Consider the following 115343-nt stretch of genomic DNA (forward strand, 5'->3'; position numbering starts at 1 on the left):
GTTGAAATTTCAATTTCCGTACTTCTACGCATCAAAAACATTTCCATAATGCGCTTGGAAGCCCCCATCATATTGACAGGGTTTGCTGCCTTGTCTGTAGAAACGCAAAAGTATTTTTTTACTCCTTTTTTGATAGACTGCTGAATGGTTTTATCGGTATTAAACACATTCACTTGAATCATGCGCATCAAAGTAAAAGGATCTTTTTCAGAGCGCACATGTTTCAAGGCAGAAAGATTCAAAACATAATCATAGGCACCATCAGCTTCGATAAATGCATCATACTCCAACGACCCTATGTCGAGGGCAAAGGTCTGAAAATCGCCTGCTATATATCCAAAAGAACTTCTGATATCTCTCACCAGCTCAACCATGTTGTTTTCACTGATATCTACCACATGAAGTTTCAACGGATTCCTCTTAAATATCTCTTTAGTGACAGCTTGACCTATTGATCCAGCTCCTCCAATAACCAAAAAACGCGATGAAGAAACCTTTTCACTAAGTATCTCCTCATGATTACTGATATCCTGATTGAATAAAAGTTGGTTTCTACCGATTAGATTAAGGATGTTCATGATCTTAAATTATGAAAAAAATAGATGAGTATTTACTGTTTTTTGACCGAAGATGTTATCTGTCACTTTAAAACGTATTAGTCTAACTTTGTTTTGCTTCGGCCTGAAATTCTTTTTCAAGAATAATCGCCTTATCTAAACGCACCTTTTATTTCACCGATCCTGTCTACCAAAGGTAGGAGACATATTTCTACATCTATCGCGCAGCATATTTCTCTCTATACCCCCAACTTCTCTCTATCAATTCCCTTCCACGCTACCACCTACCAAACTTACATCTCTGCCTACAGCTTCGCCCTCTCAGTCCCATCGTAGGGAAGGACCTAGCGGTAAAAAGTAATTAATCGCATACCTGGGAGCATCTACAGGAGATGGCTGCAAGCAAGAGTATGCAATAGGTGTACATCTAAAGTTAACAGGTATCTTGGTAAAGATCCTTGTTAGCTTACAATCTCTTGGTTTTTTTTGGGTCTAAAATGTGTTGACAAGCACACATGCCTTCTACGCTGTGCATTTTTAAGAAAAAATAATTTCTTGAAAAATGCCTACTCCACTCCGCATGCTTGAAAAGTAAATGGGTTGATTCCATAGATTTTTTAAAACAGTTCAAAAATAGGTAAAAACAAATTCCCAATGTTCTAAATTGAGTAAGTGTTTAAAATTAGGCAAAAAGTGTCGGTTTTTGTAAATAAGCGTTGAAGATATTTTAAATTAAAAGTGTCGTTTTTAGAAAAAAAGGGAAAAGGGGGTTGGCAGTGAACAGTGAACAGTTAGCAGTGGGCAGTGAATAGTGAGCAGTGAACAGTGAACAGTGAACAGTTTGGAATGTGGAATGAGGAATTAGGAATTAGGAATGAACGAGGGTTATATAAAAAAAGAGGGTAGTGAATAGTGAGCAGTGAACAGTGAGTAGTGAACAGTGAGTAGTGAGCAGTGAACAGTGAATAGTGAATAGTGAACAGTTTGGAATGTGGAATGTGGAATGAGGAATTTAGAATGAGGAATGAGGAATTTAGAATTAGGAATGAGGGATGAAGGATGAGGGATGAAGGATGAGGGTTGGATTATTCTTGAATTAAGACGGTTATGTCCTTGAATTTAATTTTTAACCACGAATGGAGCGAATTACACTAATTTCGAATAAATGGTAAGGAGCTTTGTGTAATGTCTCTTGTCTTAAAAATTCACCTCGCATGGCTCGCAATTGCACGAAGTCCTCCAAAAAACATTCATCTGCGGATTTTTCTGCGCTTTCTGTGTTTTCTGTGAGAGGCTTTCAGCAGATATAATAAGGATTTGTAATCCTCTAGGTAAATTGTTTTTTTGGTAAGGATTTTTTGTTTTTTGGGTATCTATAAGCTGCATAATGAACTTAAACCATTGATGCTCTTCACCTTCATTGTCGTTACTTTTTGCCCACCACGAATGGAGCGAATTACACTAATTTCGAATAAATGGTAAGGAGCTTTGTGTAATGTCTCATGCCTTAAAATTTCACCTCGCATGGCTCGCAATTGCACGAAGTCCTCCGAAAAACATTTCTCTGCGGATTTTTCTGCGCTTTCTGCGCTTTCCGCGAGAAGCTTTCGGTTTTTCTGACCTCCCCCCCGCCAGTACTGCCAACGGTTGGTGGTTAAAAATCTATTTCAAAAATCCCTGATAAGCCTGAAGGGCTTAAATCTTGAGTAGCCCCGGGTAAGGTGTTGCAGTAATTGTTTTATTCACTGACATCTCCTCATACCGCAACCCGGGGACAGGGATCGCCTCCAGGAACCAGAGGCTCGCACGATGATTGCCTTCGAGCTAAAGATCGGTTTTCGAGCCGATACGGCGGTAATTGTCTTTAGATCACTATTTTCGAGATTCCCAATCCTCTAGGTGAATTGGTTTTTTTGGGGATTTATTAGCTCAATTTGAACCAAAATGATTAATGCAATTTGCTCTCATTGTCGTTACTTTTGTCATTGCCACAAAAGCAACCAAAAAGGCTAGTCAGAAAAATCCTTCCACGCTCTAGGCCACCGCTGGCCTGTCTGCCGTGAATACCTAGAGTATAATTATATCATCGACAGGCAGGCCTGTCTGCCGTGAATACCTAGAGTATAATTATATCATCGACAGGCAGGCCTGTCTGCCTATAAATTAACACTTTTCGATCTGCATCGACAGGCAGGCCCGGTTTTCTGACGTCCCGCCCGCATCAGTACTACTATCAGATAATCTTAAAATAAACATTCAGGATGGAGTTTGACCCCCTTGGGGTCTTAAGCAAGGAAAAATCAACCCATTATCAACCACGGGTTAAAAACCCGTGGCTATTGAGAAGTTTGACTCTTTCAGAGTCTTTCAAATACCCTTCAAAATCTTTTTTTCGCGGATTCTGCGCTTTCTGCGAGAGACTTGTTAAAAACCCGTGGCTATTGAGAAGTTTGAGTCTTTCATATACCCTTCAAAATCTTTTTTCCGCGATTTCTGCGCTTTCTGCGAGAGACTTTCGGTTTTTCTGACCTCCTCCCCGCACGTACTACCTGCGGTAAGTGAATAGTGAGCAGTGAACAGTGAACAGTGTAGTAACAAAAATCGATTAACTTAAGGAAAATCAAGTCTTGTTTCTTGTCTCTTGTTTCTTTTTTCTTAAATCTCGCCTTCTACCTTAAGGTAGGCAAGCTCGTTTCTCGCTTCTCGCTTCTTATGTCTTGTCTCTTGATTCTTGGTTCTTGGTTCTTGGTTCTAAATCTAAAATCTAAAATTATAAATCTGCGCCAAATCTGTTCAATCTCCTAGATCTGTGAGAGGCTATTTCCGTCAGGAAAAATCTATGGGAATTGGGGTATAAAAAAGAAATGTTTTGTGTACTCTCCATTGCTCATTCTTAATTCCAAACTATTCACTTTCAACTGCCAACTGCTCACTTTTCACTGTTCCCTACAATCTAACCTTTTAACAGCCACAACCACAGGGGCATGATGGTGATTGTTTTATCATCTATCGTCAGGCTATCGCTTTCGTCCTCTGTTAAGATGAGTCCTTCCTTGAGTTCATAGGCTGCCATGGCATCAAGCAAGCCATGGAGTTCACGTTGTCTTGTTTTGTCATCGTAGAGCGACCAGCAAACTTGTATGGCTTGAGTGATCCTGTTTTTTTCTTTGATCACAAAGTCACATTCAAACTTGTTATGATGGTAAAAAACTGTTTTTGCTTGTCTTTTCAACTCCAAAAAAACTAAGTTTTCGAGCATTCTTCCTTGATTTTCGCTGTGTTGAAAACTAAGTTGACGCATCAACCCCAGGTCTATTCCGTACACTTTTTTGGGATTATGAAGCTGCTTTTTTACCGATGTATCATATTTCGAAACCAAACTCAACATATAGGCATCTTGCAGAAATCCCAAGTATTGCTTGACGGTGGTGGCATTTTTCACCCCGATTACTTTTGCCAGGCTATTATACGAAATTAATTTGCTCGTATTGCTCGTGACGAAAAACATCAACTCCAAGAGTTCTTGCTCGTTGGTTATGCCATTTCTCACCATTACATCACGATATAACACACTTTCGTAGAGGGACTTTAAGTATTCCGGATGCTTTGTTTTTAAAAAAGCAGGAAAGCCACCGAGTGTAAAATAGTCATTAAATGATGCTTTCAGCAGCGATTTATGGTCTGTATTGAAAGGATCGAGTGAATTGAGATCCATTTGATTCAGTTTCAGGTATTCTCGAAAGGAAAATGGATAGAGTTCCACCTGTTGATAGCGTCCTGTCAAATGGGTGCCCAACTCTTTGCTCAACATCGATGCATTGGAACCAGTGATATACACTTTATTTCCGTAGTCATGCAGCCGCCTCACAAAGCGCTCCCAACCGCTGATATTTTGTATTTCATCAAAATAAAACGTGGTTTGCTTGCCATACCGTTCTCCAAAAAGTTCTACAAGCTGTTGGAAATCATCTACTTTAAAGTGAATTAACCGTTCATCATCAAAATTCAGGTAATAGTCTTGTTCATTGTTTTTTGCCCGTATCGCTTGCAACAAGGTAGATTTACCGCAACGCCTAATCCCAGAAATCACCACTACACTATCATCTGCTGCAATCGAGATATGCTGTCGTTCAATAGCTGATGGCTGCCATTTGAGCGCTTGTTGATCACTGATGACGGTTTGCAGCAATAATTTTTGCATGGGTTGTTTTTCTAACAAATTTAAAAGATTTCTATTTATAAAGGAAACTTTTGATAGTTAATCGCTATTTCAAATAGCAATTGTTGGTTTTGTTGGATTGTTTATTGCTTGGAACCACGAATTGCGCAAATTTCCCGCTGTCCGAGATTTGCAATCCTCTAGGTGATTAGATTTTTTTGGGGATTTACTAACTCAATTTGAACCAAAATGATTAATGCAATTTGCTTTCATTGTCGTTACTTTTTGCATCGCCCAAAAAGTAACCAAAAAGGCTAGTCAGAAAAATCCTTCTCCCCGCAGGGCCCACGCCGGCGCGGTTTTCTGACCTCCTCCCCGCATCAGTACTACTATCAGATAATCTTAAAATAAACATTAAGGACTTTTTTATCTGTCCAAATATAAAACCACCTATCTGCGCCAAATCTGTTCAATCTCCTAGATCTGTGAGAGAATTCGGTTTTTCTGACCTCACGCCCCCCCGCTAGTCCTACCAGCGGAATTTAGAATGAAGAATGGGGAATGAACGAGGGTTATATAAAAAGAGAGGGTAGTTTTTATTTCGTTCACTGTTTAATGTGTTGAATTACAAGACGGATTTTAAGAGTGAATGGCATAGCCATGATTGACATATTAGCCTCGGGTTTCAACCCGAGGAAGGAGGTTACACCCCTGATCCAGAGGCTCGCACGATGATTGCCTTCGAGCTAAAGATCGGTTTTCGAGCCGATATGGACGTGAATGTCTTTAGATCACTATTTTCGAGATTTCCAATCCTCTAGGTGAATTGGTTTTTTTGGAGATTTATTAGCTTAATTTGAACCAAAATGATTAATGCAATTTGCTTTCATTGTCGTTACTTTTGTCATTGCCACAAAAGTAACCAAAAAGGCTAGTCAGAAAAATCCTTCCGCCCGCAGGGCCAGCGCCGGCCCGGTTTTCTGACCTCCTCCCCGCATCAGTACTACTATCGGATAATCTTTGAATAAACATTCAGGATTTTTTTTCTGAATTAATCTAAAATTATAAATCTGCGCCAAATCTTTTCAATCTCCTGGATCTGTGAGAGAATTCGGTTTTTCTGACCTCACGCCCCCCCGCTAGTGCTACCAGCGGAATTTAGAATGAAGAATGAGGAATGAACGAGGGTTATATAAATAGAGAGGGTCGTTTTTAAATCGTTTACTGTTAAATGTATTGAATTTTAAGGGTGAATGGCATAGCCATGGTTGACATATTAGCCTCGGGTTTCAACCCGAGGAAGGAGGTTACACCCCTGATCCAGAGGCTCGCACGATGATTGCCTTCGAGCTAAAGGTCGGTTTTCGAGCCGATACAAACGTGATTGTCTTTTAAATTGAATTACTGAAATAAGATCTTTTTGGTATGTTTATAATTTTTGGATGGAGGTAAGAGATTGTACGATTTTTACTTACATGTTCGTTACTTTTTGCATTGCCCAAAAAGTAACCAAAAAGGCTAGTCAGAAAAATCCTTCTCCCCGCAGGGCCCACGCCGGCGCGGTTTTCTGACCTCCTCCCCGCAAGTGACACCAACGGCTTACCGTATAAAATGTGAAAAGGACTTTTAGAAGAAAATTAGAGACAAAAACAAAATCAAGGTGATGTTTGACCCCCTTGGGGTTTTAAGAAACCCTTTATCAAGCACGGATTAAAAACCCGTGGCTATTGAGAAGTTTGAGTCTTTCATATACCCTTCAAAATATTTTTTCCACGATTTCTGCGCTTTCCGCGAGAAGCTTTCGGTTTTTCTGACGTCCCGCCCGCATCAGTACTACTATCGGATAATCTTTAAATAAACATTCAGGGTATAGTTTGACCCCCTTGGGGTCTTAAGCAAGGAAAAAACAACCCATTATCAAGCACGGGTTAAAAACCCGTGGCTATTGAGAAGTTTGAGTCTTTCATATACTCTTCAAAATCTTTTTTCCGCGGATTCTGCGCTTTCCGCGAGAAGCTTTCGGTTTTTCTGACGTCCTGAATGTACCAGTGCTACCGGAGATAAGTGAGCAGTGTAACAAAAATCAGTTAATTAAAGGAAAATTAAGTTTTATCATCTTCTAAAAGCTTGTTTAGCTCATTCTCAAGTTGTTCTTTATCAGGTAAATAAAGTTGATATTTACTCACAAAAAGTTGATTACTTATGCTCTCTGTTGCATACTCCACTAAAACGTGGTCTTTAGCTGCTCCTAAAACTATTCCAATGGGTTCGTTGTCTCCCTCGGTGCTTACTTCTTTCTTAAAATAGTTCAGATACAAGTTCATTTGTCCAACGTCTTGATGCGTTACTTCTCCACGCTTCAAGTCAATGAGAACAAAACACTTTAAGATACGGTGATAAAAAACGAGGTCAACAAAAAAATGTTTGCCACTGATTGATATTCGATATTGCCGTTTCTCAAACGTAAAGCCTTTACCAAGCTCCAATAAAAAATGTTGAAGATTGGTAATCAGTTTTTCTTCCAGCTCACTTTCTAAAAAATGATGGCTTTCTGGAATATTCAAAAACTCCAAAACATAAGGGTCTTTGAAAATATCGTCTGCCTTTTGAATTTCTTGTCCTTGCTCAGAAAGTTCCAGAACACTTTTCTTGTCTTTACTTAATGCCAAACGATGAAACAGCATACTTTTCATTTGGCGTTTGAGTTCTCTAACGCTCCAGTTTTCTTTTTCTGTTTGTTTAGCGTAAAAGCTGATTTCAAGTTCATTGTCAGAACGTAAAATCTCAAAATAATGGCTCCAACTCAATACGTTAGACAGTGTCTCACTTTTTGGGAAATATAGATACAATTTCCTCATATACAATAGGTTAGACCTACTAAATCCCTTTCCATAACGTCGTGTTAAGTCTTTGGAAAGCTGCTCAAAAAGAAAAGTTCCATACGCTGCTTTTTCTTTACCACCTTGCTCAAATTCAACGATATGTCTCCCGATTAACCAATATGTCTGAACTAAAATACTGTTTACCGACTTAGCAACTTGCTCTCTTCCTTTTTGGAGAAGTCCTCCAATTTGGTTTATTAAGTCTGTATATTTTGATTGATCAATATTCATTTCTTCAAAGGTAAAAAATTGATTTTGAAAACGGTCTTGTCACATACAGAATTCTCCTTTTTGAAGAGTTACTCATGTCTTACCGCTAATATCAGCTTCCTTCCTTTCGAGATAAAGTGCGAAGAATACCTTCCATTTTTTTTAGTTCAACGGTCTTTGGGGCTGTCCGAGATTTGTAATCTCAGTCAGGAGATAATGAGGAGTGAACAGTTGGGAATGAGGAATTTGGAATGAAGAATGAGGAATGAACGAGGGGTATATAAAAAGTGAACAGTGAGCAGTGAACAGTTGGGAATGTGGAATGTGGAATTTAGGATGAGGAATGAACGAGGGGTATATAAAGAGTGAACAGTGAGCAGTGAACTGTGGGCTGTGGACAGTTAAGAGTGAACAATTAGGAATTAGGAATGAAAAATTTGGGATGAATGGTGTTAAATGTCATTTGGGGGTAGATTTTAATCTATGAATTGCCATGTAAGTTAGCATTAAGTGGCTTAGCCACGACCGACATTCTTGCCATGGGTTTTAACCCATGGATGGGAATCTTGTCCTAGAACCAGAGGCTCGCACGATGATTGCCTTCGAGCAAAAAAGCGCTTTCCGAGCCGATAGGGACGTGATTGTCTTTTAATGTAATTACTGTAATTTGATTTTTTTATGTTTATAATTTTTAGATGGAGGTAATAGCTTTTGGGATTTTTACCTACATGTTCGTTACTTTTTGCATCGCCCAAAAAGTAACCAAAAACGCTAGTCAGAAAAATCCTTCTCCCCGCAGGGCCCACCCCGGCGCGGTTTTCTGACGTCCCGCCCGCCAGTACTGCCAACGGTTGGCGGTTAAAAATCTATCTCAAAAATCCCTGATAAGCCTGAAGGGCTTAAATCTTGAGTAGCCCCGGGTAAGGTGTTACAGTAATAATTTTATACACTGACATCTCCTCACACCGCAACCCGGGGACAGGGATCGTCTCCAGGATCCAGAGGCTCGCACTTGGATTATCTTCAAGCAAATAATCGCTTTCCGAGCCGATACGGCGGTAATTGTTTTTAAATCTGACCAAAAACCTAGACTTCTCTTTTGTAAGATTTTTGTTATTTATAAGCACTAATTGTTAACTAGGATATTGCTACTATTTACTCTTATTGTCGTTACTTTTTGCATCGCCCAAAAAGTAACCAAAAAGGCTAGTCAGAAAAATCCTTCTCCCCGCAGGGCCCACGCCGGCGCGGTTTTCTGACCTCCTCCCCGCATCAGTACTACTATCGGATAATCTTTGAATAAACATTCAGGATTTTTTTTATCTCCAAATATAAAACCATCAATCCGTGTCAAATCTGTTCAATCTCCTGGATCTGTGAGAGAATTTCGGTTTTCTGACCTCTTCCCCGCAAGTGCTACCAACGGCTTCATATACCCTTCAAAATATTTTTTCCGCGATTTCTGCGATTTCTGCGAGAGGCTTTCGGTTTTTCTGACCTCCTCCCCGCCAGTACTGCCAGCGGATAATCTCTAAATAAACAATCAAGGTGATGTTTGACCCCCTTGGGGTCTTAAGCAAGGAATAAACAACCCATTATCAACCACGGGTTAAAAACCCGTGGCTATTGAGAGGTTTGACTCTTTCAGAGTCTTTCTAATACCCTTCAAAATCTTTTTTCCGCGATTTCTGTGTCTTCTGCGAGATGTCCTTTCTTCTAAACACCCAAAGAAGCTAATGAAATGACATTTATTCCATCTGGGCGACAGTAACTCATACCTGTCCCTGTTATAATGTTCAGTGACTTTGGTTTTTCCATTTTGTCTGTGTCTATGGCAGTAGCAAATTTTTTTAGATTATCTGCGGCCTCTTCAATAAAACCTACACCCAACTTAATTTCAAAAGCTGCATAATCACCATTGCGTTTCTGCACAATAGCATCCACCTCATTTCCATATGAATCGTTGTAATGAAACACAGTAGCATCATTTGCTTTGGCATAGACATTCAATTCATGAATGGCCAATGATTCAAAAAGAAAACCTGTATATTTCAAATCTTTAATTAAAGCCTCTTTATCCAAACCCAACACTGCCACGGCTAATGAAGGATCACATAAGTGTCTTTTGGGAGACTTGCGTAAGGACGCCGCCGATCGAATATGAGGATTAAACGCCGGTTGCTCGTACAAAATCATTAATTTGGATAAAGCGTCTAAGTAATCGGAAAGCGTATTTCTTGAAAGCTCGTTACTTTCATTCATTTTTACATCTTTCTCTAAAGTGGAGTTATCAACTATTGTTGCACTATTTCTAGCTAAAGAGCGTAGTAAACTTCGCACTTTAAAAGGATTCCTCTTGACTCCAGATACTTGGCTCATATCTACTTCGCATAGCAAATCCACATAGCCTCGATTCAAATTCAATGCATTTTTGTAGTTCTCATGAATCAAGGCTGGCCAACCACCAATACATATTCTTTCAATGATAAATTCCAGCGAAATAGCAGGTTCGTAGTATTCTCTCCTATTACCCTGAAGCAAATCAGATAGTTTTACCATTCCACTGGAGTAGTCTAATTCTTGCCAGGTCATGGTTTCCATTTGTAAGACTGTAAATCGTCCGGCACCACTATGAAGCTTAACTTTTTCGGGTGGGTTAGCAGAACCGGTAAGTATGTATAAACCTTTGGACTTCAGTTCATCCACTTCGTGCCTCACGTAATTCCATATCTCAGGTTGCTCTTGCCACTCATCGATCAACCTTGGGGTCTCTCCTTCTAATAATAACCGTGGATTAGTTTTCATGATTGTGGAAACCTGTGGATCTCTATCCATTCTCAGGATGCTCTTTGCATATTGTAAAGCTGTTTCTGTCTTCCCGCAGGATTTTGGACCTTTAATCAGTATGGCACCCGAAGCAGTCATTTTTTCTTTTAAATCATCTTCAATTAATCGTTTGATGTACCCCATAGAAGTTAATTTGATGATATACGAAGGTACAGGTAAAAATTAATTGTGCAAATTTAAGACTTATTTTTGTGCAAATTTAAGGTTTATTTTTGTGCAAAAATTAGGAGTAAGCAATGGACAGTTGGGAATGAGGAATTTGGAATGAAGAATGAGGAATGAACGAGGGGTATATAAAAAGTGAACAGTGAGCAGTGAACAGTTGGGAATGTGGAATGTGGAATTTAGGATGAGGAATGAACGAGGGGTATATAAAGAGTGAACAGTGAGCAGTGAACTGTGGGCTGTGGACAGTTAAGAGTGAACAATTAGGAATTAGGAATGAAAAATTTGGGATGAATGGTGTTAAATGTCATTTGGGGGTAGATTTTAATCTATGAATTGCTATGTAAGTTAGCATTAAGTGGCTTAGCCACGACCGACATTCTTGCCATGGGTTTTAACCCATGGATGGGAATCTTGTCCTAGAACCAGAGGCTCGCACGATGATTGCCTTCGAGCAAAAAGGCGGTTTTCGAGCCGATAGGGACGTGATTGTCTTTAGATCACTATTTTCGAGATTTCCAGTCCTCTAGGTGAATTGGTTTTTTTGGAGATTTATTAGCTCAATTTGAACCAAAATGATTAATGCAATTTGCTTTCATTGTCGTTACTTTTTGCATCGCCCAAAAAGTAACCAAAAACGCTAGTCAGAAAAATCCTTCTCCCCGCAGGGCCCACGCTGGCCCGGTTTTCTGACCTCCTCCCCGCAAGTGACACCAACGGCTTACCGTATAAAATGTGAAAAGGACTTTTAGAAGAAAATTAGAGACAAAAACAAAATCAAGGTGATGTTTGACCCCCTTGGGGTTTTAAGAAACCCTTTATCAAGCACGGATTAAAAACCCGTGTCTATTGAAAAGTTTGAGTCTTTCATATACCCTTCAAAATATTTTTTCCGCGATTTCTGCGCTTTCCGCGAGAAGCTTTCGGTTTTTCTGACCTTCCCCCCGCCAGTACTGCCAGCGGTAAGTGAACAGTGAGCAGTGTACAGTTGGGAATGAGGAATTAGGAATTAGGAATGAACGAGGGTTATATAAAGAGTGAACAGTGAGCAGTGAACAGTGTAGTAACAAAAATCGATTAACTTAAGGAAAATTAAGTCTTGCCTCTTGATTCTTGGTTCTTGATTCTTGTTTCTTGTTTCTTGATTCTTGTTTCTTGTTTCTTGTTTCTTGTTTCTTAAATCTCGCCTCACAATAGTCAAGCTCCCTTGTCCCTCATCAAAGTATCCTGCAAAAACCTAGCGTGCTCTTTTGAACAGTCGCTTCCACCAGGCTACCTTTTCCTCTTCATGGTACCCGTAGGAATTATAGCCATACCCGTAGCCGTACCCATAGCCATAGCCATTATCTACATGGATATCGTTGAGGATGCCGTAGAGCTTTTGTACATTGCCTTTTTCTACGAGGTTATTGACGATCTGAATGTTGCCTTTCGGAGAATAATTCTGTCGGAAAACAAAGAAATTGACATCAGAAAAAGAGAACAGCTGCTTGGTTTCGGAGACTAAACCCACCGGCGGACAATCCAAGACCACCACGTCGTAAGCTTCTTTGATTTCTTCGATCATCTCCCGAAACTTGTCTTTTAGTAACAACTCTGCTGGGTTGGGCGGTACAGGACCAGAAAGTAAGACATCCAAATGTTCAAATTCAGACTTTTTCACCACCGACTGCCAAGGGGTAGCTGAACTCAAACATGTACTTACTCCCTTGTCGTTAGCCATTCCGAAGAGTTCGGCAATTTTTGGCTTGCGCAAATCCAACCCTACAAGGATGGTCTTTTTCCCCATCAGGGAGTAGGCCGCCGCCATATTGACCGAAATAAAGGTTTTGCCCTCTCCCGAAATTCCGGAAGTAAAGAGTATGGTCAATTTTTCCGTATTGGAAGCTAGGTAAGCGATGTCTGCCCGTATGTTTCTGAAAGACTCTGTTACCGAGGAACGTGGATTTTGAAAAACTGGGATTTTCTCCGCTTCCACAGACCTGCCCACCGCCCCGATAAGCGGAACTTTGATGGCCTTTTCCAATTCTTTGGGATCCTCTACTTTATCATTCAGATAAAAGGCTAAGGTGATAAAAGCAATAGGTATCATCATCCCCAAGGCAAGCCCCAAGGCCAAATTACGGGTAGTTTTAGGGGCAATCGGCCCTCCTACACCACGAGCTGTATCTAGGATAGAGTTCTTTGGAATGTTGGAAGCTTTGGTAATCTGCGCCTCTGCACGCTTTTGCAAGAGGTAGATGTATATGTTCTCGTTGATACTAAACTGTCGTTGGATACCCAAGAGTTTGCGCTCCGTCTCAGGCAACAAGTTGATCTCTCGCTCCAACAATCGGATACGGCTATTGATATCTGCCAACAAGGTTTGCGTGCTGTTCACAGCAGAGTTGATATTTTCCCTGAGGGTTTGTTTGGTGTTTTCTATTTGGCCACGCACCTCCCGCACGAAGGGGGACTGTTCGGTGTAGTTGGCCCCTAAGCGAACCCGTTCAGCTTGCAGTTCGGACAAGGTACTCACCAAGGCATTGAGGAGAGGATCCGAAAGCCCGATCAAGGAAGGTGCCACCAATTCTCCCAACTGATCATTGGACAGGTAACTTTGTAGGGTACGGTAGTATTTGATATTGATTTCAGCTTCCGAACGTTGTTTTTCAAATTCCTGTAAACGCTGAAAGATCTGCGTGCCTTCTTCCGATAGGTTGAAAATGCGGTTTTCAGTCCGGTAATTCTCTAAGCGTGTTTCCACAAAGTTCAGGGAATCCGTAATTCCTGACAACTGTTCTTCTATAAAGCGAATGGTATTTTCGGAGGCTTTATTTTTCTCCTTCAATTCACGCTCCAAATAGGTTTGCATCAGTTTGTTTACGTAATCTTCTCCCAATCGTCGGTTGGGTGTTTGCACACCTATGTTGAGAATGGTGGAAGACTTATCCGTGGTTGCTACTTCTAAGGCGTTTCGGTACCGCAAGGAAAGGGTCAAATTGTCTTCTACAGTAAAGTAAATGACATCTCCTGTAGCAGCCGTAATATTGGTGATGTTCAATTCAAAGTTATCCCCTTTGGCCAAGGTGCCGAAGCGATAGTTAATGGAGAAGGAAGGAGGATTTTCCAACTGGATTTTTTGAAAAGGCGTTTGGGGGTTGTAGACCGCAAAACCTTCACCTTCCACGCTTAAGTTGTAGGTTTGTTGATCCAGAACTTCCAATCGAAACATCCCCCCTACCAGTTGTGGGCTTTTGAAATCCACCTGCACGACAATCGGCACATTGCCGTAGAGCTGTGTTTTGCGTAGAAATTCATCCCGGAAGTAGGAAACGTTTAAGTTGAGTTGAGAAACCGTCTCTTCTGCCAAGGAAAGGGATCGTAAAATTCCGATTTCATTAGACAAGTTGGATTTATTCTGAATCAGTCCTGCTGCATCGAAGAGATCATCTCCCAAGATATTTCGTGCTTCATTGACTAATACCGTACCCTCCACTTTGTAGATGGGGGTAGACCATTTGTTGAAAAAATAGGCGGACACCACCCCTAACAGCACACAGATTGCAATGATCAGCCAATGTTTGAGGTAGCGGTAGAGCAAAGCTCTGATTTCATTGTCCTCTGAAGGAGCAGGTTGGAAAGGTTGAATGGGGTTTGGATACGAGGGTTGCTGAGCCATAATTACTTAACGAAGAACCAAATTGAGGACAAGTGCCACCAATGAAAGGGAGCTGATGATCAGGGAAATGGATTGGGCGGCATTTTCGCCTGCACCGATTTCACGGACTTTCATGGGTTCAGCATACAGCTGATCGTTGGGTTGAATAAAATAAAAAGGGGAAGAAATCAACTGACGGTCTTGTAAGTTGACCCGATGCAACTTGGTTCCGTCCGGATACTGTCGAATGAGCAAGAGTTCGTCCCGCTTGGCTGCGATGGTCATATCCCCTGCATGAGCAATGGCTTCAAAGATAGTCATTCGGTCTTGGAGAATGGTATATTTTCCCGGTCTCCTGAATTCACCGATCGTTGAAAAACGGATACCTCCAAGTTTGACTCGTACAAATAGCTCGGTAGTCACGAATTCCTTTAATTCCTTTTCTAGAGCTGCACGAGTTTCGTCCAAGGTCATTTCCAGGACATTGACATCTCCGATGATGGGAAGGCGGATATTTCCATGTTTATCCACGGTATAGCCAGTCATGTAATACACATCTCCCCCCCCTTGAGCACCCTGCATCATGTTCATATTCATGTTATTTTGCGGGGGGCCAAAACCGCTTTGGAGGAAATCATCCACCGTTTTGATTTGGATTTCGACGATGTCGTTGTACTGCAAACGGTATTCCGGCATTTCGTAAGTAATCAACTGATCCTCAGGGATAGGCGTATTACCTTCCAGGTTTTGGAGGTAGATAATGCGCTTATTTGATACACAGGAAGCTGCAAAAAGCATTAGGCCTAGGCACAAAGCCAATAATCGGAGACGATTCATAAATATAAAAGTAATCAATATTAAATCAGCTGCAATATTAGTAAGAAATGTTTAATGAACAAAAAGGAAGGGAGGGGTGGGAATGTGGAATGTGGAATTTAGAATGAGGAATGTGGAATTTAGAATGAGGAATGAACGAGGGTTATATAAAAAGAGAGGGTCGTTTTTAAATCGTTTACTTTTAAATGTATTGAATTTTAAGAGCGAATGGCATAGCCATGATTGACATATTAGCCTCGGGTTTCAACCCGAGGAAAAGGAGGTTGCACCCCTAATCCAGAGGCTCGCACGATGATTGCCTTCGAGCTAAAAAGCGCTTTCCGAGCCGATAGGGACGTAATTGTCTTTTAATTGCAATTACTGTAATATGATTTTTTTATGTTTATAATTTTTGAATGGAGGTAAAAGCTTTTGAGATTTTTACATACATGTTCGTTACTTTTTGCATCGCCCAAAAAGTAACCAAAAAGGCTAGTCAGAAAAATCCTTCTCCCCGCAGGGCCCACGCTGGCCCGGTTTTCTGACGTCCCGCCCGCCAGTAGTGCCAGCGGCTAATAGTAACAAAGTATAAATAGGACTTTTTTATCTATCCAAATATAAAACCATCAATCCGTGTCAAATCTGTTCAATCTCCTAGATCTGTGAGAGAATTCGGTTTTTCTGACATCCTCCCCGCACGTACTACCAGCGGTAGCGGTAAGTGAACAGTGAGCAGTGAACAGTGTAGTAACAAAAATCGATTAACTTAAGGAAAACTAAGTCTTGTCTCTTGATTCTTGGTTCTTGGTTCTAAATCTAAAATCTAAAATTATAAATCTGCGCCAAATCTGTTCAATCTCTTGGATCTGTGAGAGAATTCGGTTTTTCTGACCTCCTCCCCGCAAGTGCTACCAACGGCTTCATATACCCTTCAAAATCTTTTTTCCGCGATTTCTGCGCTTTCTGCGAGAGGCTTTCGGTTTTTCTGACCTCCTCCCCGCACGTACTGCCTGCGGTAAGTGAATAGTGAGCAGTGAACAGTTAACAGTGTAGTAACAAAAATCGATTAACTTAAGGAAAATTAAATCTTGTTTCTTGTCTCTTGATTCTTGTTTCTAAATCTAAAATCTAAAATTATAAATCTGCGCCAAATCTGTTCAATCTCTTGGATCTGTGAGAGAATTCGGTTTTTCTGACCTCCTCCCCGCAAGTGCTACCAACGGCTTCATATACCCTTCAAAATCTTTTTTCCGCGATTTCTGCGCTTTCTGCGAGAGGCTTTCGGTTTTTCTGACCTCCTCCCCGCATCAGTACTACTAGCGGATAATCTTTAAATAAATATTCAGGATTTTTTTATCTGTCCAAATATAAAACCATCAATCCGTGTCAAATCTGTTCAATCTCCTCGATCTGTGAGAGGCATGCGAGAGAATTTCGGTTTTTTTGACCTCCCGCTCGCTAGTGCTACCAACGGTTAGTGGCAAATATATAAAGGTTTTGGACAGTAAATAGCTAGAAATTAGTCTCAATTCTCAATTCTCGCTTCTCGTTTCTCGCTTCTCGTTTCTTATCTCTTGATTCTTGATTCTTGATTCTTGGTTCTTGATTCTTGATTCTTGGTTCTAAATCTAAAATTATAAATCTGCGCCAAATCTGTTCAATCTCCTGGATCTGTGAGAGGCATTTGAGAAGTACTGAAGAAGATAGATAAGAGGGGAAGGAAATGAGTTACAATTTTAGTAAGGCCATTGCTACTCCGAAGTAAACGGCTAAGCCTAACAAATCATTGGCGGTGGTGATGAAGGGTCCGGAGGCGATTGCGGGGTTGATGCCGAATTTATCGAGCACCAACGGTGTAACAGTACCCATAAAGGATGCTAGTAATACTACGCAAAACATGGCTAAACCAATGGTGACTCCGAAAATGCTTTCGAATCCATAAATGAAATGGACGACGAGAAATACGAATATCCCCAACACTACTCCGTTGACCAAAGCGATGGAAAGCCCTTTGACAAATCGTTGCCAAGGAGTATCGTCAAATACGGATTTAGATGCCAATGTTTGTACCACTAAGGAGGAGGATTGTATACCTACATTTCCGCCCGTAGCCGCTACCAATGGAATAAAAGAAGCCAAGGCAATGTATTTGTTCAGCCCATCCTCAAAGAAGCCGATGATCTTTGCTCCCATCAAACCGCCTATGACGCCGATCAGCAGCCAAGGAAGCCGTGCTTTGGAAATCCTGAAAATAGAATCTGACTCCTCCACATCTGCGGAGATACCTGTCATGGCTTGCATATCTTCTTCCGATTGCTCGCGTATCAAATCCAAGACATCATCCACGGTAATTCTTCCCACCAACCGGTTCTTGGCATTGACCACAGGAATGGATTCCAAATCGTACTTTCGCATGATTTCGGCTACTTCCTCTCCTTCCAAATGGGTTTCTACCGAGACAATATCCGGCTCGTAAATATCCATGATTTTGGTATCGGAGGCGGCAAGGATAATTTTCTTCAGGGAAACCCGTCCCAACAAATGCTGTTTGTTGTCTACCACGTAAATGGAATAGATTTTCTCTACTCGCTCCGCCTGTCTACGGATTTCCTCGATGGTCTGTACCACATTCCAATTTTGGTTGGCTTTGATAAATTCCTTCGCCATCAAACCACCCGCTGAATCTTCGTCGTAGCGTAAGAGGTCGAGGATGTTGGCAGATTTCTCCTTTTCAGTCAAATGGGAAATCACATCCTCCCGCTCCTTGAACGGCATAAGGATCAGAATATCCACCGCATCATCGGACTCCATGTGTTCGATAAAGGAGGCGAGTTCGGATGGTTCCATCTCGCGAATGACCTTCTGCAAAGAGTCCTCGTCCAATTCAATCAGGATGTCAGCAGCGATGGTAGACTCGAGCAAACGCAGCACATAGAGTGCCTCCTCCATATTCAATTCATCCAAGATAGCAGCAATATCCGCAACATTGCCTCCATCCAAGGATTCCTTGATAAAGTCTATATCCTGTACTTCAATGCCTTCCCGTAGACTCTCCAGGTATTCTTTGGATAATGAAAATGATTTTATTGGTTCCAAGACTCCTCTATTTTTTGGGTTAAACGAACAAATTCATGCACATCTAGCTGTTCCGCCCGCTTGTCCATTACAGGATCAGCATTTAATTCGGCAGAAACATTGAATGGCTTCATGCAATTTCTTAGGGTTTTTCTACGTGTAGCAAACCCTTGTTTCACTACTTTGAAAAACAGCTTTTCATCACAGTCCAAGGACGCAACCTCATTTCTTTTGAGGCGGATGACCCCTGAGTTCACTTTTGGCGGGGGATTAAATACACCCGGAGGAACAGAGAACAGGTACTCAATATCGTAAAAGGCCTGTAACAGGACTGAGAGAATACCATAATCTTTATTGCCTTTTGGCGAAGCGATGCGCGCTGCTACTTCCTTCTGCAACATGCATACCACTTCTGTCACATGTTTGCGTTCTTCCAATATTTTAAAAAAAATCTGGGAAGAAATATTGTAAGGGAAGTTGCCTACGACAGCGTAGTCCCCTTGCATCAAGGGTGCAAAATCCTTTTTCAAGTAGTCCGCTTCGATGATCTTCTCGCCTAAGTCTGGGTACTTTTGATGCAAGTACGCAATGGACTCTGTATCAATATCCACGAGGTACAAGTTCCAATCCTTTTCTCGCAAGAAATCCGTCAACACCCCCATTCCCGGTCCTATTTCCAATACTTTTTTTACCCCTTGATGGCCTGTGAGGGCTTCTGCAATTCGCTGAGCGATACTTAAATCTGTCAGAAAATGCTGCCCTAGGTGTTTTTTGGGTTTGACCTTGTCCATGCGCCTAAATTGATATTTTTATATAAATTGCAATTCAAAAATAAGACAATTATCACAAAGGCCTACTATGTTGTGTTAAGTCCTTGTGAAGGTTTGGCACGCTAATCCTATATTCATGTATACTAGAAAACAGAAACCCATCATTGGTATCAGCATTGGAGACATCAATGGCATCAGTGCAGAAGTGACCATGAAAGCCCTCTTAGACAATCGTATCATGCGTTTGGTGACGCCTGTCATCTACGGGCATGGCAAGGCGATGGCTTTCTACCGCAAGCAGTTAGAACTTGAGGATTTTAATTTCATGCAGATCCGCTCTATAGATGAGGTGCATCATAAAAAAATCAATTTGATCAACGTATTGGAGGAAAGTCCGGAAGTCCTTCCAGGGGTGGAAACGCAGGAATCTGGCAAGATGGCACTGGCGGCCTTGAATCAGGCGATTGAGGATTTGAAAACAGAAAAAATCGATGGATTGGTGACCGCACCACTCAATAAAAACAATATCAATTCCCCGGAAAGACCCTTTGTCGGACACACCGAATACCTGACCGAAGCTTTTGGAATAGAGGAAAGTTTGATGTTTTTGGTCTCTCCCGATATCCGCGTTGGCTTGGTGACGGGACATATTCCAATTAGTCAAGTAGCCAGCAAACTGACCGCAGCGAACATTCGAAAAAAGTTGGGCTTGATGCTTAGCTCCTTAGAAAATGACTTTGGCATCAACAAACCAAGGGTAGCAGTCCTAGGCTTGAATCCTCATGCAGGAGAAGATGGACTACTTGGCACGGAAGAAACTGAAATCATCGCCCCCGTAATCCGTGAATTCAAAGACAAGGGCAAATTGGTATTTGGTCCCTATCCTGCGGATGGTTTCTTTGGCATGATGCATCAGAAAAAATTCGATGGAGTTTTGGCTATGTACCACGATCAGGGATTGATTCCATTCAAGTCCATGGCTTTTGATAGCGGAGTGAATTTTACCGCAGGTCTACCCATCATCCGCACCTCCCCTGACCATGGCACTGCCTACAATATTGCCGGCAAAAATGTAGCAGATGAAGGCTCCATGCGCGCAGCTATTCTACAAGCTTACGACATCATCAAAAACCGCAGCAATTGGGAAAGCGAAGATGAAGAGTAATTCATCGACCCAACAACCCAAAAAATCAAAGCCTCCATTCTCTTGGGGGCTTTTTTTTACATCAATACCTTATGCGATGTTGGCAGCTGTTGGCTTTGATGAACTCAATCAGACACGTAGACCCCACTTGCAAAAGATTGGATTTGAAGCTTAGCTACTCCACCACCCAATAGAACAAGCGATGAACTTTCCCCTCGGGAGACTGCACCCTTATGGTTTTCATGGGCTCCCAGTCACCGATAGGATATTGATGGGAAATAATACGAGAGCCTTTGGGCATGGCCTGAATTTTGGGAAGCAGTTTTTCGTTGATATCGGGGAAAAGGTAAAGGATCAGCACAGTGGCCTGATTGAAATCAAATGCAAATAAATCTCCCTGAACAAATCGAACCTGCTCCGAAACTCCAGCCTCCAAAGCCAATGAATCTGCCAAAGTCACCAAATCTGGGTCAATTTCTACTCCCAAGGCCTGAATACCAAATTGCTTGGCCGCCCCAATTGGAATTCTTCCATCACCTGAACCCAAATCCAATAAAACATCATCAGCTTGGAACTCTGCCAAGTCAAACATCGCCTGCATCACCGCTTCTGACGTTGTCACATAGGGCACTATATCTCCCACACTCGCCTGTGCAAATGCAGTCCCCCACCCCAGCATCCAACCAAAAAGTATCATACACATAGTCTTCATCATAAAGTAAAAATACAGAAAAATTAGAAGGAATAGGGAATGGGATTCCTGTCAATGGTTGAGCGCTGCAAAAAAATGATAGCAGCTAGCTTTCCCTAAAGATGGCAACAGGTGTCTTACCTCTTGTGTCTAAAATCTCTCCTGTCCATTCTCTATTCCGTACTTTCTCTGAGACCCTTAGGTTTTTGGCACTTGGAAATAAACGGTACACCCCTCTCCTTCCTGCGACTCGACCCAACAGCTACCACCTTGGTTTTCGAGAATTTTTTTAACAATTGCTAGCCCCATGCCACTCCCTTGAAATTTTTGGTTAGTGCTCAAACGACGAAACACATAAAAAATCTCCTCATGAAATTCCTCAGAAACACCCATGCCATTATCCTTGACAAAAAACTGAAAAAATTGCCCCTCTACCTTGTATCCCACATGAATTTTAGGTTTGATCCCATTTTTGGAAAATTTCAGTGCATTGTCGAGCAAATTCAAAAATATCCGAACGTAATCCTCCCGATGCCCAACCACTACCGGTAAATCATCTACACGTAAAATCGCCTGCTTTTCCTCCACTTTTCGGGCTAGTTTCTCTTGAATGACCTTCAGTATCTCATTCAAATCCAGTTCAGTCAACTCTGAAATGTTTTCCCGAGCTGTTGAATATTCCAAAAAATCAAAAAGAGTAGTTCTCATATTAAGCGCTCCTTCATGAGCAAAGCCAATATAACTCTTAGCCTTATCATCCAAGCCCACAAAATATTTGCTTTTAAACAGGTCTAAAAAGTTGGTCACCATCCGTAAGGGTTCTAATAAATCTTTAGATGCCGAGAAAACAAAGCTTTCCAAATCCTTATTGTTTTTTTCAAACTCCCGACTTTTGAGGAGCAAGAGCTTGTTGAGGCGTTTCTGCTCTTCTAATTTGTCATCCAACTGCCCGTAAAACCAATTGACCAAAACGTACAACAAAACACCTGTAAGAAACACATACACAAATCCTTTCAGGGTTTGAAAATACGTGATATTCTGAATATCAGAGGGTTCTAAAAAAAGTAAAACCAACCTATCGGAAAAGAAAATCCACAAGGCTCCAAAGGCACAATAGAGAATAGTGATTTTTAGTGCTGCATTCATTGATGAAGAGAAACAATCCTTTGAAATATAGCTAAAAAACCTAGATTCTTAAAAAACTTTATGTAATTATCCGCTTCCACTCGAGTCGCTAAGCAAATGAATAAATTGAGTGTATTTTCAGGCATCTATTGACTCTGATCGATTAACTGGAATGTATTTGGGTTATTTTAATTCTAGCGTAATTACGGATCATCAGATAACTTCACTCTGTTTCTTTAAGACAAAAAAATATTGTTTATCTTTCTACCTGATAGCGCTATTCTCTATGAACCATCTTACCATGCGATTATGGGTACTATTCTTGCTGCAATTCATTGCTAGTGTAACTTTTGGAGGTCAAGACAGTACCCAAGTCACCAAAAAAGAAAAGTCTATATCCATCGTTCCGCTGCCTGCTATTTCAGCCAACCCGACAGCTGGATTGATTCTTGGCATGGCTCCTTCCTTCAATTGGGTGATGGGCAACCCTGAAAGCACATCCATGTCCACCGCTATTGGGATGGCTTTGGTAACCACCAAGCGGCAGCTCTTTACTTCCTTGCGCTCCAATGTATTTCTTCGGGATGATTCATGGACATTGCTTACCGATTTCCGCTTCAATATCAATAATCAACCTTCCTTTGGACTAGGCAGTACACTCAATTTTGTTAGAGATTTATCCCCTCCAGACCTCTCCACTACAGATATTTTAGGAAAAGAAATGTTGTTTTTCAATCATTTCAGGGCATATGGCACAGCCAAAAAACGACTGGGGAACAGTAGATTTTTTTATGGCTTGGGCTTTCATTACGATGCTATGAGCAAAATTGATGTTCGAGAACAAAACTTTGAAGAACTGCCCGGTTTTTTTCAAGCCTATAACGAAGGCTTGGACATACCAACAGATGCTTTTCGACAGACAGGTTTCTCTTTGAATGCGGTCTACGATACCCGGGACAATGTGGCCAATACGTACAAAGGTAAATACTTGTTTGCTTCTTGGAGAGGCTTTTCTGAAGCCCTAGGAAGCACTTCTAATTCTGGACAGTTATGGGTCGAATACCGCGACTATTTAACACTAAACAAGGAAAGACCCCGGAATATACTAGCCTTATGGTCTTATGTTTGGACAGTTACTGGAGGAGATGTTCCTTATTTGTTTCTCCCAGCGGTAGGTTGGGATATGTTTTCCCGCTCAGGAAGAGGCTATACGCAGGGGCGTTTTAGAGGAGAAGATTTATTTTATACTGAGCTAGAGTGGCGATTTCCCTTACAACGGAAAAAAGACCGTTGGGGTGGAACCCTATTTGCTAACACCACAAGTGCGAGTTCGCGCACCCAAGACCTTGGAATCTTAGAAACCTTTCAACTGGGATATGGACTGGGCCTGCGCTACATGGTTCTTCCAAAAAAACGAATCAACATTGCCTTGGATTATGGTTGGGGAGCCGGCGGCGCTTCCGGAATTTTCCTGAATGTTAACGAGATGTTTTGATCAAAAATAATGTCTTTTCAATGAATTAATTGAACTTTTTTGATTCTATCTCGTATATTCAACAGAGTCCAACGCAGGGAGATTGGATATTAGATTTTGTTCCCGATCACTTAAAGGATGAAGGCAGAAGGATGAATTGGGTTTTAAACTACCAATCACCAATCAACTAATCACCAATCACTTAAAAGATGAAGGATGAAGGCAGAAGGATGAATTGGGTTTTAAACTACCAATCACCAATCCACTAATCACCATTCACTTAAAGGATGAAGGATAAACTGAGTTTTGAACTACCAATCACCAATCAACTAATCACCAATCACTTAAAGGACGAAATATGAACTAGATTTTAGACTACCAATCACTCTTCACTGTTCACTATTCACTAATCACTGTTCACTACTCACTGTTCACTAATCACTATTCACTAATCACTATTCACTGTTCACTAATCACTGTTCACTAATCACTATTCACTGTTCACTAACCACTATTCACTAACCACTACCCCCCATGAAAGCATCAGACTTATTTGTAAAATCTCTTGAAAATGAAGGCGTGGAATACATTTTTGCTGTGCCAGGAGAAGAGAATCTGGATTTACTTCAGTCCATAAAAAACTCCTCCATCCGTTTGATTCTGACACGGCATGAGCAAGGAGCAGGATTTATGGCAGCTACCTATGGACGGCTTACGGGCAAGCCTGGGGTTTGTATGGCAACATTAGGTCCTGGCGCAACCAATTTGGTGACTCCGGCAGCCTTTGCCCAATTGGGAGGTATGCCTCTTTTACTAATTACCGGGCAAAAGCCAATCAAAAAAAGCAAACAAGCCCGTTTCCAAATCATCGATGTGGTGGACATGATGCGCCCCATTACTAAATTTACCAAATCCATCACACATGCACACAACATACCCTCCTTAGTACGGGAGTCTTTTAGAATCGCAGTTACCGAAAAACCAGGGGCCGTTCATCTAGAGTTACCAGAAGATGTGGCTAGAGAAACTTCCGATGAAGCCTTGTTTACCCCCGAGCGCATTGCATCCGCAGTTGCGTCCAAGAGTGCTTTGCAAAAGGCTGTTGAAATGATAGAGGCTGCTAAAGCTCCCTTGGTATTAATTGGTGCAGGAGCCAACCGGAAGCAAAATTGTGAGGCCCTGGCCAACTTTATCGACCATACAGGCTTTTACTTTTTTACGACACAGATGGGGAAAGGAGTCATTGATGAGCGTCATCCTCACTACTTAGGTACGGCGGCCCTTTCGAGTGATGACTTTCTCCATCAAGGCATAGAACAAGCCGACTTGATCATCAACATCGGTCATGACATCATCGAAAAACCACCGTTTTTTATGAAGGTTGGCGGTAAAAAAGTCATTCATATCAACTACCATCCTTCCGAGATTGACGCAGTTTATTTTCCTCAATTGAATGTGGTAGGAGATATTTTCGAGTCAGTTTCCATGCTATCGGAGCTTCTCCAGCCAAAGGAACGTTCGAGTAGCACCCATTTTAAAGAAGTCAAAGAAAACGTATCCAAACACCTGAGCAAATATTTAGCAGATACGCGCTTTCCTATGCTTCCTCAGCGATTGGTACATTTGCTCCGTCAAAACTTGAACGAGCAGGATGTAGTCTCCTTGGATAATGGGATCTACAAATTGTGGTTTGCCCGAAACTATCCAGCTTACCAGCATAACACCCTACTTTTAGACAATGCCTTAGCCACCATGGGGGCAGGACTTCCCTCTGCCATGGCCGTCAATCTTCTCTACCCAGAGCGAACATCCGTTGCGGTCGTCGGTGATGGTGGCTTTATGATGAACAGTCAAGAATTGGAAACTGCCGTTCGATTATCGCTCAATCTTATCGTTATCATTTTGAACGATGAGGCTTATGGCATGATCAAGTGGAAACAAGAAGATTTAGGCTTGGATGATTTTGGTTTGGATTACAAAAATCCCGATTTTGTGAAATATGCAGAAAGCTATGGAGCCAAAGGATACCGGGCCACGAGTGACAATCACTTTCAGGAAATTCTAAATTCTTGTCTACAAAGCAAAGGAGTTCAGGTCATTGACCTACCGGTGGATTATTCTTTGAATCATGAAATTTTAAATGTGTTAATCAAACAAAAGCAATCCTAATTTATGAGCCAACTATTGAATGTATATGCTCCTTTTTCCAATGAATTATTGAAGGCTATTCCTTTCCATACGGAGGCGGATGTAGAGCGGGCATTGGAAAAGGCCTATGATCTTTTTCAGAACAGAAGCAACTGGATTCCAGCGCATCAACGCATAGCATTGCTAGAAAAGGTACAAGAACGCATGCTCGACTCTGTGGAGGAGCTGACCAAGCTGGCTGCATCAGAAGGGGGCAAACCCTATCAGGACTCCAAAGTAGAAGTACTAAGAGCCATCAATGGGGTGAAAATTGCGTCTCAGGAAATCGGTCGATTGACAGGAACTCAAATCCCTATGGGTTTGACCCCATCTTCAACCAATCGATTGGCTTGGACGATGCGTGAACCTATCGGCGTGGTAGCCTCCATTTCTGCTTTCAATCATCCGCTCAACCTGATTGTGCATCAAACGATTACAGCCTTTGCCGCAGGCTGTCCGGTAATTGTCAAACCCGCAAGTACTACTCCCCTCTCCTGTTTGCGATTGTTGGAAATCCTGCAAGAGGCAGGGATTCCTGGGGGTTGGATTCAGGGATTGATATTGGAAAATGACTTATCTGAGAAACTAGTAACCGATCCTCGGGTAAACTATCTATCCTTCATTGGTTCTGCCAAAGTAGGCTGGTATTTGAAATCCAAAATCGCTCCCGGTACACGCATTGCCCTGGAACATGGTGGTACAGCTCCTGTGATTGTGGCAGAGGATGCCAACATTTCTGAGTTGATCGCTCCATTATCCAAGGGAGGTTTTTATCATGCCGGACAGGTTTGTGTCTCGGTACAAAAAATATTTGCACACGAAGGCATAGCTCGGGCGCTGGCAGAAGCCCTAGCTAAAGAAGCTGCTACACTTCAAGTAGGTGATCCTTTGGATGAAAAAACAGCCGTAGGTCCCTTGATTGAGCCCAAAGAAGTCACGCGTGTTGACGCTTGGGTTCAGGAGGCTATTGCAGAAGGAGCTGAATTATTGGTTGGAGGGAAACAATTACCTCATAACTGTTATGCTCCTACGGTACTCTGGAACCCTTCTGTGGACTCTAAAGTGACTAAAGAGGAAATATTTGGCCCAGTGATTTGCATTTATCCTTACAAGGATCGCGAGCAAGCCATTCAACAGGCCAATGCTGTTCCTTATCACTTTCAGGCCGCTGTTTTTACCAAAAATCTGGATATTGCTTTTGATACGGTACAAAAACTCAATGCAAATGCAGTGATGGTCAATGATCACACCGCTTTCCGAGTGGATTGGATGCCTTTTGGTGGCAGAGATCAATCAGGAGAAGGTATGGGAGGAATCCCCTACAGCATGCATGAGATGACCCGAACCAAACTGTTGGTATTTAAAAGCGACTTTATATCCTGATGCATGAATAGAATCCTGACCTTAATTGTGGTGGCCCAATTCTTGGCCACCTCGTTATGGTTTGCCGGCAATGCGGTCATTGTTGAACTGAGTGCAGCTCGCTCCTTTCCAGCAGATTTTATTGGACATTTGACATCTTCTGTACAGCTGGGATTCATCTGCGGTACTTTGGCCTTTGCCATCTTCATGATCTCTGATAGGTTTTCTCCATCCAAAGTTTTTTTGTTTTCCGCCCTTTTTGCCGCCCTATTGAACGCCTGTGTGGCTTTTTTTGAAATTGGTTTATGGGCAGTATTGAGCTTGCGCTTTTCTACCGGTTTTTTTTTGGCAGGTATCTATCCTGTGGGGATGAAAATTGCCTCTGACTATTTTGATAAAGGATTGGGAAAATCGTTGGGCTTATTAGTCGGAGCCTTGGTTTTGGGTACGGCCTTTCCTCATTTACTCCGCAGTTTATTGCAAGAATTTCCTTGGCAATGGGTGCTGTATACTTCTTCTGCCTTTGCTGTTTTGGGAGGGTTGTTGATTGGCTTGAGAGTTCCAGATGGCCCCTATCGCAAAGCCTCCTCGGCAATTGATTTTAAGATACTATTTAAACTATTCCAAGTACCAAATTTCCGAGCTGCAGCTATGGGTTATTTTGGTCACATGTGGGAATTATATACCTTTTGGGCATTCATTCCTATGATGCTTACAGCTTATATCGTCAAGCATCAGACGACAGCAGACATTTCTTTTATAAGTTTTGCGGTTATCGGTATTGGCGGGCTATCCTGCGCCGCTGCTGGTTTATTTTCCAACGTTATCCATCCCAAAAAAATCGCCCAACTAGCACTCGCCTGTTCAGGAATCTGTTGCTTGCTGTCTCCCTTTTTCTTCTTTCAAAGTTCCTTACCAATCTTGATTGTATTTTTACTGATCTGGGGAATAGCTGTCACAGCAGACTCTCCTATGTTTTCTACCTTGGTAGCACAATCAGCTCCTGCTGCGTCCAAGGGCACTGCTCTAACCATTGTCAACAGTCTAGGTTTTGGTATAACGGTCATCAGTTTACAACTCACACAGCTTTTAGCCTTGCATATCACAGGAATTTACTGGCTGCTTTTATTGGGCTTAGGCCCTGTAATTGGACTTATGACCTTTTCATCATTTAGGAAATAAGGCAATCAACATTTTGAATAATGATTCAAACCCACCCTTCATCCAAGCCTTATTTGTGGAAGGTAACCCGATGGTGATATAAATCATTTTTTTATTTTCAAGATTGGTGTAAATTGAAATTCTATCACCAATGAAGCGGACAATAACTAGTTTTCGCCAATAGTATCATGAGCAATCCAGCATCTTACACCACCCAAGAATCGTTAACAATCATTGCCATAGGAGCATCCGCAGGTGGGCTTGAGGCTTTGCAGGATTTTTTATCTAACCTCCCTATTTTAGAGAAAAGCGCCATCATTGTCGCACAGCACCTCAGCCCCACACATAAAAGTATGCTTGTGCATTTACTGAGCAAGGAAACATTGCTGACCGTAGAAGAGGCAAAATCCGGCTTAAAATTAGTACCAAACAAGGTGTACATCACTCCTCCCGACAAAGAGATCACGATCTCTAGAGAGTTAAAGATCATATTACAAAAACCAAGTTTCCCAATTGGTCCAAAACCATCTGTGGATGTACTTTTTGATTCTTTGAAAAATATCCCCTTAGAAAACCCTGTGGTAGGGATTATCTTATCTGGAACTGGTTCAGATGGTGCCAAAGGCATCCAAGCCCTCAAAAGCAGGCATAGCTTTGTCATGGCACAAAACCCAGAAACAGCCAAATATGATGGAATGCCTAGTTCTGCCATCAACACAGAATTGGTAGATGCAGTGGTTGAAACAGCTGAAATGGGTCCATTGATCAGGCAATTTGTGCAACAACCCAACGATATTCCCAAAAAGGTAGAAATAGAAGAGATCAAGGCGGACCAAAACTCCATTTCAAAAATATTGAAATTACTCGGAAAACGGACCGGAACAGATTTTTCCAACTACAAATCAGCGACCATTTCAAGAAGATTGGAAAAGCGCATGAGTATTCTCAAGATACATGAGATGGATGATTACTTAGCACTTGTGGAGAAGCAACCCCATGAACTCGATGAAATGTTTAACATGATTTTAATCGGTGTTACCACATTTTTCAGAGATACTGATGCCTTTGAAGCACTCGAGATGCAGTTACGGGAAAAACTAGCATCAAAAAAACCCAAAGACTTTATCAGAATCTGGGTACCGGGTTGCTCTACCGGGGAAGAGGCCTATTCCTTGGCTATTATTCTTGCCAAGATTCTTCAGAATAAAATGCATTTATACAATATTCAGATATTTGCAACAGACATAGATGATCGGGCCATAACCATTGCCCGTAGAGGTATTTATTCGGAAGAATCTATCAAGCCCATCCCCCAAGAATTACAGGAACGCTATTTTGTAAGAAAGGGCAAAGAATTTGAGCTAGTAAAAGCCATCCGGGCCATGGTCTTGTTTTCCAAGCACGATGTAATCAATAATCCTCCTTTTCTCAAATTAGATCTTATTTCCTGCAGAAATTTATTGATTTATTTCAACAACGTACTGCAGCAACAGGTCATGCCGATTTTTCACTATTCCTTAAACCCCGAGGGAGTGCTATTTTTAGGTAAATCAGAAACTATAGGGCAGTTTACGGATCTTTTTGGAACCATCGATGCTAAAAATAAGATTTTCAAGCGCAAACGGGGGGGAAACATTCGCCAGGTGAAATTTGCTACTTTCAAAGCTAACTTGCAAGAGCGCCCCAGAGAAACAACCATCATTGGAAAAAAACCCGTTTCCATTGCTGAAGCTATTCGAGAAACCATATTTAAGACTTTTGAATACCCCTATGTAGTCATTAATGAGTCCTACGATATCCAAGAAGTCAATGGTGATGTACGGCTTTTTATGTCCCTAACCTCTGGTAGCATTCAGGTGAATCTTTTAAAAATGGTGAATCCAGAGCTCCAAATTGAATTAAGGGCTGTGCTAGCCAAAGCATTTAAAGAAAAAAGTTCCTTCAGTAGCAAAATCAAAAAATTCAACCTATTCGGAAAAGATCATTTTGTGCGCTTGCTGGTACAGCCACTGATCAATGCGGAAATTTACGAAGACCTTTACCTTATTATTTTTCAAAAGCTCGAAATTGAGGAGTTTATTCAGAATACATCTCTTTCTGATGAGCAATCGCTGATCAGTGCACGGATCATTGAATTAGAACACGAGCTTACCGCTACCAAAGAGCATTTGCAAACATACATTGAGGAAATAGAAACAGCCAATGAGGAACTGCAATCGCTCAATGAAGAAATGCAAAGCACCAATGAGGAATTGCAATCCAGTAATGAAGAACTTGAAACAAGTAACGAAGAGTTGCAAAGTACAAACGAAGAAGTACACATCGCTTATGGAGAGTTAAAAGTTGCCCATGAAGAACTAGAGACGAAGGAACTTTTGTTGATGGAATCCCAAGCTAACGCCCGTGCACTCCTAAGCAATAATCAGCAAGGATTGGTTTTATTGGATCCTTCCTATCGGGTGCTCAAATTCAATAAAAAAGCGGTCGAATTAGTAAACTTATTTAAAAAGAAAAAAATCAATGTATCCGATAGTTTTTTTGATTTTTTACCTACCGGGCAGGTGGAATCCTTTTTGGAATCTTTCAATGCATGCCTTCAAGGTAAAATCATTCAAAAAGAAAAATCAATTAAAGATGTCAATGGAATAGTTCGGAGCTTCTCTTTCAATATGACTCCGGTTTTTTTAAATGAAAACGAGGTTAAAGGTATTTCCATAGGTATCCTCGAAACTACGGAACTTTTACAAGCACTTTCAGAGCTCAGCGCTTCCGAAAAACTCATCAATGCGGTCTTTAACGCATCGACAACTGGAATCTGCATTACAGATGCTAAGGGTCGATTTGTGGATATCAACAATGCCTATTGTGAAATTTATGGATATAGCCGTGAGGAGCTAATTGGCCAAAATTTCACCATGGTAGTTCCTCCACGCTTGAGATCTTTCATGGAAAAGATGCATGATGACTTCATAGAAAATGGAAAAGAGATACCTGGAGAATTTGAGGTGATCAACAAAAAAGGGCAACTGATTAAAGTGGCAACTTCGGCTGACTTACTTGTGCAACCCAATGGCGAGCGTTTCAAAGTAACCTCGGTAAGAGATGTCACCCAAGAAAAAAACCTCCACCTGTTAGTGGATGACGCTTTACAAATGTCACAACTTGGAGCTTGGGAAGCGCATGTGGAAACTGGGCAGCTGCAGGTCACCCGCTTATTCCATGAAATCCTCGCATTCCCCAAAAACAAGGAATTAAACTTCATGGATTTCATTCAATTTTTTAAATCTTATCATGAGCAAAATAAACTCGTAGCCATGTACGAGCAATGCGTCAAAAAGGGCGACCCTTTTGATTTTGATGGTCAAATCAGCAGTGCTGACCATGAAGATAAATGGATTCGAATCATTGGCAGGGCTGAGCGATCGGATGAGAGGACGATTCGTGTCTATGGCTCTATTCAGGACATTACCACATCTAAATTATTGGAGCTTCAAGTAACAAGCATCAATAAAAATATGCCAGGTGCACTGATACGTTACAGTATGCTTCCTTCAGGGGAAAGAAAAATTCTCTATTTATCTGAAGGAGCTTCTAAATTATGGGAAATCCATGCAGAGGAAATCTTACAAAATAACGATTTATTATGGCATCAACTGGACCCGACTGAAGCACAAAAAATAGAAGACAGTTTCGTACAGTCTGCTAAAGATATGAGCAAATGGTCGGAAACATGGACGTTTGTCCGTAGAAGTGGTGAGGTAACATGGCAAAAAGGAACCGGTTATCCTTTTCAAGATGAGAATGGGAATGTTATATGGGACATTGTAATCCTAGATGTCACAGAGGAAGTAATTGCTAAACGAGCACTGGAAGAAACAGAAAAAAGATTTGAATTTTTATTTGACCAAGTAGAAAGTTTATCTGTTCAAGGATATGACACAGACGGTAAGGTTCGGTTTTGGAACAAGGCATCGGAAAAAATCTACGGATATACCAAGGAAGAAGCCTTGGGCAAATACTTATGGGACTTGATAATTCCAGAGGAAGCAATCCCACAAGTCAAAAATGACGTTTATCAGATGATAAAATCAGGAACCCCGACAGCTGCCGAAGAATTAATCCTGCAAACAAAAACAGGCAAGCTCATCAATGTATACTCTAACCATACGATCATTCAAATACCTGGAAAAGAGCCAGAACTATTTTGCATTGATATTAACTTGACGGAGCAGAAAATTGCTGAGCAAAAGCTCAAAGAAAGTGAAAAGCTTTTGAATGAAGCCCAAAAAATAGCAAAAATCGGTAATTGGAACTTTGATTTTATGGATGATACCCTGACTTGGTCAGATGCTTTGTACGAGGTGTTTGATGTGGATAAAAGCACATTTTTAGAAACGCATGGTTCATTCTTAAGTTTGATTGATGAGGAGTATAAAGCTGTTGTTGCTGAAACCAGTAAGCGAACCCAAGAAACGGGAGAGCCATTTAATATTCAATACGCAATCACTACTCCTAAAGGAGAAAAAAGAATTATTGAAGAATTCGGGTATTCAGAAAAAAATGAAAAGGGTGAAATCATCAGGCTTTTCGGAACAGCCCAAGATATTACCGAAAAATCAATCTATGAAAACACCTTACGATTGGCCAACCAACGATACGAATACGTCACGAAGGCTACCACGGATATCATATTTGATTTTGAAATATCTAGTAATAAGGTAAGCTTTGGTACAAATGTTGAAAAAATTATAGGCCCAATAAGTAAAGAACAAGCCATATCTTGTGATGCTCGAGAATTCTCGCAACGGTTCAAAGATGCAGATCATATGATCAGTCAAATCCAGACAACCCTGAATGACCCTTCTATTATTACTTGGTCCACTGAACAAATGATTCAAACGTATGAGGGCACCTATCTCACCTTCCTCAACAAGTCGTTTATTCTCCGCGATTCCCAAGGAAAAGCCTATCGGGTAATTGGTGCTTTGCAGGATATTAGTCAACAGAAAGATGCTGAAAATAAAAAAATAATCATTTCAGAAATCAGGGATATTTTTAATTCTAAGGTTCAGATCCATGAAAGCCTTGAAAAAGTATTAGAACTAATTTGTAGCCAAATCGACCTTGATCTAGGAGAATTGTGGACTACTAATATCGATGGGAGTTTGATGAATATCATCGCAAGATATGCTAGTACGGATGAGATCAATGAATTCCATGAGGCTTCTAAATCCTATACCTCTTTTAAAAAAGGAGAAGGGTTTGCGGGCAATGTTTGGAAAGATAACAAAATTCAAATATGGACCAATATTCAAGACAACAAGCTTTTTAAGCGGAGGGAATTTGCAAAAAAAGCAGGATTGAATACCGTATTAGGTATTCCGCTGACGATTAACCAAGAGGTTATTGGAGTTTTGATATTTGGTAGCTCTCAACAAAGTGAAACCAACCTCAACTATCTAAGACTGCTTCTCCAAGACTTAGAATCTTCCCTCAGCTCTGAATTGTTACGTAAAAAAATCGAACTAGAACTGAAGGAGATTTTTGAAGCAAGTCCTGATATCCTATGTATAACTGGTTATGATGGATACTTTAAGAAAATAAATCCCTCGGCTACAAGATTGTTAGGCTACACAGAACAAGAATTGCTTTCACGACCATTTATAGAGTTTACGCATCCTGAAGACCAAAACAAAACATCGACTGAACTCAGCACGATCGTTGATGGCAAAGAAACCATGTATTTTGAGAACAGGTACATTACCAAGAGCGGTCAGATAATCTGGCTTTCTTGGACTTCGAGAGCCAATCCAATAGAACAAACAATTTATGCGGTAGCTAAAAATATAACCAAACAAAAAAAATTACAACAAACACTTGATTCTGCATCAGAACTCGCAAAAATAGGTGGTTGGGAAATGGATGTGCAAACAAGTGAAATTCAGTGGACAAGTACTGCAAAAATGATCTTCGAATATCCTGAAGACATTGTACTCGAACCTGAAATGATTATAGCAAGATTTCCTGAACCCTATCAATCCGAGATTAGAGTTTTATTGGACCAATGCCTCACCAAAGGAATCCCCTATGAAGTTGAGTCAAAAATAATTACCGATTCAGGGAAAGAAAAATGGATTCGTACGATTGCAAAGATGGAATATGAATTTGAAAAACCATCAAAGGTTGTTGGGAGTGTGCAAGACGTCACTACCATCAAAAATTTTGAAGAATCTTTGAAGCTTTTGAATAAGGATCTTCAAATACAATCCAAAAAACTTGCTATTTCTAATGCTGATTTGGAACAGTTTGCCTACATAGCGTCCCATGATTTGCAGGAACCGTTACGAATGGTTTCCAACTTTATGTCCTTATTGGAAAGAAAATATGGAGGGCAATTGGATGATAAAGCCAAGGAGTATATTGACTATGCGGTTAATGGGGCCAAAAAGATGCGCACTATTATCACAGACTTATTGGAGTTTTCTAGGGCAGGACACTATCCGGAAGAATTGGAACAAGTGGACATAAACAAAGTTGTTGCAGACGTTTTGGAAATGCAAAATAAGCTTATCGAAGAAACAGAGCCTACAATTGAAATTCAACAGCTGCCGACCGTGTCAACTCTCCGGTTGCCAATGATTCAGGTCTTTCAAAACTTAATCAATAACAGCTTGAAATATGCACATGCAGAGCGTCATTTGAAAATACGCATTGCTGCGGAAGAGAAACCAAAAGAGTGGGTTTTTAGCGTACAAGATAATGGTCAAGGAATCCCTTTGGAGTATTTAGATAAAATCTTTATCATCTTCCAACGTGCCAATCAAACCAATGGGAAATCTGGCAGTGGCTTAGGTTTAGCTATTGTAAAAAAAATACTCGAAAAATTTGATGGTCGCATATGGGTAGAGTCTACAATGAATGAGGGAAGTACCTTCTTCTTTACGATACCGAAGTGAGGATAAATTTGGAATAGGGAAAGTGTCTAGTATTGAAATTACTGGACACTTTTTTTATGATCTTGCGTTCAGCCTCCTGTACATCCATCTAGGATATTCTACCAGTCTATAGGCGGAAGCCCTTTGGTTTGTAGGTAGGCATTGGCTTGGGAGAAGTGACTGCATCCAAGGAAACCTCTATGTGCCGAAAGCGGACTAGGATGAGGAGCCTTCAGGATACAATGTTTATCCGAAGGAATAAAAGCTCCTTTTTTTTGAGCATAGGCACCCCAAAGCATGAAAACCAAGTTTTCTTTTTGGTGGGCTAAGTGCTGAATTACTGCATCGGTAAACAGTTCCCAGCCCTTGCCCTGATGGGAGCCCGCTTGATGGGCGCGAACCGTCAAGGTAGCATTGAGCAATAAGACCCCTTGCTTAGCCCAACGAGTCAATTCTCCATGAGATGGGATCGATTTGCCTACATCTGCATTGATCTCTTTAAAAATATTTAACAAGCTCGGGGGAAAAGGAACTCCTTCCCGTACAGAAAACGATAACCCGTGTGCCTGCCCTGGTCCATGATAAGGATCCTGCCCTAAGATCACTACCTTCACCTGATCCCAAGGACACGATTCAAAGGATTTGAAGATTTCCTTCCCTTTAGGGTAGATAGTCTCTTGCTGATACTCTTGCTTGATAAAGGCCGTAAGGGCCTTGAAGTAATCTTTCTGGAATTCATCTGCAAGTATACTCTTCCAGCTTTCTTCAATTTTTACATCCATTTTTTCAACAATCCGTATAAATTACAAATATTATTTATATTTTCGTCATTAGTATATTTTAAGCTAATTAAACTATGGTATCTGCTACAACCGAAGGGGTCCAAGTTACTGTGGAGACGACATACCAAGCCGACTTTTCTAATCCTCAGCAACATCATTTTGTTTTCACCTACAAGGTAACTATTGAAAATAAAAGCGATTCAACAGTGAAGTTACTCAAAAGACATTGGGAAATACATGATGCTGGAGATCAACTCAAAATTGTTCAAGGGGATGGAGTTGTCGGTAGAAAACCAACCCTCGAACCCGGACAGCTACATGAGTATGTTTCTGGCTGCAACCTAAAATCAGGTTTGGGTAAAATGAGTGGTACATACCTGATGGAAGTGATTAAAACAGGAAAACTAATCGAAGTAGAGATACCGGAATTCCAATTAATCGCAACTGTTTTTAATAATTAATTCCTTTTGTTAATCCCGTATCTCCGTCATTGGTTTTTAAAAGAAGACCGGTACTCGCTTCAATCCCCTCGCGTGTACAAACTATATGAAGGGCTTTTACAAGCAAGAGAGGAAAATCAGGAAGAAGACTTTTTGTTAGAAAGTATTCGTGAGCAACTGCTGACTGATGCTGAATTGTTAGAAATCGAAGACTTTGGAGCGGGTTCTAGAAAATTGAAACGAAAGTTCCGAACCGCTGCTGAAGTTACTAAATACAGCAGTTCCAGTCGTAAATTCAACAAACTTTACCGGTTCTTTTGTCAAATGACTCCTGCAAGACATGTCTTGGAATTGGGAACTTGTACAGGTGTCAACGCCCACTATCTTTCTACCATAGGCAGCGCTCAAGTCTATACACTCGAGGGCAGTGAGGCTTTATGGGAAAAAGCACAAGCCTACCATCAGCGTTCTAACATTCACTTCCTTTTGGGTGATATCAGGAAAACCTTGCCTCTTCTCCTAAAGGAACTAGCATCGATTGATTTTGCACTGATGGATGCCACCCATACCAAAACTGCGAGCCTGCAGTATTTTGAGCTTCTACTCCCTTACTTGCATGAGCAAAGTATCCTTGCTATCGGAGATATTCATTGGTCGAGAGAAATGGAGGAAGCATGGGATGCCATTAAAAGCCATCCACGAGTACATTTGTCTTTTGATTTCTTTGAATGCGGTATTGTTTTCTTTGATCCTTCCTTTACCAGAGAAGCCTATATCTTGGATTATTGATGCTGTTTAGGCAAGGCTATTTGTATAAATACCTCGGACCCGGTTCTTGGAGGAATGGAATTGTAACAAGGTTCTATGGACACCGCGTCAAAATACTGCTCAAAGATGGATTGATAAGAAGCCGCTGATCCACCAAAGGGAGGTCCTGCTTTTTCAAATTCCCTATTAAATAGTACCCCAACCAACTTTCCACTTGGTTTTAGAAGAGAATGCATTTTTTGCACATACTCCATTCTTTGCTCCGGATGCAAGGCACAGAAAAATGTTTGTTCCAAAATCAAATCGTAGTTTCCCTGATGGTGGAAAAAATCTTGATGAAAAACTTGGGCAGTCGGGAATTTTGGGCAATTTTGTTTGAAGTGTTCCAAAGGAACGGCAGAAAAGTCCAAAATATGAACCTGAGAGAATCCCGATTCGTAAGCATATTGGGCTTCATGAGCATTTCCCGCTCCGGGTATAAGGATCTGTAAAGACTTGTCTTGAATTTGGTCCAAATATTGCTTAAGTGGGTAAGAAGGACTACCTATATCCCAGCCGGTTTGTTGTTGTTGATAGCGGTCTGTCCAATATTGAGAAGAAAGAAATGTTGTCATATTTATTAATCAATTATTAAGCTACCTCTTATGGATCCGAATTTTCAACAAGAAAAGACTAAAAAAAACGACACTGGCAAGAATATTTTAATCATTGTGTTGGTCATTTTAGTGATTTTGAGCGGAATCAAATTGTACTCCGACAGCATAGATAAGACACGTAAATCTGAGGAAATCATTTTACTATCGGGAGAAAACAATGACCTCAATAAGCGATTAGATTCCATGACTTATCAGCTAGATTTACGGATTCAAGAAATAGAACGACTGGGCGGTGAGGTAAGTTCCTTGCAAGAAATACGTGAACAATTGGTCAAAGAAAGATCGAGTGATAGAAAGCGAACTGCTGATGAAATTGCAGCATTGAACAGACAAATCAGCTCCTACAATAAAACGCTGGCTGAAAAAGACCAAGAAATCGTACGTCTGCGTGAAATCAATCAGCAACTTTATTCAGAAAATGAAGGCCTAAAAACCACCCAAGCTCAGATACAGGAAGAGGTATCCCAGCTCAATATCCGTCAGCAGGAATTACAGGAAAAAGTAGATATTGCAGCCCAATTAAAGGCTGAAAATATTATTGTAGCAGCTGTAAACTCCCGTGGCAAAGAGCGGGAAGATGGTTTTAGAAACAGGCAGATTGAAAAATTGAAAGTGACGTTCAACTTTGCGGACAATAAAGTGGCCGAAGCAGGTCCGAGAGATGTATTTGTTCAGGTAATAGCACCAAACAATCAACCCATTTTTGATATTGCAAAGGGTTCTGGCACCTTCAATCTGAATGGTAAAGAAGAGTTCTTTACGACTCACCGCGACATAAACTTCACCAACAATCAACAGACTTTAAGTTTCTTTTATGAAAAAGGAAGCAATTATGCGTCTGGAACACACGAAGTTCGCATTTTTGTAGACAATTATTTGATCGGAACTAAAACATTCGAGGTTAAATAAGCAGAATGGCAGAATTAGATGAGATTTATTGGTTTCTTCTATTGGAAAAAACCAAATAAAATTCTACTTTTGCGTCCTGTTTATTTTAAACACTAAAAAGTTTTATACATGTTCCAGAAAAATTATGAAACGGTATTCATCCTTACTCCCGTTTTGTCTGATGTTCAGATGAAGGATACCGTAGACAAGTTCGTTAACTTGTTGAAAACTGAGGGGGCAGACGTGATCAATGTTGAAAATTGGGGTCTTAAGAAGATGGCTTACCCAATTGAGAAAAAAAGCACCGGCTTCTACGTATTGGTAGAGTTCAAGGCATTGCCTACGCTTATCAAGAAATTGGAGGTAGAATACAGAAGAGATGAGAAAGTTATGCGTTTCTTGACTACTGTATTGGATAAGCACGCAGTGGCTTATGCTGAAAAGAGAAGAAAAGGTGAATTTAATAAAAAAGCAGAAGCTAAGGAGGAGCAAGCCTAATGACACTTAAGAACGAACCTATCAACAGAGTTGAGAATAGAAAAAAATATTGCAGATTCAAGAAGAACGGCATCAAGTACATCGATTACAAGGATCCAAACTTCTTATTGAAATTTGTAAATGAGCAAGGTAAAATCCTTCCTAGAAGATTGACTGGTAACTCTGCGAAATTCCAGAGAAAAGTATCCAATGCAATCAAGAAGGCTAGACATTTGGCTTTATTGCCTTTTGTAACTGACGGTTTGAAATAATCCGTTATTGTTCAGTTCTATCACCAATAATATTGCACGACAATGGAAATTATTCTAAAAACAGATATAAAAGGACTAGGTTATAAAAATGACCTAGTTGAAGTAAAGCCAGGTTATGGTAGAAACTACCTGATTCCTCAAGGCTATGCAGTACTTGCAACCACATCTAACAAGAAAATCTTGGCAGAAAACATCAAGCAAGCTGCTCACAAAGCGGACAAGGTGAAGAAGGATGCGGAAGAAATTGCTGCACAACTTGAAAACCTTACCTTAGAAATCAAAGCAAAAGTTGGTGATTCCGGAAAGATTTTCGGTAAAGTAACCACTATTCAGATCTCTGATGCTTTGGCAGAAAAAGGAATCATCCTTGACAGAAAAAAGATCTCTATCAATATGGAAGTTGGAACAGCTGGAGAATTTGAAGCTGAAGCTGATCTTCACAGAGAGGTTAAAACTGCTATCAAATTTGTGGTTGTGGGTGAGTAATTCACGCCTATATCATACATCAAAAAAAACCGTCAAGCAATTGACGGTTTTTTTATGCATAAAAAAACTGACTCTTTAGAACAGCAGCATAAAAACTATAGGCTTGCTGACCAAAGAGTCAGTGAAAGTAGGTAACAGGATTACAACGCAGCGATCTTCTCTAAATCATCGATTAACTTTTTTGCAACTGCTTTTGCATTTTGCTCTCTTTTAGCTTTGAAAAGCTCAAGGGCCTCTTTGCTTTTAGCAATCACTCCTACTGGATTTTGATCCGCTTGAAAGCTATTCCAGCACCAAGACAGTTCTGCATGAAGCTTTTCGTCTAACTTTAATTTCTCGAGTTTTTCGAGCGTCGAAACAATGGTTTTTTCTGAAATTTTGACTGACATAATTTTGTATGTTTGGTTTGTATTTTCTTAAAAGATTAGCAATTATTCAACAAAACAAAATATTTAATTTCATAAATGCAAAAATGTCAGCGAATTAGATAACTAATTCTTAAACTCAATCGATTTCGATCAACAAAAAAGACAAAAAAATTCTGCTCGGTACCCGGGTTTTATTCCCAAAATCAAGTAATTCACACTATGGTAACACGAAAACAAAGCATTGAAGAGGAATTTGCGAATAGCATTACCCATGGTTTGGGTGTATTATTCAGTATTGTGGCTATATCACTACTCGTCACCTTCTCGATTTTGAAGGATTCTACGATTCATGTGGTAAGCTGCAGCATTTTTGGGGCTTCCATATTGCTGTTATATACCTTCTCCACCCTGTATCATGCCTTTCAAGCAGAGCGTATCAAAGCTTGGCTGAGAACTTTTGATCACATTGGAATTTACTTTCTGATAGCAGGCACCTACACTCCTTTTCTTTTGCTTGCTGTAGGCGGCACACTGGGGTGGATTTATTTTGGCATTATTTGGGGACTGGCTGTCGTAGGGACAGTTTATAAGATCTTTTTCACCCACCGATTCAAGCGGCTTTCCTTATTTCTGTACTTGGGAATGGGTTGGATGGCTATTTTCCTCATCAAACCTTTGATGGAGAGTTTAGATAGTTCTGTTTTGATTATGATTGCAGTAGGAGGAATTGCCTACACACTTGGCACTATTTTTTATACTCGACCCCAGATGCGCTTTGCTCATACGATCTGGCATCTGTTTGTTTTGGCAGGCACAATCAGCCATTTCATAGCTATTTTGCGAATGCTAACACTGTAGTCAATAATTTTTCCTCTTGAAAGTAAGTGAATTATATTATTTGATGAAAAAACTTTTGGTTAGGATTTGCATAAAAAATCTAGACCCCCTACATTTGTGACACCTTTCGAAAGAGGGAGTTTAAAATTGACCGATGGTGTAACTGGCAACACGTCTGATTTTGGTTCAGAAGAGTCTAGGTTCGAGCCCTAGTCGGTCAACTAAGCAGCTTAACGGCTGCTTTTTTTATTTACTTAGTTTCAGATTTTTATTTTACAAAAAACACCCATTCAACACGAAAATTCCTTATTTCATTTCTCTTAACAATCATTTAACAATAATATTTGGTTTAAGCCCCGTGAATGATTTACATTTACTTGCATTTCATAGTAATAAAAATGCACGTAATCAAAACCTAAATCAATCATTCATGAAACACGTTTTACAACGAACACTCATGTTGGTCCTATTGATCTTTGGCAGTATGATATCAATTCATGCCCAAACCGAAGTCATTGCAGGATGGACATTTGAAGCTACGGAAACAGCAGATCGCATTTTTGCTGATCTCGGAAACGCCAACAACACTGGAGAAAATGCGCAGACCATTACTCCGGTAAACATCAACTTTACTTCATATGTACAAGGCAGTGGAGGATCAGGTACCTTTTCCAAAAACTCAAATGGATGGCCTGCTGCGGAAGGCGTCGAGAAATACTGGCAAGTACGCATCAATACGCTTGGATACGACAACCTAACAGTATCCAGCAGACAACAGAGTTCAGGAACTGGTCCTCGGGATTTTCAAGTAGAATTCAGTTTAGACGGAGTAGTATGGACCGCCATCCCAAACAGTTCCATCACGACTGCCAACAACTTTACTTCAGGAGTACTTTCCCCTACCCCAGTTCCTACAGAAGCAAATAATCAAGGAACTGTTTTTTTGAGATGGATCTCCACATCCAACACAAGTGTAGGAGGCAACCTCATCGCAGCAACAGGAACTAGCAGAATAGATGATATCATCATTGAAGGTACGATCCTCACAGGAGCGCCAACCGATCCTGAGCCTGAAGCTCCCCTATTGAGCACACTGGCATCTTGGGATTTTGCTGGACAACCTGGTAATCAAGCTTCCACCACAGGTGTGGGATCTGAGAGTATCTCCGCAATAGATTTTACTCGCGGTACAGGTGTAACACCTACTGCAGCAGCTAATTCAATCAGCGGTTCTGCTTGGTCTGTAAGTGATGTAAATGATTACTTTGCTTTTGGAATAACGATAGAAGATGGATTTGAAGCCAAACTTTCACAACTCATTTTAGCCACTAGATCATCTGGTACTGGTCCAGGTAGATTGGCCTTGCGTTACAGCGTCGACAATTTTACTAGTAATTTGGCCACTTGGTCCAATTCAGGAACTGCCTTTTCTAATGAAACTCTTGATTTAAGTGCACTGGAAACGCTTACAGGGTCTGTAGAGTTTAGAATTTATCCAAACGAGGACATCAATGCCAACGGCGCTACAGGAATTGCGAATGCCGGAACTTTAAGGGTAGCTAACTTTGCTGAAGGTGGGGGTGTATTTTCTCCCGTACGGTTTTTAGGGATAGTCACCGAAGAAGAACAACCTGAACCTATCACCTTGATTGAATATAGATTTACAGGGGAACCAGGTAATCAAGTGTCAACTCCGGGTGTATCACTCGACCCAGGAGTCGAAGGAATAGCTATTAGTAGAGGTGCCGGATTGGGACTAACGGCGGCTGCAAATTCCATAAATTCCAATGGCTGGAATGCTGGTGATGATCGTTTCTTCACATTTGGCATAACCGTTTCTCCTGGACAATTGGTAGATCTTACTGAACTACAGATTGGAACTTCTTCCTCCAACACAGGACCAAGAGACATGGCTTTGGTGTATAGTGGAGATGGATTTACATCGAGACTTGCTGAATGGCAGCATACTGGCACATTTGTCAACCAAATCATTGACCTCTCTAGTTTACAAAATCTATCCGGCGAGGTAGAATTCAGAATCATTTCGACAAGCAATACATCTGCTAATGGTAATACAGTTGCATCCACTGGAACTTCCCGTGTAACCAATTACTTCGAAGGAGGCAATACCGGGGCAACTCGATTTATTGGTATTGTGAAAAATGCGCAAGGAGTAGTCATTCCTACGATTGAACTGACGGTAGATGCATTAGATTTTGGAATAGTATCCTTAAACTCTACGCCTGTTTCGTTGAGTTACCAAATCAGCGGTACTAACTTAACAGATGCCGTGAGCGTAGTAGCTCCTGCTGGAATAACCATTTCAACGGACGGCAATACCTTCTCCAACGAACTGCTGATTCCAGCGGCTGAAGTCATGGCTACAAGTACTATTTTTGTACAGGTTGAAACTTCCCAAGCAGGAAGTATCAATGCTCAAATTGCTCATAGTACAGAGGGCACATTACCAGTTTCCTTGACTGTAACAGCGAGTATTCTTGATCCTTTCAATATTGTGGAAGATTTCAATACCATTTGTGTAGCGAATTTCAGTCCAATAAGCGGAGGATGGAGTCAAGTAAGTGTAGCAGGCGACCAAACTTGGTCTTGTAGCAACTTTGGAAGAGCTGGAACCACCCCTACGGCTAATGCACCATTTGGTGTTCAGATGAATGGATTTGCTGCTGGCACAGCGGTATTAAACGAAGATTGGTTAATCTCTCCTGCCTATGACTTGACAGCATTTGATTTCCCTCTCTTAGAATTCTGGAGTAGGGTAGCTTTTGGTGGCCCTCGTCTAAAACTAAAAGTATCTACGGACTATGTAGATGGGGATCCAAACTTGGCTACTTGGACAGAATTGGCAGATAGATTTGCCCAGGGAGATACTTGGACAAGCTCAGGTGAAGTAAATCTTTCTGCATTCAAAGCAGCTAATGTACGGATTGCATTTGTCTACACTTCTGGTCCTGAAGTAGGAGCAGCCCGTTGGACAATTGATGATTTCTCTTTGAGAAACTCCGAAACGGCTCCTGCCCCATTCTTGACAAACAGCATTGGAAATGTAGATTACTGGCATTTTGGTATTGTACCAGTAGGTAGTATCGCTCCTCAGACCCGTTCATTTGAATTCTCTTTGAGTGATGCCATCGCCGATTTGACTATTTCCGCGGGAGATGGGTTTGAATTCTCCAAAGATGGAGTTAATTTCTCTTCAGCGATCACCTTCTCTCCTGAGGAAAGCGGTGCTACACAAACTGTAAGCATCCGGTTTAATCCATCAAGTGCTGGTGCATTCAGCAGTCCAATCTTCTTTAATTCTGGAGATATCCAAGTAAGAAGAGGTTTCTTAACCGGAGCTACCGTTGAAAAATCCAAAACTCTTGATGTGGTCACTTGGAATATCGAGTGGTTTGGCTCAGCAAGCAATGGCCCAACGAATGTTAACTTGCAGCTAGAAAATGTAAAAAAGGTGATTGAAGATTTGGATGCAGATATTTATGCTTTCCAAGAGATCGCTTCTTTAAGCAGATTCAATCAGCTTGTAGAGGCATTACCTGGGTATGGAGGAGTGGTTTCTCCTGCTACTTCTGCGGGAGGTGATTTTGCGGAAGAAGCTCAAAAACTAACTTACTTATTCAAACTCGAAACAATAGATACACTTCAGACAAAGGTATTATTAACGGGTGTAACTCCTGATTTATTGGTAGATTATCCATCCGGAAGAGATCGATTCTGGGCTTCTGGCAGACTTCCATTCTTAATGGAAATCCAAACCAAGAAAAATGGGGTAAGCAAAACTATCAACATGATCAACGTGCACACACGTTCCAACGGTGGTGGAGAATCTGCTGCGAATCCTCGCTATGCCATGCGTCGATATGATGTAAATGTGTTGAAAGACACCTTAGATGCTCATTATGCAGATGTACCGTTGATCATCCTAGGTGACTTCAATGATGATTTGGATGAGACGGTAGCAAATCAGGATGCTCCTACTGTAGGAACGTCTGAAACATCTTTCATCAATTATATCAACGATCCTGAAAACTATAATCCTATCACAATCTCCTTGAGCAATGCTGGATTGAGAACCTTCCCGACGTTTGAAAATGTGATCGATCATATAATCATTAGCAATGAGATGAACGAAAGCTGGTTGGTCAACTCTGAGCGAATTTATTTCCCGTATGACTTGATTCCAGCCTATGATCGTACGACTTCTGATCACTTACCTGTCAAGGCCCGCTTTGAGTTGATCTGTGACTTGGAAGTTCCTCAGATTCTAGGTCCTGATCAGCTTTGTAGCGCGGAAGAAAGTTCCCTATTCCTTATTGGAGGTAATTTTCAATCCATTGTGACTTGGGAGCGTTCTGTGGACGGTATTAGCTGGGAATCGATTGAAGGCAGCCAAGGTGTAGACATACTTCCTTTGCAAGGCATTTCTGAAGCCACGTTTTTCAGAGTGATTGTAGGTTCTGATAGCTGTTTCCCTCAAGTCAGTGATGCATTTGAGGTCACGGTTAAAACATTGCCTACACCTGTAATTTACTTTGAAAGAGGTTTGTTAACGACAATTGAAGGCCCTTATACCTTTACTTGGTTCAAAAATGGTCAGCTAATTGCAAGCGGCAGTTCCAATACTACTCGTATCAACGGAGCCGGATTGTATGAAGTGGAGATTCAGGATGCAGATGGATGTGTCTCTAGGTCTTCTACCTATCGCTTCCCTCAGCAGTTGACAGGTAATCAGGTCCGTGTATTCCCTAATCCGGCTACACAGCAGGTGACCATAACCCTAAGAAACACCGAAGGAATGGTAAACATCCAATTAAAAACAATTTTTGGCTCTGTTGTCAATCAGATTGTAACAAGCGAAGGTTTTGCACAATTTGATGTTACAGGTTTAGCCAAGGGTGTATATTTGATTGTAGTTACTAATCAGCAGGGTAGCACGACAGTACAGCGTTTGACTGTGCGATAAGCTAATCTTTCCATGTAATTTGAAGCCGTGCTCAAGAGAGCACGGCTTCTTTTTTACCTATTTTTGGACTTTTTTTACTTTCTTTGCATGCACCTATGCCAAGCACCATGCCACAATTTGAGGAAATCAGGCCTTATTACGATACAGAAGTAAACCAAGCAATCCGTGAAATCATCGATCACCCCATGTTGAAAGCGATGATGAATTTCACCTTCCCGGACATGAACGATGAGCAATGGAAAAACTTGATGCTTCGCTGTCATTCGATCCGTGATTTTCAAATAAATTTTATCTATCCTGGAGTACAGAAGGTATTGGAAAAAAGTTCGGAAGGGCTTACTACCTCTGGATTTGAAAAACTGGAACCCAATACTTCTTATTTATTTATTTCCAATCATCGGGATATTATTTTGGATACTTCCCTCTTGAATGCTTGTTTGTATGAACAAGGATATTTCATGACTACTTCAGCAATTGGGGATAATTTGGTAAAAAAACCTTTTTTAAAGCACCTTTCGAAGTTGACTAGGAATTTCACTGTAAAAAGAGGATTGCCTGCACGTGAGCTTTTGGAAAGTTCCAAGCTTATCTCCTCTTTTATTCGTCAGTCACTTTTGCGCGAAAACCGCTCGGTATGGATCGCCCAACGAGAAGGTCGAACCAAGGACGGCAATGATCAGACACACAAGGGAGTGCTTAAGATGATTTCAATGGCTTCCGATGAAGGCGAGCACTTCCTAGATTATTTCAAGCGTCTCCATGTAGTACCCGTCAGTATTTCGTACGAATATGATCCTACAGATATCCTCAAAATGCCTGAGCTCTTGGCAAAGGCTAAGCAAGAGCCATATATTAAAGGTGAACACGAAGACTTCAATACCCTGTTGAATGGAATCATCGGAGCCAAAAAACGAATACATATTCATATCGGGGATGTCTTGACTCAAGGCATTGAAAAAATTTCCCAAGAGGTCAGTGGAAATGTGAAGCAATTACAAGCCTTGGCTGACTTGGTAGATGAGCAGATCATCATAGGATACAAACTGTGGCCGAGCAATTATATCGCCCATGATTTGTTGACAGGTTCTGATCAATACAAGGGACAATACAGCGATAAAGAAAAGGCTTTGTTTGAGGCAAGGTTCCGAAAAGGAGTGGATACCAGTAACCCCATGGCAGTGGAGAATTTTCTTTGCATGTATGCAAACCCGGTAACCAATCAACAACGATTGCTAGATGATTAACCCAGGTAGGATACCCTACCTGAGTGCAAGCCGGATCAACATCACACAACTGGTATTTTGACAGTGAATCTGGTAAACTCTCCTACCTTGGATTCGATTTGCAAAGATCCTTTCAAACCATCTATTAAATATTTCACCAAGTTTAGTCCAAAACCAAATCCTGACTCCCCTTGGGTACCTTCGGAAGAACTTGCTTCTCCTGATATAATTTCCTTGATTTTTTCTGAACTTATCCCTACTCCATTGTCCTCAACTTCAATAATTAAATTGAAGTTATTAGCTATTTGCTCCAGTTGTAAGTTAACCTTAACAATGCCATTTTCTTGAGTAAACTTCAATGCGTTAGAAATAATATTTCCAATAATTTGAAGCAATTTTGTTTTAGGAAATTTAATTTCTGAATAATCGTTTGTTGCAACTACCCTGAGTTGGATATTTTTTTGCCTTGCCTGTGCCCCATAAAGATCCTGTAATTTTTCTTTCAAGGATTGAAGGTTAAATAAATTGGAATGCAATCCCTTTAAATACTGATCTTCGTCTTTCATAATCTGATCCGCTAATTCGAGCAAAGATTTTCCACTTTTTTGGATCAACAGAATAAATTCTAAAACGTCCTCTAAATTACCTTGGTTTCCTTGATGTTGAATGATTTCAGCTAAGCCTACTATTCCTGCTAATGGTCCTCTGATATCGTGGGCTACTTTTTTCTTATCATTTTTAAGTCCCTTGATATCTTCCTGCATCTGCTTCATCGATTTCAAAATCTCTAAGCGATTGACAATTTCTTTTCCTATCAATTGAATCAATTCTATTTTTTCAGGACTGAGTTCCTTTTGATCAGTATCCATGATACACAAAGCACCTAAATTATATCCATCAGGATTCGTTAAAGGAGTCCCCCAATAATAGCGTAAATTAGGATCGCCTTTAACATAAAACTTATCCTGAAAGCGCTCATCTTGAGACAAGTCTTTGACCTCCAAAGCCTCAACACCCATGATCGTGTAGTTGCAAACTGCATCTTGTCTATCCATTTGTAAGGTAGATAGACCTGCAGCAGCCACAGACCATTGAGTGTAATTATCAATCAAGTTGACCAAGGATACCTGACTTCCAGCAACTTTAGCTGCCAAATTTGCCAAATCGGCAAATTGTGTTTCTAGACTGGCATAATCTAAGTCATAATCACTTAACGCCAAAAGGCGCTGAAATTCGTTGGTAGATGACATAACAAAGCATTTGAAGGGTTATGGGGGATAAATTAACTAAAATTACAAAAAATATCTCATATCCTGCTTCTTTAGAAGGTGAATCAATGTGTTAACATTCAAAATCGCACTTTAGGTAGCCCGGCAATTAGGTTAACTGAATTAGCTATAACTATTGCATTTGCCGATAATACTGCTTGGTAATACACTCATTTTTTGTAAATTGTTACAATCGTTTTCTGGCATTAATATATATGAGACCATTCGTACTAGTGATCTTTCTCTTAATTCATCAACAGGTTCAAGGACAAAAACTAACACCTGTTGCTTCCATCAAAACTCCTTTGGGAACTATCTATGTTGAGTTTCATCCAGAAACCACCCAACACCAAGCTTCCTTTATTCAATTAGCAGAAGCTGGTTATTGGGATTCGTTGACATTTAATCGGGTCATTCCCGAATTTGTCGCTCAAGGTGGATGTCCAGATACTGAGGAGGGATTTACTGATCCGGAGTACTTACTTGAACCAGAAATTTTCCCTCATTTACAACATATTTATGGAGCAGTTGGTGCAGGAAGAGATGATAATCCCGAAAAACTATCCGCAAGGTGCCAATTTTACATCGTTCACCGAAAAGAGGGAGTGCATAGGTTAGACGGTGATTATACTGTATTCGGTCAGGTGATCCAAGGGATGGATGTGGTGGATGCACTTGTACATACACCCCGAAATGCACAAAATCAACCACTGGAAGATATGTACTTAGAAATCTCTATTTTACGTTTAAGCGGTGACCAATTAAGTGATTTAAAAAATCGACTTTAGTAAACAAAAGTGTATATTTAGCAAGTAGAAAAACTTGATCAGCTCTATCTCGGATGAAAAAACCCAACAAACCAAGTTCCGAAAAACTCCGCTTACAAACCCTGTATCAATACAATATTCTTGATTCTTCAGAAGAAGAGGATTTTGATTTTTTGACAAAAATCACCGCAGAGATTTGCAATATGCCTATTGCTTTTATCAGTTTAGTGGATGATGAAAGACAATGGCTCAAGTCAAAAATAGGCATAGATTTAACAGAAACTTCAAGAGATACCTCGATATGTGGGCATACTATCTTGGAAAGTGGAGAAATTCATGAAATAGAAAACATTCAAGCAGACGAACGTTTTAAAGATAATCCATTATTAAATGATCCATCGGCTACTTTATCCTATTATGCTGGTGTTCCACTAAGAGCTCCAAATGGAGAAGCCATAGGTACTTTATGTGTGATGGATAAGGTTTCAAGAAAAATTACGGAAAATCAAAAAACAGCTCTCTTGGGATTAGCCAAACAGGTGATGAACTTGATTGAAATCAGAAAAAATAACCTGAAGCTAAAGGACTACAAAGCACGTACGGAAGCATGGAATGCGAATACAGGGATCATATCCTACTCTTGTTTTTACGACACGGTATTAAATTGTATTTATGTTTCAGAATTTATTGGTGAATTAACTGGAATATCAGCGGCTGAAATGATTGAAAACCCCCATATTGGTTTGCTATCCGTTGTTTTAGAAGAAGACCAAGCATTTTTTACCAAAGAACTGGAATCACAATTAAAACATGGGGATCATTGGGAAATTACCTATCGCCTGAAGTCAAAAGAAGGGAATATTAAATGGATTTTGAATAAAGGTAAACTGAGGAGAGAGTCAGACAAGGAAATCTTGGACGGAATCATGATGGATGTTACTGAAAAAATCCAGACTGAACAATTATACAAGACTATATATGAAAGTTCTCATAGCATTGTCTGTATTCACGATAAACAAGGGAATTTAATCCACTTTAATCCGGCTGCTGCAGCATCACTTCATTTTACAGACACCGATCATATTCCAGATACTATTCAACATTTCATTTTTGAAGAGGACCTTCCATATTTAGGTATTTACTTTGATGGACTGCAAGAACATGGAACAATCGACTTAAACCTACGACTAAAATCAAACCTAGGCGAGTCTGTATATTGGTCTTGCCAATCCTCATCCTTATTTATAGAAAATGGAGAACAGTTGTTCATGATCAATGCATGGGACATTACGGAACAGTTGAAGACGGAGAAAAAATTAAAAGAATCAGAAAACCTATTTAAAATCATATCTGAAAATATTTCAGATATATTGTATCTCTATGATGCTAAAAATAATGAATATAAATTCATCAGCCCCAATACCGAGCGTATAATTGGTGTAAATGCAGACTATTTTTATAATTCGAATGATTTTATCAATGACTATGTCCAGCAAGCTGATAAAAAAACTTGTTACGAGTTCAAAAACAAACTTAAGGCAGGTCAGGGTTATGATTTCGAATACGCAATTGAAGTCAATGGAAACATCAGATGGTTAAGAGAATCAGTTCACCAAGTTCACGGCGCATATTCCCAATCACTCATCTTTGCAGGCAGAGTCACCGATATTACCAGTAGAAAATCTGAGTTTTTGGAATTAGAGCGCACCAAAGGTTTGTTAGAGGATACGGGACGCTTAGCCAAGGTGGGAGGTTGGTCTTATGACCTTGCCAGCGACAAACTCCAATGGACCCGTATAACTCATGAAATCCATGATTGTGATTACAGTTATGAACCCAGTGTACATGATGGAATTGCCTTCTACAAAGAAGGAAAAAGTAGAACCTTAATCAGCCAAGCCTTTGAGACCCTTCTTGAACAGGGTACGCCCTATGATTTAATGTTGGAAATTGTTTCTGCAAAAGGTGTTGAAAAATGGGTCCGAGCTATAGGAAAGCCAATTTTCCATCTGAGCAAAATCATAGGTGTAAAAGGTACATTTCAAGATATTACAGCCCCAAAAAAGAAAGAAACTGAGCTTCGGCAAACCAAAGACCAACTCGAAAGTATTTTATCTGAAATCAATGATGTAATTTGGTCTGTAAGTTATCCAGCCTATCAACTTCTTTTTATCACGCCATCTGTTGAAAAATTAACAGGCTATTCTTTCCATGAGTACTTATCCAAACCTGAACTATGGAATGATACAATTTACCCACGAGAACCCCAAGTTATCTACGAAATCAAACAATCAATCGAAAATAAAGGAGCGTATTCGAAGGTTTATCATATCACAACCAGCGAAGGTGACACCAAGTGGGTGAAAAACACGGGTCACTTGGTCTATGACAGTGTCGGTAATCCCATACGCATAGATGGTAAAATAGCTGATGTTTCTGCAGATATACGTATACATGAGACCATGAGTAGTCAATTGGAGTTGCAAGGACTTCTGATGAAAATAGCTACTGAATACATCAACTTAGACGTCAGAGACAGTCAGGAACAAATCAATACATCTTTAGAGCTGATCGGAAAATATGCTGAAGCTGATCGGGCCTATATTTTTGATTATGACTGGGAAAAGGACACTTGCACCAATACTTTTGAATGGTGTGCAGCAGATATCACTGCAGAAATTGAGAATTTGCAGGAAGTCCCCTTAGAAATGATACCTTTTTGGGTTGAAACCCACCAAAAGAAAGAATTTATGTATGTGGAAGATGTGCGGAAACTTTCAGATGAAGATGGATTGAAACAAATCCTTGCTCCTCAAGGGATTCTGACATTGATTGCTTTACCTATTTTTTTTGAAGAGAACATTTATGGTTTTGTAGGGTTCGATTATGTTAGAGAATTGAGGGATCTTTCTGGTAGTGAGATTTCATTGTTGTTACTTTTTGCTCAAATTTTGGCTAACCTCAAAAACAGAACGATTCTTGAAGAGAACTTAATTTCAGCCAAAGAGCGTGCAGAACAAACAAGTCAATATAAATCTCAATTTTTGGCGAATATGAGTCATGAAATCCGTACACCACTCAATGGAGTGATAGGATTTACAGACCTTCTGCTCAAAACTCCTTTAAGTCATGTTCAGAAGCAATATGCAGAGAATGCCAATATATCAGGTAAATCTTTATTGGGCATTATCAATGACATCTTAGACTTTTCAAAAATTGAAGCGGGTAAGTTAGATCTTGAATTTATTGAACACAACATCTACGAAATAGCAGGATCCTCGATTGATATCATTAAATTCCAAGCTAGTCAAAAACTATTGGAATTACTGCTCAACATGCCTCCTGATTTGCCGAGAATCATGGTATTGGACCCAATCCGTTTGAAGCAAGTAATTATTAACCTTTTGAGCAATGCCGTTAAATTTACAGAGGAAGGTGAAGTTGAATTAAAAATACAATTTGATAAAAAGACGGATACTACAGGCTTACTAGGTATAGCTATCAGGGATACCGGAATAGGGATTACAAAAGAGCAACAAAAAAAGCTATTCCAAGCATTTTCTCAGGCAGATAGCTCTACAACTAGAAAATATGGCGGTTCGGGTCTAGGATTGACTATTTCAAACCTGCTCGTTGAGAAAATGGGGGGATCGATTGAATTGGAGAGCAATCCAGGTCATGGATCTACTTTCAAGTTCTCCTTTGAAGTGGGATATAAAGAACTAAAAGACAATGAGCGTGTCGCAATTGATATCAAAAAGGTGTTGATTTTAGACGATAATGCTAATAATATCACGGTTTTAGAGGAAAATCTCAAATATTGGGGAGTTCCCTATGTTAGCACCCAAAGTCCCTTGGAAGCTTTATCTATTTTACTGGAGGATCCAAGTATAGAGCTTGGCATTATCGATTACCACATGCCCGAGATGGATGGGATTGAATTTATCATGAATGCCCGGCAAGAACTTGGCATTGATAAAGATCGACTAAAATTGATCTTACTTCATTCATCTACGGATACCGAACTACTTAGGAAGTTTTACAAGAAATTTGATATATCGTTTGGGCTGTTAAAACCTGTAAAATCAGATGAGTTATTCAGTTTCTTAATAAATATTAAAAACAAAGTTGTAGTTGAGGAATTTCAGACAAAACAAAGCGCTGAACCCCAAGTGGAACAATCAGATACCTCATTCAATATTTTGATTGCGGAAGATATAGATATGAATATGTTGCTAATCAAAACACTGATTTTACAACAACTTCCGAAGGCTCGGATTTTTGAGTGTAAAAATGGGGAAATTGCCTTTAAAACCTACAAAACCCAATCCATTGATTTAATTTTCATGGATGTACAAATGCCTAAAATGGATGGTATCGCAGCAACCAAAGAAATTCGGAAATATGAAAAGCTGAGAGATGAGAAAACACCTATTATTGCACTGACGGCTGGAGCCTTGCAAGAAGAACGAAATAACTGTTTACAGGCTGGAATGGATGAATTCTTAACCAAGCCAGTACAATCAGAAGTTTTGATAAAGGTTATTGAGAAATACCTTCTTAAAGTGGATAAAATCCAAGAAGATGACCCCACCATCCAAACTAAGGTAAAAGAAATGCCTGAAAGCAATAGCCCACTATTTGAAAAAGAAGAATTCATGGCCTTGGTTGGTCATGATATGACACTTTACAAAACATTGCTAGAGGCATCCCTTGATTTTGATAGGCAAGTAGGAATGTTGGTAGATGCCTTTGACAAAGGTGATCGAAAGGAGATAAAATCAATAGCCCACGGTATCAAAGGCAGTGCTCAATCCATGTTCTTCACACGCTTGCATCAACTGGTAAGGAAAATAGAGACTCAAATAGAAACGCTGAATGAAGCTGAATTATCTGATTTTATTCTAAATGTTGTAGAAACTTGGAATGCTCTAAAACCTACGATCCAAGAAGAAATCAATGATCATTAAGAAATAAAACATAGTTCCAAAACCTTAAATTTATCATCGAAGAAATTATAGATTTGACTGTTTATTTACGATATTTAACTAATATTGATAAAATTTTACTGATTATTTATATTCACCCACAAAATACAAAATATTATGTCCAAAAAACATGTCCTACTTATTGATGATCAGCCAGTCATGGGCATTTTATTAAAGAGTAAACTCGAGGGTGACTTTACAGTTGATATTAAGCACAACGGAAAAGAAGCGCTCGCCTGGATCATGGAAGGAAATGTTCCTGATGCTGTGGTTTTGGATTTAAACATGCCTGAAATGAATGGAATTGAATTTATTAAAGAGGTGAGAAAATTCAATTATTTTGATAAAGTTCCTTTAGTAGTTCTTTCGGGTGAAGAAGGTGTTAACTCTCGAATTGAGGCCTTTCAGGTAGGTGCAGATGATTTCTTAATTAAACCCTTTAATCCTGCAGAATTGACTATTCGTGTTAATCGGTTTTTTGATCGATACAATTTTGATAAGCAATGAAAAAGAAACTTGTCTTTATTAAGCCGGGATATTCCTTAACAAAACATGCTAAAGCCAACTTGGAAGAAAGTTTCGAGCTTGAAATTGTGGAGGATATCTTTGCATTTGTTGCGCGTGCAAAACAAAAGGCCGAACAAGATGCTGTACTTTTCTTTGGCAACTTGAAAGACGTTTCGTTTTTGGAATACATTCGAAAAGTCAAGCCATATTCGTACAGAGATGGATATATCTTACTAGCCATCTCCGATACGATCGATGCGTCGGATCGAAAAACAGCTATGAAAGAAGGGATCAGTGGACTATTCCTGACCAAAGAATTGAGTAGTAGTGCTATTATCGAACAATTACAGAAAGTATTGGATAATCCGCCGTTGAGAGGTTTTATAGATCAAGAAAGCGAGCAAAAGCAAGTTTTCACCAAATATAAGACACCACTTTGGAAAAGAGCGTTTGATGTATTGGTTTCTGGAACGATTATATTGTTGATCTCCCCTATTCTTTTGTTGGTAGCCTTAGCCATTCGACTTGAGTCCAAGGGGCCCATCTTTTACAAATCCAAACGTGTAGGAACAGGTTGGGATATTATCGAATTCTACAAATTCAGGTCTATGGTACCGGATGCGGACAAAAAGCTAAAAGATCTTAGCCACCTCAATCAGTATGCTACTAAAGGAACTGAAGAACCGAAAGTAGAGTCCGCAGTATTCGTACGATGCGATACCTGTGAAAAATATGATCAACCTTGTGAAAGTTTACTTTACAATGAACTTGGAGAGCAAGTATGTGAGTTAACCTTTAAGCTGATGAAAAAAGACGGGGATGCTGCCTTCTTCAAGCTGACGGATGATCCTCGTATCACCAAACTAGGTAAGTTTCTTCGCAACTCAAGCATTGATGAATTACCACAGCTTTTCAATGTTTTGAAGGGAGACATGTCGATTGTAGGTAACAGACCGCTACCGATTTATGAAGCGGAGAAGTTGACTACCGATCAATTTTCCAAACGGTTTCTAGCCCCTGCAGGCATAACCGGTCTTTGGCAGGTGACCAAGCGAGGCAAGGGTGGGCCCATGTCTGAGGATGAGCGCATTGGATTAGATAACGAATATGCAGATAAATTTAGCCTTGGTATGGACATCAAGATTTTATTGATGACAGTACCGGCCTTATTTCAGAAGGAGAATGTGTGATGATACTATTACAAAAATCATTAACTAAAACTATTCAGATTATTTATTTAGGGCTAGCATTCTTTATATTGTTTAGCAATGAAGTAAATGGACAAAGACTGGAATTAGAAACAGATGATTTGACAATAGGTAGCTTTGATCTGATGGAAGACCTTATGACGCAACTTATTTCTTTGGATGACATCATAGAAATTGGACTTCAATTCAGCCCTAATATAAAAAGAAATGCCGCACTAACAGACTCAGAGAAAGAGCGGTTAATTATTCAAAAAAAGCTCTGGAGCACCCATATCCAAACCTTTGCTAATTATTCATTTGGAAATCAAGGAATTCTAATTGCCGGATCAACGGAGTCCAATATAAACACTATTGCGAATGGCTATCGATTTGGGCTCAATGTGAGTATCCCTTTTTATGAGTTCTACACAAGAGGTAATCGTGTCAAACTGGCAAAAGCGGAGTTAGCTGCGGCGGAAAATATGAAGAATGCTATTGAGCTAGAAGTAAAACAAGAGATAATTAGCGCTTACTTTAGAGTAATTTCAACTCAAAAGTCTATGGTTAACAATCACGAATTTTTAAATAAAGCGTTGATCAGTGAACGAATTGGTGAATTAAAATTCAAAGAAAATCAAATATCAATCACAGATTACACCAGATTGTCTGAAATTAGCTCCCTTGCTAGGGAACGATACAATAATGCATACGCAGATTTTTTATCGGCATACAAAAATTTAGAGGCTCTATTGGGAATCGAATTATATTTTCTCAAAAGATAATTTGATATGCTAAAAATAAAGGAGCTTATATGGGCAATTAAACGATTTTGGTATCTATTTATTATTTTACCAAGTGCCTTAGCTGCTGCTGTTATTTTTTTAACAAGAAACACTGAAAAGATTTTTGATTCAAATACAATCATTTATACCGGTATCTCAACAAGAAAGAGTGCCGACCTTACTGAATCTTTGAAGATTGACTACTTTACTTCCAACAATTTAATGGATAATATTGTAGCTTTAATCAATAGCAGGAAAACTGCTGAATTTGTCAGCTTAAAGCTGTTATCTCAACATCTCGCACTCAAGCCTGGAAACCCTAAATATTTTTCGACAGAAACCTATGAGGAGTTAAAAAACCACATTCCTGAATCCTTATGGAAAAACCTTGCTGTAAGTGAAAATCCTAATGCTACCTTCAAAAATTTAATTAAAGCCTTCGAAAATGAAGATGATGAATTTGCACCTTTACGATATGTTTTAGATAAACATAAATACTACGGGGTTACTAATATATCTAGTAGAACCAGGGTTATTCGGCAAAAAAGTAGCGATATGGTTGAAATCAGCTACTATACAGATGACCCAGGAATTGTTTTTCAAACATTAAAATTGATTGCAGAAGTATATTTGCAGCGTTATTCGGATTTAAGGACAATTGAAAACAGTGGTAGCATAGACTTTTATATTTCCGAAAAAGACCGAGTTTTTCAAAGTTTGCAAGAAGCTGAGGAGCGTCTGAAAATTTTTGTAAGTGAAAACAGAATCATGAATTTTTACGAACAAGGTAAAAACTTGGATAACTATCTAAATGACCTAGAAAAAGATTTAACAAGATCGAATCAAATTTCCAAAGGTGCTGATGCAAGTCTTAAGATTTTAGAGGAAAAAATGATTAAAAACCAAGTCCGATCTACTTTAATCGACAGCTTAGAAACATATAGAAAACAAGTATCCACAAAACGATTAACTCTCAATAGTCTCTTACTTGAAAGCTCTCTCGAGAGTCAAGTTGTTCTAAATTTGAAAAAAGAAATACGAGATATTAACGATGCTCTTTCTAGTAAAATCAATGACTTATACCTACAAGATTTTAGCATTGACGGCATTCCAGTTACGCTCATTTTAGGCGAATGGTTAGACACTTATCTTGAAAAAGAAAAAGAATTAAGTAGCCTGGAAGTTTCATTAGCTTCATTTCAATTAGTTTCAGACAGGATAGATAATTTTGCTCCTTTGGGTGCCGAACTTAAGAGATTAGAAAGAGAAGTTGGCATTTATGAAAATGAATATCTTTATATCTTGTCAGGGCTTAATCAAGCTCGACTTCAAACACAAAACCTAAAAATCTCACAAACACAAGAGATTATTGATCCGCCTTTTTTTCCTACTGCGCCAAGAGGCTCCAAACGTAAAATTCTAGTCTTAGCGTCTTTCATGTTTGGACATATCATTTTAATAGGCTTCTTTGCTGGGAAATTGTTACTCAATAATTCACTTCAAGAACATTACAACGCAGAAAAAACAACTGGTTTAAATGTTATGGCTTCCTTCCCTAAGATACAAGCGCATGAAAAATCAATTTATTTCCAAACATCTGCCGTACTTCTTTCTAATCAACTTGCAGCTCTTGCCCATCGATTTGGAGAAAAGCCTTCCATAACGATAGCAATTCACCCAGTTAGCGAAGATGAGGACTTTCCAATAATTTTAAAGAAATCAATAGAATTACTGCCTACCTACCTTCATCCGGTTAAGCTTTTTTCCACAAACGTAATGGAAGGCTTTGTACCGTACGATGTAACAGACTATTTAAATACTCCAAATTTATCAACTTTCTTAAAAAATCATCGAGGGGAAGAAGACCTTCCAATTATCAATTTTATCTTATTACCTCCCTATCGAAAACTTAACTATAATTTAGAGTTGCTAAAGGACATTGATTGGAATATTTTTTATGCTCAATCAAATTATGTTTGGAAAAGTTCTGATGGGATTGTGGTAGACTGGCTTAAAGATTGGTCAAATAACAAAGCAAGTCTTACGCTAACAAAGGTAGATATCAACTTTATCAAGGACATGAATAAAGAGGGTTGATATGGAAGTTAGCCAAAAAAAGTATCACTATTTATTTGCAATTGTTGCATTACTATTGGCTTTCCCTTTTGCTTGGATGATAGCAAAACTACAATTAGTTTTCATTATCCTTTGCGTTGCTCTGATGGTAGGCTTTTTCTTATTAGTGTACTTATTAAATGATCCTTTTCAAGGGTTTTATCTAGCCTTGATTTTTGCTTTTTTTGTTAACGGACTTACTAGGTATATCACAACGATACCTCTCGGTTTGGGAGTAGATTTTTTATTGGTTTTATCCCTTTTACTCGCATTTCTGTCAAAAAAGAAACCACATTTTGATTTGTTAAACAATGGAGCTATTTGGCTGAGTATTATTTGGCTGGGGTTTACCTTCCTAGAGTTATTCAACCCAGAAGCACCCAGCAAAGAAGCCTGGTTTTATGCAGTAAGAGCTGTATCACTCTATCAGATTTTTACTGTTTTGTTAGTCTTAATGTATTTAAGAACAAAGGATGAAATTTTACAGATTACGCATGTGATTTTATTTTTAAGTGTACTAGCTGCTTTCTGGGGGTTTAAGCAAATCTATATAGGGCTGGACAACTATGAGTGGCAATGGTTGCTTGAAGGAGCTATAAAAACACATGTGTTGAGAGGCGTCTTAAGAGCTTTCTCCTTTTTATCAGACTCAGGACAATTTGGCGCCACAATGGGTTATGCTGGTATCATGTCAATTATTCTAGCGCTAGGCCCTTTCAGCTTAAAGAAAAAGGTTTTTTTTACTGCCAGTTTTTTAATTTGTATTTACGCTATGGCCATTAGTGGTACAAGAGGGGCGCTTTTCGTACCTGCTAGTGCCGCGATGGCATATCTTGTGGCTACCAAAAACTTTAAAAGCATCATAGCTGGTGTAATCGTGTTAGGTAGTGTTTTCTTTTTTCTAAAATATACTTCGATTGGAAATGATAACCAAACCCTAAGAAGAATGCGTTCCGCTTTGAATCCAGAAGACCCTTCTTTAAAAGTTCGCCTTGAAAACCAACAAAAGTTCAAAGCATACTTAAAAACACGCCCATTTGGTGGAGGAATAGGGACTTCAGGTACATGGGGTTTACGTTTTTCTCCCAATTCATTTCTCGCCCAAACACCGAATGATAGTTGGTATGTCAAAATATGGGCTGAAACTGGTGTCGTTGGCCTATATACTCATATTCTGATCATTCTTTTCTTTGTCTACAAAGGTTACGCAGTGATCTTTTCCCTCCACGACCCAGAGCTTAAGCAATATATCATGGCTTTGCATTCTGGCTTTATAGGAATTGCATTTGCAGCTTATGGCAATCCTATTCTAGGTCAATTTCCTTTGAATCTCATGCTGTATTTCACGTGGGGAGCAATATATGTAGCAGAGTACCTGAACAAACAAGACTATGCAAAACTCAAAAAATGATCAGTTTCCATTAATTTCACTAGTTACAGTGAATTTTAATACCACTGCTGTCACAAGAGAGCTTTTACTTTCCCTTAGAAAACAAAACTACCCTAACCTTGAAATCATTGTAGTTGACAATGGCTCCCAAAAACCCTGTGCAGAATTAGCTACCGAATTTCCCGAAATTATTTACGTAGATACACAAAAGAATTTAGGCTTTGCTGGTGGGAATAATGCTGGAATGGAAAGAGCCAAGGGAGCGTATTTTTTATGGTTAAATAACGATACAGAAGTAGAACCTGACTTTTTATTTCCGCTAATCAAACTATTCGAAACTAATCCAAACATTGGAATGATTTCACCAAAAATCCTATTTTTTGATCAGCCTGACACCTTACAATTTGCTGGGTTTGGACCCATAAGTAAAATAACAGGAAGAGGATTTTCCATTGGTCTGGAAGAAATAGATAAAGGGCAACATGACATGGCCATACCTATCAGCAGAGTTCATGGGGCAGCAATGATGTTTTCGAGAAAATTATGGGATACAATAGGCCCAATGGCAGAAGTGTTCTTTTTATATTACGAAGAAATGGACTATTCTGCGCTGGCTAAGGAAGCAGGCTTTGAAATTTGGTATGAACCAAAAGCTAAGGTATGGCATAAAGAGTCTATGTCAACGGGAAAGCAATCCCCTTTAAAAGCCTATTATTATGGCAGAAATCGCTTACTGTATCTTAGACGCCATACTAAAGGCATTGCTAAGCTTTTAATGTATATTTATTATATGTTCATTGCAGTCCCAAAAAACACAGTATCCATGATTAAGTCTAAGGAGTATCCACAACTGAAAGCATATCTTAAAGGGTTTTGGTGGAATTTTACTCATGCAAAAAATTGAATTCAATATGAATGTAGGTATAGAAGCTCAGCGAATATTTAGAGGTAAAAGGCATGGGATGGATATCGTAATTCTTGAAGCATTGCGAGCAATGCAAGAATTAGACCATCAGGAAAATATTAACGTGTTCGTACAACCTGATGAAGATGTTTCTTTAAAATCCTCCAAGAACTTATCGATACATGAAATAGGCCCCGCTAACTACGCTTACTGGGAGCAGTTTCTTCTCCCGAAAGCCATTCGAGAGTCGGGAGTTGATCTTTTACACACAACGAGTAATACCGCTCCAGTGAAGCTTAAAATCCCATTAGTAGTGACCATTCATGATGTTATCTATTTAGAAAACCTCATGTTGGATAAAGGCACTTGGTATCAGCGCTTAGGCAATCTCTATCGGAGATGGAATGTCCCAGCTATTGCTAAAAAAGCACAAAAAATAATTACTGTCAGTGATTATGAAAATGAGCGAATTCAGCACTACCTAAAAATTCCCGCACAAAGTATTGTTACTATATACAATGCATGTAGCCAACACTTTTTCACCAACTATTCTTCCAGTGAAATAACGGATTTTTTACAAAATCAAGGACTCCCTGAAAGATTTGTGCTCTATCTTGGGAATACTGATCCAAAAAAAAATCTAGGGAACGTATTGAAAGCACTCAAATTAATCAAAGACTGGGGAAAATTGGATTTTAAATTAGTAATGCCTGACTTGGGAGAAACCTATCTTCAATCAGAACTTAAAAAACAATCCTCTTCTGATATCAGACCTTTTATTCATCTTACAGGCTATATTCCAAATCAAAAACTCCCCTTCTTATACCAAGGTGCATTATGCTTTTTATATCCATCACTGAGAGAAAGTTTTGGAATTCCTATGCTTGAAGCAATGGCGTCCTCATGCCCCTTGATTTGTAGCAATACTTCTGCAATGCCCGAAATAGCTCAAAATGCTGCTTATTATGTCGATCCTCTAAATGCAAAAGAAATTGCACACGGTATATTAAACATGATATCAAACAGTTCTGAGAGAGAAACCTTGATTGCTAACGGTATCAAAAGAGTCTCAGAATTTTCTTGGCAAAAAACGGCTGAGAAAATGCTGAAAGTATATAAAAATGAAGTAATTTAGAACTAACCAAAGTACTGCGAAGAACCATGACGCTTTATGATATCAAGATTAAGGTGCAAAATAATATTTTGCTACCTATCGTAAGAAAACACAAAAAATTAGCTGATCTCTATTTTTTTTTATTTTCAAGCGAGTTCTCAAGGGAACATCAAAAAGTATTACAAGGAAAATATAAAATTGTAACCGCACTCAAACAGCAGAAAGCTCATGCCTTTCATTTGAGAAGGCAAGTTCACAGAATAGAAAAGGGTCTAATTATGAAAAATAGAAGGCCTTCTTTTGCTCGTGATTATATCACAGACACCGTAAATTATTATGAGCTTCTCGCCAAGGATATTCATTCAAATCCTGAGGCTGATAAAGACTTCTTATTATGGGCATATAGTGTTTTAAAGGCTTATTTTGATGCAGTAACCCATGATGATTTTATTCAACCTCTTTGTGATAGGTTTGAAAAATTTCCACATCCTTATCAGTTGGAAATAGAAGCTCCAACTTCTGCACCCTATAAACACAAAGACATAGTCAACAGTGGTATTACCTATGATGCTTTCCTGAATTTAGCAAAACAACGCAGATCTGTAAGGTATTATTTAGATAAAGAGGTTCCATTTGAGCTCATACAAAAAGCTATGGTAGCTGGTGCGTACGCGCCTTCGGCTTGCAATCGACAACCATTCTATTATCATGTTTTTACCGAGCAGGAAAAAAAAGATAAGGTAGGTGAATTACCGCCCGGGATTCGACCATTCTTCAAAAACATTCCAGTGATTATGGTCTTAGTCGGCAGACTCAGTGCTTACATTAGTGAACGGGACAGACACACCATCTATCTAGATGGAGGGTTAGCTTCCATGGGTTTTATTTTAGCTTTAGAAACACTCGGACTAAGTTCTCTAACGATTAATTGGCCTGATATTGAATTTTATGAAAACAAAATGGATGCGCTTATCCCTTTAGCTGATGATGAAAGACCATTGATGCTTATTGGTGTAGGCTATGCCGACCCTGAGGGTGGTATTCCTTATTCTCAGAAAAAGAGTCCAGACCTACTCATAAAACTCAATGAAACTAAACTATAATCAATTTAGCTCTGAGAATGAAAAATGGTTTGAAAGAGGATATTTGGCTGACCAAATCAAAGATAAATCTGTAAAAGGAGGACTTAGAACAATTTTTGCCCAGCTATTTTCATTCACTGTAAACATTGTTACTACAGTTTTTTTAGCAAGATTGCTCTTGCCAGAAGATTACGGGCTAGTAGCTATGGTTACTGCTTTTACAGGATTTATATTGATTTTCAAAGACCTCGGTATATCACAAGCAGTAATAACCAAAGATGATGTTAATCAAAATATAGCTAGTCAACTATTTTGGTTAAATTTTTTTATATGCATAGGACTAGCTTTGGTTATCTTGGGATTATCTCCTTTACTAGTATGGTTTTATGAGGAGCCTAAATTAGGCAATATCACCACAGCTTACGCACTAGTTGCTTTATTTGCCGGACTTTCGGTACAGCATCAAGCACTTTTAAGCCGGCAAATGCTGTTTAAGCAAATTTCTCAAATCACCATGTTAGCCGCTTTTTTCAGCTTAGTTCCTAGCTTGATTTTGGCTTATATGGGGGCAGGCTATTGGGCCCTAGTTACAATTAATCTCTTGAACAGCTTTATCACTTTTGTACTGTTGTGGTTTAAATGTAATTGGAGGCCTAGCTTTAAAATGCCAAATAAAGACATCAAAGAATTTCTAATGTTTGGTGCAGGTATCTCTGGATTTAATTTAATCAATTACTTTTCCAGAAACTTAGATAATATTATCATAGGGAAATATTTAGGTTCAACTCCACTGGGTTTGTACTCCAAAGCTTATCAATTACTGATGTTGCCTATTACTCAGTTAAGAGACCCATTAAACTCCGTGGGTATACCGGCTATGAGTTCATTAAAAAATCAGCCTGAAAGGTATGAACAATATTATGGTAAATTTCTGTTTATCATGTCATTCTTTTCCATGCCCATCACGCTTTTTTTGACAGTAAATGCTTCTGACTTGATTACTATAACACTAGGTGAGCAGTGGATTGAAGCAGTGGTAATCTTTCAACTCTTATCTATTACAGCATTTATCCAACCAATCGCCTCTACTCGGGGAATGGTAATGATTTCTAGTGGTCTGAGTACCCGATATTTTTATTGGGGATTAATCAATGCAATTGCTGTAACTGTCGCTTTCTTTGTCGGGATACAATTTGGACTCAATGGATTAGCCATTGCCTATGCAATTGCCAATTACCTTATTTTAGTCCCATCACTCTCCTATTGCTTCAAAAATACTCCAATCAAAGTATCAAGTTTTTTCCTTACCATTACACCCGCAGCAGTTGCGTCAATTGTTGCTGCTGGATTAAACTATCTTTTCCTGATATCTTACAGCTTTGAAAATAGCTTGATCAATCTCTCTCTTAATACACTTGTTTTTTTAGTATCTTATGTGGGAGTTTGGCTAGCAATACCATCTATGAGAAAAAAAGCATTGAACATTCTTGACATCGTTAGATCCATAAAAAAATAAACCATGAACAATTCATATCTTATCGTAGGAACAAATTTTATAAACAAGGGAGCAGAGGCAATGCTCAAAACGGTTACCCACTTTATAAAAAAAGTAGATGGAAATGCCGACATCCATCTCATCTGCCATGAAACAGAAAAAGAAATAGCCTTAATGCAAGGATTTTTTCCTCATTTTATTGAAAAGACTTCTACAGATGTGTTTTTTGGTAAGGTAGAGGGAAAAGTAAAAAAAGTCCTAGGGTTGAAACCAAAACCTTATGCGGATTACACGCCAATAGAGAGCATTAAAAAAATTAAAAATCTAAAAATGGCTATTGATGCGAGCGGCTTTGCGTATGGAGATAAGCGAGGGTATCAACAACCACTAGAGACACTATTGATCATTGACTATTTGAAATCCATTGGTGTACCATTTTACTTTATGCCTCAAGCATGGGGGACTTTCAAAGATGCTGAAGTGGCAGCAAACTGTAAATTGATGTTGGAAAAAGCGGACGGATTCTATACCCGCGATGACCAATCAAGAGCCTATGTAGCAAGCCTTCTTCAAAAAAAAATCGATACTATTCCATTAATGCCGGACATCGCATTCCATTTCCCCATTCCCTCCAATGATCCTGAGAGCATTTATCCTGGCATACTAAAACTTGCAAACGAAAAGCTTATCATTGGAATCTCTCCTAATATGCGGGTTTTGGAAAGAATGGGAAAAGCGGACCCGAGTAATAGTTATGTGAAAATTTTATTAGAAACGATTCAATTTTTACAAAAAGATTATCATGTATTGCTCATCCCTAATGAAATTCGACCTCCGGGAGACCCTAATAAAGATGATGCTTTCCTTTGTGAATTATTGTTCAATTTATCTGCTAGCAAAGAAAATTTACATCTTGTAACTGGTTATAGAACTGCGGAAGAAATCAAAAGCATCATTAAAACTTGCTCTTTTCTAATTGCTTCAAGATTTCATTCCTTAATTTTTGCATTAAGTTTAGGAATCCCTTGTGTCGCTATAAGCTGGTCTCATAAATATAGAGAGCTATTTAAGTTATTTGAACTTGAACATCTAGTGGTAGAGGACAAGGAAATGGAATTACCCATTATTGAGCAAAAAGTAAAAAACTGCCTTTCTAATTTAGATAGCCTTGGACTAAAATTAAACGAAGACCTTGTAAACATCAAAAAGAGAAATATATCCGTTTTTGATGTTTTCAAAGGTTGAAATTTCAACAAACTGTTATCCTGCCCTTTTGGCCCGCTCCCATGTAGCGGGCTGTTTTTTTTGCATCCACCTCAAAAATCCTCGGATTGCCGCATAATTCATTACATAAAAATAATAAGGCACATGAAAACCTTTGATAGAAACCGCTTGATTTCTAAAAATATATCCCAGCAAAGCAAGTCCATAAAATGCATATTGAGCAAAAAGCAAGTTGGTATAAAACTCCTTTCCTTCCTGAAAAGCCAATAAATGATTCAATACAAATACTACTACCAATAAAAATGGGGTGACAGTCCACCTTAAAACACGGTGAGAAATGTATTGAAAAAACAAGGCAAAATCATGAAAAGGATTGGCTGCTTTTGGTAAACGTGCAATACTTTGCCATCCACCCGCTGCAATACGGATTTTTCGCTTTAATTCTTCCTCCACATTAGCACTCGCAAACTCAGAAGCCCTCGCTTCTGGAGCATATTTTACTTTATACCCCTTTTCAGCTATCTTCATCGTTAGCATAAAATCATCCAGAATAGTATCATCTGGTAAAAATTCAAAGAGCTCCTTTCTGTAAGACATTAACTCTCCAGCACCACCCACTAAAGTATTCCAATTAGCGTCCATTTTCTTCAAGAAAGATTCGTATTTCCAATAAAAGCCTTCTCCTTGACTACTAGCAGCATCCTCCTCCTTAACCAAAATGTATTTTTCACCGGTTACAGCTCCTACCAAAGGATCTTGATAGAACTTAACCATTTCCAAAACTGCTTCAGGGTTTAACACCGTATTGCCATCGCAAAAAACAAGGATTTCTCCCCTAGTCTCTTTGACTGCTCTCTTCATAGCTGCTAATTTCCCTTTTCTCTCTGGGCTAAACATCGTTTTCACTTCAGAAAAAGATGCTGGAATTTGTTCAGATCCATCAGAACTCCCATCGCAAATAAAGATATATTCAATTAACTCCTGAGGATATATCAAATCCAACGTATTCTGAATTTTATCCCGAAGCTGTTCCCCCTCATTGAAGCACGGAACGATTACGGATACAAAAGGTAATCCACTTGTATTTAATGTCGGGGCCTCTTTATCTGTCTTGAATTTGACCAGGAGATATATGATCAAAGCATATCCCAAATAGGTATAAAAAATAATAGATAGTGAAATGATGAAAATGGTTTCCATTTTTAATTGATCTTTAGTTGATATTTTACCAGCTCCCAGAAAGATTGAACTCTTATTTCCCAAGAATTATTTTTTGAAGCTTTCCATCTTGCCTCTTTGATTGCATGACCTTGATTCGCTATTGCATCCGATAAATATTTTAAAAATTCCCCATGATTATTGGCCAACCAGATTACCTCCTTAAATGCAGCAATATCATCTGAAAAATTAGTGGTCACTACTGACTGACCAGCCGCTAGATATTCGTTGATTTTCAAAGGATAAATACTTTCTGTCAAATCATTTCTTAAAAATGGAATGATTGCACAATCAAAATATCTCAAATAGTCAGGCAATTGTTGCAGTTTTTTTGGACCAAGGAAGTATACGTTTGGATACTTTTCCAGTTGGATATCCGTATGTAAGTGATCTTCACGCGGACCAATGAAAACAAGGGATTTGTCTCTATGTTCAAGTGCTATTTTTTCTAATAAAAGATAATCTTGACGCTGACACACATTCCCTGCATAACCTATTATTGGCTTAGGTATGTGCTTCATTTCCTCAGGAACAGCACCTGTTTCTTTCCATGCTTTCGCAAAGAGCTCGATGTTCCCACCATTTGCAAAAAGGTGAACGTCCTTGCCAGATAAAATTGATAAATCACTAGCTAACTTAGTAGATGACCCAATTGCTAAATCATAATTTCTTATTGCTTCAATTTCTGAAGCAACCCCATGCTTTTTTGTGTAATCATTAATAGCTCCAATAGCATCCCTCGAATGGTATATTGAAATTGCTGGTTTAAAGTATGATTTAAATGAAGACAAATAAATGGGATTGAATGAATTCCAAAGGATAAATTCATTCAATCCATGAATTTTTAAGGCAGCTTCAATACTAGCTGCCAATTTTTTATTGTTTAATTTTCTACAAGTGTTATAACCGATACCTGATGGCAACCAATTGATCGGGTACATCAACGGAGGAGTTATAGACCATAAATTAGATGCCAATTCTTTCGTTAAAGAACCTTTACCTAGGAGCGCTTTTTCTCTCATCTTGACAGATGGCAGGTCTTTTTCCCTACGGTAATCTAAGAATGTGTAAGGATAATCAACATAAAAAACAGGCTGACTTTTCGCAAACTCTTGCGCCAACGACCAAGACGCAGACGAAATAGGAGAATCCCATCTAGACATAGAAAGCATCACTATTGGTAATTTCTTTAACTCATCTATCGTCATTTTATCAGAAGTTTAAATGTCTGAAATCCTTTTTTCGAGCTGACCAGACTGCCTCAATTTCGAAATGCTTGGTATGCTCCGTGGCTAAAAAATCTTTTTTTGCTTTTTTAAACCCTAGCAATGAGAAAACCTGACGCAAGGCAAATACAGGAATCCAAGGAATAGACTTCCAAATCAATGCTGGCGCATGATTAAATAATAAGGCAAAAACCCAAGAAAAAATAAAAAAACAACATGCAATTATCACCCAAGAGAAACTCTCAGGTGTGAAAATCAAGGCTGAAGCCCCCGATACAAAGATAAGGCCGACTAAAAAAATAAATGGTGGAGTGCTTATCATGAATGCGAAAAATGCTCCCTGATAATTTCCATTACCTAAGCACTTAAACAGTAAAGAAAACACATCACCCAGATGATCAAAATAGGACTTCAACCAGCGGGTACGTTGCTTTTCTACTTGAGCTCCAGTGGTACTTTTTTCATCAAAAATCAAGGCATCTTCTTTATATGCTATTCTTTTTCCTCGCTCGATAACAAACATTTGAAGTAATTTATCTTCTGCCAAGACCACACCCGATTGCTGATCAAACAATGCTAGATAATCCTTAAAAAGTTCATATTCAATCATCATTCCTGAACCTGCAATAGTGGCTGAAGAACCGGCAACAAAAGGAATTAAACGCTGATTAAAGTTATAATAAATCTCCCCCAAAGCATCTAAAGCAGCTATCTTAGTGTCGAGATTCTTCGCTACTCGCTGACCTTGAATGACTTCAAACCCTTGCTGATATGCTTCAACTAGTTTACCTAAACATTGTTCTTGAAGTAGATTATCCGGATCCAGTATTAACACTGCATCATGATTGGATTTAAAGTTATGAACCGCCTCTTGTATTGATTTTACTTTTGAATGAAGCGGAGAGATTGGCTCAATGATAATTAGGTTACTTTGGTCCTGAACTGAAACAGGTTCCGAACAATTGTCTGCGACTAAGTAAATTTTAAAATCTTTATACGACTGACATTGGATGGAACGAATAAGAGGCTCAGCTATACGCCACTCTCTGTAAGCTGTGATAACAACAGCTACTGATATTGATTCTTTTCCTTCGGTAAATGTCTCATTAATTGAGCGACGTTTTCTTATCAAAAAAACCAACGTAAGAAGAAAATAAATCCCTGTGTAAACTAATACAATCAACAGTAGAATGCTCGTAATCATAGTGGATGGTTAATGTCTAAAAGTACAAAATTTTGTTTCTTTGAAAAGAAAAAAGTCAGATTTAAATCTGACTTTTTTCTTGGCAATTTACCTCCTCCGATACAAAGCATTCGGATTAATATTATCCCCCTTATTCCTAAACCAATCCTTATGCTGATTCCCTCCTGACTGTGCCCATTCTGGGAATCGCTGATAGCCCTTGGTGAAATCCATTCTTTCTAGTGGATAATCAATACTTTCAGGTACAAACAAGGCCCAATTCAACCCATTGGCACTTCGATAGAATACACCTGAATTGAAATTTGATTTATCATCACGGGTTCCAAAATAATTCCTTGTGGCTAACGTAGTAGGCTTACCATTCATCAAATGTACCTCAATACCTCTATCACCTGTTCTAAATAGAAATGCATTGAATGGCTCAATACCTAAATCTTTTTTATCTACTGCAAATCTAAAGACAACATTTACTCGGATAGTATCTTCCAAATGATGCTGATTACCATTGTAAACATTAGCTAAAGATGGCATGTTAACAGTCGCATCATCAAAAACAATAACAACTGCTGTTTGCTGTCCTGCCTCAGTTCCATTCCCATTTAAACGAATATTGCCTGTAGTCAATCGGGTACCACTTACGGATTCCACGTTGGTAGGATTCGTTGGAAATTCAATCCCAAAACCGTTTTTGATACCTGCACCAATAGCACGAATAACAAATGTCATCTGCATTTCCTTGATTCGCCCCTGCCCATCTGTGATTTCACGGTTATTGAATCCCAAAACCAGGTCATTCATATCGTAATCACCAAAACTTGGCCATAAATCTTCAAACATAAATGTCCCATAAGTATCCCTTGCTGGATAAAAATTACTGAAGGCACGAGCAGGATCTGTTGGAAACTCATCCAAATCATCGTTGACTCCATCGCCATCGCTGTCTCCTATCGTTTTACTCTCCAAACGAGCATAATCCCCTACCTCCACACTGGTAATTGGATTCCAAGTCGCATAAAACACTAAGTCATTGAAATCATGATCACAACCAGATAAATTACGGGGCATATCTTCCCATCCAATCAACATTACTCTTTCTTGCTGATCATACAAGAACACCATGTGTTCTCGCAACGAAGAATTAGCTATACCTGTATTTAGGTTGCGATTCGAAAATAATAGAGCTCTTCCATTGTTTACAGAACCATTAGACCAGCCATCTGATATAATAAACCATCCAATAGTTGTTCCTTTTTTAAATGCTCCATTAGGTAAATTCCCTCTTAGTTTCACTTTATCCCCTGATGATAGCGCATTGATATGCGGGAAAATGATGGTCTTTTCTTTAATTTCTGCGGCAGTTTTTGGCTCTTGTCCCTCTTCATAAAAATAATATCCCAATACGTTTCTCCATCCAGCACCGTTGTGAACAAATGTCACCCATACTTCTGCCTCTTCATTTACAAACAACTGACGTGGGTATTGTTCACTCAACAGATCAGGACTGGTCTGACGAAGATCTCTTCGTTCTGGCAAGTTGGCATTGAGTCTAGTAAATATACCTTGAGAAATCTTATCTCTTGTAGGTAACAAATAAGAAGGTAAGCCATTAGAATTATAGGAACCTAGAGCTGTAAAACCAGCCGGTATAGACGCAACTCTAGCTCCTGGATTGGAATTTGATCCACTATCAACACCCACATCAAAGGAGTCAACCGAAGGATCAATGTTAACTTGGGTTTGAGGTCTGTTGACCGAAAACTTTTTCACAGGTGGCAAACCAATAAATTCAGTATACAAATATAAGTCCTGAATATCAGAAGCGAGAGTTAACTCAACACTACCACTGCCTTGATCATTAAGTAAAACTGTACTGATTTTCTTTCCTCCATCAAATGGATTCCCTTGGTATACCTCATATTTAACACCCGCTAACGGCGAATTATCTGTAAAGACTCCATTCACTCTAATGATTACCCGATCACTTGTATTAAATTCAAAACCCGCTGGTGGATTAATCGCTAAATAACCTTCTAGATTTGGGTCAATAGGCTTTTCCTGTGGCTCTATATTACAAGCAACAATTATCGAAAGTATTGCTAGCAGGATAAATTTTGAAATATAACGTACCATATCAGTATAGATTTTAATCAAAGGTATAACACTCCTCTTTTACCAGTTCATTTCTTCGATAAAGCTAGTTTTTTTTTCGACGAAAAATCATGACCTATGTCATATTGAAAAAATATCTTCCACTGCTATTTTGAATTTAGGTCCTACAGGAACCTCTTTCCCATTGACTAAAAGTTGAGATTTATCAATTTTAGTTACAAAATTTTTATTCACTATGTAACTTCTGTGAACGCGTTTAAACCTATCAGTTGGTAGTTGTGTGAGTAACTCCTTCATCGTGATATGAAAAATATAGGTTTTGACCGAAGTATGAACAAACATATAATCGGCAGCAGCCTCTACCAAAGAAATATCATGATAAGGAATTTTCACGGATTGGCTTTTATTTTTGATAATTAAAAATCCTGTATTGCTATCTTGCCTTTCTAACAGCTGAACCCTTGCATGAACCCTTCGGATAGCCTCTCCCAGCTTTTCCCGATCCAAAGGTTTCGTAAGAAAATGAATGGGATTAAAATCAAAAGCAGTAAGCGCATACTTGGATTTTGAAGTCACAAAAATAATCATCACCTCTAGCTCTAGCTTCTTTAAAAATTGAATCCCATCGTCTCCAGGCATTTCAATATCTAGAAAAATCAAATCTACCGACTCGTTTTTGAGTATGTTCAGAGCTCGTGAAGTATTATCTATGAAGCCAGTAAAGTGTAGATTTTCATAGACTTTAAGATATTTCCTTAACAAGGTAGCTGAAACCAAATCATCGTCTATGATTAAATATCTGATTTCATTCTTCGACATCTGCGATTATTTTATTTAATTGAAAGAAATTTAAAGGCATGCAGCACAAGACTATCTTGATTACAGGATCCAATGGCCAATTGGGCATGGAATTTCGTAAATTATCTCAAAACTCCAACCATAGATTCATTTTCACGGATCGAAAAACATTGGATTTTTCAAATCTTGTAACAATCAATGACTTTTTTGATTCCAAAAGCATTGATATAATAATCAATTGTGCAGCTTATACAGCCGTGGATAAAGCCGAAAGCGAGCAAGAACAGGCTTCTTTGATCAATTCGGAGGCAGTGGCTTTACTGGGTAAAATTGCTGCAAACAGGCAGATTTTCCTCATACATTTTTCTACAGATTATGTATTTGATGGAAAAGGGTTCACCCCCTACCTGATCGATCATCCTACCCATCCAGTCAATTTCTATGGAGAAAGTAAACGTGCCGGTGAAGAGGCTATGCAAGAAACCTTGAAATTAAACGGATTGATTCTCAGAACCTCCTGGGTGTATAGTGAATTCGGTAACAATTTTGTAAAAACCATGATACGTCTAGGAAAGGAACGTGATCAGCTCCATGTTATCAACGATCAAGTCGGTAGCCCTACGTATGCTTATGATTTAGCGAAATTCGTACTCACCAATCTAGTTTCATTTACTTGGGAAGGAACGCGGGTTTACCATTACAGCAATGAAGGCGTCTGCTCTTGGTATGATTTTGCACATGCTATCATGGAGTTGAAAAATATCTCCTGTACCATCCAACCCATCCCAAGCAGCCAATATCCCACACCTGCCCAAAGACCCAGCTACTCAGTTCTGGATAAGTCCCGCATCAAAGAGGACTTTCAAGTATCAATTCCTCATTGGAGGGATTCCTTGAAAGTCTGTTTGGACAAACTTTGATGACATTTAAACACCAATAACATAGGAACAAAACATCAATTATTTTTCATCTCAAGCTAAAAAAAACAAACGCCATTTATGAAAATCATCAATGTAATACTATCAGGAGGAGTTGGAAGCAGATTGTGGCCTTTGTCACGAAAAAGCAAACCCAAGCAATACTTGGGTATTTTCCAAGGACAAAGTTTATTCCAAAAAACAGCTGCCCGAAATGCTTCTTTTTGTGATGAAATTATTATAGTTGGTAATAAAAATAATTATGAGCTTTCCAGAAAAGATTTAAGCAGTGCTGGCTTGACTAAGTATCGGGAAATAATTGAGGCAATGCCTAGAAATACTGCTGCAGCCATTGCATTTGCAGCATTTGACACACAAGCAGAAGATATTTTACTGGTAACACCATCAGATCATTTAATTGAAGACCAAGAAAACTATGCATCCTGTATTGAGCGAGCCATCACCCTCGCCAAAGAAGGAAACATAGTGACGTTTGGCCTAGTACCTACGAAACCGGAGACAGGATTTGGGTACATAGAATTTGAAAAAGAAACCGTTATTAGTTTCCGTGAAAAACCAGATACAGAGACCGCGAAAGAATTTGTCAGCTCAGGCAGGTTTTTATGGAATTCAGGAATGTTCTGTTTTGGTGCAGGTGTATTTTTGGAAGAACTCAAAAATTTTGAACCTGAGGTATATGAAAAATCATGGCTAGCCTATCAAGGCATGCAAGATGGTTTTTTACCGACAGAGGAAAGTGCCGCAATCCCGTCCATTTCTGTGGATTACGCAGTTATGGAGCGATCTAGAAAAATCAAAGTCGTTTCATCTGCGTTTCAATGGTCAGATATGGGTTCCTTTGAATCCATCTACGACTATTTTCAATTACAGGGTTATCCAGTCGATGAGGAAGGAAATATGACGATTGGTACAGACCTATTTACCGCTTTTGTAGGATTAAAAAATTGTATGTTTATCCAAACTGAAGATGCGCACCTCATTCTCCAAAAAGAGGCAGCACAAGATGTTAAAAAAATATACGAGCGCTTAGAAAAAGAAAACAACTCATTGACATGAAACCAATTCGCATTTTAGTAGTGGGATGTGGGAATATGGGAGCTTCCCATGCACTAGCATATCATCAGATGAAAGAATTTGAAATCTGTGGTCTAGTAGCACGTGGAGATAGTAAGGTGAAATTAAACGATGCTCTTAAAGCAAACTACCCTTTATTTGATGAGTTTCACCTTGCACTGAAAAGTACTAAACCAGATGCGGTTTCTATCTCTACTTACCCTGACACACACGAAGACTATGCTATTGCTGCTTTACAAGCGGGGTGTCATGTATTTGTGGAAAAACCCTTGGCAGCTTCCGTTATAGGAGCTAAACGGGTCATCCAAGCCGCAAAAGAATCGAATAAAAAGGTTGTAGTTGGATATATCTTGAGGCACCACCCTTCCTGGGAGCGGTTTATTGAAGAAGCACAAAAGCTTGGTAAACCCCTGGTCATGCGGATGAATTTGAATCAACAAAGTCAAGGTTTCATGTGGGATGTGCATAAAAACCTCATGAAGTCTCTAAGTCCTATCGTAGACTGCGGTGTGCACTACATCGATGTGATGTGTCAAATGACTCGCTCGAAACCCATTTCTGTATCTGCTATTGGTGCTCGGTTAACCGAAGAAATACCTGCAGATAATTACAATTATGGGCAACTTCAAATTCGCTTCGACGATGGATCTGTTGGTTGGTACGAAGCGGGTTGGGGTCCAATGGTGTCGGATAATGCCTTTTTTATCAAAGATGTATTTGGCCCAAAAGGCGCTGTTTCGATCGTAGCTAAAGAAGCCTCCGGCACAGGTAAATCTGATACAATAGCAGCACATACAAGCACGGAACAAATTAAAATCCACCATGCTGCTATCAACAAAGCAAATAACTTTACCCAATCAGATGAATGGATAGATCTTAGAGATGAACCTGATCATCATGAGCTTTGCAGGCGAGAACAGCTATTTTTTCAACATGCAATCATACAAGATTTAGATCTTCATGATCATTTACAAGATGCATTAAATAGTCTTACCATAGCGTTTGCATGTGATGAATCCATACGAACAGGAAAAACTATCCTGATTGAATGATATTGTCGGTTTTTATTTGTGAGTCATTTAGTTGGGTTATCAGCAATGACCATTAGATGATATTCCTTATATACCCGACAAAGTCACCCAATCATAGTACAACTAATCGTTAAATTTTTTAAATTTAGGAATATTAAGATTTTCAACATTTCATGAAAAAATTTAATGATCCCATTCTCCAAGCATTACCTTTTCCACTATGGGAAGAAGATTTTTCTGAAATAAAAAGTTTACTCATTACTGAAGGAGTTTGGGGCTTAGGTAGTTTTGATTTTAAAGAAAAACTCCAATCGAATGCTGAACTTGTTCAAGCATGTATGCAACGCCTGAATATCATCCATGTAAATGAAGCATGCCTTAAACTATATCAGATAGATACAGTAGAGGCTTTAGATCAGTTTTTTCTAAAAAATTTTGCTACCCATTTTCAAGAATCCTTCATTGAAGAGCTTCTCCAACTCAACGAAGGTAAAAAAGAATTTAATGTCATAAGTAGACTTTCAACGTTTGAGAAGACTTGGAAAAGTATTCGATTGGATTTTGTTGTTATGGAAGAGGATCTAAAACGAGTGATCGTCCAAATTACCGATATCAGCAAAGAGGTAGAGGCAAAAAACCATATTGAGTCTTTGGTTATTCGGAATCAAATGGCACTTAAAACCACCGGAGCCTCAGCATGGGAGTGGGATTTCATCACAGATGAAGTCTTTTGGAGTGATGAGTACTATGCATTATTTGGGATTGATGCTTCACAATCCAAATATGGTTACCCAGAGTGGTTAGAAAAAATACATGTAGATGATCGTTCTGCAGTTGTTGAAAGCTTAAACCAAGCCCTACAAACAAAAACTGAGTATTGGGAGATGGAATATCGAATGAGTATTCCTTCAAACAAGTATATTTACGTGAGAGACCGCGGTACTATAATTCTCAATAAAGAAGGGGAACGTGTAAAAATGATAGGTGCCGTACATGATATTACTGAAGAAAAAAACAATCTGAATCAGCTTATTCAGCAAAACAAATTTATTGAGGCTGTCCTTGAAAACATCCCTATGGGAGTTGCGGCTAATTTCATAGACTCCGGGAAAGTGAAATTAATGAACCAAAACTTCACAAAAATTTATGGATGGAGTAAGGAGGAATTAACTGACGTTCAAACATTTTTTAACAATGTCTATCCAAATGAGGAATACAGGGAGGAGATAAAGGAAAAAATATTAGCCGATATAGCATCGGGCGACTTAGATAGAATGAAGTGGCAGGGAATTGAAATCACTACCAAAGCTGGACAAAAGAGAATGGTCAGTGCCACTAATTTTTCACTACCGGATGAAAATTTAATGATTTCAACAGTGATCGATGAAACTGATCTTTACAAAGCCAATAAAGAGCTAGAGCAATTTGCCTACATCGCTTCTCACGATCTTCAAGAGCCCCTACGGATGATTTCTGGTTTTCTCTCATTGCTTGAAAAAAAATATCAGCATCAATTGGATGAAAAGGCATTATCTTACATCAAGTTCGCAGTAGACGGTTCCAATAGGATGAAAGAGATGATCAATAACCTATTAACCTACGCTAGGGTCAGTAAAAAACCAGAAAAAGCTGATTATCTAACTATCACAGAAGTAATTGAAGATACACTGGAAATGCTTCAAGTATTGATCAAAGAAAATCAAGCTAACATTACCTACAATCAAACCCTACCTGTTGTCAAATATCCAAAAAGTCTATTGATTCAGATTTTTCAAAACTTACTTACGAATGCAATTCAAAATAAAAGAGAGGGTATCTCTCCTCGGGTACATATAGATGCAGTAACTACCGAGAAAGCAATCGTCTTCGAAGTGAAAGACAATGGCCAAGGAATACCTATTGAGAAGCAAGAAAGTGTTTTTCAATTATTTCAAAGTTACGGCTCTAATGGAAGTGTAAAAAAAAGAGGTATAGGCTTAGCAATCTGTAAAAAAATCATTGAAAAATCAGGAGGCAAAATTTGGGTAACATCTGATGGGAAAACTGGCTCAAGTTTTTTCTTTAGCATTGATCATAGTTATTAAAAATCTTTTGTACATAAAAATAATTTCCACCTTAAAAAACAGCACATAATTGAAAACCAAAGACTTTATAGAAGCTACTTATAAAATTCCTGTCATGACAGGAATTGTGAGTTTTTTAATCTCTTTGGTGCTTACCCAATTCATTACCTATCGAGACTATGAAATCAATCAAAATCTCGAACAGCAGCAAGTAATCCAAGAAGCTCAAATTATTGAAAAGAAAATCAATACCATATTGAATCAAGCCTATGCAGCAGCATCTACATTGCAAATAGCTTACGAATTGATGGAAAAAGATACAGTCGCTCTAAACAATAAAGCTGCTCAAATCTTGGAGATGTTCCCCTCTTTAGATATCATACAGTTAGTTGTTGGGGGAGAAATCACGTATGTGTACCCATTGGTAGGAAATGAAGTAGTGATTGGTTACAATATTTTGGATGATCCTAAAACTTCACGAGAAGCAGCATTAGCGATCGAACGAAAGAAAATGTTTTTTGCAGGGCCATTTGAGTTAAAGCAAGGAGGAGAAGCCATTGTAGGGCGTTTACCAATATTCAAAAACAATCAATTTTGGGGTTTCAGTGTAGCAATCATCAAAATGGAATCATTTCAATATCTATTACGTGATACGCATCAACTTGAGGAGCTCTATTACATACAGTTTTCTAAAATCAAACCCAACGAAACAGATGCTCAAGACTTTTTGCCAATTCCTGCAGATGTCGATACCTATAATGGCTATAAATTTATAGACTCCATTAGTGATGGAGATTGGCTACTTACTATACAGCTAAAAAAATCCAACGCTTTCCAACCTATACTTTTTTCATTCATACTTCGTATACTCTTATCCATTAGTCTAGGCATTGCTGCCTATTTCCTGGCTAAACAGCCAAAGATTTTAGAAGATAAAGTGGCTAAAGCTACGCGCCGGTGGAAAAGAAGTAATAAACGTTTTCAAATTGCCACAAAAGCTACTTCTGATTTCATTTGGGATTGGTCACTTACTTCCGGGCGAGTATATAGATCCGAAAATTTTGAAAAATTATTTGGTTATCCCTTGACTGTATTTACCAATGATACAAATTTCTGGAATGACCACATTCATCCGGATGATTTACAACGGGTCCTCAAACACCTCAACAAAGTTAAATCATCGAAAGAAACCTACTGGGAAGAAGAATTTAGATTTTTGAAAAGTAACGGTCAATATGCTTATGTGGTGGATAAAGGAATCATTCTACGGGATAAAGAAGGGAATCCCATAAGAATTATTGGTGCAACGCAGGATATCACAAAAGCAAAAAATTACGAAAGACAGTTAATTAAAGAAAAAGAGTTGTTAAACTCTTTGTTGGATCATCTTGCGGAAGGCATAATTATGCTCAATTTTGCAGGCAAAATAACCCTGAGCAATAAAAAGGCAAGGGACTTACTGCAGATAAACCAAAATACGCTAGATTTTAGAGAAATTATTTCACTTAATGAATTTCTGAGCGTACCAGCATATCAACTTCTTATTCGAGACCAAAATCCATTGGTTTGTATTCTCAAAGGTGAAAAAGTCAGAAATGTTGAACTGGCTATTCAAAGAGCAAATGGTCCTATACATGTGTTAGTTTCTGGGGAACAGTTTACCGTTGATGAACGAGAAAAAGTCAATATCCTCATTGTTTTACATGATATATCAGATATACGTGAAAAAGAAGTTGATTTAGCGCATATAAGTGAGGAGTTAAAAGTTAGGGCTGAAGCTCTCGAGCTTTCAAACCAAGAACTTGAGCGATTTGCTTATGTTACTTCCCATAATCTCCAAGAACCGCTCCGCATGGTTGGTAGTTTTTTAAAGTTGATTAATACAAAATATGGAGCTCTTCTGGACGAAAAGGGAAGGTCTTACATACAGTATGCAATCGAGGGGGCTGATAGAATGAAACAACTCATTATGGATGTGCTGGATTATAGCTTGGCAGATATTGGAGACGAGCAGACCGATTTGTCTTTGCAAACGTTGATCGAGGAAGTTAAAATATTAGAACGCTCAAAAATCCAAGAAACACATGCCTCGATTACTTGTGATCAATCTTTAGAATTTAGAGGAGATAAAATTCAAATCAGACAATTACTTCAAAACCTCATCAACAATTCCTTGAAATTTAAAAAGGGTTCTGAGAGCCTGCAAATATGGATTAGTGGTGAATCCAAAGAAAATTATTGGTTAATTAAAGTGCAAGATAATGGAATAGGAATCAAAGAAACTATCCGAAAGAAAATATTCAATATCTTCGAAAAGGACCAAGAGCACGATAATCATAGCGGTTTTGGAGTAGGTTTAGCGATATGTAAAAAGATCATTGCCAAGCATAATGGAAAGATTTGGATTGAGTCTAAAGAAAATATGGGAACTACGGTGTACTTTACGATAGAAAAATAATATATTTAAAATCATGTCCCCCAGTAGCAAATAGATGCTATTCATGTAAGTTTGTAGGAAGAATATTTGGAATGCAATTTACTACTACTAAAAATGGTCTTTGATATGCTACCTAAGGAAATCTTCAATTAAAAAATTACTTAGGATGGGTACTGTAGACTTTTGGTTAGGAAATAATAATTCTCAATGTAGAAAGCTTTCTAAGCAAATTCTATTGGAAATTGATAGCAGATACAATGGGGGTAAATTTGTTCCATTTGAAAAGATTAATGTATGTTGAAAGATAGCAAAGAATATAAAATTCTTGTGGTAGATGACAATAAAGGAGACCGTGTCTTGATTGAGGCATATTTAGAAGACACAGTGCTGCTTCCAAAAATATCTGAAGCCGAATCTTACAAAGCAGCAAAGAAAATCTTAGAAAATTCCAGCCTACTTTTTGACGTTATTTTATTGGATTTAGGGCTACCCGATCTAAGTGGAGAAGAGTTGATCAAATCGATGATAAAATTGTTTCCCAAAACACCGATCATAGTTCTTACTGGCTATCCCGATGTAGACTTTAGTAGGAAATCATTAAAGCTCGGAGTTTCAGATTATTTGCTTAAAGATGAGCTCAATTCTCCTAGCTTGTATAAAAGTATTGTTTACTCTATCGAGCGTAAAAAAGCTACAAACCAACTAATACGGTCTGAAAAGAGATATCGTGATCTTTTTCAATTATCTCCAATGCCTATTTGGGTGTTTGAAGAACAAACCTTGAGGTTTTTAGCTGTCAATAATGCGACTATTCAAACCTATGGATATTCCAACGAGGAGTTTATGGATATGAAAATCACCCAAATCAAACATCAAGATGATATTCCCCTATTAGAAACTGCACTTAAAGCCAGTAAAAAAAGCACTAGAATGAACCTCAGTGGGGTTTTTAAACACAAAAAAAAGAATGGTGAATTAATGGAGGTTGAAGTCTATACCAATGATATAGAATTTAATGGGAAAAGCGCAAAAATTGTTCTGATTAACGATATCACTTTTAAGGCACGCTATATTGAAGCAATCGAAACTCAAAATGAAAAATTAAAAGAAATTGCCTGGATTCAATCTCATGTCGTTCGTGCACCATTATCCCGTATGATGGGACTTATCGGGTTGCTTGAATTGGAAGAAGAATCCGATAATCTTTCTGCTGATCAAAAAGAACTCGTTCAATTTATCAAAGATTCAGCAGGAGAATTGGATGGAATTATCCGAGAGATTACCATCAAAACCGAACAGATAAAAATTGACTAAGCACCCTTGATATGAATTTTGACATACTAATTGTAGATGATAGAGATATTGATTTGATGTTACTCAGTAGGATTGTAAAAAAGGTCTTTAAAGACTATCAACCATGGGAGTATATGTCCGGAATCGACGCATTAAAAGAAATCCACGAAAGCACTCAACTAAAAGATACTATCCTTGTACTATTGGATATCAATATGCCCAGTTTCTCTGGCTGGGATTTTTTGGAAATGCTCAATGAAAACTTACCAGCAAGAACAGTACATGTCTGTATTGTTACTTCATCGGTAAATATCTCAGACAAAAAATTAGCTGAAAAGTATCCCCAAGTATTTAACTTTTTAGAAAAACCAGTTACTCTACAAGATATGGAACAACTTGTTTCCAATGAATCCATATTTAGAAAAAGTTAAGTATTCCTTTCATATTCATAAACCAAAAAAACAAATTAATTCCTTAGCCATACTACAAAATCAAAGAGCACTGCTGGATAGTTGCCTCAGACAAATTCCAACAGTACTCCTTAACTACTCAACCCAAATTTACCCCTGCACAATCGCCGAACGAAGTCCTTGACTTGTCAACAAACCACCAAATTCCTCGATTACACTCATCGGAACTTCTAGATTAAGCGCTGCTTCTACCACCGCCTCTATAAACAAATCATAATCTGATTCCGTAACAACTCCAGTCATCCGCGGATTTACCAAAGGATTATGGGCATCCGCCATATTTAAACCTACATATCGGATATTTTGTGAACCAATAGCTTGGGCCAAAAAATCACTGAATCCTGTAACCAACATTCCAAATCCTGATGAATTATTCGCTCCAACTTCTGCAAGAAGTACCGAAAATGCTGGAAGTAAATCTTCATACTTTCTTCCTTCGTTGGTAGCTATCACCATCACAGTTTCTGTTACCACAGCTCTCAATGGAATATATCCTGCTTCAATCAACTGACCAGGATTATCGGGATCATCCACCAATCCAGATCCTCCTAGACGGGTATACAAATCCAAGTTTTCATTGGATGCTCTTTGTACAATGGGTTGTCTCAAGGATTCTAAAAGTTGCCCAACAGGTCCTAAAACAGTATTATCTGTAATACCTGCCTGCCCTGCACCTTCTACCACCGCTTGAATAAATAGATCATAGTCTGCATTGTTGACCAAACCATTCATCCGAGGGTTTCTCGCAGGATCATGAGCGGCTACCATATCCAAACCATTGTAAGAGAAATTTTTCGAACCTGTAGCCTCTGCTAAAAATTTAGCAAAATCCATTACTAAAATATTTAACCCTGTTGTTTCTCCTCGTCCCACCTCATTTAAAAGAACAGAAAAATATGGTTGCAAAGCATTGTATGTACCTCCTTCATTGGTAGCGATTGTCGTAACTGTGTTCATTACTACAGTCCTAAGGTTCAAAAACCCTTGTTCAATCATCTGGCCAGGATTCATAGGGTCTGGTACTTTAGTTTCCCCTCCTAATTGCTGCGCATAAAATGATTCGTCCAGCATAGGAGCGGAACCATCATCATCTGAACAGGAACTGAAAAGCACTAGTCCTGTTCCTAAAATTCCGAGTAACCAAAATTTTACGTTTTTCATAGTATAGATAATTTAGTGTTTGCTTTCGAAAATGCGCTGAAAAAATGCTCCTAACTGATAAGTCAATGAAGTCTTATCAATGGCAGGACAAGATTGTGCAAGTAACTCTTCGCTGGGTCTAAAAAAACTGGCAGAAACAGTAAATTCATTCACTATCCAGTCCGTCAATTCCTCTCCAGACCATTTGTTCCGGTCATACAGACAAATTAAAAAGCCATCAGATCTATTCATCCTGACATCTTTGACACCTTCCAATGTTCTGGTTTGATTTAGGATTTGATGTGATTGCAAGGAGTCAAGGGAATCATGAAAATCTATCCTTCCCATTGTAATAGTACTAATCGCACCCGGTGCAGGCCTAGTTACCATGTAAATGTGCACGGCAAGCGTAGCTATCATTACAAAGAAGACAGCTGTAAGGCCAATAACAATTCGCTTGATCATAACTTTGTCCATTTGCAGGGATGTACGAGGCAAAGCATAGAATTGGATTTTCAAGTATTTAATTTTTTTTGATTATTGAATTTATATCATTAGTTTTACATGATTTACATTTAGTTATGAAGACACCAATTGTTTTTGCTTTAATTTGTATTTCCTTTCTTTCAGGATGTATGGGGAGTTTTTCAGAAGGAGAACGTTTATTCAGGTCGGGTAAATACCATGAGGCTGTAGATGAATTTTCTAAGGTTCTATTTCTGCACGTAACAGATATCAACACTTTGCACTTAAGAGCACGTGCTTTTGAAGAACTACAGGAGTGGTCTAAAGCGGAAGAGGACTATCGAAGTATCCTCAAGTTAGACCCCAATCATGCACAGGCTTTTGCTGGTTTAGGAAAAATACATTGGGAGCAAGAGCGGTTTCGAGAGGCAGAAAACTTTTATTTGCTTGCGGCTAAAAATGATCCCGAGGACTTTGATATACTTTTTCAACTAGGTCAAGCCTTACTTAAAAACAAAAAGTATCACAGTGCAGATGAGTTCTTGCAATTGGCAAAAGAAATTAACGATAAACACCCTCTTGTCTATTTCTATCAAGGAATGGCTCGCACCCAAATTGGAGATTTACTAGGTGCAGCAGGATCATTTAACATGTGTTTGAAATATGATCCCGACAACCTCATCGCTACCTATAACCGAGGCTTGGTCCGAATGACCATAGGATACTTGAGTTGGGCAATGGAAGACTTCAATCGGGTATTGGAAGCAAAGCCAGAGCATACAGAAGCATTGGCCAGAAGAGGTGCAACCAAAATACTCTTAAGAGATCCAACCGGTTGTCAGGACTTACAGAAAGCAGCCATTCAAGGAAGTATATTTGCACAGTTGCAGATTGAAAATTGTTAAACCAATCGTTTTTGCAAAGCTGATTTATAATTTTCTAACGCTTTTGGATGGGTGAATAAAAACAAATAAGGTTCTATCAATTCCAGCTCCATTAACAAAAACTCCCCTGCTCTCCAAACACCATCTACCCGTGCATATAATGTGTCTTGGGCGAATGTATCTACATAAGTCTTAATTTGAGTTAGTTCTTCCAAACTTGGCTCAAAAGGATGAATTGTCCCACCGAAAAAATGCTGTACTCTAAACTCTCCCGCACTTGCCTTTTTCACCAAAGCATGTGAAAACTCCCCATTAAAGAAGATATAGGAATACTCCCCTATCTCTGCGATCTCTGGCACAAAAGGCTGTAATAAATATGCTTCTTGTTGAATCCATTCAGAAATTTGGGATTGGATAGCACCCCATTCACTCACATGAAACTTCAAGGTATTTTTGGAGCCACCACTGATAGCTGGTTTGATCACAAATTGTTGCTGTTCGTCTGAAGCTTGTATGATATCCTCTAAAACTGTCATCGAACCTTTCGCAATCCATGTAGTCGAGACAATTCCTAAGCCCGCTTTCTTAATATCTAGTAAGTATTTCTTATCTGAATTCCATAACACTGTATTCAAATCATTCCAAACAGGGATACCTAAGTCTTGAATATTTTGACACCAACCCTTAAAATCTTCAAAATAGTCAAAATAATCCCAAGGAGATTTAAGCAATAAAGCATCGTATTGCTTCCAGTTGACCGAATTATCCGACCACACCTCAAATCGATACGAAATATTCAATTGGTCTAATAATAAGCTCAGAAGTTGATCTTCATCGGGAACCGCTTCCACGGCATAGGATCCTCTATCTTGATAGGTAATTACTGCGAGTTTCATGAATGATTGAATTCAGGCACAAGTATAGGCATTTTTAGCTTTTTTATACAAGTATGGTTTATTTGTACAGGATAAGTAATATTTTTGGACTTTGATTTTATGAAAAAGGAAAAACTCGTCATCATCCCAACTTTTAATGAATCCGAAAACATTGAGGACATCATTCATGCCGTCATGGCATTGGAGGGGGACTTTGAGTTGCTCATCATTGATGATAACTCTCCTGATGGCACTGCTAACCAAGTCAAGGTTTTACAACATGAATTCCAGGATCGTTTGCACTTAATTGTCAGAAAGGGCAAAAACGGACTAGGAACTGCCTATTTAGAAGGATTTCACTACGCCATCGTAAATGGCTACCACTATATTTTTGAGATGGATGCAGACTTCAGCCATAATCCTCAAGATCTTATTCGATTGTACAATGCTTGCGCGGTAGATGGTTATGACCTTGCCATAGGCTCTCGATACATCACAGGTGTCAATGTGGTCAATTGGCCAATGACTCGAGTATTGATGTCTTTTTTTGCAAGCAAATATGTTCAAATGATTACCGGCATGCCTATCAAGGATGCAACAGCAGGTTTCAAGTGTTACAAAGTTGAGGTATTGAAATCCATCCGCTTGGAAAAAATCAAATTTGTAGGATATGCATTCCAAATTGAAATGAAATTCAAGACATGGAAATTAGGATTCAAAATTAAAGAAGTACCCATCATTTTTACTGATAGGACCAAAGGCACTTCAAAAATGAGCACTAAAATTTTCAAGGAAGCCGTCTTTGGCGTTATTCACATGAAAATCAGAAGTTGGTTTTTTAAATATAAACCTAATCAAACCTGATGGATTTGATCGGTTGAATGTTGGAAATCACAATCGCAGGGATAAACAGAACCAGCGTTGTCACAACCAACACCACAAGGTTTAATATGAGGAATACAGGCAAATTCCAATAAATAGGTACAGTATTCATGTAATAATTTTCAGGATCCAGAGGGATCAGTGAAAAATAGCTCTGTAAAAAGCCAAAGACAAGGGCAATACCATTACCGATAAGCAGGCCTCTCCCAATGATCCTAACACCATTCCAAATAAAAATTCTTCGGATCTGTGTATTTCGGCCTCCCAGTGCCTTTAATATACCTATCATTTGTGTTCGCTCCATGATCAGAATAAATAAGATCGAAACCATGTTGAAAGCCGCTACAAAGCATATTAAGCCCAAAAAGATATATACATTGTTATTTAATAGCTCCAACCAATCAAAAATTTCTGCATATTTATTTTTTACATCCGTCAACTTCAAATCAAAGTCCAGACGCTGACTGAGTTCCTCTGCTTGTTCGTCAAGATTTCTAATACTTTTAACAAATACTTCAAAACCACCCACCTGATCTTCACTCCATCCATTGAGGTTTCGAATGGTTTGAATATCACCGATGATAATCTTATCATCAAAATTTTCTAAAAAAGTTTCGTACACCCCTACTACTTCAAACCTCCTAAATCGTGGGGGATCCTGCACAAAATACATGGTAATCCTATCCCCAGTGCTTATAAGTAACTTATTGGAAATACGCTTACTAATAATAATTTCATTACTCGCACTCGAATCTTGAAAATGAATAAATCTTCCTTCGACCATCGAAGGCAAGAACGCAACACTATCAAAGCTTGGGGTAACACCTTTCAATAAGACGCCCTCAACTTCATTGTCTCCTTTCAGCAATCCCGGTTTGTGTGCATAGCCTTGTACCCGATCAATGAAGTCTAATTGGGTGTAATTCGTATAAAAATCAGTATCAATAGACGTAGGGATCTCCTCGAAGGCATTGCCTGACATGAATTTGGTTACTTGAAAATGCCCTGTAAACCCATAGACCTTTTGAGAGATTTCCTGTTGAAAACCACCTAAGATCATAAAGGAAATCATAGAAATAGCCAAACCTATCGCCACCGAAGCAACTGCAATTCTATGGATCGTCCCAGTAAAGCCACCTGAACGCTGAAAACTGATTCTTTTAGAAATGAAATACGATAGGTTCAATTAATTTAGTATTTTTAGTCAAAATCTGGTGCAAAATAACTATGAACCTATTCAAAATAACAATTCTTTCTCTTTTTTTACTGCTACCTGTATTTCAAGGGGCCCAACCGATGCAAAAGGCAATGAACTCAAATACTTTATCAGGTATTTTGACAGCTGCTGAGCAACCTAATCTTTATCTCCCCAAACTAGCGGGTAAAAGAATTGGGTTAGTTGTCAATCAAACAGCGGTATTGGAAAGTAAAAATGGTATGCATTTAGTGGACTACCTAATGATGGAGGGGTTGAATGTGGTAAAAGTATTTGTTCCTGAGCACGGATTCAGAGGTGATGCTGATGCAGGTGAAGTTATCAATTCTGAGATCGACAAAAATACCGGGCTCCCAATCGTTTCTCTTTATGGAGACAATAAAAAACCCAAACCTGAACAGCTTCAGGATGTAGATATTATTATCTATGATCTCCAAGATGTAGGTGTTCGCTTTTATACCTACATAAGCACCATGCATTATGTAATGGAAGCTTGTGCGGAGCAGCGCAAGCCCATGCTCATTTTTGACAGACCCAATCCGAACGGCAACTATATAGATGGTCCAGTGCTAAAAAAAGGCTTTGAAAGTTTTGTAGGGATGCATCCCATCCCTGTCGTTCACGGGCTGACCGTGGGTGAATTGGCACACATGATCAATGGAGAAGGTTGGCTTAAAAATCAAGTAAAAGCATCTATAGAGGTCATTCCTGTGAAAAACTGGAAAAGAACAGACTCCTACAGCCTGCCCATCAAACCATCACCCAATCTCCCAAATGATCTATCCATTAGGTTATACCCTTCCTTGTGCTATTTTGAAGGTACTGATGTATCCTTAGGAAGAGGAACATACTACCCCTTCCAGATGTATGGATATCCAGATCCAAAATTTGGTGACTTCACATTTACACCAGTAAGTATCGTGGGCATGTCCAAAAGTCCACCTCAACAGAATAAACTTTGCTACGGTGTAGACCTACGTGAGGAATCATTAGACCATCAATTCACCCTCCAATACCTCTTGCATGCTTATGGAATTTCGGGCAAAAAAGAGAAGTTTTTCAATAACTTCTTTGATAAACTCGCAGGTACCGATCAACTCCGAAAAGACATTTTGGCTGGAAAATCTGAAAATGAAATCCGTACTTCCTGGCAATCAGATCTTGCTGCGTATAAAGCAATGCGGGAGAAGTATTTGCTATATGAGTGAGTAGTGATTAGTAATTGGTTGATTGGTGATTGGTGATCGGTGATTGGTAGTCCAAAACCAATTTCATCCTTCTGCCTTCATCCTTCATCCTTTAAGTGATTAGTAATTGGTTGATTGGTGATTGGTAATTGGTAATTGGTGGTCCAAAACCCTTTTCATCCTTCTGCCTTTATCCTTTAAGTGATTAGTGATTGGTTGATTGGTGATTGGTAATTGGTGGTCCAAAACCCCTTTCATCCTTCATCCTTTAAGTGATTGGTGATTAGTAGTCCTAAATCCGAGAGTTGGGAAGAGCTATGAGACATGGTACAAAGTCCAGTATCTAGTTGATATGTATAAAATTTTTCTCCTGTAACAATCATCACCGATTATAGGACTAGCAATGTAGACTTTTGTATGTATGTTTATAACTACAGCAAACAGAAGCTACAACAACCTATGAAGCAACAGAACAGCAGTTTATTGAAAAAATATATTCCGATTTTGGAATGGCTGCCTACTTACAAAAAAACAGATCTACAAGGGGATTTATCAGCTGGCCTAACAGTCGGTATCATGCTAATCCCACAAGGTATGGCTTATGCGATGCTAGCTGGTCTGGAACCTATCCACGGATTATATGCAGTAACCATCCCTTTGATCTTATACGCAATTTTTGGTACTTCCCGTCAGTTAGCAGTAGGCCCTGTTGCAATGGTTTCCTTATTGACAGCTGCAGGGATTGCAACTCTAAACCCTTCCTCTCCAGAGCAATATCTAATGCTTGCGTTATCATTGGCATTTTTGGTTGGCGTAATTCAGTTTGGTATGGGGGTACTTAAATTAGGCTTTGTTGTCAATTTCCTCTCCCACCCTGTCATCAATGGGTTTACCTCCGCTGCTGCAATCATCATCGGTTTGAGCCAAATCAAGCATTTGTTTCGAATCAATTTACCGAATTCTGAGCATGTACAAGAAATGTTTGTGGCGATTTATACAAATATTTCAGACATCCATTGGGTCACTTTTGGAATTGGAGTGTTGGGAATCATCATCATTAAATTTGGAAAAAAGATACATCCCTCCTTCCCCGCTCCACTCGTAGCAGTTATTGTAGGAATTGGACTAGTAGCAGGCTTTGACCTCACGAGTCAAGGAGTAAAAATTGTAGGAGATGTACCGAGTGGTCTTCCTACCTTTTCAAGTCCTTCATTTGACTTAGAGTCATTAAAAACCTTATTCCCAATCGCATTGACGATTTCATTGGTTGGTTTTGCAGAAAGCTTTGCAGTGGCCAAAACAATCCAAGCAAAACATAAAAACTATCAATTGAATGCCAATCAAGAATTGATTGCACTTGGCATGGCTAATTTCGGTTCGGCTTTCTTTAAAGGATATCCTGTAACTGGAGGGTTTTCACGTACTGCTGTCAATAATCAGGCAGGAGCAAAAACAACCATGTCCTCGATCATTTCAGCTGTTTTAATTATTTTGACCCTTTTATTCTTTACTGGTTTATTCTACAATTTACCAAGTGCAATTTTAGCAGCTGTTGTCTTGGTGGCTGTCTCAGGTTTGATCGATTATAAAGAGCCAATCCACTTATGGAAAAAGGATAAGGCAGATTTTGTCATGCTGATGGCTACCTTTATCATTACGCTCACCTTAGGCATTGAAACGGGTATAATTTCAGGCATGGTTCTTTCCTTATTGGTGGTCATTTACAAAGCTACCCGGCCACATATGGCCAAGCTTGCAAAGGTTCCAGGAACAACGATTTACAGAAATATCAGTCGGTTCGAAAATCTACAAGAGAGAAAAGATATTTTGGTTTTAAGAATCGATGGTCCAATTTACTTTGCAAATGTAGCTTACATTAAATCCAAAATTGATGAATGGGTTTTGGAAAAAGATGGAGAACTGCGATTGATAGTCTTAAATATGGAAAGTGTAACGCATATAGACAGTACAGGCGCTCATGAACTCCATGAATGGTTTGCAATATGGAAAAAGGCAGGTATCATAGGCTCTATGAGTAGCGTAAAAGGCCCAATCAGGGATGTATTGAACCGATGGAATTTGATTGAAGAAATTGGTAAAGACAATATTTTCATTGATGACAATTCCGCCTGTGGATCATATGATCACGAAATAGATCCAAAGATCTTGGAAGAAATTAATTCATACGCCACTCAAACTACAGTAAAATAATGTGCACCACTAATCTTAACAAATTCTTTGATTACAACAAAGCCTGGGCTTCTGAAATTTTAAAAGAAAACCCTACCTACTTCACAGATATCAAAGAAGGACAAAAACCCATTGCCCTCTTACTCGGCTGTTCGGATAGCAGGGTGTCCCCTTCCACAGTCTTGGGCAATAATCTTGGAGAGTTTTTCATTCACCGAAATATTGCCAATGTTGTGTCCCATACAGATCTAAACTTTCTTTCGGTCATGCAATATGCTGTTGAAAGTTTGGGTGTAAAAGACATCATTGTCTATGGACATTACGGTTGCGGAGGGATCAAAGCTGCATTTGAAAACAAAACCAATGGCTTGATTGATAACTGGCTTGCCAATATCAAAGATGTCATCAGGCATCATAAAGCCGAATTGGACGACTTGGAAAACTACGATGACAAAATCAACCTACTTGTAGAAATGAATGTGTTGGAACAAATCGAAAACATCAAACAAACTTCTGTATACAAAAAAGCTGTGGACAGAGGAGAGGGTTTGAGACTTCATGCCTGGGTATTCGACTTTTCAACAGGGCTTGTTCATGATGTCAAAAAGAAATACAATTTAGAACCAGCTCACATTTAAAAAAGGGCCGTCTTTTGATGAAAGACGGCCCTTTTTTAAATGTTTAGAATTGGAGAAGCTACTGCTTGTTATCTCACTAATCTTTCGTAATCAATTCCTCAAAATCATCTCGGATATAAATCACATTTCTGCCCAATTCAATCCATTTCTTTTTTTCCAACTGTTTTAAAAGTCTAGAGATCACTTCTCTGGAAGTACCGAGTTCATTGGCAATCTCCTGATGCGTTATACTGAGTTCATTTGCTTTATACTGCTTCATCTTTGTCACAATATAGCGCATCAATCGCTCATCCATACGTTTGAAAGCTACAGCGTCTAGGGCTACTAACATTTCCTGAAACCTTGCCTGATAGGTATTAGCTACAAAATCCTTCCATTGCTTAAACTGATCTGTCCATTCCTCGTGTTTTTGTAAGGGAATTCCCAGAATAATTGTCTTTTCTTCCGCAACAGCTTTGATTTCAGAAGGTTTAGATGCCGAACAACACGTCAATGATAAGGCACAAGTCTCACCTGGTTCTAAGTAATACAAAAACAGCTCTTTTCCATCATCATCCATCCGCAATATTTTAATTGCACCATCAAGAACTACTGGCACCATTTTTATAAATTGCCCCGGCTCTGTAATAATTTTACCGGACGGAAATTCATGTATTGTCCCATGCGCTAGCATAGATTTTAAAAGATTGGGATCGGTGATATTAGGTAATTTAAGCTTTAACTCTTCAACTTCCATAGGTAACTTTTTTCAAAAATAGATGCGATGATGAATGTAAGTTAGTGATAATGGTCACAAAAAAAAAGGCGGGAAAAATTTTCCCGCCTTTTTCACACCACTAAACCTATGTTTATCACTAAGCGCTCAAATTCCTTGAGTGTACTCGCAAATTGATGATTCAAAAATACAGTACCTATCACATTTGCAATAGAATAAAAATCATGGACTGAGATGATTTTGATCATACAAAATGGCCTAAAATAGATGGAAATTCGGGTATCCAAAAACCAAAAACCCTAAAGCCATGAAGCGACTCATTGTTCCTATTGACTTTTCCACCTACTCAGACAACGCGTTTATGACAGCAATCAAAATCGCACAAAAGTCTGAAGCGACAATAACCTGCATAAATGTAGTGAGTACCGAATTGGATTGGAAAAATCTATCTCCAGAAAGAAAAATCAAATTCCCTCATATCATTGACTTGGAGGCAGAAGCTAAAGAAAAATTAAAGGCTTTTGTCTTTGACCATCAATTGCATGGGGTACCAGTAGAACCGGTGGTTGAAGTAGGTGTGCCACATGAAGAAATTGTCATCATTGCTCAAAAACATCAAGCAGACTTGATTATCATCGGAGCCTATGGAATGGGGCATACTAAGGATAAATTCATTGGTTCAAACCTTCAAAAGGTAATGAGAAATGCCGCTTGTCCTGTATTAGCCGTCAAAAAAATCATGAACGGAAATGACCTTCGCAAAATGGCTTTTGCCTCTACATTTGATGAAGATAGTAAGCCTGCATTCTTAAAAATGAAACCATTCTTCAAGGATTTTCAAGCTTCTATTCACTTTCTCTTTGTCAATACACCCAAAGATTTCATCACATCTAAGGAAGCTATGAGCAAAATGGACAAATTTGCGAAAGGATTGGAAGACTTAACTATACACAAACATATTTACTGCCATCATGAAGTAGAGAAGGGAATCAAAGAATTTGCAGACGAACATAAAATCGGATATGTCGGAATAGCTTCTAACAACCGAAAGTCCAAAACATCTTATCTATTAGGCAACACCGAAACATTCCTATTTAAATCAGAAATACCAGTCTTGAGTGTTAAGTTGTAAAGTAGCTTTCATTGGCTAGACTGTTTCAGAAATGAAAATATAAAAACAGCTTTAGGGGAAATTTAGAGGTCTATTACTTAAAAATAGACCTCTATTTTTTTTAGCATTTTAAAAGCCACAGATTGAACAAACTAACAAAAAAGATTCCGCTCTATAATTCGAATTATTAGGGGAGGATGTCTAATGTTAGAATTAGCGTCCTTAAATTCTATACGAAAGTTTAGCTTTTAAGTGCTCAAGTGCTGGTTTTGAACTCAACAAAAAGAGGCTACCCAATAAATCAGGTAACCTCTCAAAGCATCCTCTACAAGAGGATTTTGTAATCTTCTTATTTACTTGACCACTGCACTACTGTAAGGAGAAAGTACAAGCACTCCCTCGTCTATGGTTACAGTTCCCAAACCGTATAACAGATGATCATAATCCTTTGGTAAATCAAGGGAAATCTCAGTATCTCCCACGTTATGAACCACAAACAAGGACTGATTCTTATATTCACGGAAATAAGCCATTAATTGCTGCTCCAGCCCTCCTTCATACAAAGTCAAATCCCCTAATGCCAAGGCTCTGTTGGAATTCCTTAACTTTATTATCTCCTTGTAATGATTAAAGTAGGAAGTAGACATAGACTTTTGAATCGCCAATGGGGTTACAGTTTCATCCGTACTATAGATTGGTTGAATCCATTTGGTTCTTCCCTTGTCATTATTTTTTAAATCCCATAAAAATGGCTCTCTGATATGTTCATCCGGCTTCTTTCCCAACATCCCAATTTCTTCTCCGTAATAAAGATAAGGAGCACCCGGCATGGTCATGAGTATAGTGACTGCTTGTTTAAGTTTTTTAGGATTTTCTTCGAGAGAATTCAGTAACCTTTCCTGGTCATGATTAGACGAAAATGTGGCATCGATAAAATCTTTTGTAATCCCTTGGTAGAAATCTAAAACTTCTTTTTGCTTTTTAGCAAAGAGCATTCCATCTGCTTTTCTAAACACCTCAATAAGCGTATAATGAAAATCAAAGTTGAATAGCGCGGGTAATCCTGGTAAGTATGGGGCAACGATTTCTTTACGATCATACACCTCTCCTACTAAGTAAATATCAGGTTTGATTGCGGTCATTTTCTCCCTAAACTCTTTCCAGAATGCGTGATTATCCTCTGGTCTATCATCGGGAAATATATGCTTAGCAGCATCTAATCTAAAGCCATCTACCCCGACTTCCTCTAACCAAAAGCGACCGATATCGTAAATTTCCTCTCGAACCTTGGGGTTATCAAAATTCAAATCTGGCATCCCTCCCCAAAAAAATCCATAGTAGTAATCTTCTCCAAATCCAGGGTCATGCCATTGGCGAATGTTATCACTATCCAGTGTAATTGTCTTCTTATTAATAAAATCCGCAATGGTATCTTTTTGTGCCCAGACATAATAATCTCTGTAAGGATTATCCCTACTTTTTTGAGACTCTAAAAACCAAGGATGCTGCGTACTGGTATGATTGATGATCATATCAATCACAATTTTAATGTCTTTTTTGTGGGCTTCTTCAATCAATCGCTTGAAATCATCCATCGTCCCATAATCCGGATGAATATCTTTGTAATCAGTCACATCATACTTATGATAGGTGGGTGAAGGCATGATAGGCATAAACCAAATAGCATTGGCCCCCAGCTCCTTGACATGATCCAATTTCTTTAGTACTCCATTGATATCTCCGATCCCATCTCCATCAGAATCGTAAAAAGATTGTATAAAAATTTCATATGTAATTCCAGCGTGCGGCCAGTGATTTTCTACTTCGCCCGACCCTACTCCTCCACAAGATGACAACATTCCTACAATGATGGAAAAAGCAATTCCTTTCAAATATTTCATACTCCTTAGGAAATAGAAAAAGTCACCTAACGTGACTTTTTCTATTAATTTTTAAGTCAATAATTAATTTCTATTGATCGCATTTAACATATCGAATGCAAGTTCAAGTCGTTTGATGAAGTTTTCTTCACCTTTTCTCAACCATACACGCGGATCATAGTACTTCTTGTTTGGACTATCTGCCCCATCAGGGTTACCTAATTGGGTTTGCAAGTAGCCTTCATTGGATTGGTAATAATTCTTAATTCCTTCCCAAAAAGCCCATTGTTGATCTGTATCAATGTTCATTTTGATAGAACCATAGCTATTGGCTGCTCTGATTTCCTCTAATGATGAACCAGACCCACCGTGGAATACAAAATTGACCGGTTTAGGACCTAGTCCGTGCTTCTTACTGATGTAGTCCTGAGAATTTTTAAGTATTTCAGGTTTCAAGCTCACATTACCAGGCTTATACACCCCGTGAACGTTACCAAAAGATGCCGCCACTGTAAATAAGTCAGACACTTCTCTCAATTGTTCAAAAGCATAACAAACTTCTTCAGGCTGCGTGTAAAGCTTACTGCTATCTACATCCGAATTATCAACTCCGTCTTCTTCCCCTCCTGTAATGCCTAATTCTATCTCTATAGCCATGCCTAGCTTTGCAAACTCTTTAAAGTAAGCTAAAGAAATTTCAAGATTTTCATGCACTGTTTCTTCTGAGAGATCCAACATATGACTTGAAAACAAGGGTCTTTTAAATGCCTCAAAATAAGATTTCCCCTCTGCAAATAATCCGTCAATCCAAGGAAGTAACTTTTTAGCGGCATGGTCTGTATGCAAAATCACAGGAACACCATAAGCTTCAGCCATCCTATGTACATGCAATGCACCAGAAACGCCACCTACGATAGCACCTTTTTGTCCTTCATTCCCTACACCTTTACCTGCATAAAACTGTGCTCCTCCGTTCGAAAACTGAACGATTACAGGTGAGTTTACTTTTTTTGCAGTTTCCAATACAGCATTCACTGTACTCGTATTAATCACATTGACAGCTGGCATTGCAAATTCGGACTCTTTAGCATAAGCTAATAAGTCTTTTAGCTCTTCGCCATACTTTACACCGGGTTTAAATTTCATGGTTTTTGTTGTTGATTACTGTTTCAAAAATCGCTTTCTAATGACCGTTCGGTTATCATTTAATTCAAAGATATAAATACCCGCTTTAAAATCCTTTAAATCCAATTGTAAAATATTATCACCACCTGGAAAAACTTGTTCCGAAAGCACCGCTCCAGTCACATCAATTACTCTGTACTGAAAGCTTCCAATACCATCTGGAATCAAAATATTCACACGATTTTGTGCAGGAACAGGATAAATTTTCATCTCAGAAATATCAACCTCAGGATTGATAGAAGTAATCGGGTCTTCCATCAAAATCCCTTCCTCTGGAGTTGGCAAGGGCTGATTGGTGAAAAGTAAAAACTCATTTGCTCGCAATCGGAAGGTTCGTGTATTGCCCGTAACTTGGATTTCCTCTCCCGTAAAATAATTGTAGTAGGTGCCAGGACCAGGGAAGCTCAAGGTAGCATTCGTTACATCTGTTAGACCAAAATTCCCATGCAAAATCACTTGAAAATCTCCATCAACCAAGCGAATGGATTTTAAAGGTTGAGCAAGGTTTAGTATTGTATTGTCAGGGCTATTGAAGGCTTTATGCTCTTTTTTCAAATGAATCATAGCCTGATACAATTTAAACAATCGCTGTCTTTCTGGATTATCTAAGTACTCCCAACGTGTAGGCTTGATTCCCAATCGGTCATTGTTGAGTTCAAGATCATATCCAAATTCTTCAAACTGCCAGAGCATTTTTGGACCAGGAATCGTAAAAAAGAAGGCTGCCATCAATTGATTTCTATTGACCGCATTTCTCAATTGACGAATATTTATCGGGGTAGTAACTCCCCATGTCAAGGATTCCCACATGGTACGTTCTTCATCATGACTCTCCATGTAGGTTATCAAGTTATTTTTCGCCCATCCTCTTGTCTGGAAATATCCCCAATCAAAGTTTCGATTACCTCCCTTGGCTATTTCCCTGAAATTGGAGTTTTCATTCCCCCAAAACATCATCCCATAATCAGCTAATTCCCGTTCCTCCGAATTATCGGCAAAGTGCTCTAATATTACGTAAGCGTCCGGATGGGAGCTTTTGATGTTATCATAGATGTTTTTCCAAATTTCGATCCTAGACTCATCCCGCTGACTCCATAGACCAACATTATCGCCAGAATTAAATTGTGTAAACCCTTTACTAAGGTCAAATCTGTAGCCATCAAATTTGTACTCTGTCAACCAATAATTATTAACGGTGTCTACAAAAGCCTTGGTGTAAGTACTTTCATGATTGAAGTCATAGCCTACATTGAACGGGTGCTTGGCTTCTCTGTTGAGCCATGGATTATCCAAGGTAGGCGCTCCAAAATCACCGTCATTATACAATCGGACGAAAGGGTTTTGTCCAAAGGCATGATTCAATACCATATCTAAAATCACTACCATATCACGCTTATGCGCCTCATCAATCAATTCTTTTAAATGGTTTTTCGGGCCATAAAATTTATCCACAGCAAAAAAGAATGCTGGATTATATCCCCACGAAAGATTCCCCTCAAACTCTTTGATCGGCATCAATTCGATAGCATTGATACCTAAGCCCTTTAAATAATCTAAGCGCTCAATTACCGCTTTGAATGTTCTACGTTCATCAAAATCCCTCACCAACAATTCATAAACCACTAATTCCTCTGGTTTTGGTTTTTTGTAATCCGTATACTTCCACTCATAAGGTGTTTGGGCAGTCTGCAAAAAGGTTGCTTGAAACTCTGTTTTTCCTTCCGGATAAGGTTTTAAACCAGGGTATCTCCCTTGTTGAATGATTTCTGTATCTAAAAATGGATCTGATATTTTATCCGCATAAGGATCCCCAATCCGAATAGAGCCATCAACTAAATATTGGAAAATATATTCTTCCTGAGGCACCAAGTCCTCAATCTTCAGCCAAAACAACTCTCCGTCAGGTGTGAGGTTCATTTGGTAATCTGCCAATACTTCCCACGCGTTGAAGTCACCGATAACAAATACATTTTTCTTTTTGGGTGCTTCCAATACTAATATCACCTCGGTATCAGAGATGTAATTTATGCCTTTTTTAACCCCCTCTGGAAGCGGTAGACGTGGACTAGGCCCTACTACATTAATTCTAGATATGGCCTCAGCCACATCGTCCCCAAGGCTAGCAGTAGCTTTGATCTCATACTCTCCAGCCTCATTGGCAACAAAAGTATACTCCAAGCTTGACGCATCTTCTTGAGAGGCTACTGGGACATCATTTACCTGAATAGATAAATCCGAGATCTCGTTTGCAACGATTCGGATCAACTGCTGCTCACCGATTTCCAATAAAATTGATGGAGAGGTAGGTTGCTGAAATGTAACTTCAAATCCTTGGCTTAGATTGACGAAAAAGTCTTGATTGGTGGCTGTTTTTCCCTCAAGGTTGCCTGCTGCATTTCTAAATACCATCCCCAAGCGAAAAATCGTTTGATTTGGAGCGATTGAAAAAAACTCATTGGGAGTAACTTCCCACTCCCAAATATTATCACTGACCTTGGTCATACGGGCATCCGGATTGGATGTACCCCACTGAAACGGTACAATAGCCCATGTAGTAGATGTTGGGCCTGCAACAACTGCTCCTATATGAATATATACTGGCTCAACTCCCCGTAAGCCAGTAGTCCCTTGCGAGGCATCGTAAATGATTTTCAATTTTTGATTGGCTCTCGGAAACTCGGGAACAGTAGTGACCTGAGCAAATGCTTCTAAACTTACAAAGCAACAAAAAAATAAACTAACTAATATTCTGTTCATGATGATGGAATTACTAATTGTGGTGTATAGGAATAGAATAAAAAAGGCTACCTGATAGAAGTAGCCTTTTTCTTCAAGGTCAAATTTTTATTGTTCTATTAAAATATACCTTCCATCGAGGGAGCTAAACCAAATCGTGTAATTCCCAGCTTCAACTGGGATATTAGGACCGCCTTGAACACCTACACCTGAGATCGCAGTATCTGCGCCCCAATTGTCAGCCCAGTCATTATCAGCTCTAAATTTAATATCACCAGCAGTTAAAGTCGCGGTAATTCTCCATAGATGCCTATCAAAATTTGTCCCAACCATAGCGGTAGAAGCGTCCCAACCATTGGCAGTTGCTGAACCGATAATACCAATTGTTTCGAATACACGATCAGTAGGACCATCAAATGGTACTAAACTAAAGGATCCATCTGATAAGTCAACAGTAAATGTGTAGAAACCTGCGGAGGCAACAGGAATTGCTTCTGGTTCATCATCACCAACGTTTACACGAACGGTGGTCCCATTATCAGTTCCCCACTGAGGTCTCCAATTATTCAAATTCTCAATCAATTTAAATGCACCTTGGGCAAAGAAACCTGAATAAACGTATAAATCTGGATTTTCAGGATCTCTAAATAAAGCTGGATTATTGTTGTTATTGTTCCAACCTGGAGCTGTAGCATCACCGACCAAGAATAAATTTCTAACCACCTCAGCGGTCGCAAATGTCGTAATATTGACCGTAGTGGTTGCACCAATCAAGGGAGAAAGGGCACGGGTAGTAGTGGCTCTTACCCTAAATTCAAGAGGGCCTGTTTCACCTGCTACAATTCCTTTAGCGATTGCTCTTCTATTCAATACATCCCCACGTACAGTGATAGTAGTGGTCTCTGAGGATCCAATATCTACAGGACTTGCGAAATTTGCCCCTGGTCTATCTGCCTGCAAAGTATATTCAACATCTGTTGGTATTCCGAAGTCCACAGGAGAAACAGTAAAAGAAATCATGGAAGCTGAATCCGCCTCTTCAATTACAATGGTAGATGGTGCAGAAACAAGATTAGAACTAGTTTGTGGAATGATTGGAGGATTATCGACCTCACCACAAGACCAAATAAGGGGGAGCATCAATGCTGCCAAAGATAGTTTAGTAAGTACTCTCATAAATTAGTAGTTTTGGTATTCATTTGGATTTATTTGTATTGGTTATGTACTATTTTTTATTGATTATAAGCTAAGATAATTGTCAAGCCAATTCATCAGAATGGATTAAATCACTTCAACCATATGAAATATTAACAAAATCTTCACGCTAAACCAAATTATGGGTAGAATTATTTTAGATTTAGTTTGTGCAAACGTAACCGCAAACGTTTTCCATTACTAAAAATCACTTGCAAGCCTCAAGAAATTCTCAGAATTCTATTACTTTCATGAACTTTTTTTGAATCAATAAATAAAGGAATCCCGTAAATAATTTTACCTTTATCAGCATTAGAAAAGTATAATTTTTATGAAATTAGGTCAAGCTACCATTAAAGATATTGCAAAAGAGCTAAATGTAAGCTTATCCACAGTTTCAAGAGCTTTGAAAAACTATCCGGGTATTAGTGAGGATACGAAAAGAAAAGTTAAAGAAACAGCTGAGCGGTTAAACTATCGGCCCAATGCTGTGGCATTAAGCTTGCGCCAAAGTAGGTCATTTACGATAGGAGTAATTATTCCTGAAGTAGTCCATTTCTTTTTCTCAACTGTTATCAGCGGTATAGAAGAAATAGCCTATGCCAACGGTTATAATGTAATCCTCTGTCAGACAAATGAAAAATATGAGCGAGAAAAGAGTGTTTTGGATACCATGCTCGCCAATCAAGTAGATGGGTTGTTGGTTTCCTTTTCTAAAGAAACCAAAGACTTTGAACACTTTACAAAGCTGATAGCATTAGAACTGCCCATCGTATTCTTTGACCGAATACCGGAAATTGATGATGCCGTGAATGTTACCGTGAATGATTTTCAGGGTGCATACAATGCCGTGACACATTTATTACAAGAAGGCTACCGGAAAATTGCACATATATCCGGCCCAGAAAATTTGACTATTACCAAACAGCGAAAAGCCGGTTACTTAAGTGCGTTGAAAGATTTTGACCCCTCGATTGCGTACTCTTTGATCGTTGAATGTCCCAGTGGAAATGAAGAAGAAAGTTTTCAGCTTGTCAAAGAAATTTTCCAACAACCAGGCGAAAAGCCTGATGCTCTATTTGCTCATCATGATATGGCAGCCGCAGGAGCTATGATGGCTTTAAAATCCTTGGGCATCCGCATACCCGATGAAGTAGGCTTGGTGGGGTATTCTAACTGGCAATTTTCTTCGATGATAGATCCTCCTTTGAGTACTGTTTCACAACCAGGAGCATGTATTGGCGAAACTGCTACAAAAATCCTTTTGGGAATGATGAACAAAACTGGAAATTTGGAAAAAGAACAAAGGAGCGTAGTACTCGACACAGATTTAATCATCAGAAAATCTTCCAAGAGATAATTATTTTAGAGAAAATTAAAGTTTTTGTGCAAACGTTTGAATCTTTGAAAATTTAGAAAAAAAGGAACTTTAGCTCTCTCAGCTAAACTAAATTTGGAAAATTGTTACGAGTCTGCGCTTTTTTACCTCACTTTTAGTCTTTAAATTTATTTTATTCCAAAAACTCAATTATATCAACTAATCAATGAAGTCAGTAGCTCAACCCCCTAATAGCAAACAAAATTCAAATGCAGGAACTATAGTTTTTTGGGAAAAATCCGCTACGGGAATTAGTGGAGAAACAGAACGGGCCTTTTTTAGACTGACCGTGTACGATGCAAACACAATCCGGGTTCAAGTTGGAAAAGAATCACAGTTTTCGAGTAATCCTTACAGTGTAATCAGCGCGCCGGAGTTAACTCCTTTTGAGATCTTGGAGAGTAATGAAAAGATTGTCCTAAAAACCTCAAAAATCACCTGTGAGGTAAATCTAGCGCCTTTTCATCTTTCCTTTTTAGATACATCCGGAAATATCCTCAACCAAGACGATCCAGCTTTTGGAGTATCATGGCTCGGGACAGAGGTTACCAATTACAAGCGTGTGCAACCAGATGAAAAGTTTATCGGTCTCGGTGAGAAAACAGGAGGCTTAAATAGAGCTGGAAGTGCATACACCAATTGGAACACGGATTATTTTGGGTATGGAATAGGTGACGACCCATTATATATGAGTATTCCATTTTACATAGGTATTCATCAAGATCGAGCCTATGGAATTTTCTTTGACAATACACACAAAACGATCTTTAACTTCGGCGCATCCAATAACCGATTCATCTATTATTCCGCAGATGATGGTGATATGGATTACTATTTTTTCCATGAAGAAAAAGTAGCAGATATCATCCAAGCCTACTGTAAATTGACTGGCACAATGGAGATGCCTCCCCTATGGTCATTAGGCTTCCAACAATGTCGCTACTCCTATTATCCAGATTCAGAAGTTCTCACATTGGCAAAAACCTTCCGGGATAAACAAATGCCTGCTGATGTAATCTACCTAGATATTCATCACATGGATAAGTATAAGGTGTTTACATTTGATCCCGTGAAGTTTTCGGATCCTCAGGAAATGATTACACAACTCAAAAGTATGGGATTCCGCGTGGTCATCATCATGGATCCTGGGGTAAAAACAGACAGTTCCTATGCTCCTTACGCAGATGGGTTGGCCAAAGACCTTTTTGTCAAATATCCTGATGGAGCTATTTATGAAGGTCAAGTATGGCCTGGTTGGTGTGCTTTTCCTGACTTCACCAAAGAAGAGACTCGTCAATGGTGGGGAGAACAAATGGCTTTCTACAAAGAAGCTGGTGTGGATGGATATTGGACAGACATGAACGAACCTGCCTCTTGGGGTCAATTTACCCCCAACTTGATTGAATTTTCATATGAAGGAGAACAGGTTTCCCATAGAAAAGCTAGAAATATCTATGGGTATCAAATGGCCAGAAGTGCCAAAGAAGGCGCTGAACTCCAAAACCCACAAGAGCGTGCATTTGTCTTAACAAGAGCCGGATTCTCAGGTATTCAACGGTACGCAGCCGCTTGGACAGGAGATAATGTTGCAAGCGAAGAGCATATGTTAGCTGGCGTACGCTTAGTCAACAGTCTTGGCCTCAGTGGTGTTTCCTTTGCTGGCTATGATGTTGGCGGATTTGCGGGTGAGGCTACAAAAGGATTATTTGCCCGTTGGATGAGCATCGCAGCTTTTGCTCCATTTTATCGCGCCCACTCCATGATCAACTCCAGTGATGCCGAACCTTGGGCATTTGGAGAAGAGGTGGAAGAAATCTCCCGCAATTATATGAAGCTCCGATACAGGATGCTTCCCACCATCTATAGCAGTTTTAAGAAAAGTGTAGAAACTGGACTTCCCGTCTCTAAAAGTTTGGCTATAGATTACTCGTTTGACCCAAAAATTTATGAGTCAGTATTTCAAAATCAATACATCTTCTGCGATCAATTACTGATAGCTCCGATAGAAAGCCACAAAGAAATTACAAAAGTTTATCTTCCGGAAGGTGAATGGTACTATCTTTTTGACGACCAACTACACCAAGGAAAACAAACCATCTATCAAGATTGTCCGCTCAACTATTTACCTGTCTATGTAAAAGCATCCGCTATTCTAGCTCTTCAATCAGACATTTCACATACAGCTGATGCGCATGATGGCGTCCTACACCTGCATGTGTACCAAGGTCAACAGTCCAATGAATACCTTCATTATGAAGATGATGGGATTTCTAAAGCCTATTTAAATGGTGATTACTATAGCCGTTTGATTACATGGAACCCTTCTATAAACACCCTGGAAATAGGAGTAGCCGAAGGCAGCTTTCCTAGTAAATTTGAGCAGCTTCGGATTTACTTTCACGGCAAAACGACTTTTGAGGCTCATGTAAATGGAACTCACTATCCAACCAAACAGGAAGACATTGCCTTTTTGGGAAAACTAACTGAGTTTGATCCGCTGCCAGAATATGAGCATCCCTACTATTCAATCAAAAACTGTGTTTGTATTGAAGTAAAAAACACGGCTGAACTTATCACCATACACCTACAATAACCCAACAACCGGCATCCATTATGGAAAATTCTGATCTCAAGCCAAGGTTAAGTTTCTGGCAAATCTGGAATATGAGTTTTGGATTTCTAGGAATCCAATTCGGCTTTGCATTACAAGGAGGATTCATGTCAAGGATCTTTCAAACCCTTGGAGCTGAAAAAGATACCATCCCAATCTTATGGATTGCTGCACCTCTTACAGGGTTAATTGTGCAGCCTATCGTTGGGTATCTTTCCGATCGCACTTGGCATCCTCGCTTTGGAAGAAGAAGACCATTTTTCCTCATAGGTGCAATTATGAGTACCATCGCTTTGTTTTTTGCCCCCTACTCTAGTGCTTTATGGATGGCAGCGGGTGCTTTATGGATTTTGGATGCTTCCATCAACATCAGTATGGAACCATTTCGTGCATTAGTAGCCGACAAATTACCTGATTCACAACGATCCTATGGATTTATGGTACAAACACTGATTATCGGTGTAGGTACTTGGGTGGCTAGTAACCTACCTTGGATGATGACACAATTAGGCGTATCTAATACTGCAGAACCGGGTGTCATTCCTGATTCAGTCAAATATGCTTTTGCCATTGGTGCGCTCGTGCTTTTTACGTCGATTTCGTATACAATATTTACCACTGAGGAGTATCCGCCAGAGGATTTAGACAAATTCAACAAAGAAAAAGAAGAGAGTAAAGGTTTTTTCAATGGAGTATCCGAGATCTTTAATAACATTGTTGGAATGCCAAATGTCATGATAAAACTAGGTGTCGTCCAGTTTTTCTCGTGGTTTGCTTTTTTTACCATGTGGTCTTTTGCAACGCCCGCCATTACAGAACATGTATTTAAGGCAACGGACACAAGCTCCCTCGAATATAATAATGCGGCAGATGCTGTTGGAAACTATTTAGGAACATATGGTTTAGTATCCATGATTTTTGCTTTGACTTTGGCTTTTATTACCAGCAAGGTCAAAATCAATAGGAAATTACTTCACATGTTTTCTCTTTTTGCAGGAGGAGTAGGTTTCATTAGTATTTACTTAATCCAAGAGGCTTGGATGCTTCATATATCATTTTCTTTGGTAGGTATTGCTTGGGCAAGTATTCTTTCTATGCCTTATGCCATGCTTTCGAGCTCTGTAGATCCTAAAAAAATGGGGGTTTACATGGGAATCTTCAACATGTTTATTGTAATTCCTCAAATCGTGGCCTCCTTAGGAGGGATAAACTTTATGTATAAATTCCTGTTTGGGGAAGAAGTGATTTTTACAATGGTTTTAGCTGGCACCGCTTTGATACTAGCAAGCGCCGCTAATCTATTGATCACGGACAGAAGTGTCACCCATGATGGATGAAATAACAGATCCTATGCAGCAAATTAGAATTACTGGAGTTCCTGAACATTTTAATTTTTTATGGAAAAAACTCATCCAAAGCCAACCTTACCTTGACCAAGGATATGAGTTGATTTGGATCGATGAACCCAAAGGTTCTGGAGCTATGAATGCGGCCTTGAGAAATAATGAAACTGATCTTGCTATTATTTTAACAGAGAGTTTTATTCAAGATAAAGTCAAGGGGAATCCTGCGTTAATAACTGATTGGTATGTATCCAGTCCATTAACCTGGGGGATTCACACCACAGCACGACTTCAAAAAAGACCCCTACAGTCGTATACAGCACCCACCATTGCGATTTCTAGGTATGGGTCAGGGTCTCACCTTATGGCTTTTGTACTTGCCAAAAGAGAAGCGTGGAATATTTCTCAAATAAGCTTTGAAGTAATTAACGATTTGAAAGGAGCTATCCGAAATGCTGAGGATTCCAAGGATCATATATTTCTTTGGGAAAAATTCACAACAAACCCTTATGTACTCACAGGTGTTTTTCACAGAATCGGGGAAATTCCAACACCTTGGCCTTGCTTTGTAACAGTAGCAAGAGAAGATTTTTTGACAACACATCAGCCCATCATGCAACAACTCCAACAAGCTATTAAAAGTCTAGCTAATGGAGTGAAAAAGGATCCTGAAACAATCCTTGCTATCAGTCAAGAATACGGGTTATTGGAGGCGGATGTAGCAGCTTGGATTCATCAGACAGAATGGGCACAAACTAATGAGATTTCTATCACTACGATCCGTAAAATAATTCAGATTTTAGAAGAACTAAAGCTTATAGATCAATCTATTGAAGTATCCTCGCTAATATCTAAAGAATTGGTAGTCTTAACCCCTTGATTGGGGTTTTCAAATATCAACAATACTTCTGAGCCTTTTTCTTCTTCACTAAAAATCTGAATTGCCCCTCCAATCTGCCCAATAAAATCATTAATCAAACTGTAGCCCAACCCTGTTCCAGTTTCCTTTTCAGTACCCTGTGATGATTCTACTAGAGAATTTTTGGTCGCAATGAGCTCACGGATTTTAAAGGAGGACATTCCTTTCCCTGAATCCTTAATGGAGATTACTATCTTATTGTTTACTGAGCTAGACTTGATGGAGATTACAGAATACTTTTCTGAAAACTTGATTGCATTACTTAACACGTTTCGGATAATCAACGTAAGAATATTTTTATCTGTCTCAATTAGATGAGTGGATGGCACATCGATCTCTATCAAAATATTCTTTTCTTCTGCTGTAAATTTCAAAAGATTAAAAGCAGAATAAACAGGTTCATGTAGCTCAATAAGTTCTTGCTGAATTTTAAATCCACCCATTTGGGAAACTGCCCAATACAAAACATTATCCATATTGGAATAAAGTTCATCTAAGTTTAGGAGGATTTTACGATTTACTTCTTCGAATTCAGTTTTAGAAAGATCTTTGTCCACGAGTAACTGTAAAACCCCTTTTAACTGTCCAATGGGAGCTTTCAAATCATGGCCAATAATTGACAAAATCTTGTTTTTAGTTTTATTGGCTTGATTCAACTCTTGGGACTTAATTTCCAGATCAATTTTTTGTTTGTTTACAAGATCCCTCTCGATCAATAGTCGCTGGTAAAGTATGTTTTTACGTCTATTGATAAAAATCATCCATAATACTAGGGTTATCAAGATAAAAGATAGTAATACTCCAAAAAATGTAAAACGTTGAAAAAGCTGCAACCTAACACTTTTCAATTGGGACTCAGCCTTGATAGCGGAGAGTTCGGCATCCACCTTATCAACTTCAAACATGCTTTGGATCAACTTCAGCTTACTTTTATCACTTTCAATCTCTTGTTCCTGATTCAACACTGTAAATTTTTGTAGATTTTCGTAGGCTAGATTAATATTCCCAAGAAGGTCATAAATTTTATAAAGATTATAATAGGTCTGAACTAACTCATCTTTAAAGCCTCCTTCTTCTGCCAATTCCCTACCTCTTTCCAAAAGTTCAACGGCTGTTGCGTAAGATCCATTCAAAGTATATACTTTCCCAAGTCGATGCAAAACAGATGATTCGAAAGACCTTAATCGTTGATGGGACGCTTGAGTCAAAGCATTGTTATAAATTGTGATAGCTTCATCCAGTTCACCTTTTGCTACCATTACATCTCCAATGACTCTGAGTGTAAAACTAGTGAAATAAATAGACCCAGCAATTTCATTGGTTTCAAGAGCCATATTAGCAAAATGCAATGCAGAATCTAATTCATCTAGCTTTGAATAGTTTAAAGCTATGTTATTAAGGCTGCGAATGACGGTATAGGTATCATCAATAGAAGTGGCGATACTCAGAGCCTCTTTGAAATAACTAATCGCTTGATTATAATTTGTTTGCTGATAATAAAGTGCGCCTAAATTATTAAGTACCATTGCAAGCTCTAAATTATCTTGGTTGGCTATTCCCATCAAATAGGCATCCTTGGAATATCTAAATGCTAAATTCCAATTCCCTTTCCGATAATGTATCCATCCAATATTCCCCTTGGCACGTCCCAGCGAAATTCTATCATCGAGTTCAAGTGCTAAGGATTCAGCGGTAAGTGCATATCCTAAAGCTTTATCCAATTCCTGTTCTCTCAATAAAAAAGTTAATCGGTTGAGTGCTTCAAGTTTTTGCGCTTTGTCTGAGGTTTGAAGAACAAATGCTGACAAAGAATCGATTTCAGCCTCTTGCCGTCCAAACAGAGAGGTAGTGATCAAACTCATACTAATCAAAAGTATTTTTAAAAAACACTTCATGGTGGCTTACTTCTTGTAAAAACTAAAAGTAATAAATAAAAAATGGAATTACAGCAGAATATGTTTTTTACTTGGTCTTAAATTAACCTTATGTAAAAGGTTGGGATTGGTTTTATAAATTATCCCAATCCCAATCTGTATTTAATTGATTGATAGCGTAATGAGCTGTCAAATCATATTGACATGGCACTATTGACACATAATTATTAGCAATTGCCCATTCATCGTTATCTTCACCTTTATCAAAATTCACAAAATTGCCAGCCATCCAGAAATATTTTCTTCCATTTGGATCAAAACGCTCCTGAAATTCCTCCTCCCATTTGGCATGAGCCTGTCGACAAACCTTTACTCCCTTTATCGCCTCATTTCTTTTTGGCGGAAAATTGACGTTCAAAGCTACACCTTTGGCCAAGCCATTAGTAAGCACTTGCTCGGCTATTTTATAAACATATTCTTCTACATGAGAAAAATCTGCTTTGGAAGAATAATCGCATAGACTGAATCCTATAGAGGGGAGTCCTTCAAGTGCACCTTCTATAGCCGCTGACATAGTACCTGAGTACAAGACAGAAATTGACGTATTGCTTCCATGGTTAATTCCAGATACAACCAAATCAGGCTTTTTATCTTTTAGCACATAATGCTTAGCCAGTTTAACACAATCCGCAGGTGTTCCGCTACATTTATATGCTTCCACCCCCTCAAAAATATCCTCATCATAAATGCGGAGGGTTTCACCAATGGTAATGGCATGTCCCATACCTGATTGAGGGCTGTCAGGTGCTACAACCACTACATCCCCCAATTTTTTCATTACATTTACCAATACACGGATTCCCTTGGAGGTAATACCATCATCGTTTGAAACCAAAATCAATGGTCTATTATTCATAAAATTATCGTATCTGATTGTAATATGCAGTAATTCGAAGAAGGTCTCCCCTCTTGTCGTGAGAAAGTCTGTTTTTCCTCATAAATAGTTCTACTTCATCCGATCGGTCTCCTAAAACATCCAATAACTCTTTTTTCTTTTGGGCATATTTTATGATTTTTCCGTCTTTGATAAAATAGTAACTAAAAGCCAGTTTATAAGCTCCTCCCATTTGAGGACCCCACATAGGATTCATTGGCATTCCACCCCAAGCACCCATACCACGATTGTCAGCCACAATGTGCTCGCGACACAGCAAAACAATGTTATCGCCTTCCGTCAGAATTTCAAAGAACACCGGCGTATCATAATCTCCCGACAATGGAAAAGGCAAGGTATAGAAGGTGCGGATTCCACCATACTGTTCATCGAAAATTTCAAATTGAGAAACATTGGATGCCCCGAAGGTATCTATACTATTGGTTTGTAGTTGAACTAGATTGTTTTCCAGATCATACTTTACTTGACCTTGGTACACTTGTCCATTGGTTGTGACAATTTGCCCCTTATGCCATACCTGAGAAGGAAAAACTCCAGATTGAGCTATCGTCTCGAAGCTGATGAGCAGAATGAATAATGAAAGTACGTATCTCATAATTATCATCGATTTATACTAAAGATAACGAACCTTTGCTAATTATGTTGATTTTTAAAATGAAATGAATGCGTTCTTTTTATTTTTTTAAGATGCTATGGCCCATTTTATCACGCTTGGTTTCCAAATATTTGGAATTATGCTCGTTTGGCTCGATCTCAATTGGTAGCTGCTCAATTATCTCCAAATTATACCCGATCAAACCAACCCTCTTGGTTGGATTATTGGTAATTAACCGGATTTTGCAGACCCCTAAATCACGCAAAATCTGAGCTCCCACCCCATAGTCGCGACTATCCATTGGAAATCCAAGAGCTAAGTTAGCCTGAACAGTGTCCATTCCCTGTTCTTGAAGCTTGTACGCTTTTAATTTATTCAATAAGCCGATACCCCTCCCCTCTTGATTCATGTAGAGCACCACACCTTTACCTTCTTTTTCTACCATCTCAAGTGCTCTGTGAAGTTGAGGCCCACAATCACATCTACACGAACCGAAAATATCACCTGTTATACAGGAAGAATGAACGCGTACCATCACAGGTTCATCTTTTTCCCAAGTTCCTTTAATCAATGCCAAATGCATATCATCGGTATTCGTTTGCCTAAATGCAATCAAATCAAAATCACCATAGGCCGTCGGCATATCAACACCGATTTCGCGTTTTATTAAAGATTCATTTTTCAGTCGATACGAAATCAAATCTTTGATCGAAATTAGCTTCAAGTTGAATTTTTCAGCAACCTTCACCAAATCCGGAAGGCGGGCCATAGTGCCATCCTCATTCATGATTTCTACCAAAACACCTGCCGCAGAAAAACCAGACAATCGAGCTAAATCTATTGCTGCCTCTGTATGCCCAGCTCTTCTTAAAACACCTCCTCTTTTGGCTTTTAAAGGAAAAATATGTCCCGGCTTACCCAATTCATCTGGGTGTATACTATCATCCACCAATGCTCGGATAGTTTTGGCTCTATCACTGGCAGAAATACCTGTAGTACAGCCATGACCAATCAAATCCACAGAGACTGTAAACGGCGTTTCATATGCCGCAGTATTAGTTCCAACCATTAACTGCAGCCCAAGTTGATCACATCTGTCTTCAATTAATGGAGCACATATCAATCCCCTCCCATGAGTGGCCATAAAATTGATAATCTCAGGGGTCACCGTTTCAGCAGCGCATACAAAGTCACCTTCATTTTCCCTATCCTCATCATCTACCACTATGATTACTTCTCCATTCTTGATCGCTACAATTGCGTCCTCAATGCTGTCTAATTTGAATTCTTGAGACATATTTTTTTTTGTATATCTGGGTTTGTACCCGTAAAATTACTAGGTTTTATGAGCAAAACCGCCAAAAACCAATTAAAGTTTTGTTCAAAAAGATATTACAATACCTAATTGTTTATCGATTGCTACTTGATAGCTCTTCAATTCCATGTACACGCTGATTTTTTCAGACACCAAATCAGCTGATTCCTTATTCAACTCAGCTTTTTTGATTTGATCTCTTGCTTCATCCAACATCTTTCTGATTACCTTTTTCTTTAGATGCAGAATATTATCGTACACAGTTTTGGCAAGATCGTCTGCTTCATGTGTTGTGAAAATCTGAAAACGAGATTCCCACAGCGTTGATAATTCATATTTGGGTGTAATCAAATTAATGACCTCCCGCTTGATATCTACATCCTCAGTAGACAAAAAGTAACTAGGCTGTGGCAACAAACCTTGCTTCAACGCATCTTTAAAGATTTCGAGAATTTTATTGAACACAGGTGTTTCAAAGGTTAACTCCTCCGTTTCCTGAAGCAAGTACTCACATACACTCAACTCTTCGGAGACCATTTCGAAACCATAATTTACTAATAGTCTCAGCATTTCCCGCTCTTGGAGCTGAATCAAGCGAAAATTACTAGTCTCCTCTTTGGGGCTAGGAAGTAAGGTTTCTAAAGCCGTAGGAGCCTCTTCTTCTGCACGCTTATCTTTAAAAAACTGATCCTTTTGAGATTTTAATAAAATCTTATTGAGCTCCGAAACCAAAATATCTTCTTCGATTTCCAGTAAGCTAGAAGATTTCTTTACAAAAACAGAGCGAATAATTGGATCCGGAATTTTAGAAAGACTTTGAACCACTTGTTTGACTAGATCCGCATACTTGATTGGATCTTTTGCTGCTTCTTCGGCATATAATCCAATTTGAAAGGAAAGAAAATCCACGGAATGCTCATCCAAATACTGAACAAAAGCTGAGCTCCCTACTTTTCTAGCATAAGAATCAGGGTCTTCCCCATCAGGAAAGGCCACTGCCTTTACATTCAATCCTCCTTCCAAGATCATATCGATCCCTCGAAGGGAAGCTTTGATTCCTGCTGCATCCCCATCGTACAAAACAGTGATGTTATCACTAAAACGTTTGATGAGTTTTATTTGGTTTTCAGTGAGTGAGGTACCCGAAGATGCCACCACATTTTCTATCCCTGCCAAATGTAAACTGATCACATCAGTATATCCCTCTACCAAATAACAGTTGTCCTTTTCTCGGATAGATTTTTTTGCCTGATAGATCCCGTACAGAATATCACTTTTATGATAAACCTCTGTTTCGGGGGAGTTAATGTATTTGGGTTGCTTTTTATCATTAGTCAGGATTCTTGCGCCAAAACCAATAGGCTTCCCTCCTAAATTATGGATGGTAAATGTGACTCTTCCACGAAATCGATCATAAAACCGTGAAGCATCTCCTTCTTTTTGCAGGATTAATCCTGCTTTTAATAAAATTTCTTTCGTGTGACCAGCCGCTTCCGCTGCTATTAAAAACTTATCCCATGCATCTAGTGCATATCCTAGATCAAACTTATCAACGATCGCTTGAGTAAAACCTCGCTCTTTAAAATAAGATAATCCTATTGATTTCCCCTCTTCCGTTTGTAAGTTGTTGGCAAAAAATTCTTTAGCAAAATTCAACACAATGTACAAACTCTCCCGCTCATTATGGGCAATCACCGCCTCTGGGCTAAGTTGACGTTCCTCTTCTATTTCTATCCCGTATTTTTGCGCTAAATGCTTGATGGCTTCATTAAATCCCACCCCCTCTATATCCATGACAAACTGTATAGGGTCTCCCGCTTTGCCGCAACCAAAGCACTTATATATTTGCTTAGCCGGTGAAACGGAAAAAGAAGGCGATTTCTCATTATGAAAAGGACAACAGGCCCAGAGGTTCTGCCCCTTCTTTTTCAAAGGCACATAATCCCCTACGACATCTTCAATGTCTGCACGTTCCCTTACTTTTTCTGTGGTCTGCTTACTAATCGCCATGGGCATGGAATAAAAATCAAAGATAAGAAGACAATCTTTATTTGAAAGCCTAGGTGAAGAAGTGAAACTATTTGTAGTTGCCGTAAGTTTGACTTAAAGAATAAAATCCTTCTATAAAGGTTTTTATTTGGCTTATTTATGAACTAATTTGCACGTAAAATTTACAATTAATTATGGCTATCAGTCAAGAGCAAGTACTACAGTCCCTTAGCAAAGTCGATGATCCTGATTTGAAAAAAGATCTAGTTACCTTGGGGATGATTCAGGGATTAGAAATTACAGGAAACACTATCAAGTTTAAAGTTGTACTCACTACCCCTGCCTGTCCACTCAAAGAAGTAATAAAAAACAATTGCATTGAAGTCTTAAACGCTGATTTAGGAGAAGACATCGACTTGCAAATTGAAATGACATCGAATGTAACCACAGCCCGATCGGACGCACCGATGCTTCCACAGGTCAAAAACATCATTGCCATTGCATCAGGAAAAGGTGGGGTCGGTAAATCCACCACTGCTGCAAATCTTGCCGTAGCACTAGCCACTACCGGTGCTAAAGTAGGTTTGATCGATGCAGACATCTCAGGGCCTTCTATCCCTACCATGTTCAATGTAGAAGCTGAACAGCCAATGGTCACACAGGTCGATGGTAAAAATACCATTATACCGATAGAGCAATACGGAGTTAAATTAATGAGTATCGGTTTCCTTACTCCAGCCGACGCAGCAGTAGTATGGAGAGGGCCAATGGCAAGCTCTGCCTTGAAGCAATTTATTGGAGATGTTGAATGGGGTGAGTTAGACTATTTATTGATTGATCTACCTCCAGGAACATCTGATATTCATTTAACAATGGTGCAAACTGTTCCTGTGACTGGGGCAGTAATAGTGACTACTCCTCAAAAAGTAGCACTTGCAGATGCCATTAAGGGTTTGAGCATGTTTAAACAGCCTCAAATTAATGTCCCTGTCTTAGGTGTTATTGAAAATATGGCTTATTTTACGCCCGAAGAATTACCAGATAATAAGTATTATATCTTTGGAAAGGATGGAGGTAGAAAATTGGCTGAAAAGTTTGATGTTCCATTCCTAGGAGAAGTGCCAATTGTTCAAAGTATTCGCGAAAGTGGAGATACTGGTTATCCAGCTGTATTGAAGAAAGGCGTGACCCAAGATGCCTTCATGCAATTGGCAGAAGCAGTTGCTCGACAAATTGCTATCAGAAATGCTGAAAAATCAAAAACTGAAGTTGTACAGGTAAAAATATAGAAATGAATACATCATTGTTGGAAAAAGTTGAAGCAGCATTAGATACTATCAGGCCCTATTTAGAGGCCGATGGTGGAAATGTCAAAATTGTGGACGTTACAGAAGAAATGACTTTGCGTTTGGAGTTAACAGGCACGTGCAGTTCATGTCCAATGTCTGCTATGACATTGAAAGCTGGTGTAGAGGAGGCAGTCAAAAAATCCGTGCCAGAAATCCTAAAAGTTGAAGCTGTAAAAGTAGAAGTAGCCTAATTTAATACCGAATGTCCCAAACAAAAACTCCCCTAAATTACTTGAAAAGGGTATTTCTCTTTTTAGTTTTCTTTGCTTTCAGCAATTTAACTTATTCTCAAGCATTTTTTGGCAAAGCATTTCAACATGTACATGATGAGCAATGTGGTCACAAGTATATGGAAGCCCTTTTAGAAGAAAAATTGGGTGTGTATGGAAGTAAGGAGTATTTTGAATCTTGGCTCCAAGAAAAAAAAGAGCTGAGAGACAATAATCTAGAATCACTTCGCACGCAAAATCAAATAAAAAAAATACCTGTTGTAGTACACGTCATTCATAGTGGTACTGCGGAGGGGGTAGGTGCGAATATTCCCTTCGGCCAAATAGAATCACAGATTCGAACGTTGAATGAAGATTTCAGAAGACAAAATGAAGATAGAAATCAAACACCAGGACAGTTCCAGCCAGTAGCTGCCGATACA

81 protein-coding genes and 1 tRNA gene (2 of these 82 cut by a window edge) are annotated in these 115343 nt (G+C 39.0%); 48 read left to right on the plus strand and 34 right to left on the minus strand.

The window, feature by feature from the left end:
- From IPZ59_RS16955 to rsmA, 8 genes are all read right to left on the minus strand, one after another.
- Positions 1-578: the 5' end (the start) of a UDP-N-acetylglucosamine 4,6-dehydratase gene (locus IPZ59_RS16955; RefSeq protein ID WP_236137237.1), read on the minus strand. 625 nt of this gene lie to the left of the window's left edge; the window shows 578 of its 1203 coding nt (coding positions 1-578); its start codon is at positions 576-578; its stop codon lies beyond the left edge, outside the window.
- 2932 nt (positions 579-3510) lie between these two features.
- Entirely contained in the window at positions 3511-4758 is a 1248-nt protein-coding gene (locus tag IPZ59_RS16960) for an ATP-binding protein (protein WP_236137238.1), read from the minus strand.
- 2060 nt (positions 4759-6818) lie between these two features.
- Positions 6819-7829 (minus strand): PDDEXK nuclease domain-containing protein, encoded by a 1011-nt coding sequence (locus tag IPZ59_RS16965; protein WP_236137239.1) that lies wholly within the window; start codon positions 7827-7829, stop codon positions 6819-6821.
- Between the two features lie 1695 nt (positions 7830-9524).
- The gene (locus IPZ59_RS16970; protein WP_236137240.1) at positions 9525-10778 is read right to left on the minus strand and encodes an ATP-binding protein; all 1254 of its coding nucleotides are present in this window, start codon (positions 10776-10778) and stop codon (positions 9525-9527) included.
- A gap of 1279 nt (positions 10779-12057) precedes the next feature.
- A complete protein-coding gene (locus tag IPZ59_RS16975) occupies positions 12058-14481 on the minus strand; it encodes a GumC family protein (RefSeq protein WP_236137241.1) in 2424 nt (807 codons plus the stop codon).
- A 6-nt stretch (positions 14482-14487) separates the two neighbouring features.
- The gene (locus IPZ59_RS16980; protein ID WP_236137242.1) at positions 14488-15297 is read right to left on the minus strand and encodes a polysaccharide biosynthesis/export family protein; all 810 of its coding nucleotides are present in this window, start codon (positions 15295-15297) and stop codon (positions 14488-14490) included.
- A gap of 1707 nt (positions 15298-17004) precedes the next feature.
- Positions 17005-18372, minus strand: coding sequence for a magnesium transporter (gene mgtE, locus IPZ59_RS16985; protein ID WP_236137243.1), 1368 nt, complete (start codon positions 18370-18372; stop codon positions 17005-17007).
- A complete protein-coding gene (gene rsmA, locus IPZ59_RS16990) occupies positions 18360-19142 on the minus strand; it encodes a 16S rRNA (adenine(1518)-N(6)/adenine(1519)-N(6))-dimethyltransferase RsmA (protein WP_236137244.1) in 783 nt (260 codons plus the stop codon). The genes mgtE and rsmA overlap by 13 nt, the downstream gene beginning before the upstream one ends.
- Positions 19143-19257: 115 nt before the next feature.
- Between rsmA and pdxA the strand changes: the two genes are divergently transcribed.
- Positions 19258-20286 (plus strand): 4-hydroxythreonine-4-phosphate dehydrogenase PdxA, encoded by a 1029-nt coding sequence (gene pdxA / locus IPZ59_RS16995; RefSeq protein ID WP_236137245.1) that lies wholly within the window; start codon positions 19258-19260, stop codon positions 20284-20286.
- A gap of 154 nt (positions 20287-20440) precedes the next feature.
- Here pdxA and IPZ59_RS17000 read toward each other — a convergent pair whose 3' ends face one another.
- Together IPZ59_RS17000 and IPZ59_RS17005 are read right to left on the minus strand one after the other, a co-directional pair.
- Positions 20441-20962: an SAM-dependent methyltransferase gene (locus IPZ59_RS17000; protein WP_236137246.1), complete on the minus strand. Its 522-nt coding sequence runs from the start codon at positions 20960-20962 to the stop codon at positions 20441-20443.
- Positions 20963-21154: 192 nt separating this feature from the next.
- Positions 21155-22102: a sensor histidine kinase gene (locus tag IPZ59_RS17005; RefSeq protein WP_236137247.1), complete on the minus strand. Its 948-nt coding sequence runs from the start codon at positions 22100-22102 to the stop codon at positions 21155-21157.
- 265 nt (positions 22103-22367) lie between these two features.
- Between IPZ59_RS17005 and IPZ59_RS17010 the strand changes: the two genes are divergently transcribed.
- The 5 genes from IPZ59_RS17010 (at position 22368) to IPZ59_RS17030 (ending at position 35221) form a co-directional block, all read left to right on the plus strand.
- The gene (locus tag IPZ59_RS17010) at positions 22368-23576 is read left to right on the plus strand and encodes a BamA/TamA family outer membrane protein (protein WP_236137248.1); all 1209 of its coding nucleotides are present in this window, start codon (positions 22368-22370) and stop codon (positions 23574-23576) included.
- A gap of 513 nt (positions 23577-24089) precedes the next feature.
- Positions 24090-25724: an acetolactate synthase large subunit gene (locus IPZ59_RS17015; RefSeq protein WP_236137249.1), complete on the plus strand. Its 1635-nt coding sequence runs from the start codon at positions 24090-24092 to the stop codon at positions 25722-25724.
- 3 nt (positions 25725-25727) lie between these two features.
- Positions 25728-27125, plus strand: coding sequence for an aldehyde dehydrogenase family protein (locus IPZ59_RS17020; RefSeq protein ID WP_236137250.1), 1398 nt, complete (start codon positions 25728-25730; stop codon positions 27123-27125).
- A gap of 3 nt (positions 27126-27128) precedes the next feature.
- Entirely contained in the window at positions 27129-28286 is a 1158-nt protein-coding gene (locus tag IPZ59_RS17025; protein ID WP_236137251.1) for an MFS transporter, read from the plus strand.
- Positions 28287-28453: 167 nt separating this feature from the next.
- Positions 28454-35221, plus strand: coding sequence for a PAS domain S-box protein (locus IPZ59_RS17030; RefSeq protein ID WP_236137252.1), 6768 nt, complete (start codon positions 28454-28456; stop codon positions 35219-35221).
- A 98-nt stretch (positions 35222-35319) separates the two neighbouring features.
- Here IPZ59_RS17030 and ung read toward each other — a convergent pair whose 3' ends face one another.
- Positions 35320-35982, minus strand: a complete 663-nt coding sequence (gene ung, locus IPZ59_RS17035; protein WP_236137253.1) for a uracil-DNA glycosylase — start codon at positions 35980-35982, stop codon at positions 35320-35322.
- Positions 35983-36056: 74 nt separating this feature from the next.
- Here ung and apaG point away from each other — a divergent pair, with 74 nt between their 5' ends.
- Positions 36057-36443: a Co2+/Mg2+ efflux protein ApaG gene (apaG, locus tag IPZ59_RS17040; protein ID WP_236137254.1), complete on the plus strand. Its 387-nt coding sequence runs from the start codon at positions 36057-36059 to the stop codon at positions 36441-36443.
- A 72-nt stretch (positions 36444-36515) separates the two neighbouring features.
- Positions 36516-37211: an O-methyltransferase gene (locus IPZ59_RS17045; RefSeq protein ID WP_236137255.1), complete on the plus strand. Its 696-nt coding sequence runs from the start codon at positions 36516-36518 to the stop codon at positions 37209-37211.
- Here the strand turns inward: IPZ59_RS17045 and IPZ59_RS17050 are convergent.
- Positions 37205-37804, minus strand: coding sequence for a methyltransferase domain-containing protein (locus tag IPZ59_RS17050; protein ID WP_236137256.1), 600 nt, complete (start codon positions 37802-37804; stop codon positions 37205-37207). The genes IPZ59_RS17045 and IPZ59_RS17050 overlap by 7 nt on opposite strands.
- A gap of 30 nt (positions 37805-37834) precedes the next feature.
- Here IPZ59_RS17050 and IPZ59_RS17055 point away from each other — a divergent pair, with 30 nt between their 5' ends.
- The 4 genes from IPZ59_RS17055 to rplI all read left to right on the plus strand — a co-directional run bounded on the left by IPZ59_RS17055 (position 37835) and on the right by rplI (position 39969).
- On the plus strand, positions 37835-38755 hold the full coding sequence (locus IPZ59_RS17055; protein ID WP_236137257.1) for a hypothetical protein: 921 nt from the start codon (positions 37835-37837) through the stop codon (positions 38753-38755).
- Between the two features lie 108 nt (positions 38756-38863).
- The gene (gene rpsF, locus IPZ59_RS17060; RefSeq protein ID WP_236137258.1) at positions 38864-39232 is read left to right on the plus strand and encodes a 30S ribosomal protein S6; all 369 of its coding nucleotides are present in this window, start codon (positions 38864-38866) and stop codon (positions 39230-39232) included.
- Positions 39232-39483: a 30S ribosomal protein S18 gene (gene rpsR / locus IPZ59_RS17065; protein WP_189585721.1), complete on the plus strand. Its 252-nt coding sequence runs from the start codon at positions 39232-39234 to the stop codon at positions 39481-39483. The genes rpsF and rpsR overlap by 1 nt, the downstream gene beginning before the upstream one ends.
- Positions 39484-39525: 42 nt before the next feature.
- On the plus strand, positions 39526-39969 hold the full coding sequence (gene rplI, locus IPZ59_RS17070) for a 50S ribosomal protein L9 (protein WP_236137259.1): 444 nt from the start codon (positions 39526-39528) through the stop codon (positions 39967-39969).
- 140 nt (positions 39970-40109) lie between these two features.
- Here rplI and IPZ59_RS17075 read toward each other — a convergent pair whose 3' ends face one another.
- Positions 40110-40358, minus strand: a complete 249-nt coding sequence (locus tag IPZ59_RS17075; protein WP_236137260.1) for a hypothetical protein — start codon at positions 40356-40358, stop codon at positions 40110-40112.
- Between the two features lie 198 nt (positions 40359-40556).
- Between IPZ59_RS17075 and trhA the strand changes: the two genes are divergently transcribed.
- From trhA to IPZ59_RS17095, 4 genes are all read left to right on the plus strand, one after another.
- The gene (gene trhA, locus IPZ59_RS17080) at positions 40557-41195 is read left to right on the plus strand and encodes a PAQR family membrane homeostasis protein TrhA (RefSeq protein ID WP_236137261.1); all 639 of its coding nucleotides are present in this window, start codon (positions 40557-40559) and stop codon (positions 41193-41195) included.
- 127 nt (positions 41196-41322) lie between these two features.
- Positions 41323-41395: transfer RNA gene (locus tag IPZ59_RS17085), tRNA-Gln, on the plus strand.
- A gap of 209 nt (positions 41396-41604) precedes the next feature.
- The gene (locus tag IPZ59_RS17090) at positions 41605-46158 is read left to right on the plus strand and encodes a T9SS-dependent choice-of-anchor J family protein (RefSeq protein ID WP_236137262.1); all 4554 of its coding nucleotides are present in this window, start codon (positions 41605-41607) and stop codon (positions 46156-46158) included.
- A 107-nt stretch (positions 46159-46265) separates the two neighbouring features.
- Complete coding sequence (locus IPZ59_RS17095; protein WP_236137263.1) at positions 46266-47402, plus strand: 1-acyl-sn-glycerol-3-phosphate acyltransferase; 1137 nt, start codon at positions 46266-46268, stop codon at positions 47400-47402.
- Between the two features lie 41 nt (positions 47403-47443).
- Here IPZ59_RS17095 and IPZ59_RS17100 read toward each other — a convergent pair whose 3' ends face one another.
- Positions 47444-48631 (minus strand): GAF domain-containing sensor histidine kinase, encoded by a 1188-nt coding sequence (locus tag IPZ59_RS17100; protein ID WP_236137264.1) that lies wholly within the window; start codon positions 48629-48631, stop codon positions 47444-47446.
- Between the two features lie 233 nt (positions 48632-48864).
- On the opposite strand from IPZ59_RS17100, the gene IPZ59_RS17105 reads away from it, so the two are divergent.
- The 12 genes from IPZ59_RS17105 (at position 48865) to IPZ59_RS17160 (ending at position 66225) form a co-directional block, all read left to right on the plus strand.
- A complete protein-coding gene (locus tag IPZ59_RS17105) occupies positions 48865-49437 on the plus strand; it encodes a peptidylprolyl isomerase (protein WP_236137265.1) in 573 nt (190 codons plus the stop codon).
- Positions 49438-49490: 53 nt separating this feature from the next.
- On the plus strand, positions 49491-54386 hold the full coding sequence (locus IPZ59_RS17110; protein ID WP_236137266.1) for a PAS domain-containing protein: 4896 nt from the start codon (positions 49491-49493) through the stop codon (positions 54384-54386).
- 135 nt (positions 54387-54521) lie between these two features.
- The gene (locus tag IPZ59_RS17115) at positions 54522-54911 is read left to right on the plus strand and encodes a response regulator (protein ID WP_236137267.1); all 390 of its coding nucleotides are present in this window, start codon (positions 54522-54524) and stop codon (positions 54909-54911) included.
- Positions 54908-56101: a sugar transferase gene (locus IPZ59_RS17120; protein WP_317208016.1), complete on the plus strand. Its 1194-nt coding sequence runs from the start codon at positions 54908-54910 to the stop codon at positions 56099-56101. The genes IPZ59_RS17115 and IPZ59_RS17120 overlap by 4 nt, the downstream gene beginning before the upstream one ends.
- On the plus strand, positions 56101-56880 hold the full coding sequence (locus IPZ59_RS17125) for a TolC family protein (protein ID WP_236139826.1): 780 nt from the start codon (positions 56101-56103) through the stop codon (positions 56878-56880). The genes IPZ59_RS17120 and IPZ59_RS17125 overlap by 1 nt, the downstream gene beginning before the upstream one ends.
- Before the next feature lie 6 nt (positions 56881-56886).
- A complete protein-coding gene (locus IPZ59_RS17130) occupies positions 56887-58977 on the plus strand; it encodes a GumC family protein (protein WP_236137268.1) in 2091 nt (696 codons plus the stop codon).
- A 1-nt stretch (position 58978) separates the two neighbouring features.
- Positions 58979-60406, plus strand: coding sequence for an O-antigen ligase family protein (locus IPZ59_RS17135; protein ID WP_236137269.1), 1428 nt, complete (start codon positions 58979-58981; stop codon positions 60404-60406).
- The gene (locus IPZ59_RS17140; RefSeq protein ID WP_236137270.1) at positions 60387-61289 is read left to right on the plus strand and encodes a glycosyltransferase family 2 protein; all 903 of its coding nucleotides are present in this window, start codon (positions 60387-60389) and stop codon (positions 61287-61289) included. The genes IPZ59_RS17135 and IPZ59_RS17140 overlap by 20 nt, the downstream gene beginning before the upstream one ends.
- A complete protein-coding gene (locus tag IPZ59_RS17145) occupies positions 61276-62424 on the plus strand; it encodes a glycosyltransferase family 4 protein (RefSeq protein WP_236137271.1) in 1149 nt (382 codons plus the stop codon). The genes IPZ59_RS17140 and IPZ59_RS17145 overlap by 14 nt, the downstream gene beginning before the upstream one ends.
- 26 nt (positions 62425-62450) lie before the next feature.
- On the plus strand, positions 62451-63506 hold the full coding sequence (locus tag IPZ59_RS17150; RefSeq protein ID WP_236137272.1) for a nitroreductase family protein: 1056 nt from the start codon (positions 62451-62453) through the stop codon (positions 63504-63506).
- Entirely contained in the window at positions 63490-65001 is a 1512-nt protein-coding gene (locus tag IPZ59_RS17155; protein ID WP_236137273.1) for a lipopolysaccharide biosynthesis protein, read from the plus strand. Before IPZ59_RS17150 ends, IPZ59_RS17155 begins: the two co-directional genes overlap by 17 nt.
- 3 nt (positions 65002-65004) lie before the next feature.
- On the plus strand, positions 65005-66225 hold the full coding sequence (locus IPZ59_RS17160) for a polysaccharide pyruvyl transferase family protein (RefSeq protein WP_236137274.1): 1221 nt from the start codon (positions 65005-65007) through the stop codon (positions 66223-66225).
- Between the two features lie 15 nt (positions 66226-66240).
- Here the strand turns inward: IPZ59_RS17160 and IPZ59_RS17165 are convergent, their stop codons facing one another.
- From IPZ59_RS17165 to IPZ59_RS17185, 5 genes are all read right to left on the minus strand, one after another.
- Positions 66241-67404, minus strand: coding sequence for a glycosyltransferase family 2 protein (locus IPZ59_RS17165; protein ID WP_236137275.1), 1164 nt, complete (start codon positions 67402-67404; stop codon positions 66241-66243).
- Positions 67405-67406: 2 nt separating this feature from the next.
- On the minus strand, positions 67407-68630 hold the full coding sequence (locus IPZ59_RS17170; RefSeq protein WP_236137276.1) for a glycosyltransferase: 1224 nt from the start codon (positions 68628-68630) through the stop codon (positions 67407-67409).
- 4 nt (positions 68631-68634) lie between these two features.
- Positions 68635-69852, minus strand: a complete 1218-nt coding sequence (locus IPZ59_RS17175; protein ID WP_236137277.1) for a glycosyltransferase — start codon at positions 69850-69852, stop codon at positions 68635-68637.
- An 87-nt stretch (positions 69853-69939) separates the two neighbouring features.
- Complete coding sequence (locus IPZ59_RS17180) at positions 69940-71982, minus strand: LruC domain-containing protein (RefSeq protein ID WP_236137278.1); 2043 nt, start codon at positions 71980-71982, stop codon at positions 69940-69942.
- 99 nt (positions 71983-72081) lie between these two features.
- The gene (locus IPZ59_RS17185; RefSeq protein WP_236137279.1) at positions 72082-72780 is read right to left on the minus strand and encodes a LytR/AlgR family response regulator transcription factor; all 699 of its coding nucleotides are present in this window, start codon (positions 72778-72780) and stop codon (positions 72082-72084) included.
- Positions 72781-72818: 38 nt separating this feature from the next.
- Between IPZ59_RS17185 and rfbD the strand changes: the two genes are divergently transcribed.
- The 7 genes from rfbD to IPZ59_RS17220 all read left to right on the plus strand — a co-directional run bounded on the left by rfbD (position 72819) and on the right by IPZ59_RS17220 (position 82026).
- The gene (gene rfbD, locus IPZ59_RS17190) at positions 72819-73679 is read left to right on the plus strand and encodes a dTDP-4-dehydrorhamnose reductase (RefSeq protein WP_236137280.1); all 861 of its coding nucleotides are present in this window, start codon (positions 72819-72821) and stop codon (positions 73677-73679) included.
- A 78-nt stretch (positions 73680-73757) separates the two neighbouring features.
- Positions 73758-74753, plus strand: coding sequence for a mannose-1-phosphate guanylyltransferase (locus tag IPZ59_RS17195; RefSeq protein ID WP_236137281.1), 996 nt, complete (start codon positions 73758-73760; stop codon positions 74751-74753).
- On the plus strand, positions 74750-75823 hold the full coding sequence (locus IPZ59_RS17200) for a Gfo/Idh/MocA family protein (RefSeq protein ID WP_236137282.1): 1074 nt from the start codon (positions 74750-74752) through the stop codon (positions 75821-75823). The genes IPZ59_RS17195 and IPZ59_RS17200 overlap by 4 nt, the downstream gene beginning before the upstream one ends.
- A 152-nt stretch (positions 75824-75975) precedes the next feature.
- On the plus strand, positions 75976-77886 hold the full coding sequence (locus tag IPZ59_RS17205; RefSeq protein WP_236137283.1) for an ATP-binding protein: 1911 nt from the start codon (positions 75976-75978) through the stop codon (positions 77884-77886).
- 49 nt (positions 77887-77935) lie between these two features.
- Positions 77936-80323, plus strand: coding sequence for an ATP-binding protein (locus IPZ59_RS17210; protein WP_236137284.1), 2388 nt, complete (start codon positions 77936-77938; stop codon positions 80321-80323).
- A gap of 273 nt (positions 80324-80596) precedes the next feature.
- Positions 80597-81616 (plus strand): PAS domain-containing response regulator, encoded by a 1020-nt coding sequence (locus IPZ59_RS17215; RefSeq protein WP_236137285.1) that lies wholly within the window; start codon positions 80597-80599, stop codon positions 81614-81616.
- A gap of 11 nt (positions 81617-81627) precedes the next feature.
- Positions 81628-82026, plus strand: coding sequence for a response regulator (locus IPZ59_RS17220; RefSeq protein ID WP_236137286.1), 399 nt, complete (start codon positions 81628-81630; stop codon positions 82024-82026).
- A 129-nt stretch (positions 82027-82155) separates the two neighbouring features.
- On the opposite strand, the gene IPZ59_RS17225 is transcribed toward IPZ59_RS17220, so the two are convergent.
- Together IPZ59_RS17225 and IPZ59_RS17230 are read right to left on the minus strand one after the other, a co-directional pair.
- Positions 82156-83226 (minus strand): globin family protein, encoded by a 1071-nt coding sequence (locus IPZ59_RS17225; RefSeq protein ID WP_236137287.1) that lies wholly within the window; start codon positions 83224-83226, stop codon positions 82156-82158.
- A gap of 12 nt (positions 83227-83238) precedes the next feature.
- Complete coding sequence (locus IPZ59_RS17230) at positions 83239-83724, minus strand: heavy-metal-associated domain-containing protein (RefSeq protein WP_236137288.1); 486 nt, start codon at positions 83722-83724, stop codon at positions 83239-83241.
- A 62-nt stretch (positions 83725-83786) separates the two neighbouring features.
- On the opposite strand from IPZ59_RS17230, the gene IPZ59_RS17235 reads away from it, so the two are divergent.
- On the plus strand, positions 83787-84575 hold the full coding sequence (locus tag IPZ59_RS17235) for a tetratricopeptide repeat protein (protein ID WP_236137289.1): 789 nt from the start codon (positions 83787-83789) through the stop codon (positions 84573-84575).
- Here IPZ59_RS17235 and IPZ59_RS17240 read toward each other — a convergent pair.
- Positions 84572-85450 (minus strand): ATP-grasp domain-containing protein, encoded by an 879-nt coding sequence (locus tag IPZ59_RS17240; protein ID WP_236137290.1) that lies wholly within the window; start codon positions 85448-85450, stop codon positions 84572-84574. The two genes, IPZ59_RS17235 and IPZ59_RS17240, sit on opposite strands and share 4 nt — an antisense overlap.
- A gap of 99 nt (positions 85451-85549) precedes the next feature.
- Here IPZ59_RS17240 and IPZ59_RS17245 point away from each other — a divergent pair, with 99 nt between their 5' ends.
- Entirely contained in the window at positions 85550-86293 is a 744-nt protein-coding gene (locus tag IPZ59_RS17245) for a polyprenol monophosphomannose synthase (RefSeq protein WP_236137291.1), read from the plus strand.
- On the opposite strand, the gene IPZ59_RS17250 is transcribed toward IPZ59_RS17245, so the two are convergent.
- Positions 86280-87497, minus strand: a complete 1218-nt coding sequence (locus IPZ59_RS17250) for an ABC transporter permease (RefSeq protein WP_236137292.1) — start codon at positions 87495-87497, stop codon at positions 86280-86282. The genes IPZ59_RS17245 and IPZ59_RS17250 overlap by 14 nt on opposite strands.
- Before the next feature lie 41 nt (positions 87498-87538).
- Between IPZ59_RS17250 and IPZ59_RS17255 the strand changes: the two genes are divergently transcribed.
- The 3 genes from IPZ59_RS17255 (at position 87539) to IPZ59_RS17265 (ending at position 91542) form a co-directional block, all read left to right on the plus strand.
- Positions 87539-88735 carry an exo-beta-N-acetylmuramidase NamZ family protein gene (locus IPZ59_RS17255; protein ID WP_236137293.1) on the plus strand — a complete coding sequence of 399 codons (1197 nt, stop codon included), beginning with the start codon at positions 87539-87541 and terminating at the stop codon, positions 88733-88735.
- A gap of 438 nt (positions 88736-89173) precedes the next feature.
- The gene (locus IPZ59_RS17260) at positions 89174-90925 is read left to right on the plus strand and encodes a SulP family inorganic anion transporter (protein WP_236137294.1); all 1752 of its coding nucleotides are present in this window, start codon (positions 89174-89176) and stop codon (positions 90923-90925) included.
- Positions 90925-91542 carry a carbonic anhydrase gene (locus IPZ59_RS17265; RefSeq protein ID WP_236137295.1) on the plus strand — a complete coding sequence of 206 codons (618 nt, stop codon included), beginning with the start codon at positions 90925-90927 and terminating at the stop codon, positions 91540-91542. Before IPZ59_RS17260 ends, IPZ59_RS17265 begins: the two co-directional genes overlap by 1 nt.
- A 76-nt stretch (positions 91543-91618) precedes the next feature.
- Here IPZ59_RS17265 and IPZ59_RS17270 read toward each other — a convergent pair whose 3' ends face one another.
- A complete protein-coding gene (locus IPZ59_RS17270) occupies positions 91619-92278 on the minus strand; it encodes a Crp/Fnr family transcriptional regulator (RefSeq protein WP_236137296.1) in 660 nt (219 codons plus the stop codon).
- Between the two features lie 92 nt (positions 92279-92370).
- Positions 92371-92505, minus strand: a complete 135-nt coding sequence (locus IPZ59_RS20280) for a hypothetical protein (protein WP_262912223.1) — start codon at positions 92503-92505, stop codon at positions 92371-92373.
- A 59-nt stretch (positions 92506-92564) separates the two neighbouring features.
- Between IPZ59_RS20280 and IPZ59_RS17275 the strand changes: the two genes are divergently transcribed.
- A complete protein-coding gene (locus tag IPZ59_RS17275) occupies positions 92565-93389 on the plus strand; it encodes a universal stress protein (RefSeq protein ID WP_236137297.1) in 825 nt (274 codons plus the stop codon).
- 332 nt (positions 93390-93721) lie between these two features.
- On the opposite strand, the gene IPZ59_RS17280 is transcribed toward IPZ59_RS17275, so the two are convergent.
- The 4 genes from IPZ59_RS17280 to IPZ59_RS17295 form a co-directional block, all read right to left on the minus strand.
- A complete protein-coding gene (locus IPZ59_RS17280) occupies positions 93722-95227 on the minus strand; it encodes an alpha-amylase family glycosyl hydrolase (RefSeq protein WP_394800745.1) in 1506 nt (501 codons plus the stop codon).
- Positions 95228-95332: 105 nt separating this feature from the next.
- Positions 95333-96394: a class II fructose-bisphosphate aldolase gene (fbaA, locus tag IPZ59_RS17285; RefSeq protein ID WP_236137299.1), complete on the minus strand. Its 1062-nt coding sequence runs from the start codon at positions 96392-96394 to the stop codon at positions 95333-95335.
- A gap of 15 nt (positions 96395-96409) precedes the next feature.
- Positions 96410-99190 carry a DUF4961 domain-containing protein gene (locus tag IPZ59_RS17290; protein WP_236137300.1) on the minus strand — a complete coding sequence of 927 codons (2781 nt, stop codon included), beginning with the start codon at positions 99188-99190 and terminating at the stop codon, positions 96410-96412.
- A gap of 87 nt (positions 99191-99277) precedes the next feature.
- Positions 99278-100345 (minus strand): SusE domain-containing protein, encoded by a 1068-nt coding sequence (locus IPZ59_RS17295; protein ID WP_236137301.1) that lies wholly within the window; start codon positions 100343-100345, stop codon positions 99278-99280.
- Positions 100346-100694: 349 nt separating this feature from the next.
- On the opposite strand from IPZ59_RS17295, the gene IPZ59_RS17300 reads away from it, so the two are divergent.
- The 4 genes from IPZ59_RS17300 (at position 100695) to IPZ59_RS17315 (ending at position 106575) form a co-directional block, all read left to right on the plus strand.
- Positions 100695-101723: a LacI family DNA-binding transcriptional regulator gene (locus IPZ59_RS17300; RefSeq protein ID WP_236137302.1), complete on the plus strand. Its 1029-nt coding sequence runs from the start codon at positions 100695-100697 to the stop codon at positions 101721-101723.
- A gap of 184 nt (positions 101724-101907) precedes the next feature.
- The gene (locus tag IPZ59_RS17305) at positions 101908-104334 is read left to right on the plus strand and encodes a glycoside hydrolase family 31 protein (RefSeq protein ID WP_236137303.1); all 2427 of its coding nucleotides are present in this window, start codon (positions 101908-101910) and stop codon (positions 104332-104334) included.
- Between the two features lie 20 nt (positions 104335-104354).
- The gene (locus IPZ59_RS17310; protein ID WP_236137304.1) at positions 104355-105689 is read left to right on the plus strand and encodes an MFS transporter; all 1335 of its coding nucleotides are present in this window, start codon (positions 104355-104357) and stop codon (positions 105687-105689) included.
- Positions 105690-105702: 13 nt separating this feature from the next.
- Positions 105703-106575 (plus strand): type 2 periplasmic-binding domain-containing protein, encoded by an 873-nt coding sequence (locus tag IPZ59_RS17315; protein ID WP_236137305.1) that lies wholly within the window; start codon positions 105703-105705, stop codon positions 106573-106575.
- Here the strand turns inward: IPZ59_RS17315 and IPZ59_RS17320 are convergent.
- From IPZ59_RS17320 to dnaG, 5 genes are all read right to left on the minus strand, one after another.
- Entirely contained in the window at positions 106518-108476 is a 1959-nt protein-coding gene (locus IPZ59_RS17320) for an ATP-binding protein (protein ID WP_236137306.1), read from the minus strand. The two genes, IPZ59_RS17315 and IPZ59_RS17320, sit on opposite strands and share 58 nt — an antisense overlap.
- A gap of 145 nt (positions 108477-108621) precedes the next feature.
- Positions 108622-109404 (minus strand): 5'/3'-nucleotidase SurE, encoded by a 783-nt coding sequence (gene surE / locus IPZ59_RS17325; protein WP_236137307.1) that lies wholly within the window; start codon positions 109402-109404, stop codon positions 108622-108624.
- A gap of 4 nt (positions 109405-109408) precedes the next feature.
- Entirely contained in the window at positions 109409-110038 is a 630-nt protein-coding gene (locus IPZ59_RS17330) for a hypothetical protein (protein WP_236137308.1), read from the minus strand.
- A gap of 79 nt (positions 110039-110117) precedes the next feature.
- Positions 110118-111335: a bifunctional 3,4-dihydroxy-2-butanone-4-phosphate synthase/GTP cyclohydrolase II gene (locus IPZ59_RS17335; RefSeq protein ID WP_236137309.1), complete on the minus strand. Its 1218-nt coding sequence runs from the start codon at positions 111333-111335 to the stop codon at positions 110118-110120.
- A gap of 84 nt (positions 111336-111419) precedes the next feature.
- Positions 111420-113363: a DNA primase gene (gene dnaG / locus IPZ59_RS17340; RefSeq protein ID WP_236137310.1), complete on the minus strand. Its 1944-nt coding sequence runs from the start codon at positions 113361-113363 to the stop codon at positions 111420-111422.
- A 173-nt stretch (positions 113364-113536) separates the two neighbouring features.
- On the opposite strand from dnaG, the gene IPZ59_RS17345 reads away from it, so the two are divergent.
- The 3 genes in view from IPZ59_RS17345 to IPZ59_RS17355 are tightly spaced (at most 11 nt apart) and all read left to right on the plus strand, a layout consistent with a single transcriptional unit that may run on beyond the window.
- Complete coding sequence (locus IPZ59_RS17345) at positions 113537-114631, plus strand: Mrp/NBP35 family ATP-binding protein (RefSeq protein WP_236137311.1); 1095 nt, start codon at positions 113537-113539, stop codon at positions 114629-114631.
- A gap of 2 nt (positions 114632-114633) precedes the next feature.
- Entirely contained in the window at positions 114634-114882 is a 249-nt protein-coding gene (locus IPZ59_RS17350; RefSeq protein WP_236137312.1) for a NifU family protein, read from the plus strand.
- Between the two features lie 11 nt (positions 114883-114893).
- Positions 114894-115343: the 5' end (the start) of a T9SS-dependent choice-of-anchor J family protein gene (locus IPZ59_RS17355; RefSeq protein ID WP_236137313.1), read on the plus strand. 2601 nt of this gene lie beyond the right edge of the window; only the first 450 of its 3051 coding nucleotides appear in the window; its start codon is at positions 114894-114896; its stop codon lies off the right edge, out of view.

Source organism: Mongoliitalea daihaiensis (assembly GCF_021596945.1).
Lineage (GTDB): Bacteria > Bacteroidota > Bacteroidia > Cytophagales > Cyclobacteriaceae > Mongoliitalea > Mongoliitalea daihaiensis.

Coding starts and splice junctions, on each gene's coding strand:
- IPZ59_RS16960 (WP_236137238.1), bottom strand. CDS start 4,758: ATGCAAAAATTATTGCTGCAAACCGTCATCAGTGATCAACAAGCGCTC.
- IPZ59_RS16965 (WP_236137239.1), bottom strand. CDS start 7,829: ATGAATATTGATCAATCAAAATATACAGACTTAATAAACCAAATTGGA.
- IPZ59_RS16970 (WP_236137240.1), bottom strand. CDS start 10,778: ATGGGGTACATCAAACGATTAATTGAAGATGATTTAAAAGAAAAAATG.
- IPZ59_RS16975 (WP_236137241.1), bottom strand. CDS start 14,481: ATGGCTCAGCAACCCTCGTATCCAAACCCCATTCAACCTTTCCAACCT.
- IPZ59_RS16980 (WP_236137242.1), bottom strand. CDS start 15,297: ATGAATCGTCTCCGATTATTGGCTTTGTGCCTAGGCCTAATGCTTTTT.
- rsmA (WP_236137244.1), bottom strand. CDS start 19,142: ATGGACAAGGTCAAACCCAAAAAACACCTAGGGCAGCATTTTCTGACA.
- pdxA (WP_236137245.1), top strand. CDS start 19,258: ATGTATACTAGAAAACAGAAACCCATCATTGGTATCAGCATTGGAGAC.
- IPZ59_RS17000 (WP_236137246.1), bottom strand. CDS start 20,962: ATGATACTTTTTGGTTGGATGCTGGGGTGGGGGACTGCATTTGCACAG.
- IPZ59_RS17005 (WP_236137247.1), bottom strand. CDS start 22,102: ATGAATGCAGCACTAAAAATCACTATTCTCTATTGTGCCTTTGGAGCC.
- IPZ59_RS17010 (WP_236137248.1), top strand. CDS start 22,368: ATGAACCATCTTACCATGCGATTATGGGTACTATTCTTGCTGCAATTC.
- IPZ59_RS17015 (WP_236137249.1), top strand. CDS start 24,090: ATGAAAGCATCAGACTTATTTGTAAAATCTCTTGAAAATGAAGGCGTG.
- IPZ59_RS17020 (WP_236137250.1), top strand. CDS start 25,728: ATGAGCCAACTATTGAATGTATATGCTCCTTTTTCCAATGAATTATTG.
- IPZ59_RS17025 (WP_236137251.1), top strand. CDS start 27,129: ATGAATAGAATCCTGACCTTAATTGTGGTGGCCCAATTCTTGGCCACC.
- IPZ59_RS17030 (WP_236137252.1), top strand. CDS start 28,454: ATGAGCAATCCAGCATCTTACACCACCCAAGAATCGTTAACAATCATT.
- ung (WP_236137253.1), bottom strand. CDS start 35,982: ATGGATGTAAAAATTGAAGAAAGCTGGAAGAGTATACTTGCAGATGAA.
- apaG (WP_236137254.1), top strand. CDS start 36,057: ATGGTATCTGCTACAACCGAAGGGGTCCAAGTTACTGTGGAGACGACA.
- IPZ59_RS17050 (WP_236137256.1), bottom strand. CDS start 37,804: ATGACAACATTTCTTTCTTCTCAATATTGGACAGACCGCTATCAACAA.
- IPZ59_RS17055 (WP_236137257.1), top strand. CDS start 37,835: ATGGATCCGAATTTTCAACAAGAAAAGACTAAAAAAAACGACACTGGC.
- rpsF (WP_236137258.1), top strand. CDS start 38,864: ATGTTCCAGAAAAATTATGAAACGGTATTCATCCTTACTCCCGTTTTG.
- rpsR (WP_189585721.1), top strand. CDS start 39,232: ATGACACTTAAGAACGAACCTATCAACAGAGTTGAGAATAGAAAAAAA.
- rplI (WP_236137259.1), top strand. CDS start 39,526: ATGGAAATTATTCTAAAAACAGATATAAAAGGACTAGGTTATAAAAAT.
- IPZ59_RS17075 (WP_236137260.1), bottom strand. CDS start 40,358: ATGTCAGTCAAAATTTCAGAAAAAACCATTGTTTCGACGCTCGAAAAA.
- trhA (WP_236137261.1), top strand. CDS start 40,557: ATGGTAACACGAAAACAAAGCATTGAAGAGGAATTTGCGAATAGCATT.
- IPZ59_RS17090 (WP_236137262.1), top strand. CDS start 41,605: ATGAAACACGTTTTACAACGAACACTCATGTTGGTCCTATTGATCTTT.
- IPZ59_RS17095 (WP_236137263.1), top strand. CDS start 46,266: ATGCCACAATTTGAGGAAATCAGGCCTTATTACGATACAGAAGTAAAC.
- IPZ59_RS17100 (WP_236137264.1), bottom strand. CDS start 48,631: ATGTCATCTACCAACGAATTTCAGCGCCTTTTGGCGTTAAGTGATTAT.
- IPZ59_RS17105 (WP_236137265.1), top strand. CDS start 48,865: ATGAGACCATTCGTACTAGTGATCTTTCTCTTAATTCATCAACAGGTT.
- IPZ59_RS17110 (WP_236137266.1), top strand. CDS start 49,491: ATGAAAAAACCCAACAAACCAAGTTCCGAAAAACTCCGCTTACAAACC.
- IPZ59_RS17115 (WP_236137267.1), top strand. CDS start 54,522: ATGTCCAAAAAACATGTCCTACTTATTGATGATCAGCCAGTCATGGGC.
- IPZ59_RS17120 (WP_317208016.1), top strand. CDS start 54,908: ATGAAAAAGAAACTTGTCTTTATTAAGCCGGGATATTCCTTAACAAAA.
- IPZ59_RS17125 (WP_236139826.1), top strand. CDS start 56,101: ATGATACTATTACAAAAATCATTAACTAAAACTATTCAGATTATTTAT.
- IPZ59_RS17130 (WP_236137268.1), top strand. CDS start 56,887: ATGCTAAAAATAAAGGAGCTTATATGGGCAATTAAACGATTTTGGTAT.
- IPZ59_RS17135 (WP_236137269.1), top strand. CDS start 58,979: ATGGAAGTTAGCCAAAAAAAGTATCACTATTTATTTGCAATTGTTGCA.
- IPZ59_RS17140 (WP_236137270.1), top strand. CDS start 60,387: ATGCAAAACTCAAAAAATGATCAGTTTCCATTAATTTCACTAGTTACA.
- IPZ59_RS17145 (WP_236137271.1), top strand. CDS start 61,276: ATGCAAAAAATTGAATTCAATATGAATGTAGGTATAGAAGCTCAGCGA.
- IPZ59_RS17150 (WP_236137272.1), top strand. CDS start 62,451: ATGACGCTTTATGATATCAAGATTAAGGTGCAAAATAATATTTTGCTA.
- IPZ59_RS17155 (WP_236137273.1), top strand. CDS start 63,490: ATGAAACTAAACTATAATCAATTTAGCTCTGAGAATGAAAAATGGTTT.
- IPZ59_RS17160 (WP_236137274.1), top strand. CDS start 65,005: ATGAACAATTCATATCTTATCGTAGGAACAAATTTTATAAACAAGGGA.
- IPZ59_RS17165 (WP_236137275.1), bottom strand. CDS start 67,404: ATGGAAACCATTTTCATCATTTCACTATCTATTATTTTTTATACCTAT.
- IPZ59_RS17170 (WP_236137276.1), bottom strand. CDS start 68,630: ATGACGATAGATGAGTTAAAGAAATTACCAATAGTGATGCTTTCTATG.
- IPZ59_RS17175 (WP_236137277.1), bottom strand. CDS start 69,852: ATGATTACGAGCATTCTACTGTTGATTGTATTAGTTTACACAGGGATT.
- IPZ59_RS17180 (WP_236137278.1), bottom strand. CDS start 71,982: ATGGTACGTTATATTTCAAAATTTATCCTGCTAGCAATACTTTCGATA.
- IPZ59_RS17185 (WP_236137279.1), bottom strand. CDS start 72,780: ATGTCGAAGAATGAAATCAGATATTTAATCATAGACGATGATTTGGTT.
- rfbD (WP_236137280.1), top strand. CDS start 72,819: ATGCAGCACAAGACTATCTTGATTACAGGATCCAATGGCCAATTGGGC.
- IPZ59_RS17195 (WP_236137281.1), top strand. CDS start 73,758: ATGAAAATCATCAATGTAATACTATCAGGAGGAGTTGGAAGCAGATTG.
- IPZ59_RS17200 (WP_236137282.1), top strand. CDS start 74,750: ATGAAACCAATTCGCATTTTAGTAGTGGGATGTGGGAATATGGGAGCT.
- IPZ59_RS17205 (WP_236137283.1), top strand. CDS start 75,976: ATGAAAAAATTTAATGATCCCATTCTCCAAGCATTACCTTTTCCACTA.
- IPZ59_RS17215 (WP_236137285.1), top strand. CDS start 80,597: ATGTTGAAAGATAGCAAAGAATATAAAATTCTTGTGGTAGATGACAAT.
- IPZ59_RS17220 (WP_236137286.1), top strand. CDS start 81,628: ATGAATTTTGACATACTAATTGTAGATGATAGAGATATTGATTTGATG.
- IPZ59_RS17225 (WP_236137287.1), bottom strand. CDS start 83,226: ATGAAAAACGTAAAATTTTGGTTACTCGGAATTTTAGGAACAGGACTA.
- IPZ59_RS17235 (WP_236137289.1), top strand. CDS start 83,787: ATGAAGACACCAATTGTTTTTGCTTTAATTTGTATTTCCTTTCTTTCA.
- IPZ59_RS17240 (WP_236137290.1), bottom strand. CDS start 85,450: ATGAAACTCGCAGTAATTACCTATCAAGATAGAGGATCCTATGCCGTG.
- IPZ59_RS17245 (WP_236137291.1), top strand. CDS start 85,550: ATGAAAAAGGAAAAACTCGTCATCATCCCAACTTTTAATGAATCCGAA.
- IPZ59_RS17255 (WP_236137293.1), top strand. CDS start 87,539: ATGAACCTATTCAAAATAACAATTCTTTCTCTTTTTTTACTGCTACCT.
- IPZ59_RS17260 (WP_236137294.1), top strand. CDS start 89,174: ATGAAGCAACAGAACAGCAGTTTATTGAAAAAATATATTCCGATTTTG.
- IPZ59_RS17265 (WP_236137295.1), top strand. CDS start 90,925: ATGTGCACCACTAATCTTAACAAATTCTTTGATTACAACAAAGCCTGG.
- IPZ59_RS17270 (WP_236137296.1), bottom strand. CDS start 92,278: ATGGAAGTTGAAGAGTTAAAGCTTAAATTACCTAATATCACCGATCCC.
- IPZ59_RS20280 (WP_262912223.1), bottom strand. CDS start 92,505: ATGATCAAAATCATCTCAGTCCATGATTTTTATTCTATTGCAAATGTG.
- IPZ59_RS17275 (WP_236137297.1), top strand. CDS start 92,565: ATGAAGCGACTCATTGTTCCTATTGACTTTTCCACCTACTCAGACAAC.
- IPZ59_RS17280 (WP_394800745.1), bottom strand. CDS start 95,227: ATGTTGTCATCTTGTGGAGGAGTAGGGTCGGGCGAAGTAGAAAATCAC.
- fbaA (WP_236137299.1), bottom strand. CDS start 96,394: ATGAAATTTAAACCCGGTGTAAAGTATGGCGAAGAGCTAAAAGACTTA.
- IPZ59_RS17290 (WP_236137300.1), bottom strand. CDS start 99,190: ATGAACAGAATATTAGTTAGTTTATTTTTTTGTTGCTTTGTAAGTTTA.
- IPZ59_RS17295 (WP_236137301.1), bottom strand. CDS start 100,345: ATGAGAGTACTTACTAAACTATCTTTGGCAGCATTGATGCTCCCCCTT.
- IPZ59_RS17300 (WP_236137302.1), top strand. CDS start 100,695: ATGAAATTAGGTCAAGCTACCATTAAAGATATTGCAAAAGAGCTAAAT.
- IPZ59_RS17305 (WP_236137303.1), top strand. CDS start 101,908: ATGAAGTCAGTAGCTCAACCCCCTAATAGCAAACAAAATTCAAATGCA.
- IPZ59_RS17310 (WP_236137304.1), top strand. CDS start 104,355: ATGGAAAATTCTGATCTCAAGCCAAGGTTAAGTTTCTGGCAAATCTGG.
- IPZ59_RS17315 (WP_236137305.1), top strand. CDS start 105,703: ATGCAGCAAATTAGAATTACTGGAGTTCCTGAACATTTTAATTTTTTA.
- IPZ59_RS17320 (WP_236137306.1), bottom strand. CDS start 108,476: ATGAGTTTGATCACTACCTCTCTGTTTGGACGGCAAGAGGCTGAAATC.
- surE (WP_236137307.1), bottom strand. CDS start 109,404: ATGAATAATAGACCATTGATTTTGGTTTCAAACGATGATGGTATTACC.
- IPZ59_RS17330 (WP_236137308.1), bottom strand. CDS start 110,038: ATGAGATACGTACTTTCATTATTCATTCTGCTCATCAGCTTCGAGACG.
- IPZ59_RS17335 (WP_236137309.1), bottom strand. CDS start 111,335: ATGTCTCAAGAATTCAAATTAGACAGCATTGAGGACGCAATTGTAGCG.
- dnaG (WP_236137310.1), bottom strand. CDS start 113,363: ATGGCGATTAGTAAGCAGACCACAGAAAAAGTAAGGGAACGTGCAGAC.
- IPZ59_RS17345 (WP_236137311.1), top strand. CDS start 113,537: ATGGCTATCAGTCAAGAGCAAGTACTACAGTCCCTTAGCAAAGTCGAT.
- IPZ59_RS17350 (WP_236137312.1), top strand. CDS start 114,634: ATGAATACATCATTGTTGGAAAAAGTTGAAGCAGCATTAGATACTATC.